Here is a 115,343-nt window from a genome sequence, read left to right on the forward strand (position 1 = left end):
TCGCGCTGGTGCAGGAACAGCGGCTTGCCCACGCCGTCGACGGCAAGGTCCGCGGCCAGCTGCAGCTGCCGCTCGAACGCGCGGCGCTGGGCCGGTCGCGGCGAGAAATCGCGGTTGTAGTCCAGCCCGCATTCGCCCACCGCGACCACTTCCGGGTGCGCGTGCAGCGCACGCATCTGCGCGTCGCATTCATCGGTGTATTCGACCGCGTGGTGCGGATGCACCCCGGCGGTGGCGTACAGAAACCCCGGATGCCGCTGCGCCAACGCCAGCGCCAGCGGCGAGTGCTCGCGGCTGGCGCCGGTCACCACCATCTGCGCCACGCCGGCGGCACGCGCGCGCTCCAGCACCGCGTCCAGGTCATGGGCAAAGGACTCGTGGGTGAGGTTGGCGCCGATGTCGATCAGTTGCATGGCCGTGGGCAGGGGTGCGGAGACGGGAACCGCGCATTGTAGGCGGTCGCGCCGGCACGAACCCTTATCCTTGCGCGATGGCTCGCCCCGACTTCCCCATTTCCCCGCTGCTGCCGGCCATCGCCGACAGCTTGGCCGCGCACCCGCGGCTGGTACTCGAAGCCCCGCCCGGTGCCGGCAAGACCACCCAGGTGCCGCTGGCGCTGCTCGATGCGCCCTGGCTGCAGGGCGGCCGCATTCTGATGCTGGAGCCGCGCCGCGTCGCCGCGCGCAGCGCCGCCCAGTTCATGGCCCGGCAGCTCGGCGAAGCGGTCGGCGAGACCGTCGGCTACCGCATCCGCTTCGAGAACAAGGTTTCCGCGCGCACCCGCATCGAGGTGGTCACCGAGGGCATCCTCACCCGCATGCTGCAGGACGACCCGCTGCTGGAAGGCGTCGGCGCGCTGCTGTTCGACGAATTCCACGAGCGCCACCTGTCGGCCGACCTCGGCCTGGCCCTGGCGCTGGACGTGCAGGCCGGTCTGCGCGAGGACCTGCGCATCGTGGTGATGTCGGCCACCCTCGACGGCGAGCGGCTGGCGGCGTTCCTGGACGCGCCGCGCCTGTCCAGCGAGGGCCGCGGCTTTCCGGTGGAGATCACGCATTTCCCGGCGCGGCGCGACGAGGCGCTGGAAGCGCAGGCGCGGCGTGCGGTCGAGCACGCGCTGACAGCGCATCCGGGCGACGTGCTGGTATTCCTGCCGGGCCAGCGCGAGATCGCGCGCGTGCAGGCCGCGCTGGAGCCGGTGCTCCCCGCCGATACCGACGTCCTGCCGCTGCACGGCGAACTGCCGGTCGAGCAGCAGTCGCGGGTGCTGCAGCCGGACCCCGACGGCCGCCGCCGCGTGGTGCTGGCCACCAACGTCGCCGAATCCTCGGTGACCCTGCCCGGCGTGCGCGTGGTGGTCGACGCCGGCCTCGCGCGCGAGCCGCGTTACGACCCCAACAGCGGCTTTTCCCGGCTGGACGCGGTGGCGATCTCGCAGGCTTCGGCCGACCAGCGCGCCGGCCGTGCCGGCCGCGTGGCCGCCGGCTGGGCGCTGCGGCTGTGGCCGCAATCGCAGCGGCTGGAACCGCAGCGGCGCCCGGAGATGGCACAGGTGGAGCTGGCCGGGCTGGCGCTGGAGCTGGCCGCCTGGGGCAGCGACGCGCTGCGCTTCGTCGATCCACCACCGGCCGGCGCGCTGGCCGCCGCGCGCGAGCTGCTGCAACGGCTTGGCGCGCTCGACGGCACCGCGATCACCGGCAGCGGCCGGCGCATGCTGGCGCTGGGCACCCACCCACGGCTGGCGGCGATGCTGCTTGCCGCGGCCAATCCGCGCGAACAGGCCCTGGCCGCCGACCTGGCCGCACTGCTGGAGGCGCGCGACCCGCTGCGCCAGGGCGGCGATGCGCTGGCCGCCCGCTGGCGCGCGCTGGCCGCGTTCCGCAACGGGCGCGCGCCGCACGATGCCAGCCGCAGCGCCCTGGCCGCCATCGACACGGCGGCGCGGCAATGGCGGCGGCGCCTGCGCTGCGATGCCACGCCGCCGGCCGACCTCGAGGCACACGAACTGGGCGACCTGCTCGCCCACGCCTTTCCCGACCGCATCGCCGCGCGCCATCCCACCGACCCCCTGCGCTACCAGCTGGCCAACGGCCGCAGCGCGCGCCTGTTCGACACCAGCGACCTGCGCGGCGAACCCTGGCTGGTGGTCAGCGAGCTGCGCTTCGAGGCGCGCGACGCGCTGCTGCTGCGCGCCGCGCCGGTGGACGAGGCGCGGCTGCGTGCCGATTTCCCGCAGCGCTTCCAGCAGCGCGACGTGGTGCGCTGGAACGGCGAGCGGCGCGCGCTGGAGGCGCGCCGCGAATCCGGCTTCGACCGCATCGTGCTGGACAGCCGCCCGGCCGGCAGGGTCGATCCGGCACAGGCCGCGCGCGCGCTCACCGACGCGGTGCGCGAACTGGGGCTGGACGCGCTGCCGTGGACCGACGCCCTGCGCCAGTGGCGCTACCGGGTGCAGGGCCTGCGCCAGTGGATGCCGGAACTGGGCCTGCCCGACCTGTCCGACGCGGCGCTGCTGGGCACGCTTGACACCTGGCTGCTGCCGGCCTTCGCCGGCAAGACCCGGCTCGACGCGCTGGCCGAAGCGGAGCTGGGCGAAGCACTGAAGTCGCGCATCGACTGGAACCTGCGCCAGCAGATCGACCGCCACGCCCCGGTACGGATCAACGTGCCGTCGGGGCTGGAGCGCGCCATCGACTACGCCCTGGACGACGATGGCATCAGCCCGCGTCCGCCGGTGCTGGCGGTGAAGCTGCAGGAACTGTTCGGCCTGGCCGACACCCCGCGCATCGCCGACGGCCGCGTGCCGCTGCTGCTGCACCTGCTCTCGCCCGGTGGCAAGCCGCTGCAGGTGACCGGTGACCTGCGCAATTTCTGGGAGAACACCTATGCGGAGGTGCGCAAGGAGATGAAGGGCAGGTACCCCAGACATCCGTGGCCTGATGATCCTTGGAGCGCAACCGCAACACATCGGGCAAAACCTCGCGGGACGTGACAGATCGTCTCCCGTGGCGACGGTGGCACGGGGCTGGACTACGAATTCCTGCGTGGCGCGGAGCGCAACCGCAACACATCGGGCAAAACCTCGCGGGACGTGACAGATCGTCTCCCGTGGCGACGGTGGCACGGGGCTGGACTACGAATTCCTGCGTGGCGCGGAGCGCAACCGCCACGCACCGGGCAAAACCCCGCGGGACGTGACAGATCGTCTCCCGTGGCGACGGTGGCACGGGGCCGGACTGCGAATTCCTGCGTGGCGCGGAGCGCAACCGCCACGCACCGGGCAAAGCCACGCGGGACGTGAAAGATCGCCTCCCGTGGCGACGGTGAAAGCGCGGAATGGACTACGGATTCATGCCTGGCGCGGCCCGGCACCCCATGGCATGCGGATCATCGTAGGTGCGGGGCTCGCCCCGCACGCAACGACCGGAAGGCCGTGTGGGGCGAGCCCCACACCTACGGAGGAGTGCGTCCGGCCCGCTGGTGACTAACATTTCCTGCACGCGCATCCCGCGACACTGCATGCCCGCCCCCGCAACCGAGGATTCCCCCATGAGCAAGTTCAGCGACATCACCGGATCGGCCCTGGAACGGGCCATGGAACTGGCCGGCCACGCCGGCGACAGCCTCAGGCAGGGCGGCTCCAACGCCGCCGACTGGCTCAAGGCCGGCGCCGCGATCGGCGCCATGAAGACCGGCGGTCGTGCCGTGGGCCGGGTGGCACGACGCAATCCCACCGCCACCATCGCCGTGGCCGCGGTCGGCCTGGGCCTGATCGGCTACGCGGTCTACCGCAAGAACAGGCGCGACAACGCCGCACTGGAGGCGAAGTCGCAGCAGATCGCCCAGCGCCGCCGCGCCCAGACCACGGTGGACGAGACCAGCGACATCGGCAGCGACGCCTGACCCATGCGGGCGCGCCACGCGGCGCGCCCGTCCCTGTCCTACCCCTGCAGCACCCGCCACTGCCCGGGCTGCAGGCCATCGAGCGCATGCGTCCCCATCGCCGCGCGCACCAGGCGCAGCGTCGGCAGGCCCACCGCCGCGGTCATGCGCCGCACCTGGCGGTTGCGGCCCTCGCGCAGGGTGATCGCCAGCCACGCGTCGGGCACGGTCTTGCGGAACCGCACCGGCGGGTCGCGCGGCCACAGCGCCGGCGGTGTTTCCAGCAGCTGCACCCGCGCCGGCAGCGTCGGCCCGTCATTGAGCAGCACGCCGTCACGCAATGCCTGCAGCCGCTCCGGGCTCGGCACGCCTTCCACCTGCACCCAGTAGGTCTTGTCCTGCTTGTGCCGCGGATCGGTCAGGCGGTGCGCCAGGCCGCCGTCGTCGGTGAGCAGCAGCAGGCCTTCGCTGTCGTAGTCCAAGCGCCCTGCCGCGTACACGTTGCCGGGCAGGCCGAAGCCGGCCAGTGTCGCCCGTGGCGGCTGGCTGCGGTCGGTGAACTGGCACAGTACGTTGAAGGGTTTGTTGAAGGCGATGAGCATGGCAGCCGGGCACAACGACGACGATGACGGTGGCGGACGGGGATGGCCGCAGCCGCGGCGTCATCCACCCGCGCTGCGCAACCGGCCGGAACGGCAGGGCGCGCGGCCGCCGGCAAGGCGTGCCGCGCGGGCGTCGATGCGCCCCGCCCTGCGTTCGGCGCCGCTCAGGGCTTCACGAAGCGCAGCGTCATGCGGTCGCTTTCGCCGATCGCCTTGTACCGGGCGGCATCGGCGGCGTCGTGGTTGTTGGATGGCGGCAGCGTCCACACGCCATTGGGGTGATCCTTGGTGTCGCGCGGGTTGGCGTTGATCTCGCTGGTCTGCTGCAGCCTGAAGCCGGCGGCTTCGGCCATGGCGATCACCTGCGCCTGGCCGACGTAACCGCTCTTGTCGTCGGCGGCGACGTCGGCCTTGGCGCGGTGTTCCACCACGCCCAGCGTGCCGCCGGGCTTGAGCACCGCGAAGAACGCACGGAACATGCCCTCGGCCTGGTCGGCCGCGCGCCAGTTGTGCACGTTGCGGAAGGTCAGCACCACGTCGGCCGAACCCGGCTTGCCCAGCACCGGCGCCGCCGGGTCATAGGCGACCACGGTGGCCTTGTCGAACAGCGCCGGCGCGGCGGCGAACTTCTTCTCCAGCCCGTCGCGGGTACGTTGCTGGTAGTCGCGGCCCTTGCCGGCCGGCAGCGCCATCGGGTCGACCACCGCGGCCACGTACTGGCCGTGGGCACGCAGGTAGGGCGCGAGGATCTCGGCGTACCAGCCGCCGCCCGGGGTGATCTCGACCACGGTCTGCTGCGGCTGCACGCCGAAGAACTCCAGAGTCTGCAGCGGGTGCCGGTACGCGTCGCGCGCGGTATTGGCCGGGCTGCGCCAGTCACCGCCGACCGCGGCCTGCAGCTGCGCGGACGCAGACGCGGCCGGCGCAGCATGCATGGCGGCGTGGTCGTGGCCGGCGTGTGCGTGGTCCTGCGCGGCGGCAGGCAGGGCGGCGAACAGCAGACAGGCGGCAACCAGCGGGGCAATGGTCTTCATCGGGAGATTCCACGGTTGGAGTCCGGCGAGCCTAGCATGCGTGCGCGGCGGGCCGCCGGCCGCTGCGTATATGCTGGAGCGCCGACGCCAAGGAGCTGCGCATGACCCGTTTACGCGAACTCGGCCGTTCCGGCCTGCAGGTGGCCCCCGTCGCCTTCGGCGGCAACGTGTTCGGCTGGAGCGTGGACGAAAAGACCGCCTTCGCCCTGCTGGACGCATTCGTCGAGGCCGGCTTCAACCTGGTCGATACCGCCGACGTGTATCCGGCGTGGGTGCCGGGCAACACCGGCGGCGAGTCGGAAACCATGATCGGCCGCTGGCTCCGGCGCAGCGGCAAGCGCGACCAGGTGGTGCTGGCGACCAAGGTCGGCAAATGGGCCGAGCGCCCCGGGCTGTCGGCCGGCAACATCCATGCCGCGGCGGAGGATTCGCTGCGGCGCCTGCAGACCGACGTGATCGACCTGTACCAGGCGCACGAGGACGACGCGTCGGTGCCGCTGGAGGAGACCCTGGGCGCCTTCGCGCGCCTGGTCGAGGCCGGCAAGGTGCGCGCCATCGGCGCCTCCAATTACAGCGCCACGCGCCTGCGCGACGCGCTGAAGGTATCGGCCGACTACCACCTGCCGCGCTACGAGAGCCTGCAGCCGGAGTACAACCTCTACGACCGTGCCGGCTACGAAGCGGAACTGGAGCCGCTGGCGCGCGAACAGGGGCTGGGGGTGATCGGCTACTACGCGCTGGCCAGCGGCTTCCTCAGCGGCAAGTACCGCAGCGCCGACGACGCCGGCAAGAGCGGCGCGCGCGGTGCCAGGGTGGTCGCGCGCTACCTGGATGCGCGTGGCCTGCGCATCCTCGCCGCGCTCGACGATATCGCCGCCGCGCACCGGGCGACACCGGCGCAGGTCGCGCTGGCGTGGCTGATCGCGCGGCCCGGGATCACCGCGCCGATCGTCAGCGCCACCGGCGTGGAACAGCTGCACGAGGTGCTCGCCGCCGCGCGGCTGGCACTGTCTGCCGCGGACATCGCCCAGCTCGACACGGCCAGCGCGGGGGACTGAATGCGCCGCGGGTTGAACCCGGCGCCGGCGCGGTCGTAGCATCCGTGCCACAGGGGGCGGACCGCGAACGGAGACCGCTCATGCAGAACCCGCACGGTGCAGACCGCCACGGCCTGGATGTGGACGCGGAGATGGCGTACTGGCGCAGCGTCCACGCCATCGGCCGGCTCGGCCGGCACGCGTTCGACCCGTACCGGCGACTGCTGCAGATGGGCCTGGAGCTCTACCGGGCATGGCCGCACGCCAGCGAGGAGCAGCTCTACCGCGCGCTGCAGGACAACCACCATCGCTATGCGCCGGCGCTGGCGGTGCCCTGGGACGAGGCCCGCTGGCGGGTGCGCCACGCCTGGCACCACGCCCGCCAGGCGCAATCCCTGGATCAGGCGCGCCGCTTCAGCCCGCTGCCAGCAACCAGTCGCGCAGCGCCGCACTGACCTCATCGGGCTTTTCCATCGGCGCCAGGTGCCCGCAGCCGGGCAGCAGCAACAGCCGCGAGTGCGGCGCCAGCGCGTGCATTTCCTCGCTGACCGCCGGCGGTGTGATGCGGTCGTTGGCCCCGCACACGATCAGCAACGGGTCGCGGTAGGCGGCCAGCACGTCGTGGCCATCGCGCCGTTCCAGTGCGCTCTGCCGCAGGAACACCTCCGCGCCCAGGCGCGTGGTCATGTCGCGCACGCGCCGCACCAGCGCCTCGTCGTGCAGGCGCGAGGCGTCGATGTAGCTGCGCATCAGCCGGTCGCCGAAACCGTGGAAGGTGCCGGGCAGGCGCACGCTGGCCTGCTGCGCGCGGCGCTGCGCGGCGCGCTGCGGCGAATCGGCGTGGATCGAAGTACCGATCAGCGCCAGCCGCCCGACCCGCTGCGGGGCGACGCGCAGGATCTGCTGGGCGACGAAGCCGCCCAGCGAGAACCCGGCCAGCGCGAACCGCGGCGGCGCCTGCGCCAGCACGTCGGCGGCCACCGCCTGTAGGGTCGTCCCGCGGGTCTGGTCGCCGACGATGCAGTCGGCGATGCCGGACAGGTCGGCGATCTGCGCGCGCCACAGCTCGGCGTCGTTGAGCAGGCCCGGCAGCAACAGCAGCGGGATCTTCCCGGGAGCATTCCCGGCGGCGGTGGTGTGCATGGCGCCCATTGTCGCGCCGCCGGCACTCAGCCGGTACCGTCACCCGTGGAATGCACCGGCAGGGTGACGTTCATGATCGCCGGGTCGTCGGGATCGGGCTTGACCTTGAAACCGAGCGTGCGGCACATCGCCAGCATGGTGCTGTTCTCGCGCAGCACCTGGCCCTCGACCACGTTCAGGCCCTGCCAGCCGGCGTATTCGATCATGATCTGCATCAGCTTCCAGCCGATGCCGTGGCCCTTGAGGTCGGAGCGGATCAGGATGCCGTACTCGCCGCGGTCGTAGTCGGCGTCGGCGTGCAGGCGCACCGCGCCGAGCATGTCGCCGCTCTTCGGGTCGATGGCCACCAGCGCGATCGAGCGGGCATAGTCGAGCTGGGTCAGGCGCGCGATGAACTCGTGGCTGAAATGCTTGACCGACTGGAAGAAGCGCAGGCGCAGGTCGTCGTCGGTGACGCGGGCGAAGAACGCGCGGAACAGCGCGTCGTCCTCCGGCCGCACCGGGCGCACGAAGGCGCGGGCACCGTCGGACAGTTCGATGTTGCGCTCCCATTCGGTCGGATACGGGAAGATCGCGAAGCGCGGATGGCCGCGGCCCTTGTGCAGGCGCCGCACCGGGGCGATGGCGATGCGCGCGTCCAGCGCCATCACCCCGTCGCGGTCGGCCAGCAGCGGGTTGAGGTCCAGGCCGCGGATCTCGGGGATGTCGGCGGCCAGCTGCGCCAGCTTGACCAGCACCAGCGCCACCGCGCGTTCGTCGGCGGCCGGCACGTCGCCGTAGGCCTTGAGGATGCGCGAGACCCGGGTGCGGCCGATCACCTCGTGCGCCAGGCGCAGGTCCAGCGGCGGCAGCGCCAGGGTCTTGTCGTCGATCACTTCCACCGCGGTGCCGCCGCGGCCGAACACCAGCACCGGCCCGAACACCGGGTCGTCGGCGATGCCGGCGATCAGCTCGCGCGCCTTGGGCCGCACCAGGGTCTGCTGCAGCAGCACGCCCTCGATGCGCGCCTGCGGGCGCAGTTCGCGCGCGCGCTGCAGGATCGAGGTCGCCGCCACGTGCACCGCCTGCAGCGTGCCCAGGTTCAGGCGCACGCCATCGACGTCGGACTTGTGCGGGATGTCCGGCGACAGCACCTTGACCGCCACGGTCGCGCCGCGCTCGAGCAGCGGCTGCGCCAGCTCCATCGCCTCATGCGCGTCGCGCGCGACCATCACCGCCAGCGACGGGATGCCATAGGCCTGCAGCAGCGCGTGCGTGGCCACCGGGTCCAGCCACTGCTGGCCGCGCGCCAGCGCCGACTCCACCAGCGCGCGCGCGGCCGCCACGTCCACCACGAAATCGGCCGGCAGGCTGGGCGGCGTCTCCATCAGCGCCGCCTGCGCCTGGCGGTAACGCACCAGGTGCTGGAACCCGCGCACCGCCTCGGCCTCGCTGGGATAGGTGGGCACCCGCGCGGTATTGAGCGTGGCGGTGGCCTGCTCGTCGTTGCCCAGCCACACCGCGAACACCGGCTTGTCGCGCAGCTGCCGCGAGCGCAGCCCGAGGGTGCGGGTCAATGCCTGCGCCGCATCGGCCGACGAGGTGAACGCGGTGGGCACGTTGACCACCAGCAGCGCGTCGTTGGCCTCGTCGGCCAGCAGCGCCTCCACCGCCGCGGCGTAACGGTCGCCGCCGGCATCGACGATGATGTCCACCGGGTTGTCGCGCGACCAGCCCTGCGGCAGCGCCTGGTCCAGGTGCGCCACGGTCGCCGGCGACAACGCCGCCAGGGTGCCGCCCAGGGCCTGCAGCTGGTCCACCGCCAGCCGGCCGATGCCGCCGCCGTTGCTGAGGATCGCCAGCCGGTTGCCCGGAAACGTGCCGAGCCGGCCCAGGGTCTCGGCGGCGGTGAACAGTTCGTCGAGCGCGTTCACCCGCAGCAGGCCGGCGCGGTTGAACGCCGCCCCGTACACCGCATCGGATGCGGCCAGGGTCTGCGCGTGGGTCTCGGCGCGCGCCCCGGCGCTGCGCGGCTGGCGCCCGGACTTGACCACCACCACCGGCTTGGCGCGCGCCGCCGCGCGCGCGGCCGACATGAATTTGCGGGCGTCGCTGATCTGGTCGACGTAGAGCAGGATCGCGCGGGTGCGGTAGTCGGCGGCGAAGTAGTCGAGCAGGTCGCCGAAATCCACGTCCAGCGCGTCGCCCAGCGACACCACCGCCGAGAACCCGATCGAGCGTGCCACGCCCCACTCCACCAGCGCGGCGGCGATCGCGCTGGATTCGGAGATCAGCGCCAGGTCGCCGGCCTGCGGGGTGTGCGCAGCGATGGAGGCGTTGAGCCGCGCGTGCGGCGCGATCACCCCCAGGCAGTGCGGGCCGAGGATGCGCATGCCCTTCGGCCGCGCCGCCGCTTCCACCTGCGCGGCCAGCGAGCCGGGGCCGCGGCCGAGCCCGGCGGTGAGGATGATGGCCGCGGCCACCCCCAGCCCGGCGGCGGCGGCCACCACCTGCGGCACCATCGCCGCCGGCGTGGTCACCACCACCAGGTCCGGTATCCACGGCAGGTCCTTGAGCCGCTTGACCGTGCGCATGCCGTCGATCTCGGCGTGGCGCGGGTTGACCCAGCCGATCTGCCCGGCGAAGCCGCCCGCGCGCAGGTTGCGCACCACCGCGCGCCCGGCCGAGCGCTCGCGCGGGCTGCCGCCGACCACGGCCACGGAACGGGGACGGAACACGGTCTGCAGGTGGTAGGTGCTCATCGCGATGCCGGCAACGGGAACGCGTTCAAAGGTACACGCGTCGCGGTACCCGCGGCATGAGCACGATCAAGCGGCACGGTGCCCTGCGCACCCGTCGCGACGGCTGGCGGCGGGGCACGCCGGGCCGTGCCGGCCTGGCGCACCGCGCCCCACGGGCGGCCATCCGCGGCGCGTGATGCCGGTGGGCAGCGCCTGGCGCCACCCGGGCGACGGCACCGGAGCCCTGCCCCGCGCCTGCCGTGGCAGCGCCGGCGGCGCCGACGCCGGCCACGTGCCGCGTGCGTGCCAACCGGCCCTCGCCCGCTACAGCAGCGTTCCGCCGAGGATCATCGCCGCGATGCTGAAGTAGATGACCAGCCCGGTGACGTCGACCAGGGTGGCCACGAACGGCGCCGACGCACTGGCCGGGTCGAAGCCCAGCCGCTTGAGCACGAACGGCAGCATCGACCCGGACAGCGAGCCGAAGGTGACGATGCCCACCAGCGCCGCGCCGATGGTCAGCGCCAGCAGCTTCCAGTGCGCGCCGTAGTCGTGCAGGCCGGTCAGTTGCCAGATGCTGATGCGGGCGATGGCCAGCAGGCCGAGGATGCCGCCGAGCACCGCGCCGGTCGGCAGTTCGCGCAGCGCCACCTTCCACCAGTCGCGCAGGCGCAGCTCATGCAGCGCCAGCGAGCGGATCAGCAGCGAGGTCGCCTGCGAACCCGAGTTGCCGCCCGAACTCATGATCAGCGGGATGAACAGGGTCAGCACCACCGCGCGCGCCAGTTCGTCCTCGTAGTGCTGCATGGCGCTGGCGGTGAGCATTTCGCCCAGGAACAGCACGCTCAGCCAGCCGGCGCGCTTGCGGATCATGTCGAAGAACCCGATCTGCATGTATGGCCGGTCCAGCGCCTCGACGCCACCGAACTTGTGCACGTCCTCGGTGGATTCGTCGATCAGCGCGTCGAGGATGTCGTCCACGGTGACGATGCCCAGCATGCGCCGCTGCGCGTCCACCACCGGGATCGCCAACAGGTCGTGGCGGCGGATCAGCTGCGCCACTTCCTCCTGGTCCAGCTCCGGGCCGACGCTCACCGGCGGGTTGACCTGGGCCACATCGAGGATCGAGTCCGACGGCGCGCCGGTGATCAGCCGGCGCATGGTCACCACCTGCAGCAGCTGCGCGGTGCGCGGGTCGAGTACGTAGATCGCGTAGACCGTCTCGCGGCTGCGCTCGACCTCGCGGATGTGCTGCAGCGTGCGCGCCACGGTCCAGTCCGCGGGGACGCTGACGAACTCGGTGGTCATCAGTGCGCCGGCGGTGTTGGGCGGGTAGCTGAGCAGCAGCTGGATCGAGCGGCGCGCGGCCGGATCGAGCAGCGGGATCAGCCGCGCGCGCTCGTCCTCGTCCAGCTCATGGACGATGTCGGTGGCGCGGTCGTCGGCCATCAGCCCCAGCAGCGCGGCGGCCCGGGCCGGCGGCATCGCCGCGACCAGCTCGCCGGCATGCTGCAGCTCCGGCGCTTCCAGCAGCTTGACCGCGCGCGGCAACGGCAATGCCGCCAGCACCGCGCCGGCTTCGGCCTGTTCGAGCTGGTTGAGATAGACCACCGCGTCGGCGGTGTTGAACCCGGCCAGGGGTGCGCCCAGGGCGCTGGCGTCCGCTGCCGGACGCAGGAGTTGCTTCTGGTTCATCGTGTTTCGCCTTGCCGACCGGGTCGGCTGCTGGGTTGCGGGCGCAACGCCGGCAGCGGCGAAACACCCACTCAGGCGTTGGCCGTCACCGACGTCGGACGAGATCGACTTGTACTGTCGCTGGGCATGGGTGGGACTCCGAAGGGTCGCCGCGACGGCAGGGGCCGGCGGCTGCGCGAGTCTGCGACCGGCGCGCGACGCGGTCAAGCGGCGTGCCGTGAAATTTTCCAAGGCCGCAGGCGCGCGGTACTCTTTCGTACAGGCATCGGCATGCGCCCGCCCCGGCCGCCGCTCCGCCTTTCCCCTTCTCTATTCTCCGAGCGTGATCCCGATGCATGGCGGCGGTCTGGAACTGGCCCTGGTGCTGCTGTTGGCGGCGGTGATCGCCGTGCCGGTGTTCAAGCGCTTCGGGCTGGGCGCGGTGCTGGGCTATCTGGCCGCCGGCGTGGTGCTGGGCCCGCACGTGCTGGCGTTCGTGCACGACGCCGACCGCATCCTCAACGCCGCCGAGATCGGCGTGGTGATGCTGCTGTTCGTGATCGGGCTGGAGCTTTCGCCGTCGCGGCTGATGGTGATGCGGCGCACGGTGTTCGGCGGCGGCGCGCTGCAGGTGCTGGTCACCGCCGGGGTGCTCGGCGGGCTGTTGCTGCTGTACCACTTCCAGTGGAAGAGCGCGCTGGTGATCGGCACCGCGCTGGCGCTGTCCTCCACCGCGATCGGCCTGCAGCTGCTGTCCGAGCACAAGGCCCTGAACACCGACTACGGGCGGCTGGGCTTCGCCATCCTGCTGTTCCAGGACCTGGTCGCGATCCCGCTGCTGGCGGCGATTCCGCTGCTGGGCGGGATCCGCAACGAGACCCTGACCTGGCAGAACGTGGCCACCGCGGTCGGCGCGCTGGCCGTGGTGATCCTGCTGGGCCGGCCGGTGCTGCGCCACCTGTTCGGCATGGTCGCGCGCACGCGCATGCCCGAGGTGTTCACCGCCAGCGCGCTGCTGGTGGTGCTGGGCACCGCATGGCTGATGCAGAAGGCCGGGCTGAGCCCGAGCCTGGGCGCGTTCCTGGCCGGCGTGCTGCTGGCCGACTCCGAGTTCCGCCACGAGATCGAGTCGCAGATCGAGCCGTTCAAGGGCCTGCTGCTGGGGCTGTTCTTCATCGCCGTGGGCATGAGCATCGACCTGGCGCGGATCGCCGCCGAGCCGACCGTGATCGCGATCGGCGTCGGCGTGCTGCTGGCGGTGAAATTCGGGCTGCTGGTGCTGATCGGCCTGGCCGCGCGGATGCCGCTGCGCAGCGCGCTGATGCTGGGCAGCGTGCTGTGGCTGGGCGGCGAGTTCGCCTTCGTCGTGTTCAACGAGGCCGAGCGCGTCAACCTGCTGGGGCGCATCAACCATGACCGCCTGGTCGCCATCGTCAGCCTGTCGATGGCGTTGACCCCGCTGCTGATGATCGGGCTCAAGCAGCTGGTGCGGCCGCGCGCCCCGAACCGGGGCCCGGAACGCGCGCCGGACAACCTGAACGAGGCCCAGGCGCAGCACCCGCAGGTGCTGATCGCGGGCATGGGCCGCTTCGGCCAGATCGTCGCGCGGCTGCTCACCGCGCAGCGCATCCCGTTCGTCGCGCTGGAAGCCGACCCGGGTACGGTGGAAGACCTGCGCCGCTTCGGCAACCATCTGTATTACGGCGATCCCACCCGGCCCGACCTGCTGCGCGCGGCCGGCGGCGACCAGATCCGGGTGTTCGTGATGGCCATGGACGACCCCGACACCAACCTGCGCGCGGTGCGCCTGGTGCGGCGGCTGTACCCGCAGGCCAAGGTGCTGGCGCGCGCGCGCAACCGCCAGCACGCCTGGAAGCTGATGGACATGTCGGCCGAGCCGTTCCGCGAAGTGTTCGGGTCGAGCCTGGAGATCAGCGAACGGGTGCTCACCGCGCTGGGCATCGCCGAGAACACCGCGCGCGAGCACGTGCGCCGTTTCCGCGAGCATGACGAGAAGCTGCTCAAGGCCCAGCACCTGGTCTACGACGACGAGGCGGCGGTGATGCAGACCTCGCGCGATGCGCGCGCCGACCTGATGCAGCTGTTCGAGGCCGATGCCGGCGACGGCAAGGACGACGGGACGCCGGAGCGGCCGCCGACGAACCGCGAATGAGGCCCGCGCGCCGCGGCAGCGGCGACTGAAACCGTGGCGCGGCGGCCTGCGACAGCGGCAGCGGCCGCCAGGGTCGCGGGCGGGCCGCGCTCAGCCGCGGTCGCGCAGGAACCGGGCCATCGACGACACCCCGGCACCGCCGGTTCGAACTCGCCGGCCACGTCGATGAAGCCGCGCATGACCGCGATCTCGCGCGGGCTGCGGCCCAGCGCATCGCGCAGGTCGGGGTCGGCGCCGGCGCGCAGCAGGCGCTGCACCAGCAACGGCAGGCCATGCAGCGCGGCCAGGTGCAGCGGGCCGAAGCCGCGCGGATCGCGCACGTCCAGCGCCACTTCTTCATCGAGCAGGCGCTCGACCGCGGCCAGCACCACCTGCTCGTCACAGGCAGTGCCCGGCTCGGCGCGCGCGCCCAGCAGCAGCAGCAGCGGGGTGACCGTACCGGCAGAAGCCTGGTCCGGCTCGGCGCCGGCCAGCAGCAGGGTGTCGAGCAGCGCCAGCAGCCGGGTGCGGTCGCGCGCGGTGAACCCGTAGAGCGCGGCGCAGTGCAGCGGCGCCAGCTGCTGGTCATCGCCGGCGTGCACGTCGGCGCCTGCGGTCAGCAGTTTGGCGGCGATGTCGGGCAAGCCGAGCGCGGCAGCCAGCATCAGCACGGTGACGCCGCCCGGCAGGCGGTGGTCGATGCGCGCGCCGGCGTCGAGCAGGGCGGTGACGATGGCCGCCTGGCGCATGCTCACCGCCGCCGACAGCGGCGTGGCGCCGCTGGCGGCCGCATGCTGCGGATCGGCGCCGCGCGCCAGCAGCAGGTCCACGGTGGCGACGTGGCCGCCACCGGCCGCGCGCAGCAGGCCGGTGCAGCCCTGCGCATCGACCGCATCCACCGGCAGGCCCAGTTCGATCAGCCGGCGCACGGCGTCGGCATCGCCGGCCATCGCCGCGGCCGGCACGTCGGCTTCGCGCAGCGGCCGCAGCGGCAGCGGCCAGCCACGCCAGTCCAGCCAGTCGGCCAGGTCGCGGCGACCGCTGGACAGGGCCACGCCGAGCGGCGTCTGCCCGTCTGCGGCGCGCGCGTCCGGCGAGGCGCCCTGCATCACCAGCTGCTTCAGCGACGCCTCGCGTGCCAGCGCGGTGGCCAGGTGCAGTGCGGTCATGCCGTGGCTGTCGCGCGCTTCGCGGTCGGCGCCGTGCACCAGCAGCCAGTGCTGTACCTTCAACCAGCCCAGGCGTACCGCCAGCGCCAGCGGCGGATCGCCGGCAGGCGAACCGCCGAACGGATCGGCGCCGCGCTCCAGCAGCTCCAGTACGAACTGTTCGGTACCGCGCGAGCCCTGGTCGTGCTGCACGCAGGCGGCCAGCAGGCGCCCCAGCCCGCCGCGCCCGGCGGGCGAAACGCCATGCCGCAGCAGCACCTGCAGCGTCGGGATGGCATCCACCCCGCGCGCCAGCAACGCGAACATCGGCGTGTCGCCGCAGGCGTCGAGCACTTCGGCATCGGCACCGTGGGCCAGCAGCCAGTCGACCACGCGCGGCTGCAGCGCCAGTTCCACGGCGTGCAGCAGGGTGCCCAGCTCGCGCGCCGAACACAGCCGCGCCAGCGGCGCCATGCCCTCGGTGTTGCCGAAGGCCAGCGCCTCGCGCAGCAGGGCCAGCGGCGGGCGGTCGTTGAGCGGCGGCGCCGCGGCGGCGCCATCGCCGGCGTCGGTGCCGGCCAGCGCGTCGCTGACCGCGGCGGGCAGCGGATAGGCCGGGTCCAGCAGCGAGACGATGCTCCAGCGCCCGGCCGCGGCCGCGTGGTCGATGGCGCGGCGGCCGTCGGCAGCGACCGCATCGGCGGCGATGCCCAGGTCCAACAGGCGCCGCACCAGCGCCGCAGTCACGTTCTCCGCGCGGCAGGCCAGCAGCACCGCGTTGCAGCCCTCGCCATCGACCGCGGTGACATCGGGCTTGTGCGCGAGCAGGCGCTCGAGCACGCCGGCATGGCCATGCGCGGCAGCGTCCAGCCACGGCGTACGGCCGGCGGCATCGCGCGGTTCGACATTGGCGCCGGCCGCGAGCAGCGCATCGACGATGTCGCCATGGCCGGCCGCGGCGGCCTCGTGCAGGGCGCTGCGGCGGCGGCGGTCGCGCGCGTCCAGCCGTGCCTTGTGCTTGAGCAGCAGCTGCACGCCGGCGGCGTCGTCGTCTTCGGTGGCCGCGGCGGGAATGAGGACCGGCACGCCGTCGGCGGGCTCCACCTTGGCGCCGCGCTCGAGCAGGAACCGCGCCAGCCGCCAGTTGCCGGCCTGGCAGGCCACCGCCAGCGGACTGTGGCCGTCGTGGTTGAGCGCGTCGATTTCGGCCGCGGCATCGCGCAGCAGTGCAGCCACGCCGGGGTCGGAACTGCGCGCGGCATGATGCAGCGGGGTGTTGCCGTCGGCGTCGGTGGCGCGCGGATCGGCGCCGTTGGCCAGCAGGGTCATCACCGCCTCGGGACGCCCGTGCCAGCTGTCGCGGGTGGCCGCCAGCAGCGGGGTCATGCCGCGATGGGCCAGGTTCACGTCCACGCCGCGGCCGATCAGCGCGCGAAGCAGGCGCAGGTCGGGCAGCACCGCGGCCAGCACCACCAGGCTGCGCTGGTCGCGCGAATCAGCCGGCGGCGGCGCATGCGGATCGGCGCCGGCGTCGAGCAGCTGCAGGGCGCGGTCCACGCGCCCGGCACGCGCGGCCTCGTACAGCTGCGGCACCCATTCGTGCTGCGCCATCGGCTCCAGCGGCGCCGGTTCGGCCAGGGCCTCGGCGAACGGATCGAACGCCGGCGCCGCCGTCGCCGGCGCGGCCGCTGGCGCGGCGGGCAACGCCTGCAGCGCAGCGTGCAGCAACGGCGAAAGGAGCGCGGTGGCGATGGCCAGCGGCCAGCGCAGGCCATCGCCGAGCAGACCCGGCCAGGCCGGCGCCACCACCGCCGCGCACAGCAGGCACAGCAGCAGCGCCGCGCCGATGCCGTGCCAGGAATCCATGGCGCGCGCGGACAACGCCTGGGCCTGCGCGCGCAGGGTGCCGCCTTCGCGCTCCAGCGCCTGCCACAGCGGCCAGGTGCGCCACAGCGCCGCCACCGCGATGCTCAGCGCCACGCACAGTGCCAGCACCGCCTGCAGGCTGCCGCTGTCGTGCAGCGCCGCCAATGGCCAGGACACCAGCAGCGCCAGCAGCCCGGTGCCCGCGGCCCAGACCACAAGCAGCCCCGGCAGGTCGTGCCGCGGCAGCGCGGCCAGCGGCGCGGTGGCGCGCGTGCGCCGCCACCACGACACCGCCAGCGCGAACGCCGGCTGCGCCAGCAGGCCGCACACGGCGGCCGGCAGGCCACCGAGCGCGGTGGCGAGTGCGAGCAACCCGCCGAGCGCCAGCGCGCCGAGGGCACGGCTGCGGCGGGCGTCAGTCATCGCGGCCGTCGATGCGGGCGATCTTCACCGGCGCCAGGGGCTGCGGCGGCAGCTGCAGGTGGAAGCCGTGCGTGGCCAGGTTGGCGCGCACGAGCGCGGCGTCGGCCTGGGCCAGCCGCCGTTCCGGGGTCAGCGCGACTTCCAGCACGAACGCGAACGGTGCCAGGGTGGCGCCGAGCGTGGCCGGGATCGCGTCGAAGTCGTCGCGCTTGGCAAGGTAGACGTAGGTGTCCGGCTTGCGTTGGCTTTTGTAGACGTAGGCTTGCATGCCCGCGGGCGTTGCCCTGCTTGGGAATGCGGGAGATTGTGTCGGAAACCCGACGCCGGTGAAAGGCATTGCCGTACGCAGCCGTCCGCGGCTTTGCCGGAGCTTCATTCATTTTCATCAAGAAATGCGTACGCCATCACCCTGCCGGGACGCCGTACGGTGGACGGGCACCCCGATATACTCGCGCCCCGCCCCATGTCCGGAAGACCGCGTGACCGCCGCAATGCCACCGCGCCTGCTCCCGCTGAACATCCTCGCGCACAGCGCCACCACCGCGCTGGGCGCAGGACTGGATGCGCAGCGCCAGGCGCTGGCGCAAGGCCGCAGTGGCCTGCGCCGCAACGACTTCGGCAACGACCCGCTGGACTGCTGGATCGGCCGCGTCGACGGCGTGGAGGACGTGGCGCTGCCGCCGGCGCTGGCCGGCTTCGACTGCCGCAACAACGCGCTGGCATGGCTGGCGCTGCAGCAGGACGGCCTGCTCGACGCGGTGGCCGCGGTTGTCGCCCGCCACGGCGCGCACCGCGTGGCGGTGGTGATGGGCACCTCCACCTCGGCCATCGGCGCCACCGAAGCGGCATATGCGCGGCTGCACACCGATGAAGCGGGCGTGGCGCATTTCCCGCCGGAGCTGCAGCGCCCGCGCATCCACACCCCGCACGCGCTCGGCGACTTCGTCCGCGCCGCCACCGGGCTCGGCGGCCCGTGCGTGACCGTGGCCACCGCCTGTTCGTCGAGCGCCAAGGTGTTCGCGCAGGCCGCGCGGCTGATCCATGCCGGTTTCGCCGATGCCGCCCTGGTCGGCGGCGTCGATACCCTGTGCGGCAGCGTGCTGTTCGGTTTCCATTCGCTGCAGCTGGTCGCCACGGCGCCCTGCCAGCCGTTCGACGCGCGCCGCAGCGGGCTGTCGCTGGGCGAGGCCGGCGGCTATGCGGTGCTGGAACGCGCCGGCGCCGGCCCGGAGACCGCGCTGCAGCTGGGCGGCTACGGCGAATCCAGCGACGCCCACCACATGTCGGCGCCGCATCCGCAGGGGCTGGGCGCGCGCCTGGCGATGCGCCAGGCGCTGCACAGCGCCGGGCTCGAGCCCGCGCAGCTGGGCTACCTCAACCTGCACGGCACCTCGACCCCGGCCAACGACGGCATCGAGGCCGCCGCGGTGGCGGCGCTGTTCCCGCCGTCGCTGCACGCCAGCTCGACCAAGGGCTGGACCGGCCACACCCTGGGCGCGGCCGGCATCGTCGAGTCGGTGTTCGCGCTGCTGGCCTTGTCCGACGGGCTACTGCCGGGCACGCTCAACAGCACGGTTCCCGACCCGGCCTGCGGACCGCAGATCCGGTTCGACAATGCGCGGGCGGATATCCGCCACGCGATGAACAACTCTTTCGGCTTCGGCGGCAACAACTGCTCGCTGGTATTCAGCAAGGTGGGATGAGGCGCATGCGCGAGGCGGTCGTCGAAGGCATCGGATTCTGGGGCAGCGGGCTGCCCGACTGGGACGCGGCGTGCGCCTGGGCGCGGGGCGGCGTGCATCCGGCGCAGGTGCCGGCACGCCCGGCCCCGCTGCTGCTGGCCGCCAACGAGCGCCGCCGCGCGCCGGCCACGGTGGCGGTGGCGCTGGAAGCCGCGCTCGCCGCCTGCGAGGCGGCCGGGCGCGAGGCAGCGACGCTGCCGTCGGTGTTCGCGTCCACCCATGGCGAAATGTCGATCAGCGACTACATGTGCACCACGCTGGCCAGCGACCCGCGCGCGGTGTCGCCCACCCGCTTCCACAACTCGGTGCACAACGCCGCCGCCGGCTACTGGACGATCGGCACCGGCGCGCATGTGCCGGCCACCGCGATCAGCGCCGGCCGCGGCAGTTTCGCGCAGGGCCTGATCGAAGCGATGGCGCAGCTGGCCGCCGGCAGCGAGGCGGTGCTGCTGGTCGCCTACGACGGCCCGGCCTGTGGCCCGCTCGGCGAAATGGCCCCCAGCGAGGGCCTGCTGGGCGTCGCCCTGGTGCTGTCGAACAGCCCCTGCGCCGGGCTGCCGACGCTGCGCGTGGCGATGGCCACCGGCAGCGGCGACGGCAGTGCCGACGCGCCCGGGCCGTTGACGCGGCTGCTGGCCGGCAACGCGATGCAGCCGGCGCTGCCGCTGCTCGAAGCGCTGGCGCTGGAGCGCCCCCAGGTGCTGCTGCCGGCCGGGCCGGAGCAATGGCTGCAGGTCGCGATCGGCCATGGCTGAGCAACGCATGCTGGGTCCGGACGACGTGGCGGTGGTGATCCCCGCCCTGAACGAAGCGCTGCGCATCCGCGAGGTCGTGAGCGGCGCGCTTGCGTTCTGCCCGCACGTGATCGTGGTCGACGACGGCTCCGACGACGGGACCGTGGACTGCATCGCCGACCTGCCGGTCACCGTGCTGCGCCATGCGCGGCGCAGCGGCAAGGGCCAGGCGCTGCGCAGCGGCTTCGCCGAAGCCGTGCGGCGCGGCCTGCGCGGGGTGCTGACCATGGACGGCGACGGCCAGCACGCGGCCGCCGACCTGCCGCGGCTGCTGGCCTGCGCCAACCGCCACCCCGGCTGCATCGTCATCGGCGCGCGGCTGCGCAAGCGCGCCTCGCAGCCGCTGCTGCGGCGCCTGGCCAACGAGTTCGGCGACTGGGGCGTGGCCTGGGGTACGCACTACCAGGTGGCCGACAGCCAGAGCGGCCAACGCTTCTACCCGGCCGCGGTGATCGCCATGCGCGACATTCCCGGCGAGGATTTCGTGTTCGAGGCGCAGGTGCTGATCTCGGCGGCGCGGCAGCTCGGCACGCGCTGCGTGTCGGTGCCGATCGAATCGCGCTACCGCAGCGCCGACCGCGACGAGTGCTTCCGCCCCAGCCACTTCCGCCCGCTGCGCGACCTGACCCGGATCACCGTGCACATCGTGCGGCTGGCGCTGCGCCATGGCGACGTGCGCAGGGTCCACCGCCGCATCCGCGCCAACCCGCCACTGATCGACGACGGCGCGGGCGGGTAAGCGCAGCCGCGGTGAAGCCGGTCCAGCGGCTGCACCTGCGCGCGGCTCAGCCCATGCCGCCGTTGATGCCGATCACCTGGCCGTTGATGTAACCGGCGTCGTCGCTGCACAGGAACGCCACCAGTGCCGCCACTTCCTCCGGGCGGCCCGCGCGCGCGGCCGGTACGGTCTGCCGGATCAGCTCCGGCGGAAACGCATCGCCGGCCATCCGCCCTTCGATCACCCCCGGGGCGACGACGTTGACGCTGATGCCGCGGCTGGCCATTTCCCGCGCCAGCGACTTCGAGGCCCCGTGCAACGCCGCCTTGGCCGCGGCGTAGTTGGTCTGGCCGCGGTTGCCGAGCACCGCCGCCACCGACGAGACGCTGACGATGCGGCCCCAGCGCGTGCGCGCCATCGGCAGCAGCAGCGGCTGGGTGACGTGGAAGAAGCCATGCAGCGACACGTCGATCACCCGCCGCCAGCGCGCCGCGTCCATGCCGGCCATCGGCGCGTCGTCGTGCACCCCGGCGTTGTTGACCACGATCTGGATCGGGCCGTCGGCCAGCAGGCCTTCCAGCGCCGCCGCGGTGGCCTCGCCGTCGGCCACGTCGAACGCCACCGGCTGCGCGCTGCCGCCGGCGGCGGCGATCTCCGCGGCCACCGCCTGCGCGCGCGCCAGGTTGCCGTTGGCATGCACGATCACATGCGCGCCGGCCGCGGCCAGGCGCCGGCAGACCGCCCCGCCCAGGTCGCCGCTGCCACCGGTCACCAGCGCGCGTCGCTTCGTATTCATCGCGGTCTCTTCCTGCATGTCGTTGCGCTCATTGTCCGGGTTGCAGCATCACCGCCGCGCGTCCTTCGGCCAGCAGCCGCCCGCCGTGGCTGATCCGGAACGCGTACTGCTGGCTGGCCCCGGTCTCGGCCAGGACCTGCGCGGTCGCCTCGATGGCGCCATCGAGATCGTCGATGCGCGCGACATGCAGCCGCACGTCGCGCAGCGCCACCAGCACGCCGGGCAGCACCGCGCCGCCGCGCTGGCGCGCGCGCAGGCCGCCGTGCACCGCCATCGCCTGCGCGCCGTACTCGCACAGGTGGACCGCGCGCAGCCGGCCGTCGCTGCGCAGCGGGTGCGCCGGATCGCGGTGGTTGTGCGCGCGCAGGACGATGTCGCTGGCGCTCCACGCCAGCACTTCGTCCCACAGGCACATGTCGCCCTGGTGCGGCACCAGCGGCAGGATGTCCTCACGCCGCAGCATCGGCGGCCTCCTGCCAGGGGTGGCGCGAGACCAGCAGCGCCAGCACGAAATTGCACACCACGCCCAGCGCCACGGTGCTGCCGATCGCGCGCAGCACCGGGATCGAGGACAGCCCGAGCAGGCTGAACACCAGCAGCGTCATCGCGCTGCACACCAGCAGGCCATGCAGGGTGCGCAGCTGGTCGGCGTGGCTGTCGCCGGCATGCTCGAAGAACAGGCCGTAGTCCAGGCCCAGGCCGGCGGCGAGGATCAGCCCGATCAGGTGGAACAGGTTCAGTTCGACGCCGCTGGCGCGCAGCAGCGCCAGCACCACCAGCGTGGTCAGCAGCATCGGCAGCAGCACCCGCAGCGCGCGGCGTGGCGAGCGCAGCGCCGCCCACACCGTGGCCGACAACAGCAGTACCGCCACCGCCAGCGCCATCAGCACGCGGCCGCGGTATTCGGCCACCAGCGATTCGGAGGCATGCTTCAGGTCCAGCAGTTCGGCGCCGTGCAGGCGCGCGCTGGTGGCGACCGCGGCCACGTCGTGCAGTCCGCTCAGCGACACCAGCGCGGTCGCGTGGCCCTTGCCCTGCAGCAGCAGGCCATCGACCGCGCTGGCCAGCGGCGTGCCGTGCAGGTCCTGCGGCTGCAGCGCGGGCGCGCTGCGGGCGCGCTGCACATCGGCGATGAACGGCTCGAACGCGTCGTCGCGGAACGGGGTCCCGGCCACCGCGGTGGCCAGTGCGCCGCGCAGCGTGGCTTCGTCCGGCAACAACTGCTGGCGCTGGCGCTGCAGCGCGGCGCTGGGCAGGTAGCGCGCGGCCATGTCGTAGCGGTCCAGCGCGCCATCGGCGACCAGCTGCTGCAGCACCGGCCGCAGGCCTTCGCTGGCGGCCAGCGCCGCCTGCGCGTCGGCGCCGCGCACGGTGATCACGTAGCGCACGTCGGGCGCGCCGAGTTCGCCGCGCAGCTGCGCATCGCGCTGCAGGTCGGCCGGATCCACCGGGGTCAGCTTGCCCAGGTCGTTCTGCCAGAATGGCCCCGGCGCCCACACCAGCACCCCCAGCGCCGCCACCGCGAGCAGCGCCAGCGAACGGCGCGGGCGCGGCAGCCGCCGGGTGTGGCGCCACAGCCGCGCCAGGGCTGCCGAATCGGCGAAATCGCGGGTCGCCGGGTCGACCAGCGCCGGCAGCAGGTAACGGGTGGCCAGCGCCGCGGTGGCCAGCGCGGTGATGGTGAACACCGACAACTGCTTCAACCCGTCGACCCCGGAGAACAGGAAGGTGAGATAGGCGATGCAGGTGGCGACCACGCCGGTGCCCAGGGTCGGCCACAGCGCGCGCACGTTGTCCCATGGCGAGCGGCCCGGGCGCTGGTGGCTGAAGAAATGGATCGGGTAGTCCTGCACCACGCCGATCAGGGTGAAGCCGAAGGCGATGGTGATGCCGTGCACGCCGTCGAAGACCAGCGCCACCGCCGACAGCCCGGCCAGGCCGGCGCTGGCCAGCGGCAGGAAGCCCAGGATCGGCATCTTCCAGCTGCGGTAGGCGATCCACAGCAGCAGGATCATGCCGAGCGTGTCGATGGTGCCGATGGTGCCGGCCTCGCGCGCGGTGCGGTTGCCGATCTTCACCGAGAACGCGCCCGGCCCACTCATCTCCAGGCGGCTGCCGCTGTCGCCGGCGATGCCCGCGAACGCGGCCGTGATGGTGTCCACCGCCTGCTGCTGCGCGCCGGGGTCGAACCCGGCCGCGCGCGTCTGCACCAGCAGCAGCGCCTGGCGGCCGCTGCGGTCGAACCAGACCTCGTCGATGCGCTGCGGTGCGTTGGCCGGCTGCAGCGCCTCGGCCACGCGCAGCACCTGCAACGTGGGATCGGACGGCAGCAGCGGCTCGACCAGCGCCCCCGCCGGCGAGCCCAGGTCCTGCAGCCGCGCCTGCAGTTCCTCGCCCAGGCGATCGGCGCTGAACGCATCGGCGGGCAACGCGTCGATCAGGTAGCGATAGGGCAGCAGCCGCTCGGGGAAGGCCTCCAGCCCGGCCTGTCCGCCATTGGCGACCAGCTCGAACTGCGGGTCTTCCGCCAGCGCCTGCTGCAGTTGCCGCGACTGCCCGGCCAGCTGCTCCGGCGCGGCACCGGACAGCGCCAGCAGCAGCAGCCGCGCGCCCGGGCCTTCGCCCAGTTCGTCGAGCAGCAGCTTCTGCGCCGGGGTGCGCGCATCGGGCATGAACTTGCGCAGGTCGCCGCTGACCTGCATGCGCCCGCTCAGCCAGGCGGTGAGCAGGCCCAGCAGCAGCATCCATGTGATCGCCAGGCCGATGCGCAGGCGCGGGGTCAGCTTCAACGCCGGCTCCCGTCCAGGCCGGCCGCGGCAGCGCCGTCGTGCGCGCCGTCATGGCACAGCGTGGCCAGCGCATCGGCCTGGCGCACGCGATCGGCGGCCGTGGCCGCGGCGCCCAGCAGGGTGCGCTGCAGTTCGCCCCGTGCCGGTTGCGTTTCGATGCAGCGCAGCTCGCCCTCGCGCCCACGCAGCGTCACCGCGCGTACCCGCGCCGCCAGCGCCGGTGCCCTGGGCGTGAGCACCAGTTGCCAGCGCTGCGCGGTACCCGATGCCTGCAGGCGATAGGCCCGCTCCAGCGCGGCCAGATCGCCGGACAGCAGCGCACCGAAGCTGGCCTGCAGGTCCGACAGCTCGGGCACCCGCTGCAGCGAAAACACCCGCGGCGGCTTGCCGGCACGGGCGATGCTGACCTTGCCGTCGGCGATGGTGGTGGTTTCGGCGTAGGGCACGCGCACTTCGCGTACCAGCGTGGCCGGGTCCGGGCGGCGGTACTGGCCTTCCACCCGCAGCGGCTCCTTCAGCAGCGCCGAACCGCGCAGTTCCACGAAGCCGGTCTGGCTGGGCGCCGGTTGCGCCAGCCGGCGCAGGATCCAGCCGGCATCAACGTCGGCCGCCAGCGCCGGCGCGCTGCTGCACGCGGCCAGGAGCACCGCCACCATCCAGCGGCGCGGGGAGTGAGGCTTGGGAATGCCAGAAATCATAGAAGTTGAACCAGTTCCAGGGGGCGCCGCGCAGGTGGTGTTCGAGCCTGCCGGCATAACGGTGAACCAGCGCCGACAGCGCCTCGGCCCGCTGCGCGCGGGGTACGTCGACCGCCGTGGCGAACGGCTCGAACAGCAGATCGTAGCGGTTGCCGCCGCGGTACAGGCCGAAGGCCAGCATCACCGGCGCCCTGAGTACGCTGGCGATCAGCCACGGCGCGGTCGGGAACGGTGCCGGCGCGCCCAGCAGCGGCGCGGCCAGCGCGGTTTCGCCCGGCCGCGCGCGGTCCACCAGCAGCGCCACCATGGCCCCTTCCTGCAGTGCCTGCTGGATTGCAAGCACCACCGCCGGCCCGCCCTGCCCGGCATCGATGATGCCCGCGGCCAGGCCGGGGTCGAGCTCGGCCAGCAGTTCGGTGATGGCGGCATTGTGGCCGCGGTCCAGCAGCACGCGCAGTTTCAGGTCCGGCCGCTGCCGGCCCAGCGCGCGCAGCGCGTCGAAGCTGCCCAGGTGCGAGCCGAACAACAGCACGCCGCGGCCTTCGTCCAGTTGCGCAAGCAGCTCGCCGGTGCCTTCGGTGCGGATGTCGAACAGGTCCATGCGCCCGCCGAGCAGGAATACCCGGTCGAGGATGGTCGCGGCGAAAGTGTGGATATGGCGCGCCACGTCGCGCAGCCGGGCGCGGCGGCCCAGCACGCGGCCGAGGTAGGCGCGCGAGGCGCGGCGCTCGCTGGCGCGTACCAGCAGGAAGTAGCCGGTGATCGGGTACAGGCAGAGCCGGGCGATGCCACGCCCGCCGTGGCGGGCGATGGCCGCGATCAGGCGGACCGCGGCGCGGCCACCGCCCTCGGGACGGCGCTTCCAGTCGGCATCGCTCATGCCGCCGGTCCGTCGCCGGCCACCAGTTCGCCGCGCGCAAGCAGCGCGTCGCCACGCCACACCCGGAACTTCCAGTGCGGCGCTGCGCCGTCCAGTTCGATCCGCGCGACCTGCCCGGGCAACAACGGCGCCATGAACTTCACCTGCGGCAGGCGCAGCGCGCCCAGCGGTTCCCCGGCCGCGGCCTCGGCCGCGCGCAGGACCTGTTCCAGCACCACCACGCCCGGCACCAGCGGCCGCCCCGGGAAATGGCCGGGCAGGCAGGGATGGTCGGGATGGATGCTGAACTGCATGGCGGGGCGGGCGGCGGCGGGGGCCACAGGATACCCGCCGCCCCGCCGGTTCAGCGCAGCAGGTCGCGCCAGAACGCCGGGCCCAGCTGCCCCATCTGGCGCACGAACTGGCCGGCGCTGCGGTACGGCCGGTGCGGGAACAACCGGCAGCGCAGCGCGTACTCGGCGACGAAGAAGCCGCCGATCAGGCCCCAATCGGCGACGTTCGCCCACCACGACCATTGCGCATGGCTCAACGGCCAGCGCGGCTGGTGGCCGAACGCGGCCAGCAGGCCGTCGGGCACCGCGCTCATCGCCAGCGCCAGGTTGATCGCCGCCAGCAGCGCCAGCAGCAGCGCCCAGGCCGCGGTCAGGCGCCGCGCATAGCGTTGCAGCCGTGGCTCGACCGGCACCCCGGCGCGCGCGTGCAGCGCCTGCACGATGCGGGTGATCAACGGCACCCGGCCGGCCCGCAGCGAACGCGCGAAGCCCCAGGCCACCAGCAGCGGGAACACCACCGGTGGCGCCAGCAGCAGCATCCACGCCCACGGCGAGCGGCCCAGCCAGGCCAGCAGCAGCGCCGATGCCAGCAGCGCGGCCCACGCCAGCGGCCGGCGCCGCCCGAGTGCGTCGAGCAGGCACAGCAGCACCAGCCCGAACAGCGCCAGCGCCGCCCAGCCGCCCTCGCTGCGCAGGCTGGCCACGTGCGACAGCACCGGGTAGGACAGCAGCAACGCGATCCGCAGCAGGTGGGCGGCCGCCCCGGGGCCGGGCGCATGGCCGGCGTGGTTCATGGCGTTCAGGTGGTGCGGTGCGCCTGCACGTGCGCGGACAGCGCGCGCAGCGAGGCGAAGATGCGGCGGTTGTCGTCGTTGTCCGAACGCAGCTGGAAGCCGTAGCGCTTGCCGATGGCCAGCGCCAGCTCCAGCGCGTCGATCGAATCCAGGCCCAGTCCGTCGTTGAACAGCGCCGCCTCCGGGTCGATCGACGCAGGGTCCACGTCTTCCAGGTTCAGGCTCTCGACCAGCAGTTCGGCCAGCTCGCGCTCGGCCTCGGTTTGTTGCGACATTGCCACTTCCATGAAGAGATTGATGCGCAACGATCCGGTATCACCGCCCGCGGCGCAACCATGGCCCTCACCGCACGCGCGGTATCATGGCGGTTTCTGCAGCACCGATCCGCCCGCACGATGACGTCCCTGCTCCCCTGCCCCGCTTCCGCTCCCCCGCCCGCCCGCGCTGCCGGCCGCCCTGGTCGCCGGAGCGCGCGATGAACGCGGTATCCGGCTTCGCGCCCGCGACCGGGCTGGAGGTGGACTACGCCGACCCGGCGCGGCTGCCCGCGCTGCTGGCCGACCCCCGGGTGCTGGCGGTGTTCGGCTTCCAGGCCGGCGACGGCGCCCCGGCCAGCGACGACCCGCGCTACCTGCAGGTCGGCCTGCAACCGGAAGGCGAACCACGGCTGGAGGTCTGGCGCAGCGCCGGCACGGTGCACAGCGGCCGCGAGGCCGACGGCCTGGCCTGGGCCAGCGACGGCGCGCTGATGTTCGGCGCGCTGCAGATCGACGAAGCCCGCCACGGCGGCATCCTGGAAGCCGGCGCGCACGCCTATGCACGGCTGCTGTCGTCGTTGCCCCGGCAGGGCTATCCGCACCTGCTGCGGATCTGGAACTACCTGGACGCGATCACCGAGGGCGAGGGCGACGACGAGCGCTACCGCCAGTTCTGCGTGGGCCGCGCACGCGGCATCGGCACCATCGACCCCGGCACCCTGCCGGCGGCCACCGCCATCGGCCGCCTCGACGGCGTGCGCGTGCTGCAGGTCTACTGGCTGGCCGCGCGCGTGCCGGGCACGCCGCTGGAGAACCCGCGCCAGGTCAGCGCCTGGCGCTATCCGCGGCAGTACGGCCCGCAGTCGCCCAGCTTCGCCCGCGGCATGCTGGCCGCGCCGGGCAGCAGCGTGCCGCTGCTGCTGTCGGGCACCGCCAGCGTGGTCGGCCACGCCACCCTGCACGGCGAGGACACGCTGCGGCAGCTGGAGGAGACGTTCGCCAATCTCGATGCGCTGGTGGGCACCGCGCGCGCGCGCCTGCCGTCCCTGCCGGCGCATTTCGGCGCGGGCAGCCGGCTGAAGGTGTACGTGCGCGACGCGGCGGAGATCCCGGCGATACGGCAGGCGCTGGCGCGGCATCTGCCGCCGGAGGTGGCGTACATCGTGCTGCATGCCGAAGTGTGCCGGCGCGACCTGCGGGTGGAGATCGACGGGGTCCACGGCGCCTGACCGCCGTTGCCGTTGCCGTTGCCGTTGCCGTTGCCGTTGCCGTGATTTTGCTTTTGCCTGGCTTTTGACTTCCGGGTCCCCCTTCCGTAGCGACGGAGCCGACGGACAAGACCCCGCAGGGGCGACGTGCATGGATGCACGTCGTTTTTCGACACGACAGGGATGTCGTGTCGAAAAATCCCGTCGGCGGAGTGGACCCGGAGTGCCGCAGGCACGGAGGGCGCGTAGGCAGGGCGTGCTTTCTTTGGGCCACGTTTCTTTGCACGAGCAAAGAAAGGTGGCTCGCGCCCCGAAGGGGAGCGAAAGCCTTTGATTCTGTTTCTGCCCTTGCTCTGGCTTCCCTTGGATCGCCAAGAGCGAAGATCCGAGCACCCGTACCAAAGCGGTGGCTAAAAAGTCGGTGGATCGAGCCAGAGGCAAAGCGAGAAGCGAAAGCTTGAAAGCAGAGCTTTCGCCCCTGCTTCGCAGGAGCGAGTTACTTCTCTTTGCTCGTGCAAAGAGAAGTAACCAAGAGAAAGCACGCCCCTGCCTCCGCGCCCACGGCACTGCGTGCCGTGGGTCCACTCCGCCGGCGGGATTTTTCTACGCGACATCCCTGTCGCGTAGAAAAACGACGCGCGTCCATGCGCGTCGCCCTCCGGGTTTTTCCCGCCGGCTCCGTCGCTTCGGAAGGGGACACGGAAGTCAAAAGCGGGGAGCAACGGCAAAATCACGGCAACGGCAACGGCAACGGCAGCGGCAGCGGCAGCGGCAGCGGCAACGGCAACGGCAACGGCAATGGCTGGGTCAGCCCTCGCCGCGCAGCAAGGCCAGCACCGCATCCCTCGGCAACTTCCCCGTCTCGTTGCGCGGCAGACACGCCACCCGGCGCAACGGCCGCGGCAGGAACACCGGGTCCATGCCCGCGCGCAGTTCGCGCAGGATGTCCGCCTCCTCACGCTCCGGTGCCACCACCAGCGCCGCGATGCGCCCCACCGCCTGGCCCGGCTCCGGGTCCAGCTGCACCATCACCGCGTCGCGCACCCCGGGCACCGCCTGCAGGCGCCGCGTCAGGTCGCCCAGCGACGCGCGCTTGCCGGCGATCTCCAGCAGGTCCGCGCGACGGCCGCGCAGCAGGAAGCGGTCGTGCGGCAGCGGCTCGACCAGATCGGCCAGCAGCACCGGCTCGGCCAGGTGCGGTGCATGCACCCGGGTGCCGTCTTCGCGCGGCTCCAGGCGCACGCCCGGCAGCAGCGTCCAGGCCTGTTCACGGGCGGTGCGGCGGCGGGCGAAGATGCAGGTCTCGGTGGACCCGAACACCTCGCGCACTTCCGTGGCGAAACGCGCTTCGGCCGCGGCGGCCAGCGGCTGCGGCAGCGGCGCGGTGGCGGTGACGATGCCGGCCAGCGGCGGCAGCGCCACGCCCGATTCGACCAGTGCCTTCAGGTGCACCGGCGTGGTGACCAGCAGCCGCGGCGCGGGCACTTCGGCCAGCGCCTGCGCCACGTCCTGCGGGAAGAACGGGCGGCCGGCATGCAGCATCGCCGGCGCCAGCAGCGGCAGCAGCACCGACATTTCCATGCCGTACATGTGCTGCGGCGGCACCGTGGCAACCACCGACGGCATGCGCTCGCCCCACAGGTCGCCCAGCGCCTGCAGGTTCTGCGCGGTGCTGGTGACGAACGCGCCCCAGGTCTTGGGGTTGGCCGCCGGCGCGCCGGTGCTGCCCGAGGTGAAGCCGATGGCGACCAGCTGCGCCGCATCCAGCAACGGAACCTCGCCCGGCAGCCGTGGCAGCACCTCCGGCAACGCGAACCAGCCCGCCGGCAGCGGATCCGGAGCGGTGTCGCCCAGGCACCAGGCCTGCTCGTGGCGCCGCTGCACGTCGTCCACCACCGCCGGCGCGCGCGAGGGCGGCAGCAGGTTGACCTGGCCACGCAGGGCGATGGCGCAGAAACCGACCAGGAAACGGTAGCGATCCTCGCACAGGTTGACCGCGTGGCGCCCCGGCGGCAGCAGTGCCGCCACCCCGCGCACATGCGCGAGGAACGTATCCAGGTCGATCGTCGCGGCGGCCATCGCCAGTGGTCGCGCGCGGGCGCCGGTGGCGAGGGGATGCAGGCAGCGGGAAATCGGATGGGCAGCGGGCACGCGGGACGACCTTCGGGAAAAACCGCCGCGCAACGGAGGTCGCGGCCGGCGCCCAGCATAGCCGCTGGCGGAAGCCGCACAAACGCGGGCGCGCCGGAGCGCGGTCGCGCAGGGCCCGGGCGCGGTCTGCGCGCCCGTCCATGACCTGTGGCCCAGCCCTGCGGCGGGGCGGGCTGCTAGGCTTTGCCGGTTTTCTCCACCGGTGCCCGCGATGTCCAGATTCCTGCCCCTGTCCCTGTTGCTGCTGGCCGCCGCCGGCGGTGTCCACGCCGCGCCCACGCCGATCACCATCGAGCAGGCGATGGCCGACCCGGACTGGATCGGGCCGCCGGTGGAATCGGCCTGGTGGTCGTGGAACGGCCAGCAGGTCGAGTACACGCTCAAGCGCAAGGGCAGCCCGGTACGCGACACCTTCCGCCAGGCGGTCGACGGCGGCGCGGCGCAGCAGGTTGCCGACGACCAGCGCGGCACGCTGGACGCGGCCACCCGCGTGTATGACCGCCAGCGCCAGCGCATGGCCTTCGTGCGCAACGGCGACGTGTTCGTGCGCGACCTGCGCAGCGGCGCGCTGACCCAGCTCACGCGTGGCAACGAGCGCGCCGCGGGCGTGGATTTCGCCACCGACGGCGGCGTGATCTGGAGCGTCGGCAACACCTGGTACCACTGGAACGCGGGCAGCGGCGCCATCGCCGTGGTCGCCCAGCTCAAGGCCGAGAAGAACCCCGCCGATGCGCCCAAGGCCGACGTGCTGCGCGACCAGCAGATGCGCACGCTGGAGACCCTGCGCCGCGACCGCGCCCAGCGCGAAGCGCTGCGCGAGCAGGGCGAGCGCTGGCGCCAGGCCGATCCGACCCGCGCCCCGGGCCCGCTTTACCTGGGCGCGGACGTGGAGATCGTGGACAGCGCGCTGTCGCCCGATGCCACCCACCTGATCGTGGTGACCAAGCCGAAGAACTTCGAGGACGGCCGCGGCGGCAAGATGCCGCTGTACGTCACCGAATCCGGCTACGAGGAGACCGAGGACACCCGCACCCGGGTCGGCCGCAACGGCTTCGCCCCGCACGCGCTGTGGCTGGCCGACGCCCGCACCGGCCAGGTACGGCCGCTGGCGCTGGACGCGCTGCCCGGCATCGGCAGCGACCCGCTGGCCGCGCTGCGCAAGGCCGCCGGCAAGGAGCCGCTCAAGGGCAACCGCAGCGTGCAGGTGATGGGCGACTTCATGGGCGGCGGCATCCGCTGGAGCGCCGACGGCAGGCAGGCGGCGGTGATGCTGCGCGCCAACGACAACAAGGACCGCTGGATCGTCAGCATCGGCGACGACGGCCGCCTGCAGAACCGCCACCGGCTCACCGACCCGGGCTGGATCAACTGGGGCTTCAACGATTTCGGCTGGATGGCCGACGGCCGCACGCTGTGGCTGCTGTCCGAGGAGTCGGGCTTCTCGCACCTGTATACCCAGGCCGGCAGCGACAGGCCGCGCGCGCTCACCAGCGGCAAATGGGAGACCTCGGCGCCGGTGCCCTCGGCCGACGGCAAGGGCTTCTACGTGCTGTGCAACCCGCAGGCACCGCACGACTACGAGGTGTGCGGCGTCGACGTCGCCAGCGGCCAGGTGCGCGAACTGACCGACCTCAACGGCGTGGAGGATTTCTCGCTCTCGCCCGACGGCCAGCAGCTGCTGGTGCGCTACTCCGGCGCCTACCTGCCGCCGCAGCTGGCGGTGGTGCCGGCCGCGGGCGGCAGCGCGCGCGTGCTCACCGACACCCGCAGCGCCGAGTTCAAGGCGCGGCAGTGGATCCAGCCGCAGCTGGTGGCGGTGCCGTCGAAGCACGGCGCCGGCGTGGTCTGGGCCAAGTACTACGGCCCCGCGCAGAAGGAGCCGGGCAGGAAGTACCCGGTGGTGATGTTCGTGCACGGCGCCGGCTACCTGCAGAACGTGCACCAGCGCTACCCCGCCTACTTCCGCGAGCAGATGTTCCACAACCTGCTGGTGCAGAAGGGCTACATCGTGCTGGACATGGACTACCGCGGCAGCGAGGGCTACGGCCGCGACTGGCGCACCGCGATCTACCGCAACATGGGCCACCCCGAGCTGGAGGACTACCTGGACGGCCTGGACTGGCTGGTGGAGACCCAGCAGGGCGACCGCGACCGCGCCGGCATCTACGGCGGCTCCTATGGCGGCTTCATGACCTTCATGGCGCTGTACCGCGCGCCGGGCACGTTCAAGGCCGGCGCCGCGCTGCGCCCGGTCGGCGACTGGCACCAGTACAACCACGGCTACACCAGCAACATCCTCAACACCCCGGACATCGATCCGGAGGCCTACCGCGTGTCCTCGCCGATCGAGTACGCCGAAGGCCTGCAGGACCACCTGCTGATCGCCCACGGCATGATGGACGACAACGTGTTCTTCCAGGACTCGGTCAACATGACCCAGCGCCTGATCGAGCTGCACAAGGACAACTGGTCGATCGCGCCGTACCCGCTGGAACGCCACGGCTACACCCGCGCCGATTCCTGGCTGGACCAGTACAAGCGCATCCTCAAGCTGTTCGAGGAAACGCTGAAGTGAGCACCCGGCAGGGGCGGCCCGGCGCCGCCCCTGCGCGGTGCGCCGCCTTTCCGGTGGCACCGGCGCGCCGCCGCCTCGTGGCCTGGGCCACGGCGTCCACGACACCGGGTACCGCCGCGGGCAGGCCACGCCGCGCGGCGGATTCCAGCCGATGACCTCCCCCATCCGCATCGTCACCGCGGTGATCCTGGACCCGCCGGCCGCGTGCTGGTGGTGCGCAAGCGGGGTTCGCGCGCCTTCATCCAGCCCGGCGGCAAGCGCGAGGCCGGCGAACAGGCGCTGCACACGCTGGCGCGCGAACTGCGCGAGGAACTGGGCGTGGCGCTGCGCGCCGGCGGCGCGCACGCGCTGGGCACCTTCGAGGACGACGCGGTCAACGAACCCGGGCGGCGCGTGCAGGGCGAATCGTTCCTGGTGCAGGTGGACGGCACGCCGCGCGCGCGCGCCGAGATCGCCGAGCTGGCCTGGATTCCGCTGCACCCGCCGCATGGCGTGGTGCTGGCGCCGTTGAGCGAACGCCATGTACTGCCGGCGGCGCGGCGCTGGCTGGGGGCTGGGCAAGCCGGCTGAAGCCGGCGATAGTGCCCGCCACCGCAACCGACAGCGCCTCCGCGTGATCCCATCCACTCCCCCGCCGCTCCGCCGCACGTCGCAGACCGCCGCCGGCTTCGTCGACGTCACCGCCCGGCTGTCGCTGGCGATGGCGGTACTGTCCATCGGCTGGAGCCTGCTGCAGCTGCTGCTGGTGGCACTGCTCGGCCGGCTCGACCCGTTGGGCTGGGTCGAGCGGCAGGGCCTGCCGGTGCCGGCGGCGCTGCACTGGGCCGCACAGCACGCGCTGTCGCTCAGCGTGCTGATGCTGCTGCTGTCCGTGGCCCTGCTCGCGGTGTCGTGGGCGCTGCTGCGCCACCACGAATGGGGACGGATCGGCTTCATCGTGCTCCTGGTCGTGGTGGCCCTGGCCAACTTCGCCATGCTGCCGCTGGTCGACGGCCTGTTCACGGCGATGCAGGCGGTGCTGCCACCGGACTTCCACGACTCGGCCGACGGCCGCCATGCGATGGCGCAGATGCAGGCCAGCCGCTGGACCGCGCTGCTCAGCGCCGGCGCCACCGCGCTGGCGTTCGCCGGCCTGCACGCCTGGCTGGTGGTCAAGCTGTGCCGCGACGAGGTCCGCGCGCTGTTCCGCTGAACGCCTGCGCTACAGTACGCGCATGGACGATTTCGAACGCGTACGCGACTACCTCACCGGCCTGCAGGACCGCATCTGCCAGGCCATCGAATCCGCCGACGGCCGGGCCCGTTTCGTCGAAGACCGCTGGCAGCGCGCCGACGCCGGCGGCTCCGCGCCGCTGCTGGGCGGCGGCGGCCGCACCCGGGTCCTGCGCGATGGCGCGGTGTTCGAGCAGGCCGGCATCGGCTTCTCCGACGTGTCCGGCACGCGCCTGCCACCGTCGGCCTCGGCGCACCGCCCGGAACTGGCCGGCGCGTCGTGGCGCGCCTGCGGCGTGTCGCTGGTGTTCCATCCGCTCAATCCCTACCTGCCCACCACCCACGCCAACGTGCGCTACTTCCAGGCCGAGCGCGACGGCAAGGCGGTCGCGGCCTGGTTCGGCGGCGGCTTCGACCTGACCCCGTTCTATCCGTTCGACGAGGACGTGCGCCACTGGCACCAGGTGGCGCATGATCTGTGCGCGCCGTTCGGCGCCGAGCGCTACCACGCGCACAAGCGCTGGTGCGACGAGTACTTCTTCCTCAAGCACCGCAACGAGACCCGTGGCGTCGGCGGCCTGTTCTTCGACGACCTGCAGGGCGATTTCGAGCGCGATTTCGCCTATATGCGCGCCGTGGGCGACGGCTTCCTCGATGCCTACCTGCCGATCGTGGCGCGCCGCAGGGACACCGCGTATGGCGAGCGCGAACGCGAGTTCCAGCTGTACCGCCGCGGCCGCTACGTGGAATTCAACCTGGTCTACGACCGCGGCACGCTTTTCGGCCTGCAGAGCGGCGGCCGCAGCGAGAGCATCCTGATGAGCCTGCCACCGCGCGTGCGCTGGGAGTACGGCTACCAGCCCGAAGCCGGCAGCGACGAGGCGCGGCTGGCCGGCTACCTGGTCCCGCGCGACTGGCTGTAACGGCCGCGGCCCCGCGCCGGCACCAGCCGGCGCACGCGGCCATGGCCGGGTCAGTCGCGGCGGCGCGGCACGATGGTGATGTGGCCATTGGTTTCCAGCAGCGCCAGTTCGACCTCATCGACGCCACGGCATCCCTGCTGGCGCATCGCCGCGTCGAAGTCGGCATGGGTGATCAGTTCGCGGCGCAGCACCGAATCCAGCAGGCGGCCGTCGCGCGCGATCAGTACCGGTTCGCCTTCCACCAGCCGCTCCACCCGGCGGCTGCGGGTGGTGAGCCAGCCCACCGCGTAGTTGATGGTGATCAGCGTCGCGGCCAGCAACAGGCCACCGGCAAGCGAGGTGTCCTGGCCGAGCAGCGCGTTCTGCACGGCGTTGCCCAGCAGCACGATCAACAGCACGTCGAACGGCGTGATCTGCCCCAGCGCGCGCTTGCCGGTCAGCCGCACCATTCCCAGCACCACGACGTAGACCACCACCGCGCGCAGGATGAACTCCCACCACGGCATCGCCAGCGCGAACATGTCCGACATCGGCCCATCCCCCTTTTCTGTCTGTGCGGCCATGATGCCCAGACCACCGCACCGGTGCACGCTGGACATGGCTGCGCGGGGCGCGGCCGGCACAAAAAAAAGCCCCGCCGACCAGGGGGGGTCGACGGGGCTCGAGGAGCGGCGATTTGGGGAGGAATCCCCGCTCCGAGATCTGCTCCAGGGGATGGGAGAGATCCGCGACAGGCGTTGCACCTGTCACGGGCTATATGACCATCGCGCACATTGATGGTTCGTGAAGAGCGGCTATTTATTTCCTGACGATTAAGGAGGGATTCATCCGCAAAACAAGGTGTGCGCCATTACCCATTACGTGCGTGACGCAACGTTCCAGAAGTGGCATTTCGCACGTCGATCCATCGACAATCCGTGCTGCATTCCGCAATTGCAGCGGCAGGCATCACCAAATCCACTGGATGCCATTGGCAACACGAATACAGGTGAAGCCGCGACGCCAGCGCGGCGTGTGGCCAGCGCCCGGCAGCGGCGGCGCGACAGGCGTGAGCCGTGGCGCCGCCCGCACGCCTAGTGGGCCTGGTCCCAGTTGTCGCCCACACCGGTATCGACCACCAGCGGCACCCGCAGCTGCGCCGCGGCGGCCATGCGCGATTCCACCTCCGCGCGCAGCGTGTCGATGAAGTCCGCATCGGCCTCGAACACCAGTTCGTCGTGCACCTGCAGGATCATCTGCGCGCGTTCGCGGTGCGCGGCGAGCCAGCCATCCACGCTGACCATCGCGCGCTTGATGATGTCCGCGGCGGTACCCTGCATCGGCGCATTGATCGCCGCGCGCTCGGCGCCGGCGCGCAGGCCCTGGTTGCGCGCGTGGATGTCGTTCAGGTACAGGCGGCGGCCGAACAGGGTCTCCACGTAGCCCTGCTCGCGCGCCTGCACGCGCATGCGCTCCATGAAATCACGCACCGCCGGGTAACGGCTGAAGTACAGCGCCACGTAATCCTGTGCCTGGCCGCGGTCGATGCCCAGGTTCTTGGCCAGGCCGAACGCGCTCATGCCGTACATCAGCCCGAAGTTGATCGCCTTGGCGGCGCGGCGCTCGTTCGCGGTGACATCCTCCAGCGCGCGCCCGAATACTTCGGCGGCGGTGGCGCGGTGCACGTCCACGCCCTGCTCGAAGGCGCGGATCAGGCCCGGGTCTTCGGACAGGTGGGCCATGATGCGCAGCTCGATCTGCGAGTAGTCGCAGGCCATCAGCCGGCGCCCCGGCGGCGCGACGAACGCCCTGCGGATGCGGCGGCCGTCGTCGGTGCGGATCGGGATGTTCTGCAGGTTGGGATCGGACGAGGACAACCGCCCGGTGGCCGCGCCGGACTGGTGGTAGCTGGTGTGCACGCGGCCGGTGTCGGGGTTGACCATCTCCGGCAGCTTGTCGGTGTAGGTGCTGCGCAGCTTGGCCAGGCCGCGGTACTCCAGGATCACCCGCGGCAGCTCGTGCTGCTCGGCGATGGCTTCCAGCGCCTCCTCGTTGGTGCTGGGCTGGCCCTTGGGCGTCTTCACCAGCGCCGGCAGGCCCAGCTCGTCGAACAGCACCGCCTGCAGCTGCTTGGGCGAATCGAGGTTGAAGCTGCGCCCGGCCAGTTCGGTGGCCTTCTGCTGCGCGGCCAGCATGCGCGCCGACAGGTCCGCGCTCTGCCGCCGCAGCTCGGCGGCATCGATGCACACGCCGTTGGCCTCGATGCGCGCCAGCACCGGCACCAGCGGCATCTCGATCTCGCGGTAGACCTTTTCCAGCGCCGGCTCGGCGGCCAGCTGCGGCGCCAGCACGCGGTGCAGGCGCAGGGTGATGTCGGCATCCTCGGCGGCGTACTGGCCAGCCTCTTCGATGCCGACCTGCGAGAACGGGATCTGCCTGGCGCCCTTGCCGGCCACGTCCTCGAACTTGGTGGTGGTGTAGCCCAGGTAGCGATGCGCCAGCGAATCCATGTCGTGGCGGGTGGCGGTGGAGTTGAGCACGAAGCTCTCCAGCATGGTGTCGTCGGCGTAGCCGCGCACCTCCACGCCGTGGCGGCGCAGCACGTGGATGTCGTACTTGCCGTGCTGGCCGAGCTTGCGCCTGGCCGGGTCCTCGAGCAGCGGCCGCAGTGCGTCGAGCACGCGCGCCAGCGGCAGCTGCGCCGGCGCGCCCGGGTAGTCGTGGCCGACCGGGATGTAGGCGCCCGTGCCCGGCTCGACCGCCAGGCTCACGCCGACCAGCCGCGCGCGCATGGCATCCAGCGCATCGGTTTCGGTATCGAAGGCGAATTCGGCGGCGGCCTGCAGGCGTTCGACCCAGGCCCGCAGCTGTTCGTCGGTGAACACGGTTTCGTACTCGCCCTTGCCGGCCAGCGCCGGGTCCGCGGCGACGGCGGGCGCCGCCTCGGCGGACCGGGCGAAGCCGGCGGCGGTACCGCGCAGGCTGACCCTGGCCTCGTCGGCGGCGGCCGGCGCGGCGACGCCGCCCAGCTCGCGCAGCGCCTGGGTGAAGCCGTAGCGGCCATACAGCTCGCGCAGGCTGTCCACGTGCTGCTCGCGCAGGCGCAGGTCGCGCGGGCCCTGTTCCAGCGCCACGTCGGTACGGATGGTGACCAGCTCGCGGTTGAGCGGCAGCCGCGGCAGCGCGGCGCGCAGGTTCTCGCCGATCTTGCCCTTCATGGTGGCCGCGGCGGCCATCACGCCGTCCAGGTCGTTGTACTCGGCCAGCCATTTGGCGGCGGTCTTGGGCCCGCACTTGTCCACGCCGGGCACGTTGTCCACGGCATCGCCCATCAGCGCCAGGTAATCGACGATCTGGTCGGCGCGCACGCCGAACTTGTCCATCACCGCGGCATCGGAATCGGTACGGCTGCCGGTCATGGTGTTGACCAGGATCACCCCCGGGCGCACCAGCTGGGCGAAGTCCTTGTCGCCGGTGGAGATGGTCACCTCCAGCCCGTCGGCGGCACCGGCCAGGGCCAGGGTGCCGATCACGTCGTCGGCCTCCACCCCGGGCACGCGCAGGATGTCGATGCCCAGCGCGTGCACGATGTCGCACATCGGCTGCACCTGCGCGCGCAGGTCGTCGGGCATCGGCGGGCGGTTGGCCTTGTACTCGGCGTACAGGTCGTCGCGGAAGGTCTTGCCGGGGGCGTCGACCACGAAGGCCACGTAGTCGGGCTTTTCCTTCAGCGTGGCCCGCAGCATGTTGACCACGCCGAACAGCGCGCCGGTGGGTTCGCCGGCGGCATTGGACAGCGGCGGCAACGCGTGGAACGCGCGGTACAGGTAACTGGACCCGTCGATCAGGACTAATCTGCTCATCCGGCGATTCTACGCGGCCGGCCCACGACGACGCGCGCGCCCGCCGCAGGCAGGCATAATCACCCGGACACCGATGCGAGGAGCCGCCGTCATGAAACACCTGCTGCTGATCCCCCTGCTCGCCCTGGCCGGTTGCGCCAGCATGGGTCGGGACGCCGATGCGCCGCCGGTGGACGTGACCGGCGCCGATGTCTCCCGCCGCAGCCTCGACAACGGCGACACCATCGAGGAGTACCGCGTCGGCAGCCAGCTGCGCATGGTCAAGGTCACCCCGGCGCGGGGTGCGCCGTTCTACCTCTACGACCGCAATGGCGACGGCCGCATGGACAACGACAAGGACGGCGTATCGCCGGTCTACTGGAAGCTGTACAGCTGGTGATGCCGGGGCGGCTGCCGCGACGGCGGCCAGCCAGCCGCGCCACGGCCTGGGCGCCGCCCGGCGGCGACCCCGCGGTCATCACCCCGGCCATCAAAGAAAAGCCCCCTTCGGCAACGATGGCGATGAAGGGGGTACGCTGAAAAAGGGAAAGCGACGGCCGCAGGCCGCCACCGGGACGCCGCGGGGGACGTCCCGGGCCGGGCAGGCGCAGGGCCTGCCTCAGCGGATCACCAGCACCGGCACCCTGCTGCGCGCCAGCACTTCGGCGGTCTGGCTGCCGAGCAGCACCCGGGTCATGCCGCGGCGGCCATGCGAGGTCATCACCAGCAGGTCGCTGCCGCAGGCATCGGCGGTCTCGATGATGCCGTCGGCGGCATAGCGGTCGAGTACGTGGTGGCCGGTCACCTCGGCCACGCCGGCGGCGCGCGCGGCGTCCAGCGACGGCTGCAGGATCTTCTGCGCCGCGGCCTCGCGGTCCTGCTTGTACTCGGGCTGGCTTCGTAGCCGGCGCTCCAGCCCATGGCGTCGTACATGCCCACCGCCCACGGCTCGGACACGGTGACGATGTCGACCTTGGCGCCGAGCTGCGCCGCCAGTTCCAGGCCCTTCTGCAGGCCCTTCATGGCCAGCTCGGAACCATCGGTCGCGATCAGGATGCGCTTGTACATGGCGGTGTTCCTCGGCAAGGGTGGCAGGCGAGCATTACACACCCGATGCCACCGGCGTGCATTGAGCCTGATCAAACCGCCCCGCCCGGGCCGGGCCGCGGCCTAGAGCACGTTCAGGTTGGCGTAGGCCATCACCAGCCACTTGCTGCCGGCCTCGGCGAACTCCACCTGCACCCGCGCATGCGCGCCGCTGCCCTCGTAGTCGGTGACCACGCCCTCGCCGAACTTGGGGTGGCTGACGCTGGCGCCCAGGCGGATCGCCGGCGCCTCCAGCGCGGCATGGCCGGCCACCCGGCTGCTGCCGAGCGAGGCCGGGCGCGAGACCTGCACCCTGGGCCGTACTTCGTGCAACAGCTCGCGCGGGATCTCGCGCAGGAACCGCGACGGCAGGCTGTAGTTGTCCTGGCCGTGGATGCGGCGCGACTCGGCGTAACCCAGCACCAGCTTGTGCCGGGCGCGGGTGATGCCGACGTAGGCCAGCCGGCGCTCTTCCTCCAGCCGGCCGCTTTCCTCCAGCGAGCGCGCGCCCGGGAACAGCCCTTCCTCCAGCCCGGCCAGGAACACCAGCGGGAACTCCAGGCCCTTGGCCGAATGCAGGGTCATCAGCTGCACCCCGTCCTCGCCGGCCTGGGCCTGGCCTTCGCCGGCCTCCAGCGAGGCGTAGGACAGGAAGGCCACCAGCTCGCTCATGTCGGCGGCGCCCTCCTCGTCCTGGTCGCGCTGGACGAAGCGCGAGGCCACCGAGACCAGTTCGTCGAGGTTGTCGCTGCGCGATTCGGAGTCGAGCGTGTTGCGGCTCTCCTTGCTCCAGTGTTCGCGCAGCGCCGAACGCACCAGCACGTGGTCGATGCGCTCGGCCAGGGTCATCTGCGCGGTTTCGCTGCCGATCTGCTGGACCAGGTTGAGGAAGCCGGCGAGCGCGTTCTTCGCGCGCGCCGCGAGGTCGTTGCCCTGGGTGGCGAGCATCGCCGCCTCCCACAGCGACAGCGACTGCGCGCGCGCGATGCGCCGCACCTCGTCCAGGGTACGCTCGCCGATGCCACGCGCCGGCGTGTTCACCGCGCGCTCGAACGCGGCGTCGTCGTTGCGGTTGGTCAGCAGTCGCAGGTAGGCCAGCGCGTCCTTGACCTCGGCGCGCTCGAAGAAGCGCATGCCGCCGTACACGCGGTACGGCACCTGCTCGGACAGCAGCGCTTCTTCGAAGGCGCGCGACTGCGCGTTGCTGCGGTAGAGCACGGCGATGTCGCCGTAGCTGCCGCCGTCACGCACCCATTGCCGCGCGCGCTCGACCAGGTAGCGCGCCTCGTCCATCTCGTTGTAGGCGGCGTACAGGTCGATCGGCTCGCCGTCGCCGCTGTCGGTCCACAGCTGCTTGCCGATGCGGTCCGGGTTGTGGGCGATGACCGCGTTGGCGGCATTGAGGATGTTGGCGCTGGAGCGGTAGTTCTGCTCCAGGCGGATGGTCTGCGCGCCCGGGAAATCCTTGAGGAAGCGCTGCACGTTCTCGACCTTGGCGCCGCGCCAGCCGTAGATCGCCTGGTCGTCGTCGCCGACCACGAACACGTGGCCCGTATCACCGGCCAGCACCCGCACGAAGGCGTACTGGATGGCATTGGTGTCCTGGAATTCGTCGACCAGGATCTCGCCGAAGCGCGCGCGGTAGTGCGCCAGCAGCGCCGGGTTGTCGCGCAGCAGTTCGTGCGCGCGCAGCAGCAGTTCGGCGAAGTCGACCAGGCCGGCGCGGTCGCAGCGCGCCTGGTATTCGGTGTAGGCCTGGCGCATGGTTTCCAGCCACGCATCGTGCGGCTCGGGCTGGATGTGCTGCGGCCGGCGGCCCTCGTCCTTCTGCTCGTTGATCCACCAGGCGATCTGCTTGGGCGGGTGCTTGCCGTCGTCGATCTCCAGCGCCTGCACCACGCGCTTGACCAGCCGCAGCTGGTCGTCCGAATCCATCACCTGGAACGCTTCGGGCAGCCTGGCGTCGGCCCAGTGCAGGCGCAGCAGGCGGTGCGCCAGGCCGTGGAAGGTGCCGATCCACATGCCGCGCGCGCCGTTGCGCAGCTGCAGGTCGATGCGGTGGCGCATCTCGCCGGCGGCCTTGTTGGTGAAGGTCACCGCGAAGATGCCGTGGGTCGGCACGCCGTGCACTTCATTGAGCCAGGCGATGCGGTGGGTAAGCACGCGGGTCTTGCCGGAGCCGGCGCCAGCGAGGATCAGGTAATGGCCGGGAGCAGCGGAAACGGCCTCGCGCTGGGCCGGGTTCAGCCCGTCGAGCAGGTGGGAAACATCCATCCCGGCATTTTAGGGCGTAGCGCGGCCAAAAGCCGAGAAACCGCAGGCGCCGGCGCCCTGCGTGGCCGGGCCGGGGCGAGGAATGCCCGGCCCGGCGGGGGCCGCCGCCGCGTTCATGCCTGCGGCGGCAACAGCCGCGCGGCCGCCTGCGCGGCCTGGCCGCGCAGTTCCGGGATGGCCAGGCTCTCCCACAACCGGCCGATACGCAGGCTGCCGACCACCTGTATGCGCGGCTCGGCCACGCCATCGGCGTCGAGCAGGCTGCCATCGTCCGCGCTGTCCAGGCCGATGCCGTGCGGCCCCGGGCGCGCGATGCCGCTGCCCAGCAGCTGCTGCAGCAGCGGATTGCGCATGGCCTGCGCGCGCATCTCCACGCCGGTGGCGTTGACCACGCAGTGCGCGTCGATCTGGAACGGCTGCCGCCGCGGGTCGAGCGCGCCCAGGCGCACGCAGGCGCCTTCGGCGATGGCGGTTTCCAGGCGCCCGCGGTGCAGGTGCAGGCGCCCCTGCCGGCGCAGCTCCAGCAGCTGCGCATGCACCGGTACGGCGATGCGGTGCCGGTGCACGTCCCAGTAGCGCACCACGTGGCGCAGGAAACGGCGCTGGTCGTCGAAGGACAGCGACTGCCACAGCGCCTGCCCCAGCGGGCGGATGCGTTCCATCACGCTCTGCCAGGGGATGCCGCGGCGCGCCGCGTCGGCGGCATGCCGGCGCAGCGCGCGCATGCGCTGGCGCAGGCCCATCGCCAGCAGCGGTCCGGGGTCGTAGTCGGCGGCCGCGCCGCTGGCGTGCGGCAGTGGCAGCAGCGCGTGGCGCGAGAGCACGTGCACCTGCCCACGGTGCCCGGACGCCGCGAGCGAGGCCACGCAATCGGCCATGCTCAGCCCGGAGCCGACGATGGCCACGTCGGCGCTGGCGGCGACATCCTGCACCGCGTCGTAGTCCCAGGCCTCGATGCGCTTGCCCGGCGGCACCGCGCCGGCGCCGCGCGCCGGCAGCGGCCGCAGCGCGTTGCCGCTGCACAGCGCCACCGCGGCGGCCCGCAACGGCGGGCCCGCGTCCAGCTGCAGCAGCAGTCCATCGGCGTGGCGCTCCAAGGCGTGGACCCGCGCGGCGCGCACGTCCAGCCGCGCCGGGCTGGCATCCACCGCCTCCTGCAGGCGCTGCCGCAGATAGGCGGCGTAGTGGTGGCGGGCGACGAAGGCCTGCGCCAGCGCGTCGCGGCCAGTGCCCGGCAGGGCGTCGTGCGCGACCAGGTAATCGAGGAAATCGTCGGGCCGGTCCGGGAAGCCGCTCATCTTGCCGGCCGGCACGTTGAGCAGGTGTTCGGGACGACGGGTGGCGTAGGCCACGCCGCGGCCGAGCGGGAGCTGCGGTTCGAGAAGCACCACGCGCAGCTCGCCGCGCGCGCCACGCAGCACGCCGATCGCGGTGAGCACGCCGGCGGCGCCACCGCCGATGATGGCGATGTCGCAGGTCTGCATCGGGTCGGTAACGGTCATGCGCCGATTGTAGGCGATGCGCCCGGCGCGGCATGATGCCGCCGCCGCATGTGCTGATGGAGCATGCTGATGGCGCCGCGCATGCCCCGGAAACAACGAACCCGCCTTGCGGCGGGTCCGGTGTGGAACGGCGATCCAGGCAATCCGTGCGGATTACTTGATCTTGCCTTCCTTGTACATCACGTGCTTACGGACCACCGGGTCATACTTCAGGAATTCCATCTTCCCGGGGTGTTCTTCTTGTTCTTGTCCGTGGTGTAGAAGTGGCCGGTACCGGCCGAGGAAATCATACGGACCTTGTCGCGCTTGCCTGCCATGATGGTTTACTCCTCAGACCTTTTCGCCGCGCGCACGCAGCTCAGCCAGAACGGAATCGATGCCGTTCTTGTCGATGGTGCGCAGTGCATGCGCGGAAACACGAAGCTTGACCCAGCGGTTCTCGCTGGCGACCCAGAAACGACGCTCGTGCAGGTTCGGCTGGAAACGACGACGGGTCTTGTTGTTGGCATGCGAGACGTTGTTACCCGTCTGCACCTTCTTGCCGGAAACTTGGCAAACTCGGGACATTGCGCACCTCGGTAATGTCGGTTGTCTCTTCCTTGGCCAGGAAGAGGGCGGCCCCGGCGGTTGCCCGCCACGTGTCATGGGAATCAAAGGGTTACGCTGACGAGGGTGGGCGGATGACACGTTCCCGGCCACCGATCCGGAGGTTTCCGGACACAGCGAGCCGGCAATTATGCCGGGCCAAGGCCCCGAGTGCAAACCGCCGGCCGCGGCCGGCCCTACCGGGGCGCGAAATCCAGGCTCCGGCGCCAGCGCAGCGGCGTGGCGGCCCGGCCCGGGTCCGGCGGAAACAGGCTCAGGTAGCCGGCGGCGATGGCACGGTCGCGCAGGCGTTCGCCCACGCCTTCGGCCACTTCGACGTCCACATGGGTGACCTTGCCCTGCGGATCGACGTCCATCGCCCAGACCAGCCGCCCCCCCATTGTTCCGGGGCGATCGAGGCATCGTAGTTCGGGCGGCCGGCGACATAGGGAACGTCGCGCTGCTGGAACAAGGGCGAGTCCTCCAGCCGTGGATCGACACGGATCGTCGCGGTGTTGCTGCCACCGTCGCCGAGGACCGCATGCGCGGTCCAGTCTCCCGGCCGGCCACCGCTGCCCAGGTCGGCCCGGTAGCAGCGCTTGCTGCCGCGGTAGTCGTCATGACGCTGCAGGGACACCCGCTTGCCGTCGGCATCGCGCAACTCCAGTTGCAGGCCGCCGACATCGCCGCTCGCGGCAGGGGCGGCCACACAGATCTGGTGCGCGTGATCGCCGGTCATGACGAACTGCCGGGTCTGCTGGCGGGCAAGCGCGTCAGCCGGGGTCCTGGACCACAGGAACTCGATGTAGATGCCGCTGTCCTGGGCGGCGGCCGGGCCGCACAGCGACAACAGCAAGGGCACGACAAGCTGGCGCGATCGCATGGGTCCGCTCCCTGGAGATACCGCCGGACTCTAGCCAACCCGGCAGGTGCGGATCAAATCAGGACGCGCGCGCCCGCGCGCCACGCAGCTCACGCCAGGCCGTGCGCGCCACCTTCCAGGCCGAGCGCAGGAACAGCAGCAGCAAGGCCACCGCGATCAGCAGGTCCGGCCAGCCGGCACCGAACGCCCACACCGCCAGCGCGGCCAGGATAACCGCGCCGCCTTCGTAGACGTCATTCAACGAGCACGCCCAGGCCGAGGCCAGGTTGATGTCGCCCTGGCGATAGGGCCACAACAGGCGCAGGCACAGCAGGTTGGCGGCCAGGTTCAGCAGCGCGGCGATGCCCATGCTCTCGAACAACGGCAGGTGCGGATGGCTCAGCTTCCAGCCGATGCCCACGGCCACCGCGATGGCCGCGCCCAGGATGAAGGCCGCCTTGAGCAGGGCGACCCTCGCCTTGGCGGCGAGGCCGGCACCCACCACCGCCAGGCTCAACGCGTAGGTCAGCGCGTCGCCCAGGTTGTCCAGGCTGCCGGACAGCAGCGACGCCGAACCGCTGTGCCAGGCCGCGGCCATCATCATCACGAAGGTCAGCAGGTTGATCACCAGCACCCACACCAGCACACGCCGCTGGCGTGCCTGCATGCGCCCGACCTCCAAGGTCCGGCCACAGCCGCAACAGTCGCTCATTCCGGTTCCAGACACGATGCCAGGGCCGATTTTCCCACCGGCGGGCACGGCTTGCAGCGCACCCCGCAGCGCAACGTCCCCGGCCCACGCCGATGGCGTGGGCCGGGGCTGGATTCACGCTTCGCGGCGATGCAGCCAGCGGTACAGCACCGGCAGCAGCAACAGGGTCAGCAGGGTCGAGGACACGATGCCGCCGATCACCACCGTGGCCAGCGGCCGCTGCACCTCCGAGCCGGCGCCGACGTTGAAGGCCATCGGCACGAAGCCCAGCGACGCCACCAGCGCGGTCATCAACACCGGCCGCAGGCGGCCGAGCGCGCCTTCGCGCACTGCTTCCAGCAGCGGCCGCCCCTGTGCGCGCAGGCTGCGCACGAAGCTGATCATCACCAGCCCGTTGAGCACCGCCACCCCGGACAGCGCGATGAAGCCCACGCCCGCCGAGATCGACAGCGGGATGCCGCGCAGGGCCAGCGCCAGCACGCCACCGGTAAGCGCCAGCGGCACGCCGCTGAACACGATGGCCGCGTCCCTGCCCGAGCCGAACGCCCAGAACAGCATCGCGAAGATCAGCACCAGCGTCGCCGGCACCACCACCGCCAGCCGCTGGCTGGCCGAGATCAGCTGCTCGAAGCTGCCGCCGTAGTCGACCCAGTAGCCGGCCGGCAGCTTCACCCCGGCGTCAATGGCCTGCTGCAGCTCGCCGACGAAACTGCCCAGGTCGCGGTCGCGGACGTTGGCGGTGACCACGATGCGGCGCTTGCCGTTGTCGCGGTTGATCTGGTTCGGGCCTTCGCTGGTGTCGATGCGTGCCAGTTCGCGCAGCGGCACCGTACGCGGGTTGCCGGTGAGTACGCCGGCGGCGCCGCCGCGGCTCAGTTCATCGGCGTTGCCGCTGGCCAGCGCGGTTTCCAGTGACACCGGCAGGTCCGCCAGGGCCGCAGGATCCTGGCGCAGCTCCTCCGGCAGGCGCACCACGATGTCGAACCGGCGGTCGCCCTCGAACAGCTGCCCCGCCACCTGCCCGCCGACCGCGGTGGCCACGGTGGACTGCACCTGGCCCGGGTTGAGGCCATAGCCGGCCAGTTTCTGCCGGTCCGGGGTGACGGTGAGCAGCGGCAGCCCGCTGGTCTGCTCCAGCCGCACGTCGGCCGCGCCGGGCACGCCGGCGACCACCTTTTCGATGCGCCGGCCCACCTCCGCCAGCGTGTCCAGGTCGTCGCCGTAGAGCATCACCGCCACGTCGGCGCGCACGCCGGAAATCAGCTCGTTCATGCGCATCTGGATGGGCTGGGTGAACTCGTAGTTGTTGCCCGGCAGCTCCTCCACCGCCGCCTCCAGCTCGGCCAGCAGGCCTGCGCGCGGCTTGCGCGGGTCCGGCCACTGGCTGCGTGGCTTCATCATGATGAAGGTGTCGGCGACCGACGGCGGCATCGGATCGGAGGCCACCTCCGGCGTGCCGATCTTGGAGAACACCTTGGCCACTTCCGGGAACTGCAGCAGCCGCAGCTCGATCTGGCGCTGCATCTGCAGTGACTGGGTCAGGCTGGTGCCCGGGATGCGCATGGCGTGCATCGCCACGTCGCCTTCGTCCAGGTTGGGCACGAACTCGCTGCCGAGCTTTGTTGCCAGCAGGCCGCAGCCGACCACCAGCAGTAGCGCGCCGGCCACCATCCAGCGCCCGCGGCGCAGGGCCAGGTCCAGCAGCGGCTGGTAGCGCCGGCGCAGCCACGCCATCAGCCGGTTCTCCTTCTCCTGCACGCGGCCACCGAGGAACAGCGCGATCGCCGCCGGCACGAAGGTCAGGCACAGCAGCATCGCCCCGCTCAGCGCCAGCACCACGGTGATCGCCATCGGGTGGAACATTTTTCCTTCCACCCCGGTGAGGGCGAAGATCGGCAGGTACACCGCGGTGATGATGCCCAGCCCGAACAGGCTGGGGCGGATCACCTCGGCGGTGGCGGCGGCGGTCTCGGCGAAGCGCTCGGCGCGGGTCATCGCCCGGCCCAGTGCATGGGTGCGCTCACCGAAGCGGCGCAGGCAGTTCTCGATGATGATCACCGCGCCGTCCACGATCAGGCCGAAGTCCAGCGCACCCAGGCTCATCAGGTTGGCCGACACGCCGCCGCGGGCCATGCCGGTGAGGGTGAACAGCATCGCCAGCGGGATCACCGCGGCGGTGATCAGCGCCGCGCGGAAATTGCCCAGCAGCAGGAACAGCACCACGATCACCAGCAACGCGCCTTCCAGCAGGTTCTTCGCCACGGTCTGGATGGTGCGGTCCACCAGCGCGGTGCGGTCGTAGCTGGCGGTGACGGTGACGCCCTCGGGCAGGCTGCGCTGCGCCTGCTGCAGCCGGGCCGCGGCGGCCTGCGCCACCTCGCGGCTGTTGGCGCCGATCAGCATCACCACCGTGCCCATCACCACTTCGTGGCCGTTCTGGGTGGCCGCGCCGCTGCGCAGCTCCGGGCCGTCGGCGACCGTGGCCACGTCGTGCACGTGGATCGGCACGCCTTCGCGGCGGTCGAGCACGATGTTGCCGATCTGCTCCAGGTCGGCGACCTGGCCGGGCACGCGCACCAGGAACTGCTGGCCGTTGCGCTCGATGTAGCCGGCGCCCACGTTCTGGTTGTTGGCCTCGACCGCGGCGGCGACGTCTTCCAGGGTGAAGCCCAGCGCGCGCAGTTTCGCCGGGTCCGGGGTGATGTGCACCTGGCGCTGGAACCCCCGATGGTGTTGACCTCGGTGACCCCGGGCACGTTGCGCAGCTGCGGCCGGATCACCCAGTCCTGCAGGGTGCGCAGGTCGGTGGCGGTGTAGGGGCTGCCATCGGCCTTGCGCGCGTCGGGGTCGGCATCGATGGTGTACATGAAGATCTCGCCCAGGCCGGTGGCGATCGGCCCGAGCTGCGGGTCCAGCCCGTCGGGGATCTGCGAGCGCGCCTGCTGCAGGCGTTCGGCCACCTGCTGGCGGGCGAAGTAGATGTCGGTGCCATCCTCGAACACCACCGTCACCTGCGACAGCCCGTAACGCGACAGCGAGCGCACGCTCTCCATCTTCGGCAGCCCGGCCAGCACCGTCTCCACCGGGAAGGTGATGCGCTGTTCGGTTTCCAGTGGCGAGTAGCCCGGTGCGGAGGTGTTGATCTGCACCTGCACGTTGGTGATGTCCGGGGTGGCGTCGATCGGCAGCCGGCTGAAGCTCCAGGCACCGAGCAGCACCAGCACGCCGGTGAGCAGCAGCATCAGCCAGCGATGGGCGATGGCCGCACCGATGATGCGTTCGAGCAGGCCGCGGCGCGGCGCGAAGTCAGTGCTCATGGCCCGCCCCCGCCTTGCCGATGTCGGCCTTCACCGTGTAGCTCTGTTCGACCACCACCTCTTCGCCGGCGCGCAGCCCGGCGCTGACCGCCACCTGGCGCGCGTCGCGCGCGCCGAGGGTGACCGGCCGCGCCTGGTAGGTGTCGCCGTTGCGCACGAACACCACGTCGCGGCCGTCCATGCTCTGCAGCGCGGTCAGCGGCACCACGATGTCGGCCGGGGTGCTGGCCACGACGATGCGCGCGCGCACCGCCGCGCCCGGCCGCCACAGGCCGTCGGCGTTGTCCACGGTGGCGCGGGCCACCGTGCTCTGGCTGGCGGTGGCGGTGCCCGGCAACACGCGCTCGAGCGTGGTGGACTGGCTGACGCCATCGGTCATGCGGGTGACGGTGACCGGCACCCCGGCGGTGATGTGCTGGGTATCGGCGCCGAAGATGTGCAGGTCCACCCACAGCTGCGAGAGGTCGCCGATCTCGAACAGCAGCTGGCCTTCGGCGGCGACCCCGCCGACCTGCGCCTGGCGCGACAGCACCACGCCGGAGATCGGTGCGCTGACGCCATAGGTGGTCAGGCTCAGGTTGCTGTCGATGCTGGCCAGCGCCTGGCCGGCGCGCACGCGGTCGCCGACGTTGGCGCGCAGCGCGCGGATCGGGCCGGGAAAGCGCGCGGTGACCTGGGCCATGCGCCCGTCGATCGGCGCCAGCAGGCCCTGCACGTCGTGTTCGTCGGCGATGGTGCCCGGGCCGACGGCGGTGCTGACGATGCCCGCGGCTTTGGCGCGCGCGGCGGGGATGGTGGTCTGTTCGGGCGCAGTGTCCTCGTCGGCGTGGTTCCCGCCCTCGTCGCCGGCATGGCCGTGGTCGTCCGCGGCGGCATTTTTGGCGGTGGCGGCGGGGTCGCCGCCGCAGGCGGTGAGCGCGGCCAGCAGCAGGCCCAGCGCGGCCAGGCGGAACATCGGGAAAGCAGTCAGCGAAGCCTTCATGGCGTGTTTCCTTCGGAAGCGGTGGCGACCAGGGGCTGCCCGGTCAGGCGCTGGATTTCGATCAGGGCGGTCTGCGCGGCGAGCGCGGCATCGAGCTGGCGTTGCCGCGCCTCGATGCGCATGGCCTGCAGCTGCGCCCATTCCAGGTAGCTGATGGCGCCGGCGCGCCAGGCGCTCTCGGCGGCCTTCTCGGCGCGCTGCAGCTGCGGCAGCACGTCGCTGTCCAGGCGCGCCACTTCCAACCGCGCGGTGGCGTAACGGCCATGGGCCTCGGCCAGCGTCGAGTACAGCTGCAGCGCACGCGATTCGCGCTGCACCGCGCTCATCGCCAGTTCGGCCTCGGCGGCACGGATCTCCGGCCCTGCGCGGCGGGCATTGCCCAGCGGCAGGCTGAAGCCGCCGACCAGGGCGGTATCGCCACTGTCGCGGTTGTTGCGCATGCCCAGTTGCCAGGACAGGTTGCCGCGCAGCTCACTACGCGCCAGTTGCAGCTGGGCCTCGCGCACCCGCGCCTCGCCGGCGATGAGCGCCAGCTCCGGGGTATCGGACAGCAGCGCCGCCAGTTGCTGGAAGTCCTCCAGCGCCGGCAGCTGCAGCGGCTCGCCACTGACCTCGGTGAAGTCGGCTTCGCGCGCGTTCCACAGCGCCGCCAGCGCCAGCCGTGCCGCGCGCTCGGCCTGCATGGCACGGTCGCGGTCCAGTTCGGCCTGGGCCAATGCCGCCTGCGCGGTCATCAGCGTGGAGGCGGGCGAGGCGCCGGCCTGCAGCCGCACCCGCGCGGCGGCGACCGCGCGGCGACGCTGCTCGATGTCGTCCAGCGCGATCCGGCGCTGGCCGCGTGCGGCGGTGATGGCCAGGTAGCGGCGCGCCACCTCGGCCATCAGGTCCAGGCGGGTGACCTCGCGCTGCGGCGCGAGGGTGTCGATGTTGGCCTGCGCCAAGGCGCGGCGGGCGTCGAGCTTGCCGCCGCGTTCGAGCACGCCGGCCAGCGAGACGGTGACCTCGCTGGCGTCAAAGCCGCGGCTGGCGCCGGTGCCCAGGGCGTTCTCGATATCGACCCCGAACGCCAGCGGTGGCTTGAAGCCGGCGCCCTCGTAGCGGGCCTCGGCGGCGGCACGCTGCAGGACGGGCAGGCGCAGGTCGGGATGGGTGCGGGCGACGCGGCTGATCGCCGCGTCCAGGGTCAAGGGTTCAGGCGGCGACGGCACCTGCGCGATGGCGCACGGTGCGATCGCCAGGGCCGCAAGCGCGGCCAGGCGTTTCCACATGGGGAATCTCCGGTTTTCGGGAAGGGATCGGGACGTCCGCGCGGCGGACGTGGATCAGGCCGGAATCGGAGGGCGCAGCAGGCTTTCGGTGGGCGCCGGACGCCAGTGGGTGTCGTGCGCGGTGGCGCCCGTCGCCGCCGGCGGCATGGGCACGTCCCAGGTTACCGACGCGAACGGCAGCACGCCGCCGTGGCCATGGCAGTGGCCGCAATGCACCAGGGCGTGCAGCAGGCGGGCACTGTCGTCGGCGTCGTCATGGCCGGTATCGACTTCCAGCACCGGATCGTGCGTGGCCGACGGATGATCGGCGTGGCTCAGGGCGTGCAGTTCGCCCAGTGCGGACGCCAGCGCGCCGCCGGCGGTGCCGAGCGCGATCACCGCCAGCACCAGCAGGCGGAGCAGCAGCGACGGCGGACGGCGGCGCAGGAACGCGATCATGCGCGGCAGGGTAGCGGCGGCCTGCCGCGTTACACAATCGCACGGTGCCTTTGCATTCAGGCACGCGGCCTGCCGACCGCGCCCACAGCCGTGCGGGGCGCACAGCCACTGGGCGGTGCCATTGCGGTTGCCGGCAGCGCGGCCACCGCGCCCGCGGCGGGCATGCGCCTACGACCCTCCGCGGAAACGGCGCGACCCCAGGGAGCGGACGCGTGCGCCAACGGCGCTGCGGCTCCAGCGGACGAACCCTGCGCCCGGCTGCCGGCCATCTTCGCGGGGAACGCGCGCGTGGCCGTGGCGCACGATCACGCGGCGGTGCGCTGGCACCACGGCCATCGGCCCGTTGCAGCAACCCGCGCCGTCGCGCGAGCGCCACGCGCGCCGCCGATCCGCGCACGTTCCTCGCGGCGATCCACGCGTTCATGCGCATTGTCAGGCGTGTAGTAGCGCAGGCGGCTGGCGTCGGTCGCCGTGGACGAGGGCGTGCGACGCGCTGCGGGCGTGCGCTCCGGCCGCGCGGACGCCGTGCGTGGCCGCCGGCCACTGGCACTGGCAGCGGCCGGCGCACGGCCCGGGATGGTGCCGCCAGCGGCGGGCCGCATGCCCGGGCACAACCCGGCACGACGCGCCGCGGGCCGGCGGACGCACCGAGCGTCGGGCGGTCAGGCCTTCTTGCGCTCCTCGATGTAGGCCTTGATCTGCCGCTCCAGCACCGGCAGCGGCACCGAGCCCTGCCTGAGGATGGCGTCGTGGAACGACTTGACGTCGAACTTGTCGCCCAGCTCCTTCTCGGCCTGCGCGCGCAGCTTGACGATGGTGATTTCGCCCAGCTTGTAGCTCAGCGCCTGCGCCGGCCAGGAGATGTAGCGGTCGACCTCGGTGGTCACCTCGTGCTCGCTCAGCGCGGTGTGGTCGCGCAGGTAGGCGATGGCACGCTCGCGGCTCCAGCCGTAGTGGTGCACGCCGGTGTCGATGACCAGGCGGCAGGCGCGCCACATCTCGTAGGTCAGGCGCCCGAAATCCTCGTACGGGGTTTCGTAGATGCCCATCTCGATGCCGAGCTTCTCGCTGTACAGGCCCCAGCCCTCGCCGTAGGCGGAGATGTAGGCGCCGCGGCGGAAATCCGGCTGCTCGCCCTGCTCGGCGGCCAGTGCGCCCTGCAGCGCGTGGCCCGGGTCGGACTCATGCAGGGTCAGCGCCGGCAGGTTGTACAGCGGGCGCGCCGGCAGGTTGTAGGTGTTGACCCAGTAGGTGCCCATGCCGCCGCGGCCGGCGGTCCAGAACGGGGCGATGTCCGGCGGCACCGGCACGATGGTGAAGCGCGCCCGCGGCAGGGTCATGAACTTGCCGATCACGCCGTCCACGCGCTTGGAGATCCAGGCCGCGCGCCACAGCAGCTCTTCCGGCGTCTTGGCATAGAACTGCGGGTCGGTGCGCAGGAACTCGAGGAAATCGGCGAAGCGGGTCTGCTCGCTCTTTCCCTTGAATCCCACCTTGTCGATGATGGCGTTCATCTCCTGCTGGATGCGGTTGACCTCGCTCAGGCCCAGCGCGTGGATCTGCTGCGGGCTCATGTCCAGGGTGGTGTATTCGCGGATCTGCTGGCGGTAGAACGCCTTGCCGCCGGGCATCTTCTCCGCGGCCAGGGTGGTGCGCGCCTGCGGCACGTATTCCTCGCGGAAGAACGCCAGCAGCTTGCCGAACGCCGGGACCACGCTGCCGGCGATCGCCTGCTGCGCTTCCTCGCGCAGTTTCTGCTGCTCATCGGCCGGGATGCCGGCCGGCAGCCTGCGGAACGGCGCGTACAGCGGCGATTCGGTGGGGTCCTTGAGCGCGGCCACGGTCGAGATCGACACATCGCGGCCGTCGAGCACCGCGCGTGGCACGCTGAAACCACGCTCCAGGCCGGCGCGCATGTTGGCGGTCTGCTGGTCGAAATAGCGCGGCACGTCGTTCAGCCGCGCGATGTAGTTGCGGTAGTCCTGCGCGGTCTTCATCTCGCGCCGGGCCATGAATCCCAGGTTCGACCAGAACGAGGAATCGGAGTTGAACGGCATCTCGTAGGTGCGCAGGCGCACCGCGTCGGCCAGGTTCTCGACCTGGTACCTGTAGATGGCGTAGTTGACCTGGTTCTCGGCCGAGAGCGTGGCCGGGTCGATCGCCTTGAGCTGCTGCAGCACGTCGTCCCATACCTTCAGGCGCGCGGCCTGCGCCTCGGCGCCGACGTCCGGCAGGCGGGTGGCGTTGGCCGGGCCGTCCGCGTCCTCGCTGGCCTCGCCGCCACCGGCCTGGCGCCAGGCCCATTCCTTGGTGTAGATCGCCTTGAACTGCGCATCGGCATCCTGCACGGCCAGCGCCGCGGGGGCGGACGTCCTGGCGGGGGCGGCGTGGACGATGGCGCCCGGCAGGGCAAGGGCGAGCAGCAGGGCGGCGGACAGGGTGGTTTTCACGAACGGCGGGCTCTTCGGGAAACAGAGCCCGATCATGTCACCGGCGGCGCGGCCGTGCATGGTTCGAAAGTCCTGCCCGCACGCGCCGTGCCGGGACGTGGGCCGGATCGGCGCGGCCGCGCGGCGCCGGCTGCCGCCGGTGGCTCAGTGCCCGGCCCTGTCCCGCTTCCAGCCGCGGTGGCGGATGTCCAAGTACAGGCTGTAGAGCGCGGTGAACGTGGGGAACAGGTTGCCGAGGATGCCCACCGCGTCGTTCTTGCCGAAGATGAAGTAGCTCAGCGTCATCAGGCTGCCGAGGATGCTCATGTACCAGAACAGGCGCGGGATCACCGGCTTGCCCTCGCGCTTGCTGGCGATGAACTGCACCAGCCAGCGGCCGCCGAACATCAGCGTGCCGGTCAGGCCGATCAGCTTCCACGGCGACATGTGCACGCCGGTCCACTCCAGCCACGGCAGCGGCTGGCTCATGAAATCCATGCTCAGACCTCCTCGACCGCGGTGCGCCTGCTGCGCACGATCAGCCAGGCCACGCCGCGCAGGTCGCGGATGCCGACCAGGGCACGGCCGAGGTTGTTGTACTTGGACACCCCGGCGGTGCGGTGGCGGTGGTTGACCGGCACGCTCACGGTCTGCCAGCCGGCACGCTGCATCAGCGCCGGCAGGTAGCGGTGCATGTGGTCGAAGTACGGCAGGTCGAGGAACGCCGCGCGCTCGAACAGCTTGATGCCGCAGCCGGTATCGGGCGTGTCGTCGCGCAGCATGCGCGCGCGGATGCGGTTGGCCCAGCGGCTGGCCCAGCGCTTGGAGCCGGAGTCCTGGCGGTTGACCCGCCAGCCGGCGAACAGCTTCACCGCGGGCGCGGCGGCGTCGCGCGCGGCCAGCAGTTTCGGGATGTCGGCCGGGTCGTTCTGGCCGTCGCCGTCGAGGGTGGCGATCCACGGCCCGCGCGCGGCCTTGACCCCGGTGCGCACGGCGGTGCTCTGCCCGCTCTGGCTGACGTGGTGCAGCACCCGCAGCTCCGGGGTGGCGGCCTTGAGCGCGCGCAGTACCTGCAGGGTGTCGTCCTTGGAGTCGTCATCGACGTAGACGATCTCGAAATCGACCCGGCCGCGCAGCGCGGCGGTGATCTCGGCGACCAGCGGGGCGACGTTGTCGCGTTCGTTGAAGACGGGGACGACCACCGAAAGTGCGGGTTGGCTCATCGCGGGATCCGTTCGTGCAGTAAAGAGGAAAGACCGCGCATTTTCGGGTACGCGGCTGGCTGGAAGAGGGGTCAGGCGGCGGCGCCGAAGTAGTCGCGGCACCAGGCCACCACCGGCGGCAGTCCGGCCTCGATCGGGGTGGCCGGGTCGAAGCCGAAGGCGGCGCGGGCGCGCGCGGTGTCGGCCATGGTCTCGACCATGTCGCCCGGCTGCATCGGCTTGTAGACCTTCAGCGCCGGGCGCCCGGCGGCGCTGGCGATCACCTCGATGAAGCGTTCCAGCTCCACCGGGGTGTGGTTGCCGAGGTTGAATACCCGGTGCGGCACGCCGTCCTCCGAAGGGTGGTCGAGTGCGCCGAGGATACCGGCGACGATGTCGGAAACATGCGTGAAGTCGCGGCGCATGCGGCCTTCGTTGAACACCTCGATCGGCCGCCCGGCCAGCACCGCGCGCGAGAACAACAGCGGCGCCATGTCCGGCCGGCCCCACGGGCCGTACACGGTGAAGAAGCGCAGCCCGGTGGCGCGCAGGCCGTACAGCTGCGCGTAGGTGTATGCCATCAGCTCGTTGGCGGCCTTGGTCGCCGCGTACAGCGAGCGCGGCCGGTCCACGCGCTGGTCCTCGGAGAACGGCGGCGTGGCCGAATCGCCGTACACCGAGCTGCTGGATGCATAGACCAGGTGCTGCACGCCGCGGTGGCGGCACAGCTCGAGCATGTTGACGAAGCCGGCCAGGTTGCTGTCGACGTAGGCATGCGGGTTCTGCAGCGAGTAGCGCACGCCGGCCTGCGCGGCCAGGTGGATGACCCGCGACGGGCGGATCTCGTCGAACAGCGCGGCCAGGCCGTCGCGGTCGGTCAGGTCCAGCGCGCGGATGTCGACCTGCGGGCACAGCGCGGCGACGCGGTCGCGCTTGAGCTGCGGGTCGTAGTAGTCGTTGTAGTTGTCCAGCCCGACCACGCGCGCGCCGCGCGCGGCCAGGGCCTGGCAGGTGTAGGCGCCGATGAAGCCGGCGGCGCCGGTGACGAGAACGGTCATCTGTCTGGTCCGGAAATAAACGGGGTCAAGCGCCGCTCCACGGGGAAGCGGCATCGGCACCGGCACCGCCACCGGCCGGCAGCGGTTGCGCGGCGTGCGGCGCCTGGGCCGCCGCTGCACACCCGGCCCCGCGGGGCGGCGGTGGGTGGATGCCGGCCATTATCGCCGCCGCGCCTGCCGGCGTGGACCGGGACGCCCGCTCACAGCGTCAGCGGGTCCCGCGCCAGGGCGGCCTTGCGCTCGCGGCTGAAGGCCCACCACGGCTGCGGATCGCCGCCCTCCATGAAGCGCACGACCGACAGGAACACGTCGATCACGCAGGGGTCGTGCACCACGCCGGTTTTCAGGCACAGCTGCGCGTACATGTCATAGGGATCACGCCCGCGCAGGTGCGCGGGAACCCGGATTCCGATCAGACGAAGATCCTTTTCACAGGCCGGCCCGACATTCGGCAGGTCGGTCAGACGCAACAGGTGATTGCGGTCGACCTTGGTGGGGTTCATTGCCTTGCATGCACCTCGGGGGTGGGAGGGAACGTCAGCCGTGCTGACGGGTACGCAGCCTCTCCAGCACGCCGTCGAGCGTGTCCAGGTCGGTGTAGTGGATGACCAGCTTGCCCTTGCCGCCACGGCCGTGGTTGATGGCGACCCTGGTGCCCAGCGATTCGGACAGCTCGGTCTCCAGCGAGGCGATGTCGGCCTGCGGCGCGCTCGGCACCGGCCTGGCCTTGCGCGCCCCGGGCACCTTGCCGGCGGCGAACTGCTGGGCGCGGTGCTCGACTTCGCGCACCGACCAGCCTTCGTCGGCGGCGTCCTGCGCCAGCTTGGTCGCCAGCTCCGGCGCCAGCGTCAGCAGCGCGCGGGCGTGGCCCATTTCCAGGCGGCGGCTTTCCAGCAGCACGCGCACGCCGGCGGGCAGGTCGATCAGGCGCAGCAGGTTGGACACCGAGGCGCGCGAGCGGCCCACCGCCTGCGCGGCTTCGGCGTGGGTCAGCGAGAACTCGGAGATCAGCCGCTGCAGCGCCTCGGCCTCTTCCAGCGGGTTGAGGTCCTCGCGCTGGATGTTCTCGATCAGCGCCATGGCGATGACGGTGCGGTCTTCCAGTTCGCGCACCACCACCGGCACTTCGTCCAGCCCGGCCAGGCGCGAGGCGCGCCAGCGGCGTTCGCCGGCGACGATCTCGTACCTGCCGCCCTCGACCTGGCGCACCAGGATCGGCTGGATCACGCCCTGGGCCTTGATCGACTCGGACAGCTCGGACAGCTTGGCCTCGTCCATCTCGCGGCGCGGCTGGTACTTGCCCGGCTGCAGCAGGTCGATCTGCAGCTTGCGCAGCACCTCGCCCGGCTGCGGCTCGGCCACCGCCGCCACCGACACCGGGGTCACCGCGCCCTTGGGGCCCAGCAGCGCATCGAGGCCACGGCCCAGTCCACGTTTCTTCGCAGCGCTCATCAGACAGCCTCCATGGCCCTGACGGCCCTGTTGCGTTCATCGGTGCGGCGGATCAGTTCGCCCGCCAGGCCGAGGTAGGCCACGCCGCCGCGCGAGGTGCGGTCGTAGCCGACGATGCTCTGGCCGTGGCTCGGCGCCTCGGCCAGGCGCACGTTGCGCGGCACGATGGTGCGGAACACGCGGTCGCCGAAATGCTCGGTCAACTCGGCCGAGACCGCGTTGGCCAGGTTGTTGCGCACGTCGAACATGGTGCGCAGCACGCCTTCGATTTCCAGCGCCGGGTTCAGGTTGGCGCGCAGCGCCTCGATGGTCTCCACCAGCGCGCTCAGGCCTTCCAGCGCGTAGTACTCGCACTGCATCGGCACCAGCACCGAGTCGGCGGCGGCCAGCGCGTTGAGGGTCAGCAGCGACAGTGCCGGCGGGCAGTCGATCAGGATGAAGTCGTACTCGCCGCGGATCGGCGCCAGCGCGCGCTTGAGCCGCTGTTCGCGGCCTTCCTGCTCCATCAGCTGGATCTCGGCCGCGGTCAGGTCGATGTTGCCCGGCAGCAGGTCGTAGCCCTCCGGCGCCTTCACCCGGATGTCGGCCGCGGCGCTCTCGCCCAGCAGCAGGTCGCAGGTCGATGCCGCGACCTCGCGCTTGTCCACGCCGCTGCCCATGGTCGCGTTGCCCTGCGAATCCAGGTCGACCAGCAGCACGCGCCGGGGCGCTGCGGCAAGGGCGGCGGCCAGGTTCACGGCGGTGGTGGTCTTGCCGACGCCGCCTTTCTGGTTGGCGATGGCGATGATGCGAGCCATGCGGATGGGCCTCATGGGCTGGAAGGTTGGGACTGGCCATTATGCGGGCTGGGGGCCGGATCGGGGAAATCCGGGCCCGCGAACAGACGATGGCGCCCCGGGAACCCTGCGGCCGGGCCCGCCAGGCAGGGCGATGGGCCGCAGCGGATTCCAGCATTGCCAGACGACCAACGGCGTCTTTGTCCTTGTGGAGACCGCAATGTCCTGCCGCACGTGGGTGGCGCGGGAATCACCCCTGGCACCTCGGCAAGGCCCGCCCGTGCTCACGAGCCGGACCAATGGTGCCACCCCGATGCGGACGCGGTATGGTCCTGCCCACCAGGCCTGCAGGGGAATCCAGCAGTGCCTGCGGCCCGCCGGACGCCAGGTGAATCCCATCGCTTCAACGGTATGATCCGGTGAGCCGGCGCGGGCAACGGCCTGAAGCGGTCACGCAGGGGAAACCCGGGCAATGAATTGCTTGAGCGCCAAGGCGTGCCCAACCCGGACGCGGCGGGCCACACGCCCTGGCAGGCGTGGGCAACCTGCCGTGGCCGATGCGGGAATGATGTGCCCTACGCGGGCGAGTGCCTGGCCGGGAATCCGGCCAGGTCAAGGTCATGGAGGTGGCGAATGATCCCCCGGGCAGTGGCGGTCTGTTTGTTCTTCTGGCTTTGTGGCCAGCCAATCCTGGCCGGCGCGTACCCCTGCCGGGAAATCGTCGAAACGGACGTCACCTATCAAGCCTCGCCAATCCTGACGATCGTCGGCAAAAGGGCCCGGGCGGACGGCGCTCCCTGGGCAGCCATCCTGGAAGGCAATGTGGACCAGGTACGCGACAATTACGAGGCCATTTCAAAGATCGCCGTCGCTTACGACGATGCCGAACTGGTGGAGCGCATCTCTGACGGCGTTCTGTTCGATGTTTCCACAGAGCAGAAGTTTGCCGTCCTGGCCGCTGCGGCCCTGTGCAACAGCCCAAGGTCGGCGCAGGCCATTCTGAAACTTGGCGTACCCGCGGGTTATCGCACCCCGGGCCACGCCGATGCCATGGCCACCGCCATTCTTGAAGGCAACGCTGATGTCATCGGCGTACTCCTGGCCAACGGCTATGCCGATTGCACGCAGGCCATCGGATATCGCTCGAAATCAGCCGAACTTGCCAAGGTCAGGGGCATGAACGGATTGCATGAGGAGCTCTCGGCCTGCCATTAGCTGACCGGCCCCCGGGAACCGTCGGCGCGCGGACGGAGTCTCTTGCTGGCTATCCGCTCGTGGACGGCGGGTTCTCCGCCACATTGAGCTGCGGGCAACCCGGGCGCCGGCTCTCAGCGGGAACGATGGCTGCCGATCCAGCCACCGCCACCGCCGCCCCCGGCTCGGCCCGGGACGGACGGAAGGAAGCGCGGATACCAGAGCGCGTCGAGGGTGGCCTACTTGCCGTCCTGCCCGGTGCTCCCGCGGCTGCACACCACCAGGTGGCGCTCGCCGACCAGCCCCGGCACCGGCAGCGGGCGCACCTCGAGCACGTGCCAGTCGGCCGGCAGCGCGGCGATTTCCTCGTGCGGGTATACGCCCTTCATCGCCAGCAGGTGGCCGCCGGGGCGCAGCAGGTGGCCGCCGACCGCGACGATGCCGGCCAGGGTGTCCATGGCGCGCGCGGTGAGGTTGTCGTAGGCGGCCGGCTCGTCCAGCGCTTCGGCGCGGGATTCGGCGACGCGGGCGTTGCCCAGGCCGAGCTGGCGCACCGCTTCGCGCAGGAAGCGCGCCTTCTTGCCGTTGCTCTCCACCAGCGTCACCTGCAGCTGCGGGCGGGCGATGGCCAGCGGGATGCCGGGCAGCCCGGGGCCGGTGCCGAGGTCGGCCAGGGTGCCGGATTCGACGTGCGGCACCATCGCCAGCGAATCGAGCAGGTGGCGGGTGACCATCTCGTGCGGGTCGCGGATGGCGGTGAGGTTGTAGGTGCGGTTCCAGCGCACCAGCAGCGCCAGGTAGGCCAGCAGCGGCGGTGCCAGCGCGGCGTCCAGGCCCATGGCCTGCAGGCCGCGCTGCAGTTCGTCGGCCACGCCGGGCGGGAGGGAAGTGTCGTTCATGGCCGGATTATCGCAAAGGGCAGGAGTGAGTGAAGAGGAGTGAGGAGTGAGAAGAAGCGGGAGCGCTTGGCTTTTACTCACTTCTCACTCCTCTTCGCTCACTCCTCAAAACGGGTACCACGCCAGCGCGGCGCGGAAGTCCGGCGTGGCCTGCCATTCGTGCAGGTGCCAGCGCGCGGCTTCGCCAAGCCCGGGGTCGCACCAGGCCAGGCGCAGCGCACCGTCCGCGCCGGGAGCGAAGCACAACCGGTGCAGGCCGAAGGACAGGCCGTGTCCATGCGCCTTGAGCAGCGCTTCCTTGGCGCACCACACGCGGAAGAACCAGTGTTCGCGGGCGGCATCGTCCAGGCCGTCCAGCCAGGCGATCTCGTCGGGATGGAAGAAGCGCGCGATCACCTGCCGCATCTGCCGGCGCGGGCGCTGCTGTTCCAGGTCCACGCCGAGCCGGGCGTGTTCGCCCAGCGCCACCAGCAGGTGGCCGCCGCTGTGGCTCCAGCCGGTGCCGTAATGGGCCAGTTCGCCGATCAGCCAGGGCCGCCCGCGCTCGTCGCGGGTCAGCGGCAGCGCCTGCGGCGTGGTGCCGAGTTCGGCCGCCAGCAGTTCGCGCGCCTGCGGCTCGCCACGCGCGCCGGGCTGGTGCGGCAGCTGCCATACCCTGACCTGCCCGAAGCGCCAGGCCTGAAGCGTCTGCATCAACGCCACGCCGCGGTCCACAAGCGCTTCACGCCCGATCGTCTTGACTGCACCGGTCGCACCGCTCCGGGTGCACACACGAAAGGAGACATCGGCATGGGCATCATCATCTGGTTGATCGTGGGCGGCGTAGTCGGCTGGCTGGCCAGCCTCATCATGCGCCGCGACGCGCAGCAGGGCATCATCCTGAACATCGTGGTGGGCATCATCGGCGCAATGATCGCCGGCTTCCTGTTCAGCGGCGGCAGCATCAACGGCGCCATCACCCTGCGGTCGTTCCTGTTGTCACTGGTGGGCGCGGTGATCCTGCTGGCCATCGTCAACCTGTTCACGCGCAAGAGCATCCGGTAGAACCAAGGAGTGAGTGAAGAGGAGTGAGGAGTGGGAAAAAGCGGGCGCGCCCCTGCCTTTCTCTCACTTCTCACTCCTTCTTTTCTCTCACTCCTCAACCACCACCCAGGCCGGCGCATGGTCGCTGGGGCGGTCCCAGGTACGCGGCTCGCGGTCGATGCCGGCGGCCACCGCCTTGTGCCGCAGCGCCTCGGACACCAGGGTCAGGTCGATGCGCAGGCCCAGGTCGCGGCGGAAGCCGGCGGCGCGGTAATCCCACCAGCTGAACACCCCGGCGGCGTCGTTGTGCAGCCGGAAACCGTCGTGCAGGCCCAGCTGCAGCAGCTTGTTCAGCGCGCCACGCTCGGCGGTCGACGTGAGGATGTGGTCGCCGTTCCAGACCGCCGGGTCGTGCACGTCGCGGTCGTCGGGGGCGATGTTGAAGTCGCCCAGCACCACCAGCTTCGGGTACTTCCGCAGCTCGTCGGCGATCCAGCCGTGCACCGCCTCCAGCCAGCGCAGCTTGTAGGCGTACTTGTCGGTGCCCACGTCCTGCCCGTTCACCACATAGAGGTTGACCACGCGCACGCCATTGACGGTGCCGGCGATCGCCCGCTTCTGCTCGTCGTCGAAGCCGGGGATGCCGACCTGCACGTCCTCGATCGGGTCGCGCGCCAGCAGCGCCACGCCGTTGTAGGTCTTCTGCCCGGCGAACACGTTGCGGTAGCCCAGTTCCAGCAGCCGCGTGTCCGGGAACCTGTGATCCTCCAGCTTGGTTTCCTGGATGCCGACCACGTCCGGGGCGAAGCCGGCCAGCCACTGTTCCAGGTGCGGCAGGCGGACATTGAGCGAATTGACGTTCCACGAGGCGATTTTCATGGCGCGATTCTACGGCCTGGCGCCGCGCACCGGGCTGGCGGCGGCGCCGGCACTGCAAACAAACGCTATTGCATGAATGTCGGGGAATACACTTTTTCAGCGTTCCGAATCGCGCAGACTGCCCCGCAGGATGAGGGGAAACCATGCGTAGCAAGCTGTTCGTGCCCGGCGCACGCCCGGAACTGTTCGACAAGGCGCTGGCCGGCGCGGCCGATGTCCTGTCATTCGACCTGGAGGATTCGGTGCCGGAGGCCGGCAAGGCCGCCGCCCGGGTACAGGTCGGCGGGTTCCTGCGCCGCGCGGACGTCGCCGCCAGCGGGCGGCTGCTGATCGTACGCTGCAACGGCACCGATACTGCCCATTTCGCCGCCGACCTGGCCGCGGTGGCGTTGCCCTCGGTGTGGCTGCTCAACCTGCCCAAGGTCGAATCGGTGGCGCAGGTGCACCAGGCAGTCGCGGTGCTGGAACGCGCCGAGGCCGGCAACGGCGTCGCGCGGCCGATCGGCCTGCTGCTCAACATCGAGACGCCGCGCGGCCTGCGCCTGGCCGCCGAGCTGGCCGCCGCGCATCCACGCGTGGCCGGGCTGCAGCTGGGCCTCGGCGATCTGTTCGCGCCCAACGGCGTCGCCCGCACCACGGACAACGTCCACGCCACCCTGTTCGCGCTGCGCATGGCGGCGGCCGAGGCCGGGGTGTTCGCCTGCGATGGCGCGTTCCCCGATGTCGCCGACGAGGACGGGTTCCGTGCCGAGGCGCGGCTGGCCCGGGACCTGGGCTTCATCGGCAAGAGCTGCATCCACCCGCGCCAGGTGGGCCTGGCCAACGCGGTGTTCGGCGTGTCCGACGCGGCGCTCGCCGAAGCCGGCCGCATCGTCGCCGCCGCCGCGGCCGCCAGCGCCCAGGGCCGCGGCGCGTTCCTGTTCGAGGGACGCATGATCGACCTGCCTTTCCTGCGCCGCGCCGAAGCGCTGCTGGCCACCGCCGGCCGCGCCCACGCCGCGTCCTGACCCCCTGCCCTGCCGAGCCACATCGATGCCGATACCCGCAGTAGCGCCCGTCCATTCCCTGCCCCGACGCCTGCTGCGCGGGTTGCGCCTGCTCACGGCGACGGCACTGCTGGCGCTGGGCGGCACCGCCGCGGCGGACAACCTGACCACGGTGACGTCCGGCACCCTGGCGCCGCTGCCGGCCGATGCGGCCGAACCGCGCCTGCTGGTGATCGACGGCCGCGACGTCGCCCTGTCCGCCGACAGGGCCTGGGCGCTGTCCGCCGACGGCAAGGCCTGGCAGCCGCTGGCGCTGGCGCCGGCCGCGGCCACGGACGACATCCGCATGGCGGTCGCCGCCGACGGCCAGACCTGGCTGCTGCGCGGTGGCAGCGGCGACCGCAGCGACCGCCTGCAGGGCGTGCGCCTGCAGGGTGGCACCCTGGCAACCGGGCGCACCCTGGCGCTGCCGGCGCCGCTGGGCCAGGCCCAGGCGACCGCGCTCGGCGACGTGCTGTACGTGGCCGGCACCGGCGCCGACGGCGCGATGCACCTCTATCGGCACGCGCTCGCGGCCGAGGGCGGCAGCTGGCAGGCACAGCCGGCCTGGCCGGGCGCCGGGCGGCTGGTGGCGCTGCAGGGCCAGAAGGGCGGCCTGTACGCGGTCATCGGCGACGCCACCGGTGATGCGCTGTGGCGCTGGACCGCGGACAGGGGCTGGCAGCAAGCGCCGGCACCGGGCGGGCACATCCTGCCCGGCTCGCTGCGCGCGCTGGGCCAGGCGCACCTGCTGATGCTGGTGCGCGAGGCCGGCGACATCAGCCTGCGCACCTTCCACACCATCACCAGCGCCTGGGCCACGCTCGACGCGGCCCAGGCGCCGCCGCCGGTACAGATCGCCGCGCGCGGCAACGGCCTGGCCTGGACCGGCGCCGACGGCGGCGTGCACTACGCCGAGGTACAGGGCGGCAAGCACCTGCTGGGCTGGCTGGACTGGAGCGTGATCGTCATCTACCTGGCCGGCATGATCGGCATCGGCGTGTACTTCTACCTGAAGGACCAGACCGCGTCGGAATCGGAGTTCTTCGTCGGCGGCCGCAGCATCCCGTTCTGGGCCGCCGGCATCAGCCTGTACGCCACCAACACCAGCTCGATCAGCTTCATCGCCATCCCGGCCAAGGCCTACGAGACCAACTGGCAGTACCTGACCAACAACCTGGTGGCGGTGCTGGGGCTGATGTTCGTGGCGGTGTGGATCGTGCCGCTGCTGCGGCGGCTGGACCTGATGAGCGTGTTCTCCTACCTGGAGACCCGCTTCCACCCGGCCATCCGCATGCTCGCCAGCGCCCTGGCCATCGCCATGCAGGTCGGCAGCCGGCTGAGCGTGATCCTGTTCCTGCCTGCGCTGGCGATCGCCACCATCACCGGCATCGACGTGGTCTGGAGCATCCTGATCATGGGCATCTTCACCATCATCTACACGGTGATGGGCGGCATGCGCGCGGTGGTCTGGACCGATTTCGTGCAGGTGTTCGTGAAGATGGGCGGGGCGATCTTCGCCATCGGCTTCATCGTGTGGACCCTGGGCGCCGACTTCGACGGCATCCGCGAAGCGGCGATGGCCGAGCACAAGACCAAGCTGCTGGACTTCAGCTTCGACCTGACCAAGGCCACGGTGTGGGGCTTCATCTTCCTGGTGGTGTTCGACGTGGTGCTGACCTTCCCCAAGGACCAGGTGCTGATGCAGCGCACGCTGGCGACCAAGTCGGACAAGGAGGCCGGGCGCTCGATCTGGATCTTCGCCGCGATCATGATCCCCGGCGGCTTCATCTTCTACAGCATCGGCACCGCGCTGTGGATGTACTACAAGCACAACCCGGGGCGGCTGGACCCGCTGCTGCCGATCGACGCGACGTTCCCGCTGTTCATCGCCGCCGAGCTGCCGCCGGGCGTCACCGGCCTGATCATCGCCGGCATCTTCGCCGCGGCCATGTCCACGCTGTCGAGCATCATCAACAGCGTGGCCACGCTGCTGTCGGTGGACTTCTACGACAAGCTGGCGAAGAACCCGACCGAGCGCGGCAGCGTGCGCTTCGCCGAGATCATGACCGTGGTCGTCGGCCTGGCCGGCATGGGCCTGGCGCTGGTGCTCTCGCGCTATGACATCCATTCGCTGTTCGACGTGTCCATCGAACTGGCCGGCCTGCTCGGCGGCGGCTTCGCCGGTGCCTACACGCTGGGCATGTTCACCCGCCGCGCCAACTCGCCGGGGGTGGCCATCGGCATCGCCGGCAGCATTGCCCTGACCCTGCTGGCGTGGTCGTTCGACCTGGTGCACCCGTACTTCTACCTGGGCATCTCGATCCTGCTGTGCATCGTGATCGGCTACCTGGCCAGCCTGTGCTTCCCGGCGCCGGCGCGCTCGCTCAAGGGCCTGACCATCTACCGCCAGGACGCCACATGAACGGCCGGCGCGCGACCGTGACGTTGGTCGGATGCCGCGCGCCGGGCCCTGCTGTAGCGTTGCCCCCGAGCCAAAGGGCATAGCCGTGGAAACCCAGTTCCTCAATACCTTCGTCACCGTCGTCGACCGCGGCTCGATGGCCGCGGCGGCGCGTTCGCTGCACATCACCCCGGCCGCCGTGGCCCAGCAGATCCGCACGCTGGAACGCGAGCTGGGCGCGCCGCTGATCGCCCGCGCCGGGCGCACGGTCAGCGTCACCGCCGAGGGCGCGCGCATCCTGCAGCGCGCGCGCGACCTGCTGCGCGACGTCTCCGACCTGCGCAGCGTGGCCAACGAGAGCGGCATGGCCGGCGAGCTGCGGCTGGGCGCCTGCCCGACCGCGCTGGCCGGGCTGGTGCCGGACATCCTGGCGCGGATGGTGGCCAAGTTCCCCGAGATCAACGTGTTCATCCGCCCCGGCTACTCGGCCGACCTGTACGGCGCGGTGGAAGCCGGCGACCTGGACGCGGCGATGGTGCTGCAGGCGCCGTTCTCGCTGCCCAAGACCTGCGACTGGCAGCTGCTGCGCGAGGAACCGATGGTGGTGCTGGCGCCGGCACGGCTGGCCTCGCGCGATCCGCACGCGCTGCTGCGCGACGAGCCGCTGATCCGCTACGACCGCCATGAATGGGGCGGGCGCCAGGCCGACGAGTACCTGCGCCGGGTCGGCATCGTGCCGCGCGAGCGGTTCGAGCTCAACGCGCTCAACGCCATCGCGGTGATGGTGGACCGCGGGCTCGGCGTGTCGCTGGTGCCGGACTGGGCGCGGCCATGGCCCGAAGGCCTGGCGGTGGCGCGGCTGCCGCTGCCCGAACCGTGCGAGCCGCGCCGCATCGGCATGGTCTGGTCGCGCTCGTCGGTGCGCATCCGCCAGGTCAACGCGCTGCTGGAAGAAAGCCGCGCCGAACTGTTGCCCGGCAAGTCCTAGCCACGCCCGCCGCGCCCGGCCGGGCGCCCTGTGCGCATGCGCCGGAGCGGCGCGATCGGCAACAAATCCTAGGCAGTGAACATACGATTGCGCGCTTCTATCGTCATGAAGCCGCACCTAGTCTTCGGCCAAGACCGGCCGGTGCGTGGCCAGATCCCGTAGAGGATCGTCCTCCACCCCGGCCCGACGGGCGCAAGCCCGGACGCGATATCCGGCACGGTCGACTCCCCGGTCGTCGGCGCCGCAATCCACTTCGGGGGAGAGAATCAATGATCAAGCCACTTACGGCCGCCATCGGCATGGCCCTGCTCGCCGGCATGACCGGCGCCGCCTGGGCGCAGGACGCCGAGGACAAGCGCCAGGACAAGGCCATCGACCTGGACCAGGTGATCGTCACCGGTACCCGCACCGCCACCGCCATCGACAAGATTCCCGGCGCCATCACCCTGGTGTCCAAGGAAGAAGTGCAGCGCACGCTGAGCCTGACCGAAGACGCGACCGCGGTGCTGGCGCGTACCGTTCCCGGCTACGCCGAGTCGTCGCAGGCGATGAGCAACACCGGCGAAACCCTGCGCGGCCGCATCGCGCTGCGCCTGTTCGACGGCATCCCGCAGGGCTCGCCGCTGCGCGAGGGCAACCGCAACGGCACCTTCACCGACATGGGCGTGGTCGGCCGCATCGAGGTGATCAACGGCCCGTCCGCCTCCGAAGGCATCGGCGCGGCCGGCGGCATCATCAACTACATCTCCAAGGTGCCGACCGTCGAGGGCCACGAGACCGAGGTTGTGTCGCGCTACTCCACCCAGTTCGGCGACGACAGCGCCGGCTGGAAGCTGGGCGTGAACCACGCCTACAAGGGCGACGACGTGGATGCGCTGCTGAGCGCGTCGTACATCGACCGCGGCATTTCCTACGACGGCAATGGCCGCCGCATCGGCATGAACACCAGCGGCTCGACCTCCGATTCCGAGGCCCGCAACCTGTTCCTGAAGGCCGGCTACAACTTCGGCGAATCCGGCGCGCAGCGCCTGCAGGCCAGCTACAGCCGCTTCAAGATCGAAGGCAAGGCCAACTACCGCCAGGTCGAAGGCTGCCGCTACGACCCGGTGACCTGCCCCGTGCCGACCACCAATACCTCCGAGCGCGGCGCCGTCGCCGGCTCGCTGGCCGAGTTCAACGACTTCACCCAGTTCGCGCTGAACTACAGCAACGGCGACCTGTTCGGCGGCACCCTGGTGGCCGACTACTACTGGGCCGACCAGGCCATGCGCTACCTGCCGGAGAACGGCGACGACAAGCAGCTGGTCAAGGTCGGCCCCGGTTTCGACGAGAACCAGCGCATCTTCGACCAGTCCGAAATCACCTCGAAGAAACAGGGCCTGCGCAGCTCCTGGACCCGCGGCGACGTGTTCGGCGTGGAAGGCCTGCAGCTGCGCGCCGGCGTGGACCTGGTCAAGGACGAGGCCGCGCAGCGGCTGGCGCTGACCGACCGCCTGTGGGTGCCGCCGATGAAGTACAGCAGCACCGCGCCGTACGCGCAGCTGACCTGGGACATCGGCCCGGTGACGCTGAGCGGCGGCCTGCGCCGCGAGGACGGCGAGCTCAAGGTCGACAGCTACACCACCACCGCCTACCGCAACAGCGTGTTCGTGCAGGGTGGCGGGCTCAAGTACACCGAGAACATGAAGAACCTCGGCGCGATCTGGCGCGTGACCGACGAGCTGTCGGTGTTCGCCTCCTACGGCGAAGGTTTCGGCCTGCCGAACATCGGCATCCCGCTGCGCAACATCAACGTGCCGGGGCAGTCGGTGGACCGCATCGCCGACCTGCAGGCGATCATCGTCGACAACCGCGAGTACGGCTTCAACTGGCGCGGCGACCGTGGCGCGCTGGGCATGTCCTACTACGACAGCCGCTCGGAGTTCGGCACCTCGCTGGCCATCGACCCGCGCACCAATGACTTCATCCTCAGCCGCGCACCGACCCGCATCAAGGGCTTCGAAGCCAACGGCGAATGGCGCTTCAGCGACGCCTGGAAGGTCACCGCGCTGTACTCGCGCATCCGCGGCACCACCGAGTACTACCCGGGCTCGGGCCTGATCAAGAAGATGGGCGTGCTGGACATCAACCCGGACAAGATCGGCGCCTCGGTGGCGTGGAACTTCCTGCCCGAAGCCAATGTCACCCTCGGCGCCACCAAGCTGCTGGACCGCGACCTGCGCGCCACCCACACCCGTCCGGACACCGGCACGGTGTACCGCAACGAGGAGAACACCGAAGGCTACGTGCTGTTCGACCTGGTGGTGAACTACGACACCGGCCGCTACGGCAAGCTGTCGCTGGGCATCGAGAACCTGTTCGACAAGCAGTACATCCTCAGCTGGTCGCAGCTGCCGGGCTGGCAGAACTACTGGTCCGGCCGTGGCCGCATGGTCTCGCTGAGCCACAGCATCAAGTTCTGATCGCGTCACCCCCAGCGGCGTCCCGGTTCACCGGGGCGCCGCTTTCGTTTGCACCCCGCGCGCGCCGGCATCACCCCGGCATCGCTGTGGCCTGAAGCAAGCGGACTTCCCTTTGCGCCGGCGCGCCCTGCGTCTAGGCTGGTCCCGGCAAGGCGCACCCGGCGCCAATGCACGCCCCGCTCCCTTCCGCGCCTCGACGGCCGGCCATACGGAACCGCAGCATGCACTCCACGGCATCCACAACCGGCACCACCGCATCCCCGGCAGGGCGATCGCCCGCGCGCTGGCTGCTGGCGGTGCTGCTGGCCGCCGCCTGCGCCGCGCCGGCCGGCGCCCGCGACGACGACCGCTGGCAGCGGCTGGACGCCTTCCTGCAGGACACTACCGGCCCCGGCCGTTTTCCCGGCGCGGTGGCGGTGGTCGAGCACCAGGGCCGCGTGGTCTTCCGCGGCCATCGCGGCCATGCCGACAGCGCCGGCACCCGGCCGCTGCGCGAGGACAGCATCTTCCGCATCTACTCGATGACCAAGCCGGTGACCTCGGTGGCGGTGCTGATGCTGATGGAGGAAGGCCGGCTGTCGCTGGACGATCCACTGTCGCGTTACCTGCCGGCACTCGCCGACCGCCAGGTGGTGGTCGGCGGCGATCCCGCGCATCCGCGGCTGGCGCCGTCGCCCAGGGCGATCACCCTGCGCCACCTGCTGACCCATACCAGCGGGCTGGCCGCGGACCCGGCCGCGCACCCGGTCGCCAGCGGGCTGCTGGACGCCGCCGGCGTCGACGGCGCCACGTCGCTGGCGGACGTGGCCGCGCGGCTGGCAAACGTGCCGCTGGCCGACGCGCCCGGCACCCACTTCCATTACGAAGGCAGCAACACCGAACTGCTGGCGCGGGTGGTGGAGGTGGTCAGCGGCCAGCCGTTCGCGCGGTTCCTGCAGCAGCGCATCCTTGATCCGCTGGCGATGCACGACACCGGCTTCGAGGTGCCTGTCGCCCAGCGCGGACGCGTGGTCGAACTGCCCACCAGCGGCGACGGCGGCCGCCTGCGCCTGGCCGATACCGCCAGCGCCCGCACCCCCGGCGTACGCCTGAAGGGTTACGACAGCGGCGCCGGCGGCCTGTATTCCACCGCCGCCGATTACCTGCGGTTCGCGCACATGCTGCTCGACGGCGGCCGCGGCAACGGGCGGCAGCTGCTGTCGCGCAAGACCATCGATCTGATGATGGCCGACCAGCTCGGCGGCTTCGCGCCGGCGGTGGCCAGCCAGGGGCCGGGCGAAGGCTTCGGCCTCGGCGGGTATGTCGTCACCGACCCCGCCGCGCGCGGCAGGCTGGGCAGCGCCGGCCAGTTCGGCTGGTCGGGTGCCGCATCGACCTACTTCACCATCGACCGCCGCGAGCAGCTGGTGGCGATCCTGATGCTGCAGTACCTGCCCGCTGGCGACCGGCCGCTGGCCTCGCCTTCGACCCGCTTCTACAACCTCGTCTACCAGGCCATTCCATGAGCTCCACCGTCCTCGTTGCCGGCTCGGCCAATCTCGATTTCGTGGTGCGCGCCGCGCACGTGCCGGCGCCGGGCGAAACCGTGCTCGGCCGCGACTTCCAGACCTTCCCCGGCGGCAAGGGCGCCAACCAGGCCGTGGCCTGCGCGCGCGCCGGCGGCGCCGATACGCGCATGCTGCTGGCGCTGGGCGAGGACGACTTCGCCAGGCCCATCGAAACCTCCCTGCGCGATGCCGGCGTGCAGCTGCATCTCGTGCGCGACGCACGGTTGCCGACCGGCACCGCCTTCGTCTGCCTGTCCGACGACGCCGAGAACGCCATCACCGTCGCGCCCGGCGCCAACCTGGCGCTGCAACCGGCGCACCTGCCGCCGCTGGACGGGGTGCAATGGCTGCTGCTGCAGCTGGAAACCCCGCTCGATGCCGTGCTGGCCTACGCACGCGCCGCACGCGCGGCCGGGGTCAAGGTGGCGCTCAACGCCGCACCGGCGCAGGTGCTGCCGGCGGCGCTGCTGGCGCAACTGGACATGCTGATCGTCAACGAGGGCGAACTGGCCGTGGTCGCCGGCCACCCGCCGGACCTGGCCACCGGCCTGGCGCGGCTGCAGGTGCCGTGCGTGATCGTCACCCTGGGCGCGCGCGGCTGCCTGGCGCGCAGCGAGGGCCGCATCCTGCTGCAGCCGGCGTTCGCCATCGAACCGGTGGATACCACCGCCGCCGGCGATACGTTCTGCGGCACGCTGGTGGCGTCACTGGCGCGCGGCAAGACGCTGCAACAGGCGCTGCTCGGCGCCAGCGCCGCGTCTGCGCTGGCCTGCACCCGGCTGGGGGCGCAGGCCAGCATCCCCGACCATGCCGAGGTCGCCGCACTGCTGGCCGATGCCGCCCGCGTCCCCGCTGCCGACGCCCATGCCGCGCTGGCGACCGCCTGCGCGCTCTGACCCTTTCCGTTTTCCGCTGGATGAATGCCATGACCACGCCGTACACCACGCCCGATTACGACAACGAAGCCGCCGACCACGGGCGTGAGGCGATCACCACCGAGTACAAGTTCTCCCACGTCACCACCGGCCGCTACCTGCCCACCCCGGGCAAGGCGCCAGCCTGGCCGTTCGCCGACATCGGCAGCTGGATGATCGACGCCAACGCCAGCGCCGGTGACTGGCTGACCGAACTGAAGGACTGGCGCCGCGAGCACCTGGTGCGGATCGGCTACACCGACGTGAACTACCGGCGCCCGGAGCTGCAGTGGGCGCAGCGCAACTTCGTGCACGCGCAGATGATGGTCGAGGACCGCTATTTCTTCGACGTGGACACCGCGCAGTACACCGTGGACAGGTACCTGGACGACCTGGTCGCGCGCTTCGGCGGGATCGATTCGGTGCTGATCTGGTACGTCTACCCGAACATCGGCATCGACGACCGCAACCAGTTCGACCTGGCGCACACCCTGCCCGGCGGCCTGGAAGGCTTGAAGGCCGCGGTGCAGGCGTTCCAGAAGCGCGGCGTGCGCGTGTTCCTGCCGGCCAAGCCGTGGGACCACGGCACCCGCGACCCGGGCGTGACGCACTGGGACGGGATGGCGCAGATCATCCAGGCCACCGGCGCCGACGGCATCAACGGCGACACCTTCAACGGCGTGCCGCGCGCGTTCTTCGACGCCTGCGATGCCAACGGCAACCCGGTGGTGGTGCAGCCCGAGTCGACCATCAGCTCGGAGGAACAGCTGATCTGGAACGTGCAGAGCTGGGGCAAGAAGGCGCCTGATGGCCCGGTGCCGCCGGTGTCCAAGTGGAAGTGGCTGGAGCCGCGGCACATGGTCAACTACGAGAACCGCTGGGGCCGCAACCGCAACCACGACCTGCAGTACTGCTTCTTCAACGGCATCGGCTACAACGCCTGGGAGAACATCTGGGGCATCTGGAACCAGTTCACCGCGCGTGACGGCGAAACGCTGCGCCGCATCGCCGCGATCTACCGCCAGTTCCCGCAGCTGGTGGTGTCGCAGGACTGGGAGCCGTACCAGGTCTGCTACCAGGGCGGCATCTTCGCCAGCCGGTTCCCGGTAGAGGGCCTGTGCCTGCATACCTTCATCAACCGCAACGAATACGCGGTCAACGGCGAGCAGATCGGCCTGCCGCACGTGGACGGCACGCGCTACTACGACGTGTGGCACGGCGTGGAACTGTCGCCGTCGATCCGTGACGGCGTGGCGGTGATCGAACTGCCGATGGAAGCACGGGGCTTCGGCGCGGTGCTGAGCGTCGGCCCGGGCGTGGTGCTGGACGGCTTGGACGCGTTCCTGGCCGAGACCGCGCGGCGCGCGGTACAGCCGCTCAACAGCTACTCCGGCGCCTGGAAGGCGGCCCCGCAGCAGTTGCGCGCGATCGCGCCGACGCCGCCGCAGGCCAGCGCGCCGGCGGGCATGGTCACCATTCCGGCCGGGGAGTTCGTGTTCGCCGTCGGCGGGGTCGAGATCGAGGGCTTCAACTGGGCCGGCCAGGACGTGCAGTTCCCGTGGGAGGACTGCCCGCGTCGCCACCACCGCCGGCGCATGCGGATGGACGCGTTCCACATCGACCGTCATCCGGTGACCAACGCGCAGTTCAAGGCGTTCATCGACGCCACCGGCTACCACCCGGCCGACGACATCAATTTCCTCGCCCACTGGGTGGACGGCGCGCCGCGCCCCGGCTGGGGCAACAAGCCGGTGACCTGGGTATCGCTGGAGGACGCGCGCGCCTACGCCGCGTGGGCCGGCAAGCGCCTGCCGCACGAATGGGAATGGCAGTACGCCGCACAGGGCAGCGATGGCCGGCTGTATCCGTGGGGCAACGACTGGGACCCGGCCCGGGTGCCGCGGGTGAACCGCGGCCGCCGCATCCTGCCGCCGGACGACGTCGACGCGCACCCGGACGGCGCCAGCCCGTTCGGCGTGGAGGACCTGGTCGGCAACGTGTGGCAGTGGACCGACGAGTTCGTCGACGAGCACACCCGCGCGGCGATCCTGCGCGGCGGTTCCAGCTACCAGCCGCAGACCTCGCACTGGTACTTCCCGCAGGCCTACCGGCTGGACCAGCACGGCAAGTACCTGCTGATGGCGCCGGCCAAGGACCGCAGCGGCATGCTCGGCTTCCGCTGCGTGGTGGACGCGGCATGAGCGCGGCGATCAGCAGCGGCCAGCAGCTGGCCGCGCCCGCGGCGGTGCGGCTCGACGGCCTGTTCGGGCAGATGCTGGCGGCCAACCGCGGCGGCCGGCTGAGCCACTTCATCGTCGATGAGGACAGCCCGTCGATCCGCATCTTCGGCCAGGCGCACAAGCAGCAGAACCAGGAAGGCGATTGGTACGGCGAGCATGCCGGCAAATGGCTCTCCGCCACCGCCCGCGCGGTGGCGCAGGGCGGGCAGCCACAGCTGCAGGCCAACCTGCGCCGCGTGGCCGACTGGCTGGTCAGCCAGCAGGACGATGACGGCTACCTCGGCAATTACGCCGCCGACCGCCGCTTCACCGTGCCGCAGCCGCCGCGGCCGGAAAGCTGGAACGGCGAGCCGGCGCTGCGCACCTGGGACATCTGGACCCACAGCTACCTGATCCTGGGGTTCCTGGAAACCTGGCGCGCGTTGCGCGACGACCGCTACCTGCAGGCCGCGCGGCGCATCGCCGACCTGTGCTGGCAGGCGCTGGAATCGGGCATCGACATCACCACGCTGGGCAACCACCACGGCATGTCCGCCACGGTGCTGCTGGACCCGGCCGCCGACCTGTACCTGGCCACCGGCGAACCCCGCTATCTGGCGCTGGCCGAGAAGATCCTGCAGCAGGCCAACGCCAACCCACGCCTGGCGCTGCTGGACAAGGCGCTGGCCGGCGAGGACGCGGCCTTCATCGCCACCGGCAAGGCCTACCAGCTGTGCTGGAACCTGGTCGGGCTGGCCAAGCTGTACAAGGCCACCGGCAAGGACGAGTACCGCGTCGCGGTCGATACGCTGTGGCACAACATCCGCGCCCATCACCTCACCCTGGGCGGCGGCCCGTGGGGCGGCGTGGCGCACCGGTCGCGTGAAGTGTTCAACGCGCCGCGCACGTTCTTCCCGCAGGCCTACGTGGAAACCTGCTCGGTGCTGGCATGGATGCAGCTGAACCGCGAACTGCTCGCGATCACCGGCCACGCGCGTTACGCCGACGAACTGGAACGCACCGCCTACAACGACCTGCTGGCGGCGATGGCACCCGATGGCGAGGACTGGTGCTACTACACCTTCCCCAACGGCAAGCGGGTACACACCACCTACTGGCGCTGCTGCAAGTCCTCCGGCGCGATGGCGGTGGAGGAACTGCCGCAGGTCGCCTACGGCACCAGCGCCGACGGCAGCCTGCGGGTCAACCTGTACGGCGCCGGGCAGGCGACCCTGCAGCACCCGGAGGCCGGCGCGGTGACGCTGCAGCAGCACACGCGCTATCCGTTCGATGGCCGGATCACGCTGCGGGTGACACCGGAAAACCGCGCCAGCTTCGGCATCGGCCTGCGCATCCCCGGCTGGGCCGAGGGCGCGCGCATCCAGGTCAACGGCGTCGAGGTGCCGGTGCAGGCGGGTGCCGACGGCTTCGTGCTGCTGCGGCGGCAATGGCAGGCCGGTGACATGGTCAGCGTGGTGCTGCCGTTGCGGCCACAGCTGCAGCGCGCGGCCAACATCAACGTGCAGGAATCGCGCGCGCCGGATGGCTCGCCGGTGGCGCAGGAGGTGCTGCGCTGGGAATACATCGGCCTGACCTACGGCCCGCTGGTGTACGCCACCGGGCTGATCGACGGCTACAAGACCGACGAGACGGTACGGTTGCCGGCCGGCGATCCGTCGAACTGGCTGCAGGTCGGAGACGACCAGGGCGAAGGCGCGCCGGTGACGATGCGGCTGGACTGCCGCGCGCCGCTGGTGTTCGAGCCCTACTACCGCTGCGGCGGGCGCGAGCACGGTGTCTGGCGGCTGACCTGGCTGTCGCTGGCGCCGTGAAGACGCCGGCCCCGCGGCCATTCACCGCTTTAAGTCCTCGCTGAAAATACCCGCACGATATGTTTCTTCCCGGCCACGCGGAGGAAACTGCAATCAAGGAATCGAGCGCACCCCATGACAGGAAGCCCCAGCCCCTCTCCCTTCGACATCGCCCGTCGCGACGGCGCCAGCGGCCCGCTCAGTGGCGTACGCGTGCTCGATCTCAGCGCGTACATCGCCGGCCCCTACGGCTGCACGCTGCTGGCCGACCAGGGCGCGGAAGTGATCAAGGTGGAGCCGCCAACCGGCGACAACCTGCGCAAGTACCCGTCCACGCTGGAAGCGGAAAGCCGCGCCTTCCTGGGCGTCAACCGCTCCAAGCGCGGCGTGGTGCTGGACCTGAAGCAGCCCGACCAGCGCGCGGTGCTGATGCGCCTGGTGCGCGAGGCCGACGTGCTGGTGCACAACTTCCGCCCGGACGTGCCGGCGCGGCTGGGCATCGACTTCGACAGCCTGCAGCGGCTCAACCCGCGGCTGGTGTACTGCGCGGTCACCGGCTACGGCGAGACCGGGCCGCTGCGCGACAAGGCCGGCTACGACCAGGTGCTGCAGACCATGACCGGGATGTGCGCCATGCAGGGCAAGCCCGGCGGTGCCCCGGAGATCCTCTACGGCTCGGTGGTGGACTACTACGCCGCCGCGCTGGTGGCCGCGGGCGTGTCCTCGGCGCTGTACGAGCGTGAACGCAGCGGCGAAGGCCAGTACGTGGGCGTGTCGCTGCTGCGCAGCGCGCTGACCATGCAGTCGGCTCGGATGATCTGGGCCGAAGGCGAACCGGAGGCGGTGGGTCGCGACATGCGCTCGGGTGGCGTCACCGGCATCCATCCCACCGCCGACGGCTGGCTCTACATCTCGGCCAACACGCCGCATTTCTGGCAGGCGCTGTGCGAGAAGACCGGGCTGCCGGAACTGGCCACGGACCCGCGCTACGACACCGTGCGCAAGCGCGCCGCGCACTCGGACGAACTGCTGGCGCGGCTGCATGCGGCGCTGGCCGCGCGCGGCGCGCTGGAATGGGAAGCGCTGTTCGGCGAGGACGTGCCGTGCGCGGCCGCGCGCAAGGTCGAGGACATGTTCGAGCACCCGCAGGTGCAGGCCGGCGGAATGATCACCACGCTGCCGCACCCGGTGCTGGGCAGCTACCGCGGCATCACCCGCCCCATCGTGTTCGGCCGCACCCCCGGCCCGCAGCCGTTCGCCGCGCCGGTGTTCGACCAGGACACCGCCGCGGTGCTCGCGCGTGTCGCCGACGACGACGCCACGCCCTGACCAGGAACCCGCCATGACCCGATCCAAGCTCGCCCAGCTGCGTGAACTGTCCGTCGTGGTCGCCGATACCGGCGACTACGACGCCATCAAGCGTCTGCGCCCGGTCGACTGCACCACCAACCCGACGCTGGTGCGCAAGGCGCTGGACCTGCCGGTGTACGCCGGGCTGATCGAACGCGAACTGGAATGGGGCCGCGCCCAGCCCGGCGACCGCGCCGAGGTCGCCAGGGCCGTGGTCGACCGCCTGACCATCGGCGTGGGCACGATGCTGGCCGCGCTGGTGCCGGGCCGCGTTTCCACCGAGGTCGATGCCGACCAGGCCCACGACACCGCCGCGACCATCGCCAAGGCGCGCCAGTTCATCGCCATGTACGAAGCGGCCGGCGTGCCGCGCGACAAGGTGCTGATCAAGATCGCCGCCACCTGGGCCGGGGTGGAAGCCACCCGCGTGCTGCAGGCCGAGGGCATCGACTGCAACCTGACGCTGATCTTCAACCCGACCCAGGCGCTGGCCTGTTCGGAAGCCGGCGCGTTCCTGATCTCGCCGTTCGTGGGCCGCATCCTGGACTGGTACGTGGCCCATGGCCAGGCGCCGGCCAGCATCGACGAGGACCCGGGCGTGCGGTTCGTGCGCGGGTGTACGCCGAGTTCAAGCGCCGCGGTTCGCCGACGGTGGTGATGGGCGCCTCGTTCCGCTCGACCGCGCAGATCGAGGCGCTGGCCGGCTGCGACCGCCTGACCATCTCGCCGGACCTGCTGGAAAAGCTCGACGCCGACCTGGGCGAGCTGCCGCGCAGGCTGGTGCCGGGCGCCGCCGAGGCGGTGCACGTCGCGCCGATCGACCAGGCGAAGTTCGACGCGGACATGGCCGCCGACCCGATGGCCACCGAGAAGCTGGCCACCGGCATCGACGCTTTCGCCAAGGACCTGCAGGCGCTGCGCGAGCGCATCGCCGCGCGGTTGGGCTGAGGCCGGCATGCGCACGCTGCGCAATCCGTTTCCGCTGCTGATCGCCACCGGCCTGTCCCTGCTGGCGAGCGCCTGCGCCACGCCCGCCGCGCGCCCCGCGGTGCCCGAGATCCGTCCGGGCGTCGCCCGTGGCTATCTGGAGACGGAGCAGCTGCCGGACAGCATCGCCCTGCTGCCGCCGCCACCCGCGCCGGGCTCGGCCGCGTTCGCGCTGGACGAACAGGTCAACCAGGCCCGTACCCTGCGCGGCACGCCACGCTGGCAGCAGGCCATCGCCGACGCCAACCTGCAGTTCCCCGAGGCCGCGTCGATCTTCGCCTGCGCCATCGGCACCCGCATCGACGCAGCCGGCACGCCGCGCCTGTACGGCCTGCTGCGCCGCACCGGCACCGACGCGGCGGTGGTCAGCGACGCCGCCAAGCACCGCTACAACCGCACGCGGCCGTTCATGGTCAACGGCGAGCCTACCTGCACGCCGGACAAGGAAGCCGGGCTGGCGGAGAACGGCTCGTATCCGTCGGGCCACACGTCCATCGGCTGGGCCTGGGCGCTGATCCTGGCCGAGCTGGCGCCGGACCGCAGCGACGCCATCCTCGCCCGTGGCCGCAGCTATGGCGAAAGCCGGCTGGTGTGCAACGTGCACTGGCACAGCGACGTGCTCTCGGGGCGGTTCATGGGATCGGCGGTGGTCGCACGCCTGCACGCCGACCCGCGGTTCCGCCGCGACATGGACGCGGCGCGCGTGGAACTGGCCATGGCACGCCGGCGCGGCACCGCGCCAGTGGCCGGATGCGAGGCCACCGCGGCGGCACTGGCGCAGCCGCTGCCAGCCGCGGCTTACTGATCACTGCAGGTTAGGTTACCGGTCGCTCTCTCCCTCCCTCCGGTATCGCCACGACCGTGCCGCCATGGCACGGTCGTTTTTTTTTGCGCCCCCCGCGCCGATGCCCGCAATCGTTGTGCGGAGTTCCGCATCAGGGCTCCGTGTTTCGTGCTATCGGCGGGCACGCCGCACTCAAGACCATGGCAGAGGCGCCATTGCGTCTTTTTTCTGCCGTGGCATGCAACGCATGCGCGGCCGACACATTTCGGGGAGGGGATATGAGGATTTCACTGAAACGCAGCCGCATCGCCTGTGCCGTCACCGCGGCGTTGCTGCCATCGCTGGCGATCGCGCAGGAAGCAACCGGCAGCACCACCACGTCGCTGGACAAGGTGGAAGTCACGGGTTCGCGCATCAAGCGCACCGAGATCGAGGGCATCGACCCGGTGCTGGTCGTCACCGCGCAGGATCTCGAGCACCAGGGATTCGCCAACGTCTACGACGCGCTGTCGAACCTGTCGATGAACACCGGCATCTTCGTCGGCGAGGAAAGCACCAACAATTTCAACGCCAACGCGCAGGCGCTGAACCTGCGTGGCTTCGGGCCAGGCTACACGCTGGTGCTGCTCAACGGCCGTCGCATCCCGGTGCTACCCAAGCCGTCGGGGGCGTGAGCGGCAACGTCACCAACCTGGCGATGATCCCGACCTCGGCGGTGGACCGGGTCGAGATCCTGACCAGCGGCGCGTCGGCCATCTACGGGTCGGACGCGGTGGCCGGCGTGGTCAATGTCATCCTCAAGGACCGGATCGAAGGCACCACCGTGTCCTGGCGGCACGGCGACACCGTGCATGGCGGTGGCCGCTCCGAGCGCGCCACGCTCACCACCGGCTTCGAGTTTGGCGACACCCGCGTCAGCGCCGGGCTGGAATGGGACAAGCGCTGGCCGATCCGCGGCAACCAGCGCAGCTGGTTCGCCTCGCCCGAGCGCTCGCCCGACCCCGCGTACCGTGAGCCGACCCAGGTGATGTCGTTCTGGGACCGTGACACCGGCTGGGACCTGCTGGACATCGGCAACCGCTGCGGCGCGCTGGGCTACGAGGCGGTGCGCCCGGGCTGGGCCGGCGACGGCAGCGAGAAATACTGCGGCGACAACGATTTCGACAGCTACACCGTGCGCAACGGCCGCAGGCGCCTGTTCGGCTTCCTCAACCTCAGCCACCGCCTCGGCGACCACGAGCTGTATGCCACCGCGCTGTCGACCCGCTCGCGCGCCGACGCCGGTTTGTACCGCTATGGCTTCGCGGTGGACTACGAAGTGGTCGAGGACATGCAGGCGCCGGTGCCCGACGCGACGGCGTGGCGGCACGTCTACCGCACCTTCCGCAACTCCGAGTTCAGCGGCAGCAACCAGTCGTTCAAGGAAGACAACGACGTGCTGATCGCCGGCATCCGCGGCACCGTGGGTTCGCTGGACTACAGCCTCAACTACAACTATGGCCGCTACCGTTACCGCGACAGCGTGGACCGCTTCAATGACCAGGCCATGCTTTCGCTGCTGTTCGGGCAGCAGGGCCGCGACTGGTCGTTCCCCTGGGCCGGCAGCCGCTGGGTACGGGTCGGCAAGGACCGGCTCGACGGCAACCTGCTGCCCAACGGCGCGCTGGACTTCTTCGGCACGCTCACCCCGGAACAGTTCCGCGACGCGATGTACACCTCGGTCGGCGATGGCCGCTCCACCTCGCAGGCGTTCACCGCCGACCTGTCCGGCGCGCTGTTCGAACTGCCGGCCGGGCCGCTGGCGTTCGCCGCCGTGGCCGAGGCCAATCGCGACACCTACCGTTTCATCACCGACCAGCCCACCGTCGATGGCGAGATCTACGGCTGGAGCGGCATCCGCGGCCAGGGCAAGCGCAACCACTACGCATTGGGCACCGAGTTCTCGGTGCCGCTGCTGGCCGCCGGCTCCGGTTTCGGCCAGTGGGACGCCAAGCTGGCCGCGCGCTACGACTACTACGACGATGCGTCCGACGTCGGCGGCGCCTTCACCTGGCAGGCGGGCCTGAGCTGGCGGCCGTCGGACTGGCTGCTGCTGCGTGCCTCCCGCGCCACCTCGTTCCGCGCCCCGGACATGCATGTGATGTTCGCCGAGCGCAGTTCGTCCTATACCAGCGGCGTGGACTACCTGGCCTGCGTGAAGGGCGAGGGCCTGGCGCGCGGCGCGAGCTGGCAGGGCTGCGGCGAGAAATACGGCACCGGGTCGATCCGCCAGTACTCCGAAGGCGACCCGGCGCTGCGCGAGGAGAAGGGCTCCAGCGACACCATCGGGCTGGTCGCCCAGCTTGGCGCCAACCACTCCTTCAGCCTGGACTGGTACAGCGTCGAACTGAACGACCAGGTCGGGGTCATCGGTGCCGACGCCGTGCTGCGCTATGCCGCCGAATGCACGCTGGGCTACGACATCCAGGGCCGCGACGTGGACCCCGGCTCGCCCAAGTGCCAGACCATGCTGGCGCGCGTGCAGCGCGGTGGCCGCGGCGACGGCGTGCAGTCGGTCATCACCAGCCCGTTCAACACCGGCATGTACCGCCAGGACGGCGTGGACATGACCTGGAACTCGAGCCTGCCGACCGAGCGCTGGGGCCGCTTCTCGGCGCGCATCGGCTATACCCACATCCTCAAGACGCTCAGCCGCTACCTGCCCGAGGACGCAGTCGAGAACATCCGCGACCGACAGTGGAACAACGAATTCCGTACCCGCTCCAACATGACCGTGGGCTGGGACTACAGGCGCGTGTCCAGCTACGTGCACATCAACCGGCTCGGTTCCTCGCCGGTACGCTGGGCCGACGCGTATGAACGCTTCAAGCCATGGACCACGGTGAACCTGTCGCTGGGCTACCGCGCCACCGAAGCGCTCTCCCTCAACCTGGCCGTGGTCAACGTGCTGGACAAGAAGCCCTGGCGCCATGCGTCGGAGAAATGGTGGCCGTACGCGGACATCAGCAAGTACAACCCGGCCGGCACCGAGTACTTCATGACCATCGAATACCGGCTCTGAACTTCCATCCGGGCATGCCCGGCACCACGGCCACCGTGACACGGCAAGGTCACGGTGGCCGTTGCCGTTCATGCAGGGCCACGGCGCGGCCGTCGGTGCAGATCATCGGGCTGCGCGGTGCCGGCCGGCGCCAGCGCGCGTCGCTGGTCAGGTCCACGCCGGGCCGTCGTTCCCGCCGGACATCGGCATGCGTGCGCCCCGCGCGCCGCAGCGCACCTGCAGCCCGATGCTGTCGCCGCGCATCGCGTTGCGGCCCTGCTCGTGGCACAGCCGCCGCGGGAACGGCCCGCCGCCGGCGCCGCCATGGCCGCATTGCGGCTGCGCATGGCCGACAGGTGGTCCACGTCCTGCCGGCGCCGCAGGGGGTTTAGCGCCACGCCATCGCGGCTCCAGCGCGCGCCGCGCGGTCAACGCACCAATGCGCCGATGCGCCAATGCGCGCGCCCCTCCCGCGCAGGGAAAGGGATTGCGGGCGCGTGCCGGGGGTGGCGAGTGCCACCGCGGGAAAGCGGAATCGGACTCAGTCGCGGGCGTTCCAGTCCGGCGTCGGCCGCTTCAGCAGGTGGCGCACGAAGAAGTCGAACTTGCGGCGCTGGATGTAGTCGATGGGCTCCTGCGAGCGGCCCACGCCGTGGCCGGTGCCGGGCACGGTGAGCAGGTCGAAGTCCTTGCCGGCACGGATCAGCGCATCGGCCACCTGGTAGGTCGAGGCCGGGTCGACGTTCTCGTCCTGCTCGCCGACGATCAACAGCAGCTGGCCGCGCAGCCGGTGCGCGTTGTCCACGCCCGAGGCGCGCGCGTAGCTGTCGTCCACCGGCCAGCCCATCCACTGCTCGTTCCAGCTGAGCTTGTCCATGCGGTTGTCATAGCAGCCGTTGTAGGCCACCGCCACGGTGTAGAAGTGCGGGTGGAATTCCAGCGCGTTGAGCGCGTTCTGGCCGCCGGCCGAGGCGCCGTAGATGCCCACGCCGCCGCTGATGTCGTAGGACGGGTCGCGCGCGGCCAGTGCCCGGTGCCAGGCGATGCGGTCGGCGAAGCCAGCATCACCCAGGTTCTTCCAGGCCACGTCGTGGAAGGCCTTGGAGCGGTTCATCGTGCCCATGCCGTCGATCTGCACGACGATGAAGCCCAGGTCGGCCAGCGCCTGCGCGCCGATCAGGCGCTCGTTGCTGGACTGGCTGTCGAATGGCCAGAACTTCTTCTGCACGTGCGAATCGTGCGGGCCGGCGTAGATGCTCTCGATCACCGGATAGCGGCGCGACGGGTCGTAGTGCGTGGGCCGCACGACCAGGCCCCAGATCGGCGTCCGCCCGTCGCGTCCCGGCGCGCTGAAGGTTTCCGGCGGTCTGTAGCCGGCGGCGAACAGTGCGCCGGCGTCGCCGCGTTCGAGCGTGTCCAGCAGGCGCCCGTCGCGTGCATCACGCAACTCGGTGACGTTGGGCCGGTCCAGCCGCGAATACGTATCGACGTAGTGGTTCATGTCCGGCGACAGGCTCAGTTCGTGCCAGCCATCGCCCGGGGTCATGTGGCGCAGGTTGCCGCCGTCGAAGTCGACGCGGTAGAAGTGCTGCAGGTAGGGGTCGCCCGGCTCGCGGCCGTTGCCGGCGAACCAGATCTGGCCGCGCTGCTCGTCCACCTTGACGATCTGCCGCACCACCCACGGCCCGCGCGTGAGCTGGCGCAGGCGGCCGCTGCGGCCGTCGACCATGTACAGGTGGTTCCAGCCGTCGCGCTCGGACATCCACACGATGCGCTCGCCGCGCCCACCCACGTCGTGGAAATCGGCACGGTGCCACCAGCTGTTGACGAAAGTGTCGCTGCGTTCCTCCGCCACGTTGCGCGCGGCGCCGGTATGCGCGTCCACCTCGATCAGGCGCACGCGCTGGAAGCCGCGCTCGGTGTAGCGGAACGCCAGGGTGCGGCCATCGGCGCGGAACTGCGGCGCGCTGATCTCGTAGGGGTTGGGAAACAGCGTGGTCGGCACGTCGATGCGGCGGCCGCTGGCGACCTCGAAGATCACCGGGCGGTCGCTGTCCACCGCATCGCCGGGCTTGGGGTACAGCTGGGTGCGCACGCCCGGCTGCACCTGGTGGCGCGGCGCGGTTTCCACCCGCGTCACCCGGCGCGCATCGCCGGGCCTTACCCGCAGCACCATGAAGCGGCTGGAGTCGGGCGACCAGGTGATGCTCTCCGGGTCGTAGAAATCGTTGTCGGTGCCGTCGCGCGCCAGCACCTTGCTGCTGCCATCGGCCAGCGTGCGCAGCAGCACGCTGCCGTCGCGCACGAAGGCCTCCATGCGCCCGTCGGGCGAGCGCCGCGGCGTAGCGTCGGCCGCCACCGAAAGATCGCGCACCACGCCCCAGGCGCGCGGCCGCGGCGACGGGCCCGGTTCGCTCCAGCGCGCGCAGCGGTATTCGCCGCCCAGTTCGCAGCGCACCCAGCCGTCGTCCATCCAGGCGCGCAGCGCCTGGCCGTCCTTGTCCATCTCGTAGTCGGCGAACGGCAGGCGCCGGCCGTCCACCGCGCGGCCGAGCAGCGGCGCCAGCGCGGTGGCCAGCCGTGCCTGATCGAACGCGGCCTGTGCCTGCGCCTGCCCCAGCCGGCGCACCACGAATTCGAAACCGCCCGGCGCGGTGCGCCGGTAGCGGTAGCGCTCGCCGTCGATCCAGGTGGCCGGGCCGGCCAGGCCGGTGGTCAGGTACATCCACTGCTCGCGCAGCTGCAGCGAACGCCGGTAGGCGGCCTCATCCGGCGCGTCGGGCGGAGAGGCCTGCGCCGAGGGCGGCATGGCGGTGCAGGACAGTGCCAGCAGGCAGGCGAAGGCGTGGCGGCGAAGATCTGCGAAATGAAGCATGCGTCGTTTCCCTTGGTGTACTGCGCTGTCCTTGTCGGGGAAGGCGCCCTGCCCCGCTACGCACCCCGGTCCGCGCCCGCGGCGCGCACCCCCGCGGTTCGCATTGGGGAAGCGGCGCTCCCACCTGGCGTCAATCGGCGAACGGCTGGTCGATGGCCACCGACGGCGGCGTGAACCACTGCGCGCCGTCGGCGGTGACATGGAAGTGGTCTTCCAGGCGCACGCCGAACCGGCCCGGCACCACGATCATCGGTTCGTTGCTGCAGCACATGCCCGGTGCCAGCGGCAGGCGGTTGCCGCGCACCAGGTACGGCGCCTCGTGTATCGCCAGCCCGCAGCCGTGGCCGGTGCGGTGCGGCAGGCCGGGCAGGCGGTAGTCCGGCCCGAGCCCGGCCGCTTCCAGCACGTCGCGCGCGGCCTGGTCCACCGCCTCGCAGGTCACGCCGGGACGCACCGCGTCGAACGCGGCCTGCTGCGCGGCGCGCTCCAGGTCCCAGATGCGCCGTTGCTGCGCGTCGGCCTCGCCGAAGATCCAGGTGCGGGTGACGTCGGAGTTGTAGCCCTGCACGCTGCAGCCGGTGTCGATCAGCACCAGCTCGCCGCGGCGCAGGTGCTGCACGCCGGGAATGCCGTGCGGGAAGGCGGTGGCGTGGCCGAACTGCACGATGCAGAAGGTCGAGCCGCCATCGGCACCGAGCGCGCGGTGCGCCTCGTCGATGAAGCGCACCAGTTCGTCGGTGCCGATGCCCTCGCGGGCGATGCCGGCGGCCAGCCGCTGCACCTGCAGGGTCATGTCGCAGGCCTGCTGCATCAGCGCCAGTTCGGCCGGGGACTTGCACATGCGGCAGCCGTCGATGATCGCCGCGGCCGAGCTGATCGCCGTGGCACCCAGGTGCGCGGCCAGGCCCACCTGCACGCGGTACGGCGCTTCCGGGTCCAGTGCCAGCGTGTGCGCGCCGCGCTCGGCCATGGCCTGGGCCACCCATGCATGCGGGTCCTCGTGTTCTTCCCACAGGCGCTTGCCGGCGGGGATGCGCAGCACCGCGTCCAGCGAACCTTCCTCGAACACCGGGCAGACCATCAATGGCTCGCCTTGCAGGGTAAGCAGCATCGCCACCAGCCGCTCGCTGCCTCCCCACGGCACGCCGGCGAACCAGCGCAGCGAGGTGCCGGCGGTGACCAGCAGCGCGTCCACGCCCTGCGCGCGCATCAAGCCGCGCGCGCGTTCCAGCCGCTGCGCGTGCTCGGCGTCGCTGATGGGCGCGGCGCGGTGCGGCCACGGCGCCAGCTGCGCGCGCGCCTGTTCCAGGGTGAGGTGTCCGATCTGCGTGGTCATGGCGTGGCTCCGATATCCGCGGTGGTGCAGTGCTGGTCGATCCAGCGCGGCAGGCCACCCGGGTTGCGGTCGCGCAGTTCGGGCGGCAGCAGCGCATCGGGCACATTGTCGTATGCCTGCAGCGCGGTGAAACGCAGGATCGCCGCCGGCAGGCCGACCGCGGTGAAGCCGGGCTGGGTCGAAGCCGGGAACGGACCGCCGTGCTGCTGCGCCGGGCTGACCCGCACGCCGGTGGGCATGCGGTCGGCGATCAGCCGGCCCACGCGCGGCCGCAGCGTGGCGGCGAGCGGCTGCCACGCGGCATCGTCGCTGCCATCGGCGGCGCGGTACAGCGTGGCGGTGAGCTGGCCCTCCAGGGTCGCGGCGATGGCCTGCATCTGCGCGGCACCGGCCACGCGCACCAGCAGGCTGCACGGCCCGAAGGCCTCGGACTGGAAGCGCCGCGGATCGGCGAGGAACTGCTCCGCGCGTACCGTCAACAGCGTGGGTGCATGGCGGAATCCGGCATCGCCCGCCTCGCCACCGCACAGCAGCCGCGCGCCCGCGTCGCGCAGCACGGCGATCGCCTGCCGCAGCGAGGCCAGCACGCCTTGCGACAGCAGCAGCAGCGGTGCGGTCGCGGCGAAGCGCGACTGCACGTCGGCGACGAAGGCATCGCCGGCCGCGCCTTCCGGCACGATCACCAGCCCCGGGTTGGTACAGAACTGGCCGCTGCCAAGCAGGCACGAGCTACTGAACTCCTCGGCCAGTGCCGGCCCGCGCTCGGCCAGCGCACCGGGCAGCAGGAACACCGGATTGAGGCTGGACAACTCGCCGAAGAAAGGAATGCCGGCGGCGTCGGCGGCCTGCTTCAGGGCCAGGCCCGCCGTGCGGCTGCCGGTGAAGGCGACCGCGCCCAGCCGCGCGTCGCCGGCCAGCGCCAGGCCCAGCGCCGGCTCGACGTCGTACAGCAGCTGCACCGTGGCCGGCGGCAGGCCGGCGGCCTCGGCGGCGCGCTGCGCGTGGCCGGCCAGGCACTGGCTGGTGGCCGGATGCGCGGGATGCGCCTTGGCGATCACCGGATTGCGCGCGGCGATGGCCGCGGCGAAGTCGCCGCCGGACACGGCATTGAAGGCGAACGGAAAGTTGTTCGGCCCGAACACCAGCACCGCCTTGCCCAGTGGCGCGTGGTGCGCGCGCAGGCCGGCGGCGGTGTCGATCACCGGCTGCGTCCAGCTGCGGCCGCGGGCGGCGGCGGCGGCCTGGCGCAGCTGATCGCAGGTGCGCGGCAGTTCGTTGCCGTGCAGCCGCGGCACGGCCGGCAGCCCGGTTTCCGCCTGCGCCAGCTGCACCAGCCTGTCGGCGTCGGCCTCCAGCGCAGCGGCGTAGGCGTCGAGAAAGGCGGCGATGCGTTCCGGGTCAGTGGCGGCCAGCACCGGCGCGGCGGCGCTGGCCGCGGCCAGCGCCTGTTCCACGTCGGCCGCGCCGCTGCGCGGGAATGCCGGCCCGATGGCCTGTCCGCTGGCCGGATCGAACGCGTGGAAGCTGCCGGTGCAGTCCCCCGCGCTCCGCCAGCGGCCGCCGATGAACACGGGCGCGAGCGTCTCCACCTCAGCGCTTCCGGGTGGCGATGGCGTGGTCGATCAGCGCCAACGCCTGTTCGCGCTCCACGCCCTCCACCACCAGCCGCGGTCCGCGCACGCGCTCGCTGCCCAGGCCGACGCGGGCCTGCATCAGCTTGATCAACTGCACGAACTTGGGAACCGTATCCATGCGCAGCAGCGGCAGCGACCATTCGTACAGCTCGCGCGCGGCCGCGTAGCCGCCGCTGCGCGCCTGCTCGAACAGCCGCACCGCTTCTTCCGGGAAGGCGTTGACGGTGCCGGCGATCCAGCCTTCGGCACCCATCGCGATGCCTTCGACGATCAGGTCGTCCACGCCCACCAGCAGCACCAGGCGGTCGCCGATCAGCTCGCGGATCGCGGCCAGGCGGCGCACGTCGCCGGAGGATTCCTTGACCGCCTGCACGTGCGGGAACTCGGCGGCGAACTGCGCGATCTGCGCCGGGCTGAAGTCGGTGCGGTAGGCGATGGGGTTGTTGTACAGCAGCACCGGCAGGTCGGTGGCGGCGAGGATGGTGCGGATGTAGGTACCCATCTCGTGCGCGTCGCTGGAGTACACGTAGGGCGGCAGCACCATCACGCCGCCGGCGCCGGCGGCCTTGACCGCCTGCACCAGCGCCACGCCCTCGTCGGTGGACAGCGCGGCGATGCCGGCCACCACCGGCACGCGCCCTTCCACGGCCGCCACCAGGGTGCGCACGATGGCGATCTTCTCCTCGAAGCTGAGCGTGGCGCTCTCGCCCAGCGAGCCCAGCGGCACGATGCCGCTGCAGCCGGCGGCGAGCATGCGTTTGGCGTGCTCGGCCAGGAAGGCGTGGTCGACCGCGCCGCTGGCGGTGAAGGGCGTGGTGATGGCCGGCAGCACGCCGCGCCAGAAACCTGCATTGCTCATCTTTCTTTACCTTGTTCGGGTTCGTCGGAGGGAACATCGGCCAGTGCGGCCAGCGCGACTGGAGTCAGCGGCGGCCGTATGGCGGTGGGGGAGAGGGAGGGCGAGGCCAGCCGCAGTTCGCGCAGCGCGGCGCCGCAGACGCGGCCCTGGCAGGCGCCCATGCCGCAGCGCGTGACCAGCCGCAGCTGGCGCGGGTCGGCGTGCGTGCGCACGGCGGACATCGGCACGTCCTCGCAGCGGCAGGCCAGGGTGTCCGCTGCCGCCAGCGCGCGGGCGCATGCATCGGGCGCGAAATGTTCGTGCAGCAGGGTTGCATAGGCACGCTCGCGGTCGCGGCGCGCACGCAGGGCTTCGCCGCCACGCTCGTCACCGAGCGCGAAGCAGGCCGCCATCGCGCCTTCGATGCGCGCGCAGTCGCGCCCGCCGACGCCCAGGGCCTCGCCGGCGGCGTGGATGTCGGCCTGGCTGCTGCGCAGGCGCGCATCGACGCGCACCCGCGGATGCGCGGCCGCGCTGTCCAGCTCGCAGTCCAGCAGGCGTGCCAGTTCGACGTTCGGCACCAGCCCCCAGCCGACCGCCAGCTGTTCGCATTCGATCCATTCACGGCCGTGACCGCGGTCCACCTCGACCGCACGCAGCCGGTCATCGCCCTGCGCGGCCAGCACCGTGCTGCCGGCGTGCCACGGCACGCCGGCCAGGCGCGCGCGCAGCTCCACCGCCTGCGCCAGCCGTGCCGGCCAGCGCCACAGCCGCCGCGCGAACGCATACAGCATGCTCCTGCGCGCCTGTTCGTGAATGCCGAGCACGCGCGCGCCATGGCGGCGCAGCGTCACTGCGGCCGCCAGCAGCAGCGGGCCGGTACCGGCCACCACCACGCGCTTGCCGGCCAGCGGCCAGCCCTGCTTGGCCAGCGCCTGCAGGCCGCCGGCACCGGTCACGCCGGGCAGCGTCCAGCCGGGGAACGGCAACATCAGTTCGCGCGCGCCGGTGGCGATCACCAGCTTGCGCCAGTGCAGCGCCACCGCACCGTCGGCATGGTCGGCGACCACGGCATGGTCGTGGGCCAGGACCACTTCATGCCCGGGCAGCCATTCGATGCCGGCAGCGCCGAGACGCTCGATCTGCGCGCGCGCCACCGCCGGCGCGCCGAAGCGCAGGTCGTGCCGCCAGACCTGGCCGCCGGCGCGCGGCTGCGCGTCCACCAGCCCGACCTTCGCCCCGCGCCGGGCGGCGGCATGCGCGGCGGCCAGGCCGGCCGGCCCCGCGCCCACCACCAGCAGATCGAAACGCCGCTGCTTCATGACTGCGTCTCCACGCGCATGCCCGCGCGCGCCAGCACCATGCAGGCGCGCAGCTGGGCCATGCCGTCGATGCGGACCCGGCATTCGAAACACACGCCCATGCCGCACAGCGGCGCGCGCGGCTGGCCACTGGGCGAACGGCGGAAGATCGGCCCGCGATGCGCGACCGCGGCGGCCACGCTGGCGCCATCAGGCACTTCCACCGGCACGCCGTCGACGCTCAGGATGATGCCGTTCATGTGTTGCCCCGCAGCGCGCGTTCCGGCAGGTAGGGCGCCAGCGGCAGGGCCGGCGCGCGCCCGAGCAGGGTGTCGATCACCAGCCGCGCGCTGCCCGGCGCCGCGGTAATGCCCAGGCCCTCATGGCCGGCGGCCACCCACACGTCGCGGCGGCCCGGCACCGGGCCGAGATACGGCAGGCCATCAGCGGTGGCCGGGCGGAAGCCGCACCAGCTGCGCAGCGCGCGCACCTCGCGCAGCGCCGGCACGAAGCCGATGGCCCGCTGCAGCATGCGCCGCAGCAGCGGCAGCGAGATCTCCGTGCCGGTGGCGTCGTACTCGCGCGAGGAACCGATCAGCAGCTGGCCGTTGGGCCGCGGCTGCACGTTGAACGACACGCTGGCCGCGTCCGCAGCATGCGCGGCGGCGGCGTAGCCCATTTCGATCAGCTGGTGGCGCAGCAGCGGCCGATGGCGTTCGGTGATCACCAGCTGGCCCTTGCGCGGGCGCATCGGCAGTTCCGGCAGCAGTTCCGGCACGGCCACGCCGGTGGCCACCAGCACTGGCCCCCGCAGCTCGCGGCCGTCGGCCAGGCGCACGCCGCCGTCGACCAGGCGTTCGGCGCGCGTGCCGATGAACAGCTGCGCGCCGGCGCCGCGAGCCTCCTCGATCAGGCGCCAGGCCACGCGCGGCGGGTACACCACCGCGTCGTCGACCACGCGCATGCCGCCTTTCATGCCGGCGGCGAGCGCCGGTTCCAACGCCTGCACGCCGCGCGCGTCGAGTGCCTCCGCGCGTACCCCCGCAGCCGCCAACGCTTCCACGCGCGCGGCGACGCCTTCCAGTTCCGCTTCCTCGCGCGCCACCCACAGCGTGCCGCAGCGCTGGTGTTCGCTCTCCGGCCACGGTGCCCAGCGCTGCCACAGCCCCAGCGAGTACACGCACAGCGCCAGTTCGTGCGGGTCGCCATCCATCGCCACCAGGTGGCCCATCGCCGCGGCACTGGCGCCGCCGCCGATGGCGCCGCTTTCGACCACCGCCACGCGCAGCCCCGCGGCGACCGCGGCTTCGGCGCAGGCGGCGCCGACGATGCCGGCGCCGATGACGATCAGATCGTGGCGGCTGATTCCGCTCACGGCGCCTGGCTGCCGATGCCCCAGGCGAACGGATCGGCATCATCGATCAGCAGGGTCGCGCGGGCGGTGATCCAGGCCTGGCCGATGATCCGCGGCAGGATGCCGCGCGCGCCCCGCCGGTAGGAGGCCTCGAACGCGCTGCCGAGGATGCCCTGCTGCACCCAGCTCGCGCCTTCGGCCAGCTTGCCGTCGGCGGCCAGGCAGGCCAGCTTGGCGCTGGTGCCGGTGCCGCAGGGCGAACGGTCGTAGGCCAGGCCCGGGCACAGCACGAAGTTGCGCGCGGCGCCGCTGCCGTCGGGCGCGGCCGCGTTGACCTCGACATGGTCGATGGCGCCATCGGCGCCGGTGATGCCGTCGCGCTCCAGCGCCAGGCGGATCGCTTCGGTATAGGCGGACAGCTCGCGCTGGTTGGCCAGGGTCAGCGCGCACGGCGCCTGCGTGGTGATGAAGAACCAGTTGCCGCCCCAGGCCACGTCGCCGCGCACCACGCCGTGGCCGGGCACGTCCACCGCCACATCGTGCAGGTGGCGCCAGCTCTCCACGTTGTCCACCGCCACGCGGCCATCGTCGAACAGTTCAACGCCGACCATGCCCACCGGTGTCTCGATGCGGTGCCGTCCGGGCTGGATACGGCCCAGCTCGGCCAGGGTGCGCACCACGCCGATGGTGCCGTGGCCGCACATGCCCAGGCAGCCGACGTTGTTGAAGAAGATCACCCCGGTGCACGCCGACGGATCTTCCGGTGGCAGCAGCAGCGCGCCCACCATGGTGTCCGAGCCGCGCGGCTCGCAGGCCAGCGCCGCGCGCCAATGGTCGAATTCCCTGGCCAGGCGCTCGCGGCGCTGGCGCAGGCTGCCGCCACCGAGGTCGGGAAAGCCACCGAGCACGACCCGGGTGGGCTCGCCGGCGGTATGCGAATCGATGATGTCTATCCGGTGCATGCGGACATGCTCCCACCGCGGCCGCAGGGCCGAATAGCAGTGCATTCGGCGCCCTCATGCGGAATTCGGCACAACCCCATGAACGCCGCGCCACGGCGTGGAAGCATGCGCTAGCATCGGCCGCACGCCACGCCGACGACCGCCAACGCGAAGACGACGCCCATGGACGCCCAGCATTCCTCAAGCGAAGTACAGCACCTGTTCGATGCGCTGCCGGATACCGTGTTCTTCGTGAAGGACCGCGAGGGGCGCTATACGCACTGCAACCTCACCCTGGTGCAGCGGCTGGGCCGCAGGAAGCGCGGCGAGGTCATCGGCCGCTCGCCGCTGGAAGTGTTCCCAGCGCCGCTGGGCAACCGCTACCTGCTGCAGGACCGGCAGGTGCTGGCCGGCGATCCCATCGCCGACCGCCTGGAAGTGCACCTGTATCCGAACCGCCGCCCCGGCTGGTGCCTGACCGTCAAGCGGCCGCTGTTCCGCGATGGCGTGATCTGCGGGCTGATGGGCGTTTCCCGCGATCTCGGCCGGCCCAACAGCCGCCACTCGGCCTTCGCCCAGCTCGACCGGGTGGTGGCGCACATGCAGGAACATTTCGAATCCAACCTGCGCGCGCCGCAGCTGGCGGAGCTGGCCGGCATGTCGCTGGCACAGCTGGAACGGCATTTCCGCCACGTGTTCCAGCTCACCCCGCAGCAGTACCTGATCAAGCTGCGCATCGAGATGGCCATGCGCCTGCTGCGCGAGCCCGGCAGCATCGCCGGCATCGGCCAGCGCTGCGGCTTCAGCGACCAGAGCGCGTTCGCGCGCCAGTTCAAGGCCACCGTCGGCATGACGCCCAGCGAGTACCGCAACCTGGAGGACGTGTTCGACGGCGGCGAGGCGGCTGACGCGGTCGAGCCGCTGCGCCGGCGCGGCTAGCGCGGACCGCCGCTCAGGGCACGAACAGGAAGTAGTCGTGCGCGGCGCGTGCCAGCTGCGCGATGGCGGCGTCGCGGGCTTCGGTGGAGGCGCGCGAACGGATGAACACCGCGGCCACCACCTGGCCGCGGCCGTTCGGCAGCTCGATCACGCCGACGTCGTTGATCACATCGCCGACGGTGCCGGTCTTGTGCGCCACCGGCGTGCCGCTGGGCAGCATGCCGCGCAGGCGCGCGCTGCCGGTGCGGGTGTCGAGCATGATCTGCTGCAGCACCCGGGTCGATTGCGGCGACAGGACCTCGCCCTTCCAGGTGCGCTGCAGCAGCTGCGCCATGGCGCGGGCACTGCTGGTGTCGCGCGGGTCGGCGTTCCAGGCGTCCATGTTGGTTCGCCGCTGCGCCTCGCTGCGTTCGCTGCGCGACAGCTCGCCATAGGCGGCCGGGCCCAGCGGCTGCGCGTGCGAGGCGGCGTCGCCGTAGTAGTTGGCCAGCAGTTCCCATATGTAGCGGTCCACGCGCAGGCCCTCGACGCCCAGCGCGCGCATGCGCTGCTGCACTGCCTCGGGGCCGCCGCCGGTGCGGACCAGGATGTCGGTGGCGTTGTTGTCGCTGACCGTGATCATCATGTGCAGCAGGTCGCGGATGGTGATGGCCGAACCGGCGCTGAGATGGGTGTCCATCGGCCCGCCCATGTCGGGGTAGATGTCGTCAGGGCCCAGCAGTACCTGCTGCTGCAGGCCCAGCTTGCCCTCGTCGACCAGCTTGAGGATGTGCACGGCCACCGGCACCTTCATGGTGCTGGCCATCGGCAGCGGCTGGTCGGCGTTGAGATAGACCGCGCGACCGCTTTGCAGATGCACCAGCGCCACGCCGACGTTGCCCGGCAGCTGCGCCGCCAGGCGCTCGGCCTCGGCCTGCAGCGCGAGCGGCTGGGGCGGCGCCTGCCGTGCCATGGCTACCGTCGGCAGGGCGCACAGACTGCCCAGCAGCAGGGCAGAGGCCAGCAGGGACGCCTGCAGGCGCGGGTGCGGGGAACGACGGACGCGGACGGTCATGGAAGATCCTCTGGCATGGAACGGATGCGGGGGTGCGACCGGCATGGTAACGGCACGGCCGATCCAGGGGGCACCCCCGCAAACGGCGAAGGCCGCCCGTCGCGGGCGGCCTTCGTCGTGGCTGCTGCCAGGCCGCGATCAGTGATCGGCGGCCCGGCTGGCGCCCACGCCGGTCTCGGCACGCACCTGCTGCGCCGGGTATGCGGCGCGTTCGGCCTTGGCCCGCGCGCTGTTGTCCAGCACCGAGAACAGCCAGATGCCGACGAAGGCGATGGTCATCGAGAACAGCGCCGGGCTGGTGTACGGGAACGGCGCGCTGCCGGCCGGGTTGCCCAGCGTGTCGACCCACACCGACGGCGACAGCAGGGTCAGCAGCAGCGACGAGGCCAGCCCGAGGAAGCCACCGATCACCGCACCGCGGGTGGTGCAGTCCTTCCACAGCAGCGACAGGATCAGCACCGGGAAGTTGGCCGAGGCGGCGATGGCGAACGCCAGCGACACCATGAAGGCCACGTTCTGCTTCTCGAAGGCGATGCCCAGCAGTACCGCGACCACGCCCAGCACCAGGGTGGTGGCGCGCGACACGCGCAGTTCGGTGCCGGCCGGCGGCCTGCCCTTCATGATCACCGTGGCGTACAGGTCGTGCGACACCGCCGAGGCACCGGACAGCGTCAGCCCGGCCACCACCGCCAGGATGGTGGCGAACGCGACCGCCGAGATGAAGCCCATGAACAGGTTGCCGCCCACCGCCTTGCCGACCAGCACCGCGGCCATGTTCGGCCCGCCCTGGATGGTGCCGGTGACCGGGTCGGCGTAGGCCGGGTTGGTCAGCACCAGGGCGATGGCGCCGAAGCCGATGATGAAGATCAGGATGTAGAAGTAGCCGATCCAGGTGGTGGCCCAGAACACCGACTTGCGCGCCTGCTTGGCGTCGGGAACGGTGAAGAAGCGCATCAGGATGTGCGGCAGGCCGGCGGTGCCGAACATCAGCGCCATGCCGAAGGAAATGGCCGAGATCGGATCCTTGACGAACCCGCCCGGGCCCATGATCGACAGGCCGGCCGCGGCGGCCTCTTCCGCGCTCTTGCCACCATTGGCGGCGATCTGGGTCTTGACCTGCACCGCGGTGGCGAACAGCTTCTCGAAGCTGAAACCGAACTGCCACATCACCATCAGCGCCATGAAGGTCACCCCGGACAGCAGCAGGCAGGCCTTGATGATCTGCACCCAGGTGGTGGCGGTCATGCCGCCGAACAGCACGTAGACCATCATCAGCACGCCCACCAGCACTACCGCGATCCAGTAGTCCAGGCCGAACAGCAGCTTGATCAGCGCGCCGGCGCCGACCATCTGCGCGATCAGGTAGAACAGCACCACCACCAGCGTGCCGGAGGCGGCGAACAACCGGATCGGCTTCTGCGCGAAGCGGTAGCCGGCGACGTCTGCGAAGGTGAAGCGGCCGAGGTTGCGCAGCCGTTCGGCCATCAGGAAGGTCAGGATCGGCCAGCCGACCAGGAAGCCGATGGCGTAGATCAGGCCGTCGTAGCCGTTGGCCATCACCGCCGCGGTGATGCCCAGGAACGAAGCCGCCGACATGTAGTCGCCGGCGATCGCCAGGCCGTTCTGGAAGCCGGTGATGCCGCCGCCGGCGGTGTAGAAATCGGACGCCGAGCGGGTACGCGCGGCGGCCCACTTGGTGATGCCCAAGGTCGCCAGCACGAACACGGCGAACATCACGATCGCCGTCCAGTTGGTGGGCTGGCGCACGGTCTGGCCGATGTCGCCACCGGCCGCCAGGGCCGCGCCACTGGCGGCCAGCAGGGCGATGAGCGCGGCCGGGCGCAGGAACGGACGGATCATTGCGCGTCCTCCACGATCTGCTGGGTCAACTGGTCGAACTCCTTGTTGGCGCGGCGTACGTAGAAGCCGGTGATGAGGATGGTGAACACCATCAGCCCCAGCGCGATCGGGATGCCGATGGTGGTGATGCGGCCCGCGCCCAGCGGGGTGGCGAGGAACGCCTTGTCGAAGGCGATCAGGCCGATGTAGCCGTAGTAGGCCAGCAGCATCAGCACGGTGAGGATCCAGCCCAGGCGGTTGCGCGACTGTCGCAGCCGCCGGTAGGCCGGGTGGGAGGCGATCCGCTCAACACGGGGATCGACGGAAGCATTCATCGGGATTCTCCAGATTTCGGGAATACGGGCCCCGGCGTGCGCTGCGCGCCGGTGCGGGCATGAGTGCTCCCCGTGGGGGTAGGGAGTAGGGGACTGCGTTTACCGCGGTGGCAGCGGCGCCGTGGCGACGCCGCTGCCGGGACTCAGAAGCTGTACTTGGTGGTGAACTGCACGCGGCTGATGTCGCCCTTGCGGCCGTTCTCGATCTCGCGCACGCCGTACATCAGCTCGGCGCCGATATCGACCTTGGGCATGGGCGTGTAGAACACGTTGCCGCGGATCGACTGCACGCTCTTGGTCACCAGCGCGCCGGTGATCGAGGCATCGTTGTCGTAGTCGCTGCGCGCGTAGATCAGGTTGGTGCGCAGCTTCGGGGTGAAGGCGTGGCGCCAGCCGACGTAGCCGGCGATCACCCCGGTGGGGTCGAGCTCGTCGCGCACCGCGTCCCAGGCGCTGTCGCCGGTGATGCCCAGGCCGATGTAGCGGGCGATGCCCTGGCCGCCGGTGAGCTGGTAGTGCAGCGAATCGCTGCCGCCCATCACCCATTTGCCGCCCACGGTCAGGCCGCCGCCGGTGGCGGTGGCGTGGGCGCCGGTGGCCTGGTTGTCCACCTTCAGCTGGCGCAGCAGGCCGGCCACGCCGAAGGTGCCCCAGTCGCCCTTCCAGCCGTAGCGCACGGTCAGGTCGGGCAGCGAGCCGCGGTCGGAGCTGGTGGCGCCGACCAGCGTGGTTTCCGGGTTCTCCAGCGCGGCGCTGAAGCCGCCCCGGGTGTAGCGCACCTGGGCCTGGCGCACGAAGATCACGCCATCGGTCGGGCCGACGAAGTCCACCGCCTCGGGAATGGAGGCGGCGTCCATGAAGTTGGACCAGGTCTGGCCGGCCAGCCAGTTGTTCCAGTACATGTAGGCATGGCGCAGGGTGACGCCGTAGGTGTTGGTCGCGGTCTGGTTGCCCAGCGCGTTGCCGAAGAAGTCCATCTCCACCAGCGCGCCGGCCTTGTCGCCGTTCTCGGCGACGTGGTCCACGCCCAGGTTGAAGCGCGAGAACTTGGCGTGGGCGTTGTAGTCCACGCCCGAGGCCTTTCCCGAACCGCCGGCGCCATGCACCGGGGTCTGCCCCGGCAGGTACAGCGAACGGCCGGTGGCGTCGTCGGCAAGCTGGCCGTCGCCGGTGCGGGTGGCCAGGAAGTCGGCCTTGATGAAGCCGCCGAATTTGAAGGTGGTGCCCGGCGTGGCGCCCGGGGTGATGCTGGTCACCTGGATCGGCTGCTTGCCGGCCGGCACCGCGGGCCTGGCCGGCGCGGCGGCGGCCGCTGCCTGTTCGGCGCGCACCTGCTGCACATCGCCCTGGGCCTGGGCGATCGCGCCCTGCTGTTGCTGCTGGGTGGAGAGCAGCAGCTGCACCTGGCGCTCGAGTTCGGCGACGCGCGCTTCCAGCGCCTTCTCCTTCGCCGTGCCGGCCAGAGCCATGCCCGGCGCCAGCAGCGCCACGAACAACGCGGCGGCAAGTGGCCGGCGCACCATCGTCGTGGCGGGGAACGCGCGGTCCGCGCGTTTCAACACGTGTCTGTTCATCAGGTCTGCCTCTCTCCGGCTGGCGTTGACGGCCGCGTCGGTCGCACGGTCCACGGCAGGGTGCGCGGCGTTCACCGCGGGCGGCTATTCGCCATTAGTCGAAAGCGCGCGGGTATTCGACCATCGTCTAAGCCGGGGGCAGCGCGCGACTGGGGTGATGCGGCACACTTGGGAGGTCGCGGCCGCGTCGCAGATGCGGCTCCCCCATTGGTTACAAGTGCAAAGGTGAGGGTATTGCCATGGCTGATCTCTATCCCGTCGATCCCGCGTTCGCCGCCCGGGCGCGGATCGACAAGACCACGTACCAGCAGCAGTACCGCGAATCGGTGGAAAACCCCGATGCCTTCTGGGCCAGGGCCGCCGAGCGCCTGGACTGGTTCACCAAGCCCACCCGGATCAAGAACGTCAGCTACCAGCTGGATGATTTCCGCATCAAGTGGTTCGAGGACGGCGAGCTCAACGTCAGCGTGAACTGCCTTGACCGCCAGCTGGCCACCCGCGGCGACAAGACCGCGCTGCTGTTCGAGCCGGACAGCCCGGACATGCCGGCGCAGAAGGTCACCTACCGCGAGCTGCACGAACGCGTGTGCAGGCTCGGCAACGCGCTGCGCAACCTCGGCGTCGGCAAGGGCGACCGCGTCACCATCTACCTGCCGATGATCGTCGACGCCGCGGTGGCGATGCTGGCCTGCGCGCGCATCGGCGCGATCCACTCGGTGGTGTTCGGCGGCTTCGCCGCCAATTCCATCGCCGACCGCGTCGGCGACTGCGGCAGCAAGCTGATCATCACCGCCGACGAAGGCCTGCGCGGCGGCCGCAAGGTGCCGCTGAAGGCCAACGTCGACGCCGCGCTGAAGCTGCCCGGCACCCACACCGTGGAAACCGTGCTGGTGGTGCGCCATACCGGTGCGGCGGTGGACATGCAGGCGCCGCGCGACCGCTGGTTCCATGACGTGGTAGACACCCAGCCGGCGCAGTGCGAGCCGGAACGCATGAACGCCGAGGACCCGCTGTTCATCCTCTACACCTCCGGTTCCACCGGCAAGCCGAAGGGCGTGCTGCATACCAGCGGCGGTTACCTGCTGTTCGCCGCCTACACCCACGAGGCGGTGTTCGACCTGCGCGAGGACGACGTCTACTGGTGCACCGCCGACGTCGGCTGGGTCACCGGCCACAGCTACATCGTCTACGGCCCGCTGGCCAACGGCGCCACCTCGGTGATGTTCGAGGGCGTGCCGAACTACCCCGACACCTCGCGCTTCTGGCAGGTGATCGACAAGCACCAGGTCACGATCTTCTACACCGCGCCCACCGCGATCCGCGCGCTGATGCGCGACGGCGAGGCGCCGGTCAAGCGCACCTCGCGCAAGAGCCTGCGCCTGCTCGGCAGCGTCGGCGAGCCGATCAACCCCGAAGCCTGGCGCTGGTACCACGACGTGGTCGGCGACGCGCGCTGCCCGATCGTGGACACCTGGTGGCAGACCGAGACCGGCGGCATCCTGATTGCGCCGCTGCCCGGCGCGGTGGACCTCAAGCCCGGCTCGGCGACCCTGCCGTTCTTCGGCGTGCAGCCGGCGCTGGTCAACGCCGACGGCGAGATCCAGGAAGGCGCCACCGAAGGCAACCTGATCATCCGCGACTCGTGGCCGGGGCAGATGCGCACCGTCTACGGCGACCACCAGCGCTTCATCGACACCTATTTCCGCACCTACCCGGGCAGCTACTTCACCGGCGACGGCTGCCGCCGCGACGAGGACGGCTATTACTGGATCACCGGCCGCGTCGACGACGTGATCAACGTCTCCGGCCACCGCATCGGCACCGCCGAAGTGGAAAGCGCGCTGGTCAGCCACCCGAAGGTGGCCGAGGCCGCGGTGGTGGGCTTCCCGCACGACATCAAGGGCCAGGGCATCTACGCCTACGTCACCCTGGTGGCCGGCGAGGCGCAGACCGACGAGCTGCTCAAGGAACTGGTGGCGTGGGTGCGCAAGGAGATCGGCCCGATCGCCGCACCGGACCACCTGCAGTGGGCGCCGGGGCTGCCCAAGACCCGCTCGGGCAAGATCATGCGCCGCATCCTGCGCAAGATCGCCGAAAATGCGCCGGACCAGCTCGGCGACACCTCGACCCTGGCCGACCCCTCGGTGGTGGCGTCGCTGGTGGAAGAGCGCAAGGTTCGGTGAAGCCAGGAGATGAGTGAAGAGGAGTGAGGAGTGAGGGAAAGCAACAGTGGTTTGATTGCCCGCTTCTCACTCCGCCCTTTTCCCAACCTCTCCCCGCAAGCAGACCGGCTTTTACTTTTGCTTTTGCCTTCTCTCACTCCTCACTCCTCTTCAGCCACTCCTGCTCCAATGCCTACCCTGCTGATCGCCGATGACCACCCGCTGTTCCGCGAAGCGCTGCGCGGCGCGGTGCAGCGGGTCATTCCCGGGGTGCAGCTGCTGGAGGCCGACAGCGTCGAAGCGCTGTATGCGCTGGCCGAGCAGCATCCCGATGCCGATCTGGTGCTGATGGACCTGAACATGCCCGGCGCGCAGGGGTTCAACGCGCTGGTGCACCTGCGCTCGCTACACCCGCAGTTGCCGATCGTGGTGGTGTCCGCGCGCGAGGAACCGACGGTGATGCGCCGCGCGCTCGACCATGGCGCGTTCGGCTTCATCCCCAAGTCGGCCGATTCGGACACCATCGGCCATGCCCTGGGCACCATCCTCGACGGCGAGCGCTGGGCACCGGCCGAGGCGCACAACGTGCCGCCCACCGACCACGAGGAACGCGAGGTCGGCCAGCGCCTGCGCGAACTCACCCCGCAGCAGTTCCGGGTGCTGCAGATGCTCGGCGCCGGGCGCCTCAACAAGCAGATCGCCTACGACCTGAACGTGTCCGAGGCCACGATCAAGGCGCACGTCACCGCGATCCTGCGCAAGCTCGGCGTCACCAACCGCACCCAGGCGGTGCTGATGGCCGGCAAGCTGGCCATCGACGACGACAGCATCGTGCTGCCGCCGGAAGAAGACTGAGCCCCGCCGCCGCGTCCGTGGTCAGGCCGCCGGCGACAGCCGCGGCGCGGCGTCGCCGTCCACCACGAAGGTTTCCGCCGCCGCCGCCAGCTCCTGCGCCTGCTCGTGCATGGCCAGCGCCGCCTGCGAGGACGCGCGGGCGACGTTGCCGCTCTGGCGGGTGCCGTCGCCGATGCGCCGCAGCAGCCGCTCGACGTCGTCCACCGCGCTGACCTGGCGCGCCGACGCCGCGTCGATGCGCGCCATCGCCACCACCACCTGCTGCACGCGGCCGCCGATGTCCTGCATCGCCTCGCCGCTGCTGTCGACCAGATGGGCGCCGGCCTCGACCTGCTGCAGCGAGGCATCCACCAGCGCGCGGATCTGCTGCGACGCCGCGGCCGAGCGCTGCGCCAGCTGCCGCACTTCGCCGGCGACCACCGCGAAGCCGCGGCCATGGCTGCCGGCGCGCGCGGCTTCCACCGCCGCGTTGAGCGCCAGCAGGTTGGTCTGGAACGACAGGCTGTCGACCGTGGCGACGATCTCGCGGATATGGCGCGAGGACGCGCGCAGCCGCTCCATGCCGGCCACCGCGGCGGTGGTGGCCTCGCGCCCGCGTTCGGCGGCCACGCTCGCGGCTTCGGAGATCTCGGCGCTGTGGCGCGCGCTGTCGGCGTTCTCGCGTGCCTCCCCGGCCACCGAGCGCACGCGCTGCAGCGCGTCGTGCACGTCGTCGACCTGCTGCTGGACCTGCGCGGACAGTTCGCGGGTGCCGCTGGCCATGTCGGCCACCGCCGACTGCACGCTGCCGGCCGACTGCTGGATGCTGGAGACAATGGCCCCGACCTGGCGCATCGCCACCTCCAGCCCCTGCCGCAGCCGCGCGTAGATGCCGTCGCCATCGTCGCGCATGCGTGCGCTCAGGTCACCACGGGCGAAGTGGCCGATCACCCGCGTGGCATCGCCGACCTGGGTCTGCACGCTGTCCAGCAGCGCGTTGATGCGCCCGGCCAGCTCCCGCACGAAGCCCTGCTTGTCGGCCAGTTCGATGCGCCCTTGCAGGTCGCCGGCCGCGGCCGCGGCCACGACCGCCGCGACTTCGTGGGCGATTACCCGCTCCAGGCGCCGGTCCTGCCATTCCATCACCAGCCCCAGCACCCGCGCCTGTTCCAGCACCGGGCTGGCGCGCAGCAGGAAGCCGGTGTTGCCCAGCTCGACCTCGGCATCGACCGTAGCGCCCTCCCCGCGGGCCCGCGCCAGCACCGCGGCCACCTCGGTGCCGAGTGCAGCCACGTCGGCGCCGGTATCCACCGCGGCATCGACGCCCGCCTCGGCGAAGGTCTGGCGCAGGGCATCGTTGGCGTACACCACGCGTCCGTCGCCATCGGTGACCAGCACCGCGGCGCGCGCCACGTCCAGCGCCTGGCGCACGCGTTGGTTGGCCAGCGCGGCCACACGCTCGCTGGCGATGCGTTCGCGCAGGCTGGCCTGCATCTGCATCAGCGCGGTGGCGAGGCGGCCGATCTCGTCATGCCGGTTGCGCACCACCAGGGTGCCGTCCAGGTGGTCGTCGGCGATCGCCCCGGCGAACGCCGCGGCCGCGGCCAGCGGCCGGTCGATGGCACGCAGCAGCAGCACCAGCAGCGTCACCAGCAGCGCGCCGACGATCAGCACGGTGGCGGCGAAGGCGGCGTTCATCCAGTTGCGCGCGGCGGCCTGCCCGGCCTGCTGCGCCTGCAGCGCGCTGCGCTGGTCGCGCTGCAGGCGCAGGATCACCGGGTCCACCTGCGCGGCATAGTCGTCCAGCGCCTGGGTCTCGCTGTCCACGCCGAAGCGCGCCGCCGCATAGGACAGGAATGCCCCCTGGTAGCGCTGCATCGCCTCGCGCACCTGCGCGCGCACCGGCTCGGGCATGCGCGCGCGCTGCAGCAGCAGTTCGAACGGCATCGCTTCGGCGCCCAGTTCGTCGGCGTACTTCTGGTCGCGGCGCAGGATGAAGTCCTTCTCGTGGCGGCGCATGCTCAGCATCGACACCTGCAGCTCCGGTTCGCGGTATTCGCCGATCAGGTTCTCCACGGTATGCACCGCGGCGCGCAGTTCGCCCTGCATGCCGCTGTCGGCATCGTGGCCGAGCTCGCCGATGCGCTCGTCCAGCAGCCGCGCCGATTCCAGGTAGGCCTGCAGCGCGGTGGCCAGCCCGGGCGGCCACGGTTCGGCGCCAGGCACCGGCGCCAATGCCTGGCCCAGCTGCGCACGCGCCTTGCCGAACGCCTGCCCGGCGGTGGTCGAGAACGACATGGCATACTCGGCCTGCGCGCGCCGCGCTTCGGCGAAGGCACGCGCCAGGTTCTCCAGCCGCGCCGCGTCCTGCTGGTAGCGTTGCAGGCGCTGATCGGCGGCACGGGTGCCAGCGCTGAGCCAGGCATAGGCCGAACCGATCACGGCCAGGCCGACCACCAGGGCCAACAGGCTCAACCGCAGCTTCTGGGCGATTCCAAGCGGGAACTTCATTGCACGACTCCGGGCGTGGGGACGCCTCTGGATCGGCCGCTGCCGCGCTTTCTTTAGGACGTCCGGCGAGCGCAGGCGCGCCGCGGGCGGCGCGCGGCGCAATGAGGCCAGCGCCTGATGACAGGCGCATGTCAGCGGCCGCAGGCGAGGGCCGCGGGCGCCACGGCGGCGTGCTAGAATCCGCGCTCCCTTGGGGAGTAGCCTGCTTCCAGCGTCTGGAAGCGCACGCGTCAACACACTCGACCATTGCGTCGTGGCGCGTGCGACCGGTTCCACGGTTGGCGAGACCAACGGCATGCGAGCGCAACGTCAGGTCGGGCGCGCCGCGTGCCGTCCGTGTCCGCCCGGCCAGGAAAACCCGATGTCCCCACTTTCCATCCTCCTGATCGGCTTCGCCATGTCCACCGACGCCTTCGCCGCCGCGATCGGCAAGGGGGCGGCGATGCGCCGGCCGCGCCTGCCCGACGCACTGCGCGCCGGCCTGATCTTCGGCGTGATCGAAGCCATCACCCCGCTGCTGGGCTGGTTGCTGGGCCGTGCCACCTCGCAGTACGTGGAAGCGTTCGACCACTGGATCGCCTTCGTCCTGCTCGGCGCGCTGGGCGTGCACATGATCGTGGCCGGGCTGCGCCCGGATGCCGAGGAGGAAACCCAGGACGCCGGCGACAACCGCCACCACCGCTTCTGGACGCTGGCCGCCACCGGCCTGGCCACCAGCATCGACGCGGCCGCGGTCGGCGTGAGCCTGGCCTTCCTGGACGTGCATATCGGCGTGGTGGCGCTGGTCATCGGCCTGTGCACGCTGGTCATGGTGACCCTGGGCATCATGCTCGGGCGCGTGCTCGGCGCACTGGTCGGCAAGCGCGCCGAGATCGTCGGCGGCGTGATCCTGATCGTCATCGGCGCCAGCATCCTGTACGAACACCTGCACGGCGCGGCCTGACACGCAGGTGCGGGGCCCGCCCCGCACGGGGTTTCCCGGTGAAGCCCCATGCGCGGCAAGCGGCGCATCTACGCAAGCGGCACGGCCGGCAATTACCGGTTCGCCCGGCGCCGACGAGGTTCTACCGCCAGGCAGCGAGGAACCACGTAGGTGCGGGGCTCGCCCCGCACGGGTTTTCCCGGTGAAGCCCCGTGCGCGGCAAGCGGCGCATCCACGCAAGCGGTGCGGCCGGCAATCACCGGTGCGCCCGGCGCCGACGAGGTTCTACCGCCGGGCAACGAGGAACCACGTAGGTGCGGGGCTCGCCCCGCACGGGTTTTCCCGGTGAGGCCCCATGCGCGGCAAGCGGCGCATCCACGCAAGCGGCACGGCCGGCAATCGCCGGTGCGCCCGGCGCCGACGAGGTTCTACCGCCGGGCAACGAGGAACCACGTAGGTGCGGGGCTCGCCCCGCACAGGCTTTCCCGGTGAGGCCCATGCGCGGCAAGCAGCGCATCTACGCAAGCGGTGCGGCCGGCAATCACCGGTTCGCCCGGCGCCGACGAGGTTCTACCGCCAGGCAGCAACGAAGCTCCACGTAGGTGCGGGGCTCGCCCCGCACGGGTTTTCCCGGTGAAGCCGCATGCGCGGCAAGCAGCGCATCTACATGAAGCGGCGCGGCCGGCAGTCGCCGGCGCAACCGGCTTCCACGAGGCCCTACCGCCAGGCGGTCAGGAAGGCGCGCAGCGAGGCCGGCTTCACCGGCTTGGTCAGCACCCGGTAGCCGCGCTCGCGCGCCATCCGCTTCAACTCGTCGCGGCCGTCGGCGGTGAGCAGCGCGCCGGGCAGCGGCCGGCCGGCGGCGGCGCGCAGTGCGACCAGCGCGTCGAGCCCGTCCATGCGGTCGTGCAGGTGGTAGTCCACCAGCATCACGTCGGGGTGCTCGGCGATCTTCCGCAGCGCGATGTCCACGGTGCTGGCGGCGATCACCTCCACCTTCCAGCGGCCGAGCAGCGCGCGCATGCCGTCGAGGATTTCCTGGTCGTTGTCCACGCACAGCACGCGCAGGCCGGCCAGCGCCTCGTCGCCGCCAAACCCCGGCATGGCGCGCGGCGGCGGCGCCACCGCCGGGGTCGGTACCCGCGGCAGGGTGATGGAGAACATGCTGCCGCGGCCGGGCTGGCTGCGCGCATCCAGGCCATGGCCCAGCAGGCGTGAAATGCGCTGGCAGATCGACAGGCCCAGGCCCAGCCCCTGCTCGCCCCAGTCGAACGGCTGCTGGTAGCGGTGGAACTCGTTGAAGATCTGCTGCATGTGGTGCTCGGGAATGCCCGGGCCGGTATCCCACACCTGCAGTTCGACCTGGCCACCGCGCACCCGCAGCGCCAGCACGATGCGCCCGCTGCGGGTGTAGCGCAGCGCGTTGGCCATGAAGTTCTGCAGCACCCGGCGCAGCAGCCGGCGGTCGCTGCGCACCCACGCCGGGCGCGCGAACACGTGCAGCCGCAGCCCGCGCCCGGCCGCCACCGGGGTGTACTGCGCGGCCAGCTCGCGCACCAGCACCGCGGCATCGAAATCGGTGAGGGTCGGGCGCAGCCCGCCGGCATCCAGCCGCGACACGTCGAGCAGGCCGTCGAGCAGCTCCTCGGCCGCGCGCAGCGAGGCATCCACGCGCTCGGCGAGATGGCGTTGTTCGTCGTTCTCGTGCAGGCCGTCGCGCAGCGCCGAGGCGAACAGCCGCGCGGCGTTCAGTGGCTGCAGCACGTCGTGGCTGATCGCGGCCAGGAAGCGGGTCTTGGACTGCTGCGCCGCCTCGGCCGCCTGCGAGCGCTCGGCCACGCGCTGTTCCAGGGTCTCGTTGGCCTCCAGCAGCGCCTGCTCGGCGCGCTTGAAGTCGCTGATGTCGTTGTAGCTGGTGACGTAGCCGCCGCCGGGCAGGGCCTGGCCGCGCAGTTCGATCACCTTGCCGTCGGCGCCGGTGCGCTCGAACACGTGCGGCGTGCCGGCGCGCATGTGGCCGATGCGGCGGTTGATCTGCACCTCGATGTCGCCTTCGCCCAATTCGCCGCGCTCGGCGTTGTAGCGGATCAGGTCGGCGACCGGGCGGCCCACGTAGAGCATGCCGTCGGGGTAGCCGAACATCTGCTGGTAGCGGCGGTTCCACGCGGTCAGGCGCATGTCCGGATCGACCACGCTGACCCCGGCGCTGATGTTCTCCAGGGTGGTCGACAGGATCTCGCGGTTGAAGCGCAGCTCCTGCCCGGCCTCGTCCAGCACCGCGACCACTTCGCCCAGGTCCATGCCCGAGCCGCGCAGCAGGCTGGTCAGCAGCAGGCGCGCCGAGGCGGCGCCGATCGACGCGGCCAGCAGGCGTTCGGTGAACTGCACCCAGGCGCGGTCGGCTGCGGCGGCCGGCTGGAACTCGCGCTGCAGCGCCTGCGCCTGCTCGACGAAGGCGCGCCGCGCACGCACGTCGCCGACCACCCGCGTGGCCAGCGCCAGCAGGTCGCGCACCTTGACGTGCGCCGGCCAGTCGCCGGCCACCGCCGGGCGCCGCGCATACGGCTCCAGGAACGGCGCCACGCGCAGCCGTTCGGCCACCCCCGGGCGCCAGCGCATCGACACCAGCAGCATGGTCGCGGCATTGAGCAGCAGCGACCAGAAGGTGCCATGGGTCAGCGGGTCCCAGCCGCGCAGGCCGAACAGCTGTTCCGGGCGCAGCCAGTCGATGCCGAACGGGCCGTGCTCGACCAGCGCCACGTCGAGCCAGCCACCGTGGCTGAGCGCCGGCAGCAGCAGCGTGTAGACCCACAGCGCGAAGCCCACCGCCATGCCGGCGCCGACGCCGCGGCGGCTGGCGCCGCGCCAGTACAGCCCGCCGATCAGGCCCGGCGCGAACTGCGCCACCGCGGCGAAGGCCATCAGCCCGTAAGTGGCGAGCATGGTGTCGTTGTTGCTGCCGCGGTAATAGCCGTACGCCACCAGCGCCAGCAGCAGGATCGCCAAGCGGCGGATCCACAGCACCCGCGAGGCGACGTCGGCGGCCTCGCGGTGGTCGCCGCTGCGGCGCAGCAGCAGCGGCATCACCAGATCGTTGCTGATCATGGTCGCCAGCGCGATCGAGGACACGATCACCATGCCGGTCGCCGCGGAGAAGCCACCGACGTAGGCCACCAGCGCCAGCGCGGTGTTGCCGGTGCTCATCGGCAGCGCCAGCACCAGCGCGTCGTCGACCACCCCGCCGCTGCCGAGCAGCGCGTTGCCGGCCACCGCGATCGGCACGATCATCAGCGAGATCAGCACCAGGTAGCCGCCGAACAGCCAGCGCGCGCGGCGCACGTCGCCGACGTCGCCACACTCCACCACCGCCACGTGGAACTGGCGCGGCAGGCAGATCAGCGCCAGGAAGCTGAGCAGGGTCTGCGAGACGAAACCCACCGGCGGCGTGCCTTCGAACAGGGTCCGCGCCGAGGCCACCACCGCGGTGCCGCGGTCGGACAGCCAGACGTAGGCGAACACCCCGACCGCCACCATCGCCAGCAGCTTGATCATCGACTCCAGCGCGATGGCCAGCATCATGCCGTGGTGGTGTTCGGTGGCGTCCACCTGGCGGGTGCCGAACAGGGTGGCGAACAGTGCCATCAGCAGCGCCACGTACAGCGCCGGATCGGTGAGCACGCCGCCACCGCCGCTGTCGCCGGTGAGCACCCGCAGGCTCATCGCCACCGCCTTGTACTGCAGCGCCAGGTACGGCACCACGCCGATCAGCGCGATCACCGCCACCAGCGCGGCCAGGCGCCGCGAACGGCCATAGCGGGAGGAAATGAAATCGGCGATGGAGACCACGTTCTCGCTGCGCGCGATCAGCGCCAGCCGCTCGATGATGCGCCAGCCGAACAGCAGCAGCAGCAGCGGCCCCAGGTAGATCGGCAGGTAGCCGATGCCGTAGCGCACCGCGGTGCCGACCGCGCCGTAGAAGGTCCACGACGAGCAGTACACCGCCAGTGCCAGGCTGTAGACCACCGGCCGCAGCCACGGCCGGTCCGGATACATCGGCCGATGGTCGCCCCACCACGCCACGCCGAACAGCAGCGCGGCATAGCCGAGCGAGACCAGCAGCAGGATCCAGCTTGAGACCAAGGACGAGTTTCCGGACGGGCCGTGCCGCAGTGTAGCCGCTGCCAGGCCCGCACCGCGGCGGCCACCCGGCGCCGGTCAGCAGGGCAGCGCTTCGCCGCCCCCGGCCGCGGGCACCGGCCCGGCGGGCAGCGGCCGCGCCGGCAGGTACAGGTGGAACCGGGTGCCTTCGCCCGGGGCACTGTCCACTTCGATGCGGCCGTCGGCCGCGGCGACCAGGTTGCCGGCCACCGCCAGGCCCAGGCCGGTGCCCTGGCCGCTGGGCTTGGTGGTGAAGAACGGCTCCATGCAGCGCTGCCGCACTTCCTCGCTCATGCCATGGCCGCTGTCGCTCACCTCGATGCGCAGTTCGTTGCCCGGCTCCGGGCAGCACAGCGCCAGCCGGAAGGTGCCGCCGTCGGGCATCGCCTGCTGGGCATTGGCGGCCAGGCTCAACAGCACCAGTTCCAGCTGCGCCGGATCGAAATGGATCTGGCACTGCACCCGGCCGGTATCCAGTTCGAACACCGTGCGCGCGTCGAACAACTGGCGCAGCATCGGCTCCATCGTGGCGATGGTCGGGGCCGCGTCCAGCAGCTGCGGCCGGGCCACGTCCTGGCGGCTGAAGTCCAGCAGCCGGCGGGTCACCGCGCCGGCGCGCCGCGCCGCCGACTCCACGCCCTGCAGCGCCGCCTTCAGCTCGGCCGGATCGTCGCTGCGGCGGCCCTTGCCGGCGTAGCCCATGATCAGCGCCAGCAGATGGTTGAAATCATGCGCCACGCCGCTGGCCAGCCGGCCCACGTTCTCGATCTTCAGCGCATGCACCAGCTGCTCGCGCGAGCGTTCCTTTTCCTGCATCTCCAGCTGCAGCGCGTCGCGCTTGCGCGCCAGGTCGGCGCCGCGGCGCTGGGCGATGCGCAGATTGTGGCGCAGCGCGGACAGTGACTGGTCCAGGACGAAGGCGACCACCACCGTGCCGAACCCGGACAGCGTCAGGTCGCGCAGCACCAGCTCCACGCGCGAGGGCAGGTAGAAGCCGGCGGCCGCGTCCTGCCACGCGCCCAGCGCCAGCAGCGCGCCCAGCCAGGCGGTCGCCAGCCACAGCGCGCGACGCCCCAGCAGCGCACCGGCCAGCAGTACCGGCAGCAGCTGCAGCAGTTGCCCGTGCATCTGCGCGCGCAGGCCCCAGTAACCGTAGGCCACCGAGGTCAGCACCAGGTTGAGCACCACGAACGCCATTGCCGACAGGTGCAGGCGCCGGCGCCGCAGCAGTTCCAGCGAAACCAGGCAGGTGAGCATGCCGGCCACGCCCAGCACCTGCGCCAGCGTGCTGGCCGCCGGTCCCTCCCATAGCAGGAGCAGCAACTGGTAGCCGGCCACGGCCAGCAGCAGGCGCAGCAGCATGGACATGGCGCGTGCCTCGGTGGCATCGACCACCGCCGGCGCGCGCGGCGCGTCGCTGGCACGCGTGCGCCGGGATGACTCGGCCGGATCCCCGGGCCGGGTAGTGCGGGAAAGCATCGGGCGGAATCCCCGGCGCGGCGGGCGGCCACGCGGCAAATGGATGGGTCGCCGCCATATTACGGGCCCGCCGGCGGCAATGTGCCGGCGCGGCGCGGACGCGGCGCCGGATGGCCGCCCGGCGGCGCCCGGCATGCGGGCAGTACGGCTATATTACCGGCGTCCGTCGCGCGATCTGCCGCGCCGCCAGCCGGCCGGACGCTCCCCCGCCTGGAACCACCGGACGCCATGCCCCGACCGCTTCGTGCCACCCGATTCCGCCGCCTGATGCCATGGGCGGTGCTGGCGACGGTCGTGGCCGGCCCCGCAGGCGCCCAGACCGTGGAAGCCGATGCACGGCTGATGGACCAGGTGGCACGCTGCCACGCGACGGTGCACGGCGCCCCGCGCGAGGCGCTGGCAATCGCCACCCGGCTGCTGGCCACGCCGGCGCTGCCCGTGGTGGTCGAAATCGGCGCCGAAGGGTGCCGCGGCTTCGCCAGCCAACTGCTGGGCCAGGGCGACGCCAGCCTGGAATCGGCCGCGCGCCTGCAGGCACTGCTGCGGACACCGGGGCTACCGGCCTTCGAACGCGGCCGTGCGCTGCAGATGGCCGCCACCCTGCTGCAGCGCAATGGCCAGACCACGGAAGGCCTGCAGCTGCTCGAATCGATGCTCGAGCGCGGCATCGCCGAGGGCGACGTGGGCAGCCAGATCACCGCGCTGACCGGCATCGCCCTGATCCGCGGCGAGCAGATGGACGACCCCGAAGGCGCGCTGCACTACCTGCAGCAGGCGCTGGCGCTGTCCGACCACCTGCGCCGGCCGCCGCTGCCGCAGGACGTGATGCTGCACTACAACCATGGCTACACGCTGCTGCGGCTCAAGCGCCATGACGAGGCGGAGCGGGCGTTCGCCCGCGCCGAATCCATCGCCGGGCGCGTGTCCAGCCAGGACGTGATGCTGCACCGGATCCGCGGCCACCGGGCCGAAATCCAGCATGCCCGCGGCCGCCTGGAGGCGGCCAGGGCGCAGTTCCTCGCGATCCTGCCGTGGCAGGCGAAGAACGACCCGCTCGGGCAGATCGTCACCCTGCAGCGGCTGGCACGGATCGCGCTCGAGCAGCAGCAGCCGCGGCAGGCGCGGGAGCTGGGCGAACAGGCGCTGGCGCTGGCCGAAACCGGCAAGTTCCCCGAAGCAACCCGCGACAGCCTGGACATTCTGGCCGAAACCAGCGTGGCACTCGGCGATACCGCCCAGGCGCGCGACTACCTGCGCCAGGCCAGGCAGATCGACCAGGCACGGATGAAGGGCGACGACCTCAACCGGCTGGCGAGGCTGCAGGCCACCGCCGAGAAGGCGCTGGACCCGGCCCGCATCAACGCCGTCCAGGAAGCCAGCCGCGACCGCCTGCTGCGCAATGCCGCACTGGCGGCGGCGCTGATCCTGCTGCTGGGCGGCGGCGCCCTGTACCTGCGCATGCGCCGCCAGCAGCGGCAGCTGCGCAGGCTCGGCACCATCGACGCGCTCACCGGGCTGCCGAACCGGCGCGAGGCGCAGCGCCTGCTGGACGCCGCCATGTCAGCGCGCACCGGCGAGGCGCGCAGCGCCGTGCTGTTGCTGGAGATCGACGGCTTCAAGGCGCTCAACGACCTGCATGGCCATGCCGCCGGCGACCTGCTGCTGCGCGCGGTGGCCGAGGAACTGGTCCGCGGCAGCGACCAGCACGACCACGTGGCGCGCTGGGGCGGGGCCACGTTCGTGGTGATCCGCGCCAACACGTCGCAGGCCGCGGCGTTCGCACTGGCCGCGCACCTGTGCCGCCGCATCGAACGGCTGCAGGTGGATGTCGCCCCGGGCCAGTGCCTGACCCCCAGCCTGTCCGCCGGCGTGGCCCCGCATCCGCTGTTCCCGGGCGCCACCGCGAACCAGACCGACACCCTGCGCGCGGTCAGCCGGGCGCTGCAGGTGGCGCGCCGCAGCGGCGTCGGCACCTGGGCCGGGTTGTGGGGCCTGGCCGACGGTCGCACGGTCGACCTCTACAGCATCCTGCGCGATCCCGAGCACGCGCTGGCACAGGGCTGGATCGCGATCGGCGGCGGCCGGCCGATGTCGTGGGCACCACCGCGCGAGCTTGCCGCCGCGCCGGCGCGCGACGAAAACCGCGGCCCCAACCGGATGTCCCATCTGCCCTGAACACGGCATCCGCCGGCCACGCGCACCCGGCAACCGATGCAGACCGCGGCCTTTCACCTGGCGCGTGCGCTCACCGGGCCAGTTCGAAGCGCACTTCGACCCGGCGGTTGGGCAGCAGGCATTCCAGCAGCGCGGCACGCGGCGTGACGCCGTCGCACTGCTGCACCTGCTGGGTATCGCCACGGTATTCGTAGCGGATCCGGTCGGCAGCGATGCCGCGGCCGATCAGCAGCTCGCGCACCGTCTGCGCGCGCCGCTGCGACAGGCCCTGGTTGTAGTCGAAGCCCCTGCCCTGCATGCGGTCGGCGTGCCCGACCAGGGTGACCCCGGCCAGTTCGCGCTTCTCGCCGGCGAGGGTGGCCAGCGCGCGGTCGATGCTCTCCAGCGAGTAGCCGCGGATGTCCTTGCGGCCGTCGCGGTCGAACTCGAACAGCACGTTGGCGATCAGCGGGCCCGGCGTGGCCGCCGGCGCGGCGGCCGGCGCCACGGCGCACTGGCGTGCCAGCGCCTCGGCGTCGTTGACCAGGTCTTCGGCGATCTGGATGTACGGCTTGGAGTGGCGCCACTGCTGCTGGTTGAACTCGTTGCCGGCGTGCACCAGCTCGACCTCGCCGCAGGCCACGGCCTGCTGTGCGCAGCTGAAGCCCGGGGTACCGTGGATCGCCTTCAGGCGCTGCCACAGGTCGTCGCGCAGGTACCGGGCGTTGTTGACCAGGGGCGTATCGGTGGGAAGCGGCGAGACGCCGTTCTCCATGGCCACGATCAGCTTCTCCGACTCGGTCAGCGCGTCCTGCGGGAACGCGCTGCGGTCGTTGCGGGTGTATTCGTGGAACGACACGTCCAGCCAGCATTGCGCCTTGGCCATGCCGTAGTCGCGTACCGGGCGGCCGGCGTCGTTGAGCGCCTGGATGCGGCCCTGGGTGGCTTCGTAGCCCTGCAGGTCGGCATGGATGGCTTCGTCGGTGATGCGCTTTTCCTGCGGGTTGAGCCGGGTCTGCTGGGCGCCGGCGCTGCCGGCCACGATGGACAGGAGGGCGGCGGACAGCAGCGCGCGGGACAGGGTGGAACGGGTATGCGGAGATTTCATCGGGTCGTCCTCAGCGGGCCGGGTCGCGGTAGCGCACCGGGTCACGGCGGAAAAGGTCTTCATCGAACTTGAAGCGCAGGCGCAGGAACGCGCCCTGCTGGGTGTACTCGTAGCCGTTGAGGTCGCGGTCGCCCTCGAAGCCGGTCCAGTTGTAACCGGCCGACAGCCACAGGTTCTGCCGCAGCAGGCGGCCCACTTCCACGCCATAGGCGTACTGGTTGCTGCCAGATTGGCCACGGAAGGTGGAGCCAAGCACGCCGATGTCCCAGTTCTCGGTGATGTCGTAGACGATGCGGCCGGACAACAGCAGCGCACGGAAGCTGCTGTTGACGCGGGCACCGTCGGCAAGGGCGAACTGGTCGCGCTGCCACTTGCCGGCCACGCGCCCGGTGAGCCACCACGGCCGCGACGGATGCCAGTCGGCATGCGAGGAGACGATATGGGCGCGGGTGCGCACGTCCTGGCTGGTGCCGTTGACCGCCTGGCCGTCGAGCAGGGTCAGCCCGCTTTCGTCGCGCTCGAGCTTGTACTCGTAGCGCATCAGCGCATTGACCCGGTTGCGGTCGGTGTCGCGGTAGGCCAGGCCCAGCTGGAAGCGGTCCTGCAGGACGTCGCCGCGTTCCTTGTAGTTGGTCGCCAGCAGGTAGTTGCGGCCCAGCAGGGTCCAGTCGCGGCTGAGCTTGCGCGCCAGCATGAACTGCAGCAGCGTGGTGTCGAACGCCTCGTTGGCCTCGGTGTGCACCACGTCCTCGGAGATGCGGTGCTCCACGCGCACCGCGCCACGCCACAGCGGGTTGGCGCTGTAATCCAGCGCCAGCGCCAGGCCGGTACTGTCGCCGGTATCGCCGGCGATCACGTTTACGCGCTCGGCCGAGCTGCTCAGGCGCAGGCCTTCGCGGATGTCCCAGTTGTTGCGGATGCCCGAGGCGGCCTGCACGTCGCGGCCGCTGATCGCATCACGCAGCCGGTATTCGCTGAACGCCTGGGTGTCGCGCAGGTAGCTGCTGTCCACGCCGAACACCAGCGCATCGGCCTGGCGGTCGGTGGTGGTGATGCCGTAGGCGCTGGTCAGGCCGGTCTGCTTCTCGTAGCGGCCATACAGGCGGCTGCGCTCGAACACCTGGTAGTCGACGCCGGCGGCGACGCGGTGGCGGTCCTCGCCGCTGACGCTCTGCTCGACCTCGGCGCCGCCGCTGAACTTCTCGCTGAAGCGGT

General features: G+C 71.4%; 85 protein-coding genes and 6 pseudogenes (2 of these 91 cut by a window edge). 34 read left to right on the plus strand and 57 right to left on the minus strand.

The genetic code is table 11. The features are described from left to right. Nucleotides 1-413, minus strand: partial view of a hydrolase TatD gene (locus B1L07_15265; protein ID AUZ56218.1) — the 5' portion only. 400 nt of this gene lie to the left of the window's left edge; only the first 413 of its 813 coding nucleotides appear in the window; the start codon lies at nt 411-413; its stop codon lies off the left edge, out of view. Nucleotides 414-490: 77 nt separating this feature from the next. On the opposite strand from B1L07_15265, the gene B1L07_15270 reads away from it, so the two are divergent. Together B1L07_15270 and B1L07_15275 are read left to right on the plus strand one after the other, a co-directional pair. Further along, complete coding sequence (locus B1L07_15270) at nt 491-2,992, plus strand: ATP-dependent helicase HrpB (protein ID AUZ56219.1); 2,502 nt, start codon at nt 491-493, stop codon at nt 2,990-2,992. Nucleotides 2,993-3,549: 557 nt separating this feature from the next. Further along, complete coding sequence (locus tag B1L07_15275; GenBank protein AUZ56220.1) at nt 3,550-3,903, plus strand: hypothetical protein; 354 nt, start codon at nt 3,550-3,552, stop codon at nt 3,901-3,903. Between the two features lie 38 nt (nt 3,904-3,941). Here B1L07_15275 and B1L07_15280 read toward each other — a convergent pair whose 3' ends face one another. Both B1L07_15280 and B1L07_15285 read right to left on the minus strand, forming a co-directional pair. Continuing rightward, complete coding sequence (locus B1L07_15280; GenBank protein AUZ56221.1) at nt 3,942-4,484, minus strand: pseudouridine synthase; 543 nt, start codon at nt 4,482-4,484, stop codon at nt 3,942-3,944. Between the two features lie 164 nt (nt 4,485-4,648). Beyond that, entirely contained in the window at nt 4,649-5,470 is an 822-nt protein-coding gene (locus tag B1L07_15285; GenBank protein AUZ56638.1) for a methyltransferase, read from the minus strand. A 149-nt stretch (nt 5,471-5,619) separates the two neighbouring features. On the opposite strand from B1L07_15285, the gene B1L07_15290 reads away from it, so the two are divergent. Both B1L07_15290 and B1L07_15295 read left to right on the plus strand, forming a co-directional pair. After that, nucleotides 5,620-6,576 carry an alcohol dehydrogenase gene (locus B1L07_15290; GenBank protein ID AUZ56222.1) on the plus strand — a complete coding sequence of 319 codons (957 nt, stop codon included), beginning with the start codon at nt 5,620-5,622 and terminating at the stop codon, nt 6,574-6,576. Between the two features lie 80 nt (nt 6,577-6,656). Next, nucleotides 6,657-7,010 (plus strand): hypothetical protein, encoded by a 354-nt coding sequence (locus B1L07_15295; protein AUZ56223.1) that lies wholly within the window; start codon nt 6,657-6,659, stop codon nt 7,008-7,010. Here B1L07_15295 and B1L07_15300 read toward each other — a convergent pair. The 3 genes from B1L07_15300 to B1L07_15310 all read right to left on the minus strand — a co-directional run bounded on the left by B1L07_15300 (nt 6,970) and on the right by B1L07_15310 (nt 12,113). After that, nucleotides 6,970-7,707 carry an alpha/beta hydrolase gene (locus B1L07_15300; GenBank protein AUZ56224.1) on the minus strand — a complete coding sequence of 246 codons (738 nt, stop codon included), beginning with the start codon at nt 7,705-7,707 and terminating at the stop codon, nt 6,970-6,972. The genes B1L07_15295 and B1L07_15300 overlap by 41 nt on opposite strands. A 17-nt stretch (nt 7,708-7,724) precedes the next feature. Then, nucleotides 7,725-10,439, minus strand: coding sequence for a GNAT family N-acetyltransferase (locus B1L07_15305; GenBank protein ID AUZ56225.1), 2,715 nt, complete (start codon nt 10,437-10,439; stop codon nt 7,725-7,727). A 303-nt stretch (nt 10,440-10,742) separates the two neighbouring features. Next, nucleotides 10,743-12,113: a magnesium transporter gene (locus tag B1L07_15310; GenBank protein ID AUZ56226.1), complete on the minus strand. Its 1,371-nt coding sequence runs from the start codon at nt 12,111-12,113 to the stop codon at nt 10,743-10,745. Nucleotides 12,114-12,444: 331 nt separating this feature from the next. Here B1L07_15310 and B1L07_15315 point away from each other — a divergent pair, with 331 nt between their 5' ends. Beyond that, nucleotides 12,445-14,265, plus strand: a complete 1,821-nt coding sequence (locus B1L07_15315; GenBank protein AUZ56227.1) for a glutathione-regulated potassium-efflux system protein KefB — start codon at nt 12,445-12,447, stop codon at nt 14,263-14,265. 90 nt (nt 14,266-14,355) lie between these two features. On the opposite strand, the pseudogene B1L07_15320 reads toward B1L07_15315, so the two are convergent. Beyond that, nucleotides 14,356-17,681, minus strand: a pseudogene (locus B1L07_15320) (hypothetical protein). Beyond that, nucleotides 17,674-17,949 carry a hypothetical protein gene (locus B1L07_15325; GenBank protein AUZ56228.1) on the minus strand — a complete coding sequence of 92 codons (276 nt, stop codon included), beginning with the start codon at nt 17,947-17,949 and terminating at the stop codon, nt 17,674-17,676. The pseudogene B1L07_15320 and the gene B1L07_15325 overlap by 8 nt, the downstream one beginning before the upstream one ends. Before the next feature lie 235 nt (nt 17,950-18,184). Between B1L07_15325 and B1L07_15330 the strand changes: the two genes are divergently transcribed. The 3 genes from B1L07_15330 to B1L07_15340 are packed head-to-tail and all read left to right on the plus strand — an operon-like array spanning nt 18,185 to nt 20,956. Further along, a complete protein-coding gene (locus B1L07_15330) occupies nt 18,185-19,384 on the plus strand; it encodes a beta-ketoacyl-[acyl-carrier-protein] synthase II (GenBank protein ID AUZ56639.1) in 1,200 nt (399 codons plus the stop codon). A gap of 5 nt (nt 19,385-19,389) precedes the next feature. Then, entirely contained in the window at nt 19,390-20,178 is a 789-nt protein-coding gene (locus B1L07_15335) for a hypothetical protein (GenBank protein ID AUZ56229.1), read from the plus strand. Continuing rightward, nucleotides 20,171-20,956, plus strand: coding sequence for a dolichyl-phosphate mannose synthase (locus B1L07_15340; protein ID AUZ56230.1), 786 nt, complete (start codon nt 20,171-20,173; stop codon nt 20,954-20,956). Before B1L07_15335 ends, B1L07_15340 begins: the two co-directional genes overlap by 8 nt. Nucleotides 20,957-21,002: 46 nt before the next feature. Here the strand turns inward: B1L07_15340 and B1L07_15345 are convergent, their stop codons facing one another. Genes B1L07_15345 through B1L07_15380 form a run of 8 tightly spaced genes read right to left on the minus strand, consistent with a single transcriptional unit; the run spans nt 21,003 to nt 27,439 of the window. After that, complete coding sequence (locus B1L07_15345; GenBank protein AUZ56640.1) at nt 21,003-21,731, minus strand: 3-oxoacyl-ACP reductase; 729 nt, start codon at nt 21,729-21,731, stop codon at nt 21,003-21,005. Between the two features lie 28 nt (nt 21,732-21,759). After that, nucleotides 21,760-22,194: a phosphotransferase gene (locus B1L07_15350; protein AUZ56231.1), complete on the minus strand. Its 435-nt coding sequence runs from the start codon at nt 22,192-22,194 to the stop codon at nt 21,760-21,762. After that, nucleotides 22,181-24,475, minus strand: a complete 2,295-nt coding sequence (locus tag B1L07_15355) for a hypothetical protein (GenBank protein AUZ56641.1) — start codon at nt 24,473-24,475, stop codon at nt 22,181-22,183. The genes B1L07_15350 and B1L07_15355 overlap by 14 nt, the downstream gene beginning before the upstream one ends. Nucleotides 24,476-24,516: 41 nt before the next feature. Further along, entirely contained in the window at nt 24,517-25,167 is a 651-nt protein-coding gene (locus tag B1L07_15360) for a fatty acyl CoA synthetase (GenBank protein AUZ56642.1), read from the minus strand. Continuing rightward, entirely contained in the window at nt 25,118-26,098 is a 981-nt protein-coding gene (locus B1L07_15365; protein AUZ56232.1) for an acyltransferase, read from the minus strand. The genes B1L07_15360 and B1L07_15365 overlap by 50 nt, the downstream gene beginning before the upstream one ends. Continuing rightward, nucleotides 26,095-26,391 (minus strand): hypothetical protein, encoded by a 297-nt coding sequence (locus tag B1L07_15370; GenBank protein AUZ56233.1) that lies wholly within the window; start codon nt 26,389-26,391, stop codon nt 26,095-26,097. The genes B1L07_15365 and B1L07_15370 overlap by 4 nt, the downstream gene beginning before the upstream one ends. Nucleotides 26,392-26,441: 50 nt before the next feature. After that, a complete protein-coding gene (locus tag B1L07_15375; GenBank protein AUZ56234.1) occupies nt 26,442-27,164 on the minus strand; it encodes a hypothetical protein in 723 nt (240 codons plus the stop codon). A gap of 5 nt (nt 27,165-27,169) precedes the next feature. Then, nucleotides 27,170-27,439, minus strand: a complete 270-nt coding sequence (locus B1L07_15380) for an acyl carrier protein (protein ID AUZ56643.1) — start codon at nt 27,437-27,439, stop codon at nt 27,170-27,172. 200 nt (nt 27,440-27,639) lie between these two features. Here B1L07_15380 and B1L07_15385 point away from each other — a divergent pair, with 200 nt between their 5' ends. Beyond that, complete coding sequence (locus tag B1L07_15385; protein ID AUZ56235.1) at nt 27,640-28,650, plus strand: pteridine-dependent deoxygenase; 1,011 nt, start codon at nt 27,640-27,642, stop codon at nt 28,648-28,650. A gap of 786 nt (nt 28,651-29,436) precedes the next feature. Here B1L07_15385 and B1L07_15390 read toward each other — a convergent pair. Beyond that, complete coding sequence (locus tag B1L07_15390) at nt 29,437-30,780, minus strand: AMP-ligase (protein ID AUZ56236.1); 1,344 nt, start codon at nt 30,778-30,780, stop codon at nt 29,437-29,439. 229 nt (nt 30,781-31,009) lie between these two features. Here B1L07_15390 and B1L07_15395 point away from each other — a divergent pair, with 229 nt between their 5' ends. The 4 genes and pseudogenes from B1L07_15395 (at nt 31,010) to B1L07_15410 (ending at nt 35,490) form a co-directional block, all read left to right on the plus strand. Beyond that, nucleotides 31,010-33,355 carry a S9 family peptidase gene (locus B1L07_15395; GenBank protein AUZ56644.1) on the plus strand — a complete coding sequence of 782 codons (2,346 nt, stop codon included), beginning with the start codon at nt 31,010-31,012 and terminating at the stop codon, nt 33,353-33,355. Nucleotides 33,356-33,506: 151 nt separating this feature from the next. Then, nucleotides 33,507-33,925, plus strand: a pseudogene (locus tag B1L07_15400) (NUDIX hydrolase). 46 nt (nt 33,926-33,971) lie between these two features. After that, on the plus strand, nt 33,972-34,547 hold the full coding sequence (locus B1L07_15405) for a hypothetical protein (GenBank protein ID AUZ56645.1): 576 nt from the start codon (nt 33,972-33,974) through the stop codon (nt 34,545-34,547). Nucleotides 34,548-34,569: 22 nt separating this feature from the next. Further along, nucleotides 34,570-35,490 carry a coproporphyrinogen III oxidase gene (locus B1L07_15410; GenBank protein AUZ56237.1) on the plus strand — a complete coding sequence of 307 codons (921 nt, stop codon included), beginning with the start codon at nt 34,570-34,572 and terminating at the stop codon, nt 35,488-35,490. A gap of 50 nt (nt 35,491-35,540) precedes the next feature. On the opposite strand, the gene B1L07_15415 is transcribed toward B1L07_15410, so the two are convergent. Both B1L07_15415 and B1L07_15420 read right to left on the minus strand, forming a co-directional pair. Next, nucleotides 35,541-36,020 (minus strand): hypothetical protein, encoded by a 480-nt coding sequence (locus tag B1L07_15415; protein ID AUZ56238.1) that lies wholly within the window; start codon nt 36,018-36,020, stop codon nt 35,541-35,543. A 543-nt stretch (nt 36,021-36,563) separates the two neighbouring features. After that, nucleotides 36,564-39,332: a DNA polymerase I gene (locus tag B1L07_15420; GenBank protein AUZ56239.1), complete on the minus strand. Its 2,769-nt coding sequence runs from the start codon at nt 39,330-39,332 to the stop codon at nt 36,564-36,566. Between the two features lie 91 nt (nt 39,333-39,423). Between B1L07_15420 and B1L07_15425 the strand changes: the two genes are divergently transcribed. Further along, nucleotides 39,424-39,711, plus strand: coding sequence for a hypothetical protein (locus B1L07_15425; protein ID AUZ56240.1), 288 nt, complete (start codon nt 39,424-39,426; stop codon nt 39,709-39,711). A 219-nt stretch (nt 39,712-39,930) separates the two neighbouring features. Here the strand turns inward: B1L07_15425 and B1L07_15430 are convergent. From B1L07_15430 to B1L07_15515, 18 genes and pseudogenes are all read right to left on the minus strand, one after another. Further along, a pseudogene (locus tag B1L07_15430) lies at nt 39,931-40,379 on the minus strand (universal stress protein UspA). 102 nt (nt 40,380-40,481) lie between these two features. Then, nucleotides 40,482-42,671 (minus strand): DNA helicase II, encoded by a 2,190-nt coding sequence (locus B1L07_15435; GenBank protein ID AUZ56241.1) that lies wholly within the window; start codon nt 42,669-42,671, stop codon nt 40,482-40,484. Nucleotides 42,672-42,784: 113 nt separating this feature from the next. Next, on the minus strand, nt 42,785-44,173 hold the full coding sequence (locus tag B1L07_15440) for a pyridine nucleotide-disulfide oxidoreductase (protein ID AUZ56242.1): 1,389 nt from the start codon (nt 44,171-44,173) through the stop codon (nt 42,785-42,787). A 153-nt stretch (nt 44,174-44,326) separates the two neighbouring features. Continuing rightward, nucleotides 44,327-44,490: pseudogene (locus B1L07_15445) on the minus strand (50S ribosomal protein L33). A gap of 13 nt (nt 44,491-44,503) precedes the next feature. Continuing rightward, nucleotides 44,504-44,740: a 50S ribosomal protein L28 gene (locus tag B1L07_15450; GenBank protein ID AUZ56243.1), complete on the minus strand. Its 237-nt coding sequence runs from the start codon at nt 44,738-44,740 to the stop codon at nt 44,504-44,506. A 215-nt stretch (nt 44,741-44,955) separates the two neighbouring features. Then, nucleotides 44,956-45,135: a hypothetical protein gene (locus B1L07_15455; protein AUZ56244.1), complete on the minus strand. Its 180-nt coding sequence runs from the start codon at nt 45,133-45,135 to the stop codon at nt 44,956-44,958. Nucleotides 45,136-45,699: 564 nt separating this feature from the next. Continuing rightward, complete coding sequence (locus B1L07_15460; protein ID AUZ56245.1) at nt 45,700-46,332, minus strand: cation transporter; 633 nt, start codon at nt 46,330-46,332, stop codon at nt 45,700-45,702. Nucleotides 46,333-46,446: 114 nt separating this feature from the next. Continuing rightward, nucleotides 46,447-49,619 (minus strand): annotated as a pseudogene (locus tag B1L07_15465) (cation transporter). Between the two features lie 19 nt (nt 49,620-49,638). Further along, on the minus strand, nt 49,639-50,631 hold the full coding sequence (locus B1L07_15470; GenBank protein AUZ56246.1) for an efflux transporter periplasmic adaptor subunit: 993 nt from the start codon (nt 50,629-50,631) through the stop codon (nt 49,639-49,641). Continuing rightward, nucleotides 50,628-51,899 carry a cation transporter gene (locus tag B1L07_15475; protein ID AUZ56247.1) on the minus strand — a complete coding sequence of 424 codons (1,272 nt, stop codon included), beginning with the start codon at nt 51,897-51,899 and terminating at the stop codon, nt 50,628-50,630. The genes B1L07_15470 and B1L07_15475 overlap by 4 nt, the downstream gene beginning before the upstream one ends. Nucleotides 51,900-51,953: 54 nt before the next feature. Further along, nucleotides 51,954-52,337, minus strand: coding sequence for a hypothetical protein (locus B1L07_15480; protein ID AUZ56248.1), 384 nt, complete (start codon nt 52,335-52,337; stop codon nt 51,954-51,956). A gap of 662 nt (nt 52,338-52,999) precedes the next feature. Beyond that, complete coding sequence (locus B1L07_15485; GenBank protein ID AUZ56646.1) at nt 53,000-54,787, minus strand: hypothetical protein; 1,788 nt, start codon at nt 54,785-54,787, stop codon at nt 53,000-53,002. Between the two features lie 144 nt (nt 54,788-54,931). Continuing rightward, nucleotides 54,932-55,264, minus strand: a complete 333-nt coding sequence (locus B1L07_15490) for a hypothetical protein (protein ID AUZ56249.1) — start codon at nt 55,262-55,264, stop codon at nt 54,932-54,934. Between the two features lie 2 nt (nt 55,265-55,266). Beyond that, entirely contained in the window at nt 55,267-55,989 is a 723-nt protein-coding gene (locus tag B1L07_15495; GenBank protein AUZ56250.1) for a dolichol-phosphate mannosyltransferase, read from the minus strand. A 71-nt stretch (nt 55,990-56,060) separates the two neighbouring features. Then, nucleotides 56,061-57,026 (minus strand): protein CapI, encoded by a 966-nt coding sequence (locus tag B1L07_15500; protein ID AUZ56251.1) that lies wholly within the window; start codon nt 57,024-57,026, stop codon nt 56,061-56,063. Between the two features lie 200 nt (nt 57,027-57,226). Continuing rightward, complete coding sequence (locus tag B1L07_15505) at nt 57,227-57,529, minus strand: mitomycin resistance protein (protein AUZ56252.1); 303 nt, start codon at nt 57,527-57,529, stop codon at nt 57,227-57,229. 34 nt (nt 57,530-57,563) lie between these two features. Next, nucleotides 57,564-58,478, minus strand: coding sequence for a chromosome partitioning protein ParB (locus B1L07_15510; GenBank protein ID AUZ56253.1), 915 nt, complete (start codon nt 58,476-58,478; stop codon nt 57,564-57,566). Next, nucleotides 58,478-59,275 (minus strand): chromosome partitioning protein, encoded by a 798-nt coding sequence (locus B1L07_15515; GenBank protein ID AUZ56254.1) that lies wholly within the window; start codon nt 59,273-59,275, stop codon nt 58,478-58,480. Before B1L07_15515 ends, B1L07_15510 begins: the two co-directional genes overlap by 1 nt. A gap of 612 nt (nt 59,276-59,887) precedes the next feature. Between B1L07_15515 and B1L07_15520 the strand changes: the two genes are divergently transcribed. After that, the gene (locus B1L07_15520) at nt 59,888-60,469 is read left to right on the plus strand and encodes a hypothetical protein (protein AUZ56255.1); all 582 of its coding nucleotides are present in this window, start codon (nt 59,888-59,890) and stop codon (nt 60,467-60,469) included. A gap of 218 nt (nt 60,470-60,687) precedes the next feature. Here B1L07_15520 and B1L07_15525 read toward each other — a convergent pair whose 3' ends face one another. Both B1L07_15525 and B1L07_15530 read right to left on the minus strand, forming a co-directional pair. After that, nucleotides 60,688-61,347, minus strand: coding sequence for a 16S rRNA (guanine(527)-N(7))-methyltransferase RsmG (locus B1L07_15525; protein AUZ56256.1), 660 nt, complete (start codon nt 61,345-61,347; stop codon nt 60,688-60,690). A gap of 105 nt (nt 61,348-61,452) precedes the next feature. Continuing rightward, entirely contained in the window at nt 61,453-62,049 is a 597-nt protein-coding gene (locus B1L07_15530; GenBank protein AUZ56647.1) for a 4-phosphopantetheinyl transferase, read from the minus strand. 87 nt (nt 62,050-62,136) lie between these two features. Here B1L07_15530 and B1L07_15535 point away from each other — a divergent pair, with 87 nt between their 5' ends. Beyond that, a complete protein-coding gene (locus B1L07_15535) occupies nt 62,137-62,391 on the plus strand; it encodes a transglycosylase (protein ID AUZ56257.1) in 255 nt (84 codons plus the stop codon). A gap of 87 nt (nt 62,392-62,478) precedes the next feature. On the opposite strand, the gene B1L07_15540 is transcribed toward B1L07_15535, so the two are convergent. Then, complete coding sequence (locus B1L07_15540; protein ID AUZ56258.1) at nt 62,479-63,249, minus strand: exodeoxyribonuclease III; 771 nt, start codon at nt 63,247-63,249, stop codon at nt 62,479-62,481. Nucleotides 63,250-63,392: 143 nt separating this feature from the next. Here B1L07_15540 and B1L07_15545 point away from each other — a divergent pair, with 143 nt between their 5' ends. The 13 genes and pseudogenes from B1L07_15545 to B1L07_15605 all read left to right on the plus strand — a co-directional run bounded on the left by B1L07_15545 (nt 63,393) and on the right by B1L07_15605 (nt 82,801). After that, nucleotides 63,393-64,256 (plus strand): CoA ester lyase, encoded by an 864-nt coding sequence (locus tag B1L07_15545; protein ID AUZ56259.1) that lies wholly within the window; start codon nt 63,393-63,395, stop codon nt 64,254-64,256. Nucleotides 64,257-64,281: 25 nt separating this feature from the next. After that, on the plus strand, nt 64,282-66,699 hold the full coding sequence (locus tag B1L07_15550; GenBank protein AUZ56260.1) for a sodium:solute symporter: 2,418 nt from the start codon (nt 64,282-64,284) through the stop codon (nt 66,697-66,699). Between the two features lie 31 nt (nt 66,700-66,730). Continuing rightward, on the plus strand, nt 66,731-67,666 hold the full coding sequence (locus B1L07_15555) for a LysR family transcriptional regulator (protein AUZ56261.1): 936 nt from the start codon (nt 66,731-66,733) through the stop codon (nt 67,664-67,666). A 269-nt stretch (nt 67,667-67,935) separates the two neighbouring features. Further along, entirely contained in the window at nt 67,936-70,128 is a 2,193-nt protein-coding gene (locus B1L07_15560; protein ID AUZ56262.1) for a TonB-dependent receptor, read from the plus strand. A 302-nt stretch (nt 70,129-70,430) separates the two neighbouring features. Then, a complete protein-coding gene (locus B1L07_15565) occupies nt 70,431-71,633 on the plus strand; it encodes a hypothetical protein (protein ID AUZ56648.1) in 1,203 nt (400 codons plus the stop codon). After that, a complete protein-coding gene (locus B1L07_15570; GenBank protein ID AUZ56263.1) occupies nt 71,630-72,571 on the plus strand; it encodes a ribokinase in 942 nt (313 codons plus the stop codon). The genes B1L07_15565 and B1L07_15570 overlap by 4 nt, the downstream gene beginning before the upstream one ends. Before the next feature lie 29 nt (nt 72,572-72,600). Then, the gene (locus B1L07_15575) at nt 72,601-74,790 is read left to right on the plus strand and encodes a sulfatase-modifying factor protein (protein AUZ56649.1); all 2,190 of its coding nucleotides are present in this window, start codon (nt 72,601-72,603) and stop codon (nt 74,788-74,790) included. A 44-nt stretch (nt 74,791-74,834) separates the two neighbouring features. Further along, nucleotides 74,835-76,640, plus strand: a complete 1,806-nt coding sequence (locus tag B1L07_15580; GenBank protein AUZ56650.1) for a hypothetical protein — start codon at nt 74,835-74,837, stop codon at nt 76,638-76,640. 114 nt (nt 76,641-76,754) lie between these two features. Beyond that, complete coding sequence (locus B1L07_15585; protein AUZ56264.1) at nt 76,755-77,948, plus strand: CoA transferase; 1,194 nt, start codon at nt 76,755-76,757, stop codon at nt 77,946-77,948. Between the two features lie 13 nt (nt 77,949-77,961). Further along, nucleotides 77,962-78,917: pseudogene (locus B1L07_15590) on the plus strand (transaldolase). A 7-nt stretch (nt 78,918-78,924) separates the two neighbouring features. After that, nucleotides 78,925-79,761, plus strand: coding sequence for an acid phosphatase (locus B1L07_15595; GenBank protein AUZ56265.1), 837 nt, complete (start codon nt 78,925-78,927; stop codon nt 79,759-79,761). Nucleotides 79,762-80,018: 257 nt separating this feature from the next. Beyond that, nucleotides 80,019-80,414, plus strand: a complete 396-nt coding sequence (locus B1L07_15600) for a hypothetical protein (protein AUZ56266.1) — start codon at nt 80,019-80,021, stop codon at nt 80,412-80,414. Further along, nucleotides 80,411-82,801, plus strand: a complete 2,391-nt coding sequence (locus B1L07_15605) for a hypothetical protein (GenBank protein AUZ56267.1) — start codon at nt 80,411-80,413, stop codon at nt 82,799-82,801. Before B1L07_15600 ends, B1L07_15605 begins: the two co-directional genes overlap by 4 nt. Before the next feature lie 520 nt (nt 82,802-83,321). On the opposite strand, the gene B1L07_15610 is transcribed toward B1L07_15605, so the two are convergent. The 8 genes from B1L07_15610 to B1L07_15645 form a co-directional block, all read right to left on the minus strand. Then, complete coding sequence (locus B1L07_15610; protein AUZ56651.1) at nt 83,322-85,589, minus strand: S9 family peptidase; 2,268 nt, start codon at nt 85,587-85,589, stop codon at nt 83,322-83,324. Nucleotides 85,590-85,785: 196 nt separating this feature from the next. After that, nucleotides 85,786-86,991 carry an X-Pro dipeptidase gene (locus tag B1L07_15615; protein ID AUZ56268.1) on the minus strand — a complete coding sequence of 402 codons (1,206 nt, stop codon included), beginning with the start codon at nt 86,989-86,991 and terminating at the stop codon, nt 85,786-85,788. Further along, on the minus strand, nt 86,988-88,580 hold the full coding sequence (locus B1L07_15620; GenBank protein AUZ56269.1) for a ketoglutarate semialdehyde dehydrogenase: 1,593 nt from the start codon (nt 88,578-88,580) through the stop codon (nt 86,988-86,990). Before B1L07_15620 ends, B1L07_15615 begins: the two co-directional genes overlap by 4 nt. A gap of 1 nt (nt 88,581) precedes the next feature. Next, complete coding sequence (locus tag B1L07_15625; GenBank protein AUZ56270.1) at nt 88,582-89,484, minus strand: dihydrodipicolinate synthase family protein; 903 nt, start codon at nt 89,482-89,484, stop codon at nt 88,582-88,584. Beyond that, the gene (locus tag B1L07_15630; GenBank protein ID AUZ56271.1) at nt 89,481-90,785 is read right to left on the minus strand and encodes an oxidoreductase; all 1,305 of its coding nucleotides are present in this window, start codon (nt 90,783-90,785) and stop codon (nt 89,481-89,483) included. The genes B1L07_15625 and B1L07_15630 overlap by 4 nt, the downstream gene beginning before the upstream one ends. Further along, the gene (locus tag B1L07_15635) at nt 90,782-91,024 is read right to left on the minus strand and encodes a (2Fe-2S)-binding protein (GenBank protein ID AUZ56272.1); all 243 of its coding nucleotides are present in this window, start codon (nt 91,022-91,024) and stop codon (nt 90,782-90,784) included. Before B1L07_15635 ends, B1L07_15630 begins: the two co-directional genes overlap by 4 nt. Further along, nucleotides 91,021-92,130, minus strand: coding sequence for a D-amino-acid oxidase (locus B1L07_15640; GenBank protein AUZ56653.1), 1,110 nt, complete (start codon nt 92,128-92,130; stop codon nt 91,021-91,023). Before B1L07_15640 ends, B1L07_15635 begins: the two co-directional genes overlap by 4 nt. A 5-nt stretch (nt 92,131-92,135) precedes the next feature. Further along, nucleotides 92,136-93,080: a hydroxyproline-2-epimerase gene (locus B1L07_15645; protein ID AUZ56652.1), complete on the minus strand. Its 945-nt coding sequence runs from the start codon at nt 93,078-93,080 to the stop codon at nt 92,136-92,138. Nucleotides 93,081-93,242: 162 nt separating this feature from the next. Here B1L07_15645 and B1L07_15650 point away from each other — a divergent pair, with 162 nt between their 5' ends. Next, on the plus strand, nt 93,243-93,998 hold the full coding sequence (locus B1L07_15650) for an AraC family transcriptional regulator (protein AUZ56273.1): 756 nt from the start codon (nt 93,243-93,245) through the stop codon (nt 93,996-93,998). A gap of 13 nt (nt 93,999-94,011) precedes the next feature. Here the strand turns inward: B1L07_15650 and B1L07_15655 are convergent, their stop codons facing one another. The 4 genes from B1L07_15655 to B1L07_15670 all read right to left on the minus strand — a co-directional run bounded on the left by B1L07_15655 (nt 94,012) and on the right by B1L07_15670 (nt 98,749). Continuing rightward, a complete protein-coding gene (locus tag B1L07_15655) occupies nt 94,012-95,052 on the minus strand; it encodes a hypothetical protein (protein ID AUZ56274.1) in 1,041 nt (346 codons plus the stop codon). A 138-nt stretch (nt 95,053-95,190) separates the two neighbouring features. After that, entirely contained in the window at nt 95,191-96,912 is a 1,722-nt protein-coding gene (actP, locus tag B1L07_15660) for a cation acetate symporter (protein ID AUZ56275.1), read from the minus strand. Beyond that, a complete protein-coding gene (locus B1L07_15665; protein ID AUZ56276.1) occupies nt 96,909-97,226 on the minus strand; it encodes a hypothetical protein in 318 nt (105 codons plus the stop codon). Before B1L07_15665 ends, actP begins: the two co-directional genes overlap by 4 nt. Nucleotides 97,227-97,369: 143 nt before the next feature. Then, nucleotides 97,370-98,749 carry a hypothetical protein gene (locus B1L07_15670; GenBank protein AUZ56277.1) on the minus strand — a complete coding sequence of 460 codons (1,380 nt, stop codon included), beginning with the start codon at nt 98,747-98,749 and terminating at the stop codon, nt 97,370-97,372. Between the two features lie 290 nt (nt 98,750-99,039). Between B1L07_15670 and B1L07_15675 the strand changes: the two genes are divergently transcribed. Continuing rightward, a complete protein-coding gene (locus B1L07_15675; protein AUZ56278.1) occupies nt 99,040-100,983 on the plus strand; it encodes an acetate--CoA ligase in 1,944 nt (647 codons plus the stop codon). A gap of 168 nt (nt 100,984-101,151) precedes the next feature. Next, nucleotides 101,152-101,817 (plus strand): DNA-binding response regulator, encoded by a 666-nt coding sequence (locus tag B1L07_15680; GenBank protein AUZ56279.1) that lies wholly within the window; start codon nt 101,152-101,154, stop codon nt 101,815-101,817. 21 nt (nt 101,818-101,838) lie between these two features. Here B1L07_15680 and B1L07_15685 read toward each other — a convergent pair whose 3' ends face one another. Then, on the minus strand, nt 101,839-104,307 hold the full coding sequence (locus B1L07_15685; protein ID AUZ56280.1) for a hypothetical protein: 2,469 nt from the start codon (nt 104,305-104,307) through the stop codon (nt 101,839-101,841). A gap of 361 nt (nt 104,308-104,668) precedes the next feature. On the opposite strand from B1L07_15685, the gene B1L07_15690 reads away from it, so the two are divergent. Beyond that, nucleotides 104,669-105,250 (plus strand): hypothetical protein, encoded by a 582-nt coding sequence (locus tag B1L07_15690; GenBank protein ID AUZ56281.1) that lies wholly within the window; start codon nt 104,669-104,671, stop codon nt 105,248-105,250. A 696-nt stretch (nt 105,251-105,946) separates the two neighbouring features. Here B1L07_15690 and B1L07_15695 read toward each other — a convergent pair. Beyond that, nucleotides 105,947-109,369 carry a hybrid sensor histidine kinase/response regulator gene (locus B1L07_15695; protein AUZ56282.1) on the minus strand — a complete coding sequence of 1,141 codons (3,423 nt, stop codon included), beginning with the start codon at nt 109,367-109,369 and terminating at the stop codon, nt 105,947-105,949. A gap of 75 nt (nt 109,370-109,444) precedes the next feature. Further along, on the minus strand, nt 109,445-110,866 hold the full coding sequence (locus B1L07_15700; GenBank protein ID AUZ56283.1) for a hypothetical protein: 1,422 nt from the start codon (nt 110,864-110,866) through the stop codon (nt 109,445-109,447). A 267-nt stretch (nt 110,867-111,133) separates the two neighbouring features. On the opposite strand from B1L07_15700, the gene B1L07_15705 reads away from it, so the two are divergent. Beyond that, nucleotides 111,134-113,041 carry a hypothetical protein gene (locus B1L07_15705; GenBank protein AUZ56284.1) on the plus strand — a complete coding sequence of 636 codons (1,908 nt, stop codon included), beginning with the start codon at nt 111,134-111,136 and terminating at the stop codon, nt 113,039-113,041. Between the two features lie 70 nt (nt 113,042-113,111). Here B1L07_15705 and B1L07_15710 read toward each other — a convergent pair whose 3' ends face one another. Continuing rightward, a complete protein-coding gene (locus B1L07_15710; GenBank protein AUZ56285.1) occupies nt 113,112-114,128 on the minus strand; it encodes a hypothetical protein in 1,017 nt (338 codons plus the stop codon). A 10-nt stretch (nt 114,129-114,138) separates the two neighbouring features. Beyond that, nucleotides 114,139-115,343 carry the final stretch of a hypothetical protein gene (locus tag B1L07_15715; GenBank protein AUZ56286.1) on the minus strand. Its footprint extends 2,176 nt past the window's final position, so 1,205 of the gene's 3,381 nt are visible here — the last part of the coding sequence; the start codon falls outside the window, past its right edge; its stop codon occupies nt 114,139-114,141.

Source organism: Stenotrophomonas acidaminiphila (assembly GCA_002951995.1).
GTDB lineage: Bacteria > Pseudomonadota > Gammaproteobacteria > Xanthomonadales > Xanthomonadaceae > Stenotrophomonas > Stenotrophomonas acidaminiphila_A.

Bases quoted from the DNA above. Each gene is read 5' to 3' on its own strand.
- B1L07_15270 (AUZ56219.1), top strand. From the start codon at position 491: ATGGCTCGCCCCGACTTCCCCATTTCCCCGCTGCTGCCGGCCATCGCC.
- B1L07_15275 (AUZ56220.1), top strand. From the start codon at position 3,550: ATGAGCAAGTTCAGCGACATCACCGGATCGGCCCTGGAACGGGCCATG.
- B1L07_15280 (AUZ56221.1), bottom strand. From the start codon at position 4,484: ATGCTCATCGCCTTCAACAAACCCTTCAACGTACTGTGCCAGTTCACC.
- B1L07_15290 (AUZ56222.1), top strand. From the start codon at position 5,620: ATGACCCGTTTACGCGAACTCGGCCGTTCCGGCCTGCAGGTGGCCCCC.
- B1L07_15295 (AUZ56223.1), top strand. From the start codon at position 6,657: ATGCAGAACCCGCACGGTGCAGACCGCCACGGCCTGGATGTGGACGCG.
- B1L07_15300 (AUZ56224.1), bottom strand. From the start codon at position 7,707: ATGGGCGCCATGCACACCACCGCCGCCGGGAATGCTCCCGGGAAGATC.
- B1L07_15305 (AUZ56225.1), bottom strand. From the start codon at position 10,439: ATGAGCACCTACCACCTGCAGACCGTGTTCCGTCCCCGTTCCGTGGCC.
- B1L07_15310 (AUZ56226.1), bottom strand. From the start codon at position 12,113: ATGAACCAGAAGCAACTCCTGCGTCCGGCAGCGGACGCCAGCGCCCTG.
- B1L07_15315 (AUZ56227.1), top strand. From the start codon at position 12,445: ATGCATGGCGGCGGTCTGGAACTGGCCCTGGTGCTGCTGTTGGCGGCG.
- B1L07_15325 (AUZ56228.1), bottom strand. From the start codon at position 17,949: ATGCAAGCCTACGTCTACAAAAGCCAACGCAAGCCGGACACCTACGTC.
- B1L07_15335 (AUZ56229.1), top strand. From the start codon at position 19,390: ATGCGCGAGGCGGTCGTCGAAGGCATCGGATTCTGGGGCAGCGGGCTG.
- B1L07_15340 (AUZ56230.1), top strand. From the start codon at position 20,171: ATGGCTGAGCAACGCATGCTGGGTCCGGACGACGTGGCGGTGGTGATC.
- B1L07_15345 (AUZ56640.1), bottom strand. From the start codon at position 21,731: ATGAATACGAAGCGACGCGCGCTGGTGACCGGTGGCAGCGGCGACCTG.
- B1L07_15350 (AUZ56231.1), bottom strand. From the start codon at position 22,194: ATGCTGCGGCGTGAGGACATCCTGCCGCTGGTGCCGCACCAGGGCGAC.
- B1L07_15355 (AUZ56641.1), bottom strand. From the start codon at position 24,475: ATGCTGCTGCTGGGCCTGCTCACCGCCTGGCTGAGCGGGCGCATGCAG.
- B1L07_15365 (AUZ56232.1), bottom strand. From the start codon at position 26,098: ATGAGCGATGCCGACTGGAAGCGCCGTCCCGAGGGCGGTGGCCGCGCC.
- B1L07_15370 (AUZ56233.1), bottom strand. From the start codon at position 26,391: ATGCAGTTCAGCATCCATCCCGACCATCCCTGCCTGCCCGGCCATTTC.
- B1L07_15375 (AUZ56234.1), bottom strand. From the start codon at position 27,164: ATGAACCACGCCGGCCATGCGCCCGGCCCCGGGGCGGCCGCCCACCTG.
- B1L07_15380 (AUZ56643.1), bottom strand. From the start codon at position 27,439: ATGTCGCAACAAACCGAGGCCGAGCGCGAGCTGGCCGAACTGCTGGTC.
- B1L07_15385 (AUZ56235.1), top strand. From the start codon at position 27,640: ATGAACGCGGTATCCGGCTTCGCGCCCGCGACCGGGCTGGAGGTGGAC.
- B1L07_15410 (AUZ56237.1), top strand. From the start codon at position 34,570: ATGGACGATTTCGAACGCGTACGCGACTACCTCACCGGCCTGCAGGAC.
- B1L07_15415 (AUZ56238.1), bottom strand. From the start codon at position 36,020: ATGTCGGACATGTTCGCGCTGGCGATGCCGTGGTGGGAGTTCATCCTG.
- B1L07_15420 (AUZ56239.1), bottom strand. From the start codon at position 39,332: ATGAGCAGATTAGTCCTGATCGACGGGTCCAGTTACCTGTACCGCGCG.
- B1L07_15425 (AUZ56240.1), top strand. From the start codon at position 39,424: ATGAAACACCTGCTGCTGATCCCCCTGCTCGCCCTGGCCGGTTGCGCC.
- B1L07_15435 (AUZ56241.1), bottom strand. From the start codon at position 42,671: ATGGATGTTTCCCACCTGCTCGACGGGCTGAACCCGGCCCAGCGCGAG.
- B1L07_15440 (AUZ56242.1), bottom strand. From the start codon at position 44,173: ATGACCGTTACCGACCCGATGCAGACCTGCGACATCGCCATCATCGGC.
- B1L07_15450 (AUZ56243.1), bottom strand. From the start codon at position 44,740: ATGTCCCGAGTTTGCCAAGTTTCCGGCAAGAAGGTGCAGACGGGTAAC.
- B1L07_15455 (AUZ56244.1), bottom strand. From the start codon at position 45,135: ATGGACGTCGATCCGCAGGGCAAGGTCACCCATGTGGACGTCGAAGTG.
- B1L07_15460 (AUZ56245.1), bottom strand. From the start codon at position 46,332: ATGAGCGACTGTTGCGGCTGTGGCCGGACCTTGGAGGTCGGGCGCATG.
- B1L07_15470 (AUZ56246.1), bottom strand. From the start codon at position 50,631: ATGAAGGCTTCGCTGACTGCTTTCCCGATGTTCCGCCTGGCCGCGCTG.
- B1L07_15475 (AUZ56247.1), bottom strand. From the start codon at position 51,899: ATGTGGAAACGCCTGGCCGCGCTTGCGGCCCTGGCGATCGCACCGTGC.
- B1L07_15480 (AUZ56248.1), bottom strand. From the start codon at position 52,337: ATGATCGCGTTCCTGCGCCGCCGTCCGCCGTCGCTGCTGCTCCGCCTG.
- B1L07_15490 (AUZ56249.1), bottom strand. From the start codon at position 55,264: ATGGATTTCATGAGCCAGCCGCTGCCGTGGCTGGAGTGGACCGGCGTG.
- B1L07_15495 (AUZ56250.1), bottom strand. From the start codon at position 55,989: ATGAGCCAACCCGCACTTTCGGTGGTCGTCCCCGTCTTCAACGAACGC.
- B1L07_15500 (AUZ56251.1), bottom strand. From the start codon at position 57,026: ATGACCGTTCTCGTCACCGGCGCCGCCGGCTTCATCGGCGCCTACACC.
- B1L07_15505 (AUZ56252.1), bottom strand. From the start codon at position 57,529: ATGAACCCCACCAAGGTCGACCGCAATCACCTGTTGCGTCTGACCGAC.
- B1L07_15510 (AUZ56253.1), bottom strand. From the start codon at position 58,478: ATGAGCGCTGCGAAGAAACGTGGACTGGGCCGTGGCCTCGATGCGCTG.
- B1L07_15515 (AUZ56254.1), bottom strand. From the start codon at position 59,275: ATGGCTCGCATCATCGCCATCGCCAACCAGAAAGGCGGCGTCGGCAAG.
- B1L07_15520 (AUZ56255.1), top strand. From the start codon at position 59,888: ATGATCCCCCGGGCAGTGGCGGTCTGTTTGTTCTTCTGGCTTTGTGGC.
- B1L07_15525 (AUZ56256.1), bottom strand. From the start codon at position 61,347: ATGAACGACACTTCCCTCCCGCCCGGCGTGGCCGACGAACTGCAGCGC.
- B1L07_15535 (AUZ56257.1), top strand. From the start codon at position 62,137: ATGGGCATCATCATCTGGTTGATCGTGGGCGGCGTAGTCGGCTGGCTG.
- B1L07_15540 (AUZ56258.1), bottom strand. From the start codon at position 63,249: ATGAAAATCGCCTCGTGGAACGTCAATTCGCTCAATGTCCGCCTGCCG.
- B1L07_15545 (AUZ56259.1), top strand. From the start codon at position 63,393: ATGCGTAGCAAGCTGTTCGTGCCCGGCGCACGCCCGGAACTGTTCGAC.
- B1L07_15550 (AUZ56260.1), top strand. From the start codon at position 64,282: ATGCCGATACCCGCAGTAGCGCCCGTCCATTCCCTGCCCCGACGCCTG.
- B1L07_15555 (AUZ56261.1), top strand. From the start codon at position 66,731: ATGCCGCGCGCCGGGCCCTGCTGTAGCGTTGCCCCCGAGCCAAAGGGC.
- B1L07_15560 (AUZ56262.1), top strand. From the start codon at position 67,936: ATGATCAAGCCACTTACGGCCGCCATCGGCATGGCCCTGCTCGCCGGC.
- B1L07_15570 (AUZ56263.1), top strand. From the start codon at position 71,630: ATGAGCTCCACCGTCCTCGTTGCCGGCTCGGCCAATCTCGATTTCGTG.
- B1L07_15575 (AUZ56649.1), top strand. From the start codon at position 72,601: ATGACCACGCCGTACACCACGCCCGATTACGACAACGAAGCCGCCGAC.
- B1L07_15585 (AUZ56264.1), top strand. From the start codon at position 76,755: ATGACAGGAAGCCCCAGCCCCTCTCCCTTCGACATCGCCCGTCGCGAC.
- B1L07_15595 (AUZ56265.1), top strand. From the start codon at position 78,925: ATGCGCACGCTGCGCAATCCGTTTCCGCTGCTGATCGCCACCGGCCTG.
- B1L07_15600 (AUZ56266.1), top strand. From the start codon at position 80,019: ATGAGGATTTCACTGAAACGCAGCCGCATCGCCTGTGCCGTCACCGCG.
- B1L07_15610 (AUZ56651.1), bottom strand. From the start codon at position 85,589: ATGCCGCCCTCGGCGCAGGCCTCTCCGCCCGACGCGCCGGATGAGGCC.
- B1L07_15615 (AUZ56268.1), bottom strand. From the start codon at position 86,991: ATGACCACGCAGATCGGACACCTCACCCTGGAACAGGCGCGCGCGCAG.
- B1L07_15625 (AUZ56270.1), bottom strand. From the start codon at position 89,484: ATGAGCAATGCAGGTTTCTGGCGCGGCGTGCTGCCGGCCATCACCACG.
- B1L07_15630 (AUZ56271.1), bottom strand. From the start codon at position 90,785: ATGAAGCAGCGGCGTTTCGATCTGCTGGTGGTGGGCGCGGGGCCGGCC.
- B1L07_15635 (AUZ56272.1), bottom strand. From the start codon at position 91,024: ATGAACGGCATCATCCTGAGCGTCGACGGCGTGCCGGTGGAAGTGCCT.
- B1L07_15645 (AUZ56652.1), bottom strand. From the start codon at position 93,080: ATGCACCGGATAGACATCATCGATTCGCATACCGCCGGCGAGCCCACC.
- B1L07_15650 (AUZ56273.1), top strand. From the start codon at position 93,243: ATGGACGCCCAGCATTCCTCAAGCGAAGTACAGCACCTGTTCGATGCG.
- B1L07_15655 (AUZ56274.1), bottom strand. From the start codon at position 95,052: ATGACCGTCCGCGTCCGTCGTTCCCCGCACCCGCGCCTGCAGGCGTCC.
- actP (AUZ56275.1), bottom strand. From the start codon at position 96,912: ATGATCCGTCCGTTCCTGCGCCCGGCCGCGCTCATCGCCCTGCTGGCC.
- B1L07_15665 (AUZ56276.1), bottom strand. From the start codon at position 97,226: ATGAATGCTTCCGTCGATCCCCGTGTTGAGCGGATCGCCTCCCACCCG.
- B1L07_15670 (AUZ56277.1), bottom strand. From the start codon at position 98,749: ATGGTGCGCCGGCCACTTGCCGCCGCGTTGTTCGTGGCGCTGCTGGCG.
- B1L07_15675 (AUZ56278.1), top strand. From the start codon at position 99,040: ATGGCTGATCTCTATCCCGTCGATCCCGCGTTCGCCGCCCGGGCGCGG.
- B1L07_15680 (AUZ56279.1), top strand. From the start codon at position 101,152: ATGCCTACCCTGCTGATCGCCGATGACCACCCGCTGTTCCGCGAAGCG.
- B1L07_15685 (AUZ56280.1), bottom strand. From the start codon at position 104,307: ATGAAGTTCCCGCTTGGAATCGCCCAGAAGCTGCGGTTGAGCCTGTTG.
- B1L07_15690 (AUZ56281.1), top strand. From the start codon at position 104,669: ATGTCCCCACTTTCCATCCTCCTGATCGGCTTCGCCATGTCCACCGAC.
- B1L07_15700 (AUZ56283.1), bottom strand. From the start codon at position 110,866: ATGCTTTCCCGCACTACCCGGCCCGGGGATCCGGCCGAGTCATCCCGG.
- B1L07_15705 (AUZ56284.1), top strand. From the start codon at position 111,134: ATGCCATGGGCGGTGCTGGCGACGGTCGTGGCCGGCCCCGCAGGCGCC.
- B1L07_15710 (AUZ56285.1), bottom strand. From the start codon at position 114,128: ATGAAATCTCCGCATACCCGTTCCACCCTGTCCCGCGCGCTGCTGTCC.